107 protein-coding genes and 4 tRNA genes (1 of these 111 running past the window's edge) are annotated in these 115,343 nt (G+C 63.9%); 87 read left to right on the plus strand and 24 right to left on the minus strand.

Features of this window, described 5'->3' with window-relative positions; genetic code table 11:
• From ABD283_RS01025 to murA (ABD283_RS01095), 15 genes are all read left to right on the plus strand, one after another.
• Positions 1 to 217, plus strand: the final stretch of a protein-coding gene (locus ABD283_RS01025) for a glycosyltransferase (protein ID WP_344223207.1). It extends 710 nt beyond the left edge of the window; the window shows 217 of its 927 coding nt (coding positions 711-927); its start codon lies beyond the left edge, outside the window; its stop codon occupies positions 215 to 217.
• Positions 218 to 242: 25 nt separating this feature from the next.
• Positions 243 to 1,064 (plus strand): glycosyltransferase, encoded by an 822-nt coding sequence (locus tag ABD283_RS01030; protein WP_344223208.1) that lies wholly within the window; start codon positions 243 to 245, stop codon positions 1,062 to 1,064.
• 29 nt (positions 1,065 to 1,093) lie between these two features.
• Positions 1,094 to 3,004: a polysaccharide biosynthesis protein gene (locus ABD283_RS01035; RefSeq protein ID WP_344223209.1), complete on the plus strand. Its 1,911-nt coding sequence runs from the start codon at positions 1,094 to 1,096 to the stop codon at positions 3,002 to 3,004.
• Complete coding sequence (locus tag ABD283_RS01040) at positions 3,001 to 4,113, plus strand: MraY family glycosyltransferase (RefSeq protein WP_344223210.1); 1,113 nt, start codon at positions 3,001 to 3,003, stop codon at positions 4,111 to 4,113. Before ABD283_RS01035 ends, ABD283_RS01040 begins: the two co-directional genes overlap by 4 nt.
• Before the next feature lie 113 nt (positions 4,114 to 4,226).
• Positions 4,227 to 4,700: a hypothetical protein gene (locus tag ABD283_RS01045; RefSeq protein ID WP_344223211.1), complete on the plus strand. Its 474-nt coding sequence runs from the start codon at positions 4,227 to 4,229 to the stop codon at positions 4,698 to 4,700.
• Positions 4,687 to 5,064 (plus strand): AtpZ/AtpI family protein, encoded by a 378-nt coding sequence (locus ABD283_RS01050; RefSeq protein ID WP_344223212.1) that lies wholly within the window; start codon positions 4,687 to 4,689, stop codon positions 5,062 to 5,064. Before ABD283_RS01045 ends, ABD283_RS01050 begins: the two co-directional genes overlap by 14 nt.
• A 30-nt stretch (positions 5,065 to 5,094) precedes the next feature.
• Positions 5,095 to 5,886: a F0F1 ATP synthase subunit A gene (atpB, locus tag ABD283_RS01055; RefSeq protein ID WP_344223213.1), complete on the plus strand. Its 792-nt coding sequence runs from the start codon at positions 5,095 to 5,097 to the stop codon at positions 5,884 to 5,886.
• Positions 5,887 to 5,995: 109 nt separating this feature from the next.
• Entirely contained in the window at positions 5,996 to 6,196 is a 201-nt protein-coding gene (locus tag ABD283_RS01060; protein ID WP_016996283.1) for an ATP synthase F0 subunit C, read from the plus strand.
• Positions 6,197 to 6,246: 50 nt separating this feature from the next.
• Positions 6,247 to 6,798 (plus strand): F0F1 ATP synthase subunit B, encoded by a 552-nt coding sequence (locus ABD283_RS01065; protein ID WP_344223214.1) that lies wholly within the window; start codon positions 6,247 to 6,249, stop codon positions 6,796 to 6,798.
• Positions 6,798 to 7,673 carry an ATP synthase F1 subunit delta gene (atpH, locus tag ABD283_RS01070; protein ID WP_344223215.1) on the plus strand — a complete coding sequence of 292 codons (876 nt, stop codon included), beginning with the start codon at positions 6,798 to 6,800 and terminating at the stop codon, positions 7,671 to 7,673. The genes ABD283_RS01065 and atpH overlap by 1 nt, the downstream gene beginning before the upstream one ends.
• Before the next feature lie 138 nt (positions 7,674 to 7,811).
• Positions 7,812 to 9,470, plus strand: a complete 1,659-nt coding sequence (gene atpA, locus ABD283_RS01075) for a F0F1 ATP synthase subunit alpha (RefSeq protein ID WP_344223217.1) — start codon at positions 7,812 to 7,814, stop codon at positions 9,468 to 9,470.
• A 56-nt stretch (positions 9,471 to 9,526) separates the two neighbouring features.
• On the plus strand, positions 9,527 to 10,438 hold the full coding sequence (locus tag ABD283_RS01080; protein WP_344223218.1) for a F0F1 ATP synthase subunit gamma: 912 nt from the start codon (positions 9,527 to 9,529) through the stop codon (positions 10,436 to 10,438).
• Positions 10,439 to 10,481: 43 nt separating this feature from the next.
• Positions 10,482 to 11,948 (plus strand): F0F1 ATP synthase subunit beta, encoded by a 1,467-nt coding sequence (gene atpD / locus ABD283_RS01085; RefSeq protein ID WP_344223219.1) that lies wholly within the window; start codon positions 10,482 to 10,484, stop codon positions 11,946 to 11,948.
• 2 nt (positions 11,949 to 11,950) lie between these two features.
• On the plus strand, positions 11,951 to 12,229 hold the full coding sequence (locus tag ABD283_RS01090; protein ID WP_344223220.1) for a F0F1 ATP synthase subunit epsilon: 279 nt from the start codon (positions 11,951 to 11,953) through the stop codon (positions 12,227 to 12,229).
• A 103-nt stretch (positions 12,230 to 12,332) separates the two neighbouring features.
• Positions 12,333 to 13,616 carry a UDP-N-acetylglucosamine 1-carboxyvinyltransferase gene (murA, locus tag ABD283_RS01095; protein ID WP_344223221.1) on the plus strand — a complete coding sequence of 428 codons (1,284 nt, stop codon included), beginning with the start codon at positions 12,333 to 12,335 and terminating at the stop codon, positions 13,614 to 13,616.
• Positions 13,617 to 13,774: 158 nt separating this feature from the next.
• Here the strand turns inward: murA (ABD283_RS01095) and ABD283_RS01100 are convergent, their stop codons facing one another.
• The 3 genes from ABD283_RS01100 to ABD283_RS01110 all read right to left on the minus strand — a co-directional run bounded on the left by ABD283_RS01100 (position 13,775) and on the right by ABD283_RS01110 (position 16,272).
• The gene (locus tag ABD283_RS01100; RefSeq protein WP_095797343.1) at positions 13,775 to 13,978 is read right to left on the minus strand and encodes a cold-shock protein; all 204 of its coding nucleotides are present in this window, start codon (positions 13,976 to 13,978) and stop codon (positions 13,775 to 13,777) included.
• A 282-nt stretch (positions 13,979 to 14,260) separates the two neighbouring features.
• On the minus strand, positions 14,261 to 14,956 hold the full coding sequence (nucS, locus tag ABD283_RS01105) for an endonuclease NucS (protein WP_344223222.1): 696 nt from the start codon (positions 14,954 to 14,956) through the stop codon (positions 14,261 to 14,263).
• A 194-nt stretch (positions 14,957 to 15,150) separates the two neighbouring features.
• Positions 15,151 to 16,272: an AI-2E family transporter gene (locus tag ABD283_RS01110; RefSeq protein ID WP_344223223.1), complete on the minus strand. Its 1,122-nt coding sequence runs from the start codon at positions 16,270 to 16,272 to the stop codon at positions 15,151 to 15,153.
• 219 nt (positions 16,273 to 16,491) lie between these two features.
• Between ABD283_RS01110 and ABD283_RS01115 the strand changes: the two genes are divergently transcribed.
• The 5 genes from ABD283_RS01115 (at position 16,492) to ABD283_RS01135 (ending at position 22,673) form a co-directional block, all read left to right on the plus strand.
• Positions 16,492 to 17,472 carry a tetratricopeptide repeat protein gene (locus ABD283_RS01115; protein ID WP_344223224.1) on the plus strand — a complete coding sequence of 327 codons (981 nt, stop codon included), beginning with the start codon at positions 16,492 to 16,494 and terminating at the stop codon, positions 17,470 to 17,472.
• 185 nt (positions 17,473 to 17,657) lie between these two features.
• Entirely contained in the window at positions 17,658 to 18,506 is an 849-nt protein-coding gene (locus tag ABD283_RS01120) for an ABC transporter ATP-binding protein (protein ID WP_425552781.1), read from the plus strand.
• Entirely contained in the window at positions 18,488 to 20,224 is a 1,737-nt protein-coding gene (locus ABD283_RS01125; protein WP_344223225.1) for a hypothetical protein, read from the plus strand. The genes ABD283_RS01120 and ABD283_RS01125 overlap by 19 nt, the downstream gene beginning before the upstream one ends.
• A gap of 148 nt (positions 20,225 to 20,372) precedes the next feature.
• Complete coding sequence (locus ABD283_RS01130) at positions 20,373 to 20,720, plus strand: DUF3039 domain-containing protein (protein WP_344223226.1); 348 nt, start codon at positions 20,373 to 20,375, stop codon at positions 20,718 to 20,720.
• A 93-nt stretch (positions 20,721 to 20,813) separates the two neighbouring features.
• On the plus strand, positions 20,814 to 22,673 hold the full coding sequence (locus tag ABD283_RS01135) for a DEAD/DEAH box helicase (RefSeq protein WP_344223227.1): 1,860 nt from the start codon (positions 20,814 to 20,816) through the stop codon (positions 22,671 to 22,673).
• 119 nt (positions 22,674 to 22,792) lie between these two features.
• Here the strand turns inward: ABD283_RS01135 and ABD283_RS01140 are convergent, their stop codons facing one another.
• Positions 22,793 to 23,425: an isochorismatase family protein gene (locus ABD283_RS01140; RefSeq protein ID WP_344223228.1), complete on the minus strand. Its 633-nt coding sequence runs from the start codon at positions 23,423 to 23,425 to the stop codon at positions 22,793 to 22,795.
• A 14-nt stretch (positions 23,426 to 23,439) separates the two neighbouring features.
• Complete coding sequence (locus ABD283_RS01145; RefSeq protein WP_344223229.1) at positions 23,440 to 24,780, minus strand: nicotinate phosphoribosyltransferase; 1,341 nt, start codon at positions 24,778 to 24,780, stop codon at positions 23,440 to 23,442.
• Positions 24,781 to 24,893: 113 nt separating this feature from the next.
• Between ABD283_RS01145 and clpS the strand changes: the two genes are divergently transcribed.
• From clpS to ABD283_RS01185, 8 genes are all read left to right on the plus strand, one after another.
• Entirely contained in the window at positions 24,894 to 25,196 is a 303-nt protein-coding gene (gene clpS, locus ABD283_RS01150; protein ID WP_425552784.1) for an ATP-dependent Clp protease adapter ClpS, read from the plus strand.
• Positions 25,196 to 25,747 carry a DUF2017 domain-containing protein gene (locus tag ABD283_RS01155; RefSeq protein WP_344223232.1) on the plus strand — a complete coding sequence of 184 codons (552 nt, stop codon included), beginning with the start codon at positions 25,196 to 25,198 and terminating at the stop codon, positions 25,745 to 25,747. Before clpS ends, ABD283_RS01155 begins: the two co-directional genes overlap by 1 nt.
• A 237-nt stretch (positions 25,748 to 25,984) precedes the next feature.
• Complete coding sequence (gene murI / locus ABD283_RS01160; protein ID WP_344223233.1) at positions 25,985 to 26,878, plus strand: glutamate racemase; 894 nt, start codon at positions 25,985 to 25,987, stop codon at positions 26,876 to 26,878.
• 28 nt (positions 26,879 to 26,906) lie between these two features.
• Positions 26,907 to 27,746, plus strand: a complete 840-nt coding sequence (locus tag ABD283_RS01165; RefSeq protein WP_344223234.1) for an MBL fold metallo-hydrolase — start codon at positions 26,907 to 26,909, stop codon at positions 27,744 to 27,746.
• Between the two features lie 9 nt (positions 27,747 to 27,755).
• Positions 27,756 to 28,589: a ribonuclease PH gene (rph, locus tag ABD283_RS01170; RefSeq protein WP_344223235.1), complete on the plus strand. Its 834-nt coding sequence runs from the start codon at positions 27,756 to 27,758 to the stop codon at positions 28,587 to 28,589.
• Complete coding sequence (rdgB, locus tag ABD283_RS01175; protein WP_344223236.1) at positions 28,579 to 29,262, plus strand: RdgB/HAM1 family non-canonical purine NTP pyrophosphatase; 684 nt, start codon at positions 28,579 to 28,581, stop codon at positions 29,260 to 29,262. Before rph ends, rdgB begins: the two co-directional genes overlap by 11 nt.
• Before the next feature lie 3 nt (positions 29,263 to 29,265).
• On the plus strand, positions 29,266 to 30,126 hold the full coding sequence (locus ABD283_RS01180) for a phosphotransferase family protein (protein ID WP_344223237.1): 861 nt from the start codon (positions 29,266 to 29,268) through the stop codon (positions 30,124 to 30,126).
• An 84-nt stretch (positions 30,127 to 30,210) separates the two neighbouring features.
• Entirely contained in the window at positions 30,211 to 30,792 is a 582-nt protein-coding gene (locus tag ABD283_RS01185; protein ID WP_344223238.1) for a 3'-5' exonuclease, read from the plus strand.
• Positions 30,793 to 30,890: 98 nt separating this feature from the next.
• Here ABD283_RS01185 and ABD283_RS01190 read toward each other — a convergent pair whose 3' ends face one another.
• Positions 30,891 to 31,931 (minus strand): ADP-ribosylglycohydrolase family protein, encoded by a 1,041-nt coding sequence (locus ABD283_RS01190; protein ID WP_344223240.1) that lies wholly within the window; start codon positions 31,929 to 31,931, stop codon positions 30,891 to 30,893.
• A gap of 65 nt (positions 31,932 to 31,996) precedes the next feature.
• Between ABD283_RS01190 and ABD283_RS01195 the strand changes: the two genes are divergently transcribed.
• Genes ABD283_RS01195 through ABD283_RS01205 form a run of 3 tightly spaced genes read left to right on the plus strand, consistent with a single transcriptional unit; the run spans position 31,997 to position 37,738 of the window.
• Complete coding sequence (locus ABD283_RS01195) at positions 31,997 to 33,208, plus strand: exonuclease SbcCD subunit D (RefSeq protein WP_344223241.1); 1,212 nt, start codon at positions 31,997 to 31,999, stop codon at positions 33,206 to 33,208.
• 12 nt (positions 33,209 to 33,220) lie between these two features.
• Complete coding sequence (locus ABD283_RS01200; RefSeq protein ID WP_344223242.1) at positions 33,221 to 36,427, plus strand: AAA family ATPase; 3,207 nt, start codon at positions 33,221 to 33,223, stop codon at positions 36,425 to 36,427.
• Positions 36,428 to 36,436: 9 nt separating this feature from the next.
• Positions 36,437 to 37,738, plus strand: coding sequence for an MFS transporter (locus ABD283_RS01205; protein ID WP_344223243.1), 1,302 nt, complete (start codon positions 36,437 to 36,439; stop codon positions 37,736 to 37,738).
• A gap of 96 nt (positions 37,739 to 37,834) precedes the next feature.
• Here the strand turns inward: ABD283_RS01205 and ABD283_RS01210 are convergent, their stop codons facing one another.
• From ABD283_RS01210 to bcp, 8 genes are all read right to left on the minus strand, one after another.
• Positions 37,835 to 38,518 (minus strand): MBL fold metallo-hydrolase, encoded by a 684-nt coding sequence (locus ABD283_RS01210; RefSeq protein WP_344223244.1) that lies wholly within the window; start codon positions 38,516 to 38,518, stop codon positions 37,835 to 37,837.
• Entirely contained in the window at positions 38,515 to 39,612 is a 1,098-nt protein-coding gene (locus tag ABD283_RS01215) for an S-(hydroxymethyl)mycothiol dehydrogenase (protein WP_344223362.1), read from the minus strand. The genes ABD283_RS01210 and ABD283_RS01215 overlap by 4 nt, the downstream gene beginning before the upstream one ends.
• 208 nt (positions 39,613 to 39,820) lie before the next feature.
• On the minus strand, positions 39,821 to 40,945 hold the full coding sequence (locus ABD283_RS01220) for a YihY/virulence factor BrkB family protein (RefSeq protein WP_344223246.1): 1,125 nt from the start codon (positions 40,943 to 40,945) through the stop codon (positions 39,821 to 39,823).
• Positions 40,946 to 41,076: 131 nt separating this feature from the next.
• Positions 41,077 to 41,523 (minus strand): MarR family winged helix-turn-helix transcriptional regulator, encoded by a 447-nt coding sequence (locus ABD283_RS01225; RefSeq protein ID WP_344223247.1) that lies wholly within the window; start codon positions 41,521 to 41,523, stop codon positions 41,077 to 41,079.
• 241 nt (positions 41,524 to 41,764) lie between these two features.
• Positions 41,765 to 43,249 (minus strand): malate:quinone oxidoreductase, encoded by a 1,485-nt coding sequence (locus ABD283_RS01230; protein ID WP_344223248.1) that lies wholly within the window; start codon positions 43,247 to 43,249, stop codon positions 41,765 to 41,767.
• A 114-nt stretch (positions 43,250 to 43,363) separates the two neighbouring features.
• The gene (locus tag ABD283_RS01235) at positions 43,364 to 44,980 is read right to left on the minus strand and encodes an ABC transporter substrate-binding protein (protein ID WP_344223249.1); all 1,617 of its coding nucleotides are present in this window, start codon (positions 44,978 to 44,980) and stop codon (positions 43,364 to 43,366) included.
• Positions 44,981 to 45,030: 50 nt separating this feature from the next.
• A tRNA-Leu gene (locus ABD283_RS01240) sits at positions 45,031 to 45,115 on the minus strand.
• 122 nt (positions 45,116 to 45,237) lie between these two features.
• Complete coding sequence (gene bcp, locus ABD283_RS01245; RefSeq protein WP_344223250.1) at positions 45,238 to 45,708, minus strand: thioredoxin-dependent thiol peroxidase; 471 nt, start codon at positions 45,706 to 45,708, stop codon at positions 45,238 to 45,240.
• A gap of 206 nt (positions 45,709 to 45,914) precedes the next feature.
• On the opposite strand from bcp, the gene ABD283_RS01250 reads away from it, so the two are divergent.
• Positions 45,915 to 46,403 carry a MarR family winged helix-turn-helix transcriptional regulator gene (locus ABD283_RS01250; protein WP_344223251.1) on the plus strand — a complete coding sequence of 163 codons (489 nt, stop codon included), beginning with the start codon at positions 45,915 to 45,917 and terminating at the stop codon, positions 46,401 to 46,403.
• A gap of 122 nt (positions 46,404 to 46,525) precedes the next feature.
• Here ABD283_RS01250 and ABD283_RS01255 read toward each other — a convergent pair.
• Positions 46,526 to 46,598 (minus strand) — tRNA-Lys (locus ABD283_RS01255).
• A 170-nt stretch (positions 46,599 to 46,768) separates the two neighbouring features.
• Here ABD283_RS01255 and ABD283_RS01260 point away from each other — a divergent pair.
• The 15 genes from ABD283_RS01260 to ABD283_RS01330 all read left to right on the plus strand — a co-directional run bounded on the left by ABD283_RS01260 (position 46,769) and on the right by ABD283_RS01330 (position 63,028).
• Positions 46,769 to 47,755, plus strand: a complete 987-nt coding sequence (locus tag ABD283_RS01260; protein WP_344223252.1) for an NAD(P)-dependent oxidoreductase — start codon at positions 46,769 to 46,771, stop codon at positions 47,753 to 47,755.
• A gap of 293 nt (positions 47,756 to 48,048) precedes the next feature.
• A complete protein-coding gene (locus ABD283_RS01265; protein ID WP_344223253.1) occupies positions 48,049 to 49,929 on the plus strand; it encodes an acetolactate synthase large subunit in 1,881 nt (626 codons plus the stop codon).
• Positions 49,930 to 49,932: 3 nt separating this feature from the next.
• Positions 49,933 to 50,442, plus strand: coding sequence for an acetolactate synthase small subunit (gene ilvN / locus ABD283_RS01270; RefSeq protein WP_312395587.1), 510 nt, complete (start codon positions 49,933 to 49,935; stop codon positions 50,440 to 50,442).
• Positions 50,443 to 50,532: 90 nt separating this feature from the next.
• Complete coding sequence (ilvC, locus tag ABD283_RS01275; RefSeq protein ID WP_344223254.1) at positions 50,533 to 51,558, plus strand: ketol-acid reductoisomerase; 1,026 nt, start codon at positions 50,533 to 50,535, stop codon at positions 51,556 to 51,558.
• A gap of 148 nt (positions 51,559 to 51,706) precedes the next feature.
• Positions 51,707 to 53,260, plus strand: coding sequence for a methionine--tRNA ligase (metG, locus tag ABD283_RS01280; RefSeq protein ID WP_425552782.1), 1,554 nt, complete (start codon positions 51,707 to 51,709; stop codon positions 53,258 to 53,260).
• A 130-nt stretch (positions 53,261 to 53,390) separates the two neighbouring features.
• A complete protein-coding gene (locus ABD283_RS01285) occupies positions 53,391 to 54,470 on the plus strand; it encodes a 3-isopropylmalate dehydrogenase (RefSeq protein ID WP_344223255.1) in 1,080 nt (359 codons plus the stop codon).
• A 26-nt stretch (positions 54,471 to 54,496) separates the two neighbouring features.
• The gene (locus ABD283_RS01290) at positions 54,497 to 55,594 is read left to right on the plus strand and encodes a branched-chain amino acid aminotransferase (RefSeq protein WP_344223256.1); all 1,098 of its coding nucleotides are present in this window, start codon (positions 54,497 to 54,499) and stop codon (positions 55,592 to 55,594) included.
• 54 nt (positions 55,595 to 55,648) lie between these two features.
• Positions 55,649 to 56,422, plus strand: coding sequence for a fumarylacetoacetate hydrolase family protein (locus ABD283_RS01295; protein WP_344223257.1), 774 nt, complete (start codon positions 55,649 to 55,651; stop codon positions 56,420 to 56,422).
• A 95-nt stretch (positions 56,423 to 56,517) separates the two neighbouring features.
• Positions 56,518 to 58,032, plus strand: coding sequence for a glutamate--tRNA ligase (gltX, locus tag ABD283_RS01300; RefSeq protein ID WP_344223258.1), 1,515 nt, complete (start codon positions 56,518 to 56,520; stop codon positions 58,030 to 58,032).
• Between the two features lie 85 nt (positions 58,033 to 58,117).
• A tRNA-Gln gene (locus ABD283_RS01305) sits at positions 58,118 to 58,189 on the plus strand.
• Between the two features lie 121 nt (positions 58,190 to 58,310).
• Positions 58,311 to 58,383, plus strand: a tRNA-Glu gene (locus ABD283_RS01310).
• Positions 58,384 to 58,571: 188 nt separating this feature from the next.
• Positions 58,572 to 58,979, plus strand: a complete 408-nt coding sequence (locus ABD283_RS01315; protein ID WP_344223259.1) for a GNAT family N-acetyltransferase — start codon at positions 58,572 to 58,574, stop codon at positions 58,977 to 58,979.
• A gap of 187 nt (positions 58,980 to 59,166) precedes the next feature.
• On the plus strand, positions 59,167 to 59,544 hold the full coding sequence (locus ABD283_RS01320; protein ID WP_344223260.1) for an ArsR/SmtB family transcription factor: 378 nt from the start codon (positions 59,167 to 59,169) through the stop codon (positions 59,542 to 59,544).
• 65 nt (positions 59,545 to 59,609) lie between these two features.
• Positions 59,610 to 61,364 (plus strand): dynamin family protein, encoded by a 1,755-nt coding sequence (locus tag ABD283_RS01325; RefSeq protein ID WP_344223261.1) that lies wholly within the window; start codon positions 59,610 to 59,612, stop codon positions 61,362 to 61,364.
• Positions 61,361 to 63,028, plus strand: a complete 1,668-nt coding sequence (locus ABD283_RS01330; protein WP_344223262.1) for a GTPase — start codon at positions 61,361 to 61,363, stop codon at positions 63,026 to 63,028. Before ABD283_RS01325 ends, ABD283_RS01330 begins: the two co-directional genes overlap by 4 nt.
• Positions 63,029 to 63,126: 98 nt before the next feature.
• Here the strand turns inward: ABD283_RS01330 and ABD283_RS01335 are convergent, their stop codons facing one another.
• On the minus strand, positions 63,127 to 63,861 hold the full coding sequence (locus tag ABD283_RS01335) for an IclR family transcriptional regulator (RefSeq protein WP_344223365.1): 735 nt from the start codon (positions 63,859 to 63,861) through the stop codon (positions 63,127 to 63,129).
• Between the two features lie 235 nt (positions 63,862 to 64,096).
• Here ABD283_RS01335 and leuC point away from each other — a divergent pair, with 235 nt between their 5' ends.
• The 6 genes from leuC to ABD283_RS01365 all read left to right on the plus strand — a co-directional run bounded on the left by leuC (position 64,097) and on the right by ABD283_RS01365 (position 70,745).
• A complete protein-coding gene (leuC, locus tag ABD283_RS01340) occupies positions 64,097 to 65,563 on the plus strand; it encodes a 3-isopropylmalate dehydratase large subunit (RefSeq protein ID WP_344223263.1) in 1,467 nt (488 codons plus the stop codon).
• A gap of 62 nt (positions 65,564 to 65,625) precedes the next feature.
• Positions 65,626 to 66,225, plus strand: coding sequence for a 3-isopropylmalate dehydratase small subunit (leuD, locus tag ABD283_RS01345; protein ID WP_344223264.1), 600 nt, complete (start codon positions 65,626 to 65,628; stop codon positions 66,223 to 66,225).
• A 98-nt stretch (positions 66,226 to 66,323) separates the two neighbouring features.
• The gene (gene murA, locus ABD283_RS01350; protein ID WP_344223265.1) at positions 66,324 to 67,643 is read left to right on the plus strand and encodes a UDP-N-acetylglucosamine 1-carboxyvinyltransferase; all 1,320 of its coding nucleotides are present in this window, start codon (positions 66,324 to 66,326) and stop codon (positions 67,641 to 67,643) included.
• A gap of 56 nt (positions 67,644 to 67,699) precedes the next feature.
• Entirely contained in the window at positions 67,700 to 68,443 is a 744-nt protein-coding gene (locus tag ABD283_RS01355) for a lysophospholipid acyltransferase family protein (protein ID WP_344223266.1), read from the plus strand.
• A 62-nt stretch (positions 68,444 to 68,505) separates the two neighbouring features.
• Positions 68,506 to 69,585 (plus strand): NAD(P)H-dependent glycerol-3-phosphate dehydrogenase, encoded by a 1,080-nt coding sequence (locus ABD283_RS01360; RefSeq protein ID WP_425552785.1) that lies wholly within the window; start codon positions 68,506 to 68,508, stop codon positions 69,583 to 69,585.
• Entirely contained in the window at positions 69,582 to 70,745 is a 1,164-nt protein-coding gene (locus ABD283_RS01365; protein WP_344223268.1) for a D-alanine--D-alanine ligase family protein, read from the plus strand. Before ABD283_RS01360 ends, ABD283_RS01365 begins: the two co-directional genes overlap by 4 nt.
• Positions 70,746 to 70,789: 44 nt before the next feature.
• Here ABD283_RS01365 and ABD283_RS01370 read toward each other — a convergent pair whose 3' ends face one another.
• A complete protein-coding gene (locus tag ABD283_RS01370; protein ID WP_344223269.1) occupies positions 70,790 to 71,326 on the minus strand; it encodes a DUF3515 domain-containing protein in 537 nt (178 codons plus the stop codon).
• A 71-nt stretch (positions 71,327 to 71,397) separates the two neighbouring features.
• On the opposite strand from ABD283_RS01370, the gene thiL reads away from it, so the two are divergent.
• Genes thiL through rsmD form a run of 4 tightly spaced genes read left to right on the plus strand, consistent with a single transcriptional unit; the run spans position 71,398 to position 76,292 of the window.
• Positions 71,398 to 72,471 (plus strand): thiamine-phosphate kinase, encoded by a 1,074-nt coding sequence (gene thiL / locus ABD283_RS01375; protein WP_344223270.1) that lies wholly within the window; start codon positions 71,398 to 71,400, stop codon positions 72,469 to 72,471.
• 22 nt (positions 72,472 to 72,493) lie between these two features.
• On the plus strand, positions 72,494 to 73,420 hold the full coding sequence (locus tag ABD283_RS01380) for a DAK2 domain-containing protein (RefSeq protein WP_344223271.1): 927 nt from the start codon (positions 72,494 to 72,496) through the stop codon (positions 73,418 to 73,420).
• Positions 73,417 to 75,684, plus strand: a complete 2,268-nt coding sequence (locus tag ABD283_RS01385) for an ATP-dependent DNA helicase RecG (protein WP_344223273.1) — start codon at positions 73,417 to 73,419, stop codon at positions 75,682 to 75,684. The genes ABD283_RS01380 and ABD283_RS01385 overlap by 4 nt, the downstream gene beginning before the upstream one ends.
• Positions 75,681 to 76,292: a 16S rRNA (guanine(966)-N(2))-methyltransferase RsmD gene (gene rsmD / locus ABD283_RS01390; RefSeq protein WP_344223274.1), complete on the plus strand. Its 612-nt coding sequence runs from the start codon at positions 75,681 to 75,683 to the stop codon at positions 76,290 to 76,292. Before ABD283_RS01385 ends, rsmD begins: the two co-directional genes overlap by 4 nt.
• A 75-nt stretch (positions 76,293 to 76,367) precedes the next feature.
• Here the strand turns inward: rsmD and ABD283_RS01395 are convergent, their stop codons facing one another.
• Entirely contained in the window at positions 76,368 to 77,612 is a 1,245-nt protein-coding gene (locus ABD283_RS01395; protein WP_344223275.1) for an aminotransferase class I/II-fold pyridoxal phosphate-dependent enzyme, read from the minus strand.
• 151 nt (positions 77,613 to 77,763) lie between these two features.
• Here ABD283_RS01395 and coaD point away from each other — a divergent pair, with 151 nt between their 5' ends.
• The 5 genes from coaD (at position 77,764) to mutM (ending at position 80,842) form a co-directional block, all read left to right on the plus strand.
• Positions 77,764 to 78,246 carry a pantetheine-phosphate adenylyltransferase gene (coaD, locus tag ABD283_RS01400; RefSeq protein WP_344223276.1) on the plus strand — a complete coding sequence of 161 codons (483 nt, stop codon included), beginning with the start codon at positions 77,764 to 77,766 and terminating at the stop codon, positions 78,244 to 78,246.
• A gap of 155 nt (positions 78,247 to 78,401) precedes the next feature.
• Positions 78,402 to 78,995, plus strand: a complete 594-nt coding sequence (locus ABD283_RS01405; protein WP_344223277.1) for a YceD family protein — start codon at positions 78,402 to 78,404, stop codon at positions 78,993 to 78,995.
• A 2-nt stretch (positions 78,996 to 78,997) separates the two neighbouring features.
• Positions 78,998 to 79,201 (plus strand): 50S ribosomal protein L32, encoded by a 204-nt coding sequence (rpmF, locus tag ABD283_RS01410; RefSeq protein ID WP_031273047.1) that lies wholly within the window; start codon positions 78,998 to 79,000, stop codon positions 79,199 to 79,201.
• Positions 79,202 to 79,203: 2 nt separating this feature from the next.
• Positions 79,204 to 79,908, plus strand: a complete 705-nt coding sequence (gene rnc, locus ABD283_RS01415) for a ribonuclease III (RefSeq protein ID WP_344223278.1) — start codon at positions 79,204 to 79,206, stop codon at positions 79,906 to 79,908.
• A gap of 4 nt (positions 79,909 to 79,912) precedes the next feature.
• Positions 79,913 to 80,842, plus strand: a complete 930-nt coding sequence (gene mutM, locus ABD283_RS01420; protein ID WP_344223280.1) for a bifunctional DNA-formamidopyrimidine glycosylase/DNA-(apurinic or apyrimidinic site) lyase — start codon at positions 79,913 to 79,915, stop codon at positions 80,840 to 80,842.
• Here the strand turns inward: mutM and ABD283_RS01425 are convergent.
• The 3 genes from ABD283_RS01425 to ABD283_RS01435 form a co-directional block, all read right to left on the minus strand.
• Positions 80,760 to 82,103 (minus strand): NAD-dependent epimerase/dehydratase family protein, encoded by a 1,344-nt coding sequence (locus tag ABD283_RS01425; RefSeq protein WP_344223281.1) that lies wholly within the window; start codon positions 82,101 to 82,103, stop codon positions 80,760 to 80,762. The genes mutM and ABD283_RS01425 overlap by 83 nt on opposite strands.
• Complete coding sequence (locus ABD283_RS01430) at positions 82,100 to 84,793, minus strand: alpha/beta fold hydrolase (protein ID WP_344223283.1); 2,694 nt, start codon at positions 84,791 to 84,793, stop codon at positions 82,100 to 82,102. The genes ABD283_RS01425 and ABD283_RS01430 overlap by 4 nt, the downstream gene beginning before the upstream one ends.
• Positions 84,794 to 84,868: 75 nt before the next feature.
• Positions 84,869 to 85,894: a 3-oxoacyl-ACP synthase III gene (locus ABD283_RS01435; protein WP_344223284.1), complete on the minus strand. Its 1,026-nt coding sequence runs from the start codon at positions 85,892 to 85,894 to the stop codon at positions 84,869 to 84,871.
• 278 nt (positions 85,895 to 86,172) lie between these two features.
• Between ABD283_RS01435 and smc the strand changes: the two genes are divergently transcribed.
• Positions 86,173 to 89,826 (plus strand): chromosome segregation protein SMC, encoded by a 3,654-nt coding sequence (gene smc / locus ABD283_RS01440; protein ID WP_344223285.1) that lies wholly within the window; start codon positions 86,173 to 86,175, stop codon positions 89,824 to 89,826.
• 168 nt (positions 89,827 to 89,994) lie between these two features.
• On the opposite strand, the gene ABD283_RS01445 is transcribed toward smc, so the two are convergent.
• Entirely contained in the window at positions 89,995 to 91,281 is a 1,287-nt protein-coding gene (locus ABD283_RS01445; RefSeq protein WP_425552783.1) for an MFS transporter, read from the minus strand.
• Positions 91,282 to 91,366: 85 nt separating this feature from the next.
• Between ABD283_RS01445 and ftsY the strand changes: the two genes are divergently transcribed.
• From ftsY to ABD283_RS01565, 24 genes are all read left to right on the plus strand, one after another.
• Positions 91,367 to 92,434 (plus strand): signal recognition particle-docking protein FtsY, encoded by a 1,068-nt coding sequence (gene ftsY / locus ABD283_RS01450; protein ID WP_344223367.1) that lies wholly within the window; start codon positions 91,367 to 91,369, stop codon positions 92,432 to 92,434.
• Positions 92,435 to 92,704: 270 nt separating this feature from the next.
• Positions 92,705 to 94,021, plus strand: coding sequence for an ammonium transporter (locus ABD283_RS01455; RefSeq protein ID WP_344223286.1), 1,317 nt, complete (start codon positions 92,705 to 92,707; stop codon positions 94,019 to 94,021).
• Positions 94,018 to 94,356 (plus strand): P-II family nitrogen regulator, encoded by a 339-nt coding sequence (locus tag ABD283_RS01460; protein WP_016997876.1) that lies wholly within the window; start codon positions 94,018 to 94,020, stop codon positions 94,354 to 94,356. The genes ABD283_RS01455 and ABD283_RS01460 overlap by 4 nt, the downstream gene beginning before the upstream one ends.
• Before the next feature lie 156 nt (positions 94,357 to 94,512).
• Positions 94,513 to 96,093, plus strand: a complete 1,581-nt coding sequence (ffh, locus tag ABD283_RS01465; RefSeq protein WP_344223368.1) for a signal recognition particle protein — start codon at positions 94,513 to 94,515, stop codon at positions 96,091 to 96,093.
• A 7-nt stretch (positions 96,094 to 96,100) separates the two neighbouring features.
• Entirely contained in the window at positions 96,101 to 96,595 is a 495-nt protein-coding gene (locus tag ABD283_RS01470) for an NUDIX domain-containing protein (RefSeq protein ID WP_344223287.1), read from the plus strand.
• A complete protein-coding gene (locus ABD283_RS01475; protein WP_344223288.1) occupies positions 96,592 to 97,473 on the plus strand; it encodes a hypothetical protein in 882 nt (293 codons plus the stop codon). Before ABD283_RS01470 ends, ABD283_RS01475 begins: the two co-directional genes overlap by 4 nt.
• Entirely contained in the window at positions 97,473 to 98,858 is a 1,386-nt protein-coding gene (locus tag ABD283_RS01480; protein WP_344223289.1) for a sensor histidine kinase, read from the plus strand. Before ABD283_RS01475 ends, ABD283_RS01480 begins: the two co-directional genes overlap by 1 nt.
• On the plus strand, positions 98,855 to 99,571 hold the full coding sequence (locus ABD283_RS01485; RefSeq protein WP_344223290.1) for a response regulator: 717 nt from the start codon (positions 98,855 to 98,857) through the stop codon (positions 99,569 to 99,571). The genes ABD283_RS01480 and ABD283_RS01485 overlap by 4 nt, the downstream gene beginning before the upstream one ends.
• 217 nt (positions 99,572 to 99,788) lie before the next feature.
• Positions 99,789 to 100,733, plus strand: a complete 945-nt coding sequence (locus ABD283_RS01490; protein WP_344223291.1) for an ABC transporter ATP-binding protein — start codon at positions 99,789 to 99,791, stop codon at positions 100,731 to 100,733.
• Positions 100,730 to 101,956 (plus strand): ABC transporter permease, encoded by a 1,227-nt coding sequence (locus tag ABD283_RS01495; protein WP_344223292.1) that lies wholly within the window; start codon positions 100,730 to 100,732, stop codon positions 101,954 to 101,956. The genes ABD283_RS01490 and ABD283_RS01495 overlap by 4 nt, the downstream gene beginning before the upstream one ends.
• Positions 101,957 to 102,134: 178 nt before the next feature.
• A complete protein-coding gene (rpsP, locus tag ABD283_RS01500; protein ID WP_344223293.1) occupies positions 102,135 to 102,599 on the plus strand; it encodes a 30S ribosomal protein S16 in 465 nt (154 codons plus the stop codon).
• Between the two features lie 2 nt (positions 102,600 to 102,601).
• Positions 102,602 to 102,847 (plus strand): RNA-binding protein, encoded by a 246-nt coding sequence (locus ABD283_RS01505; RefSeq protein ID WP_031273282.1) that lies wholly within the window; start codon positions 102,602 to 102,604, stop codon positions 102,845 to 102,847.
• Between the two features lie 108 nt (positions 102,848 to 102,955).
• A complete protein-coding gene (gene rimM / locus ABD283_RS01510) occupies positions 102,956 to 103,507 on the plus strand; it encodes a ribosome maturation factor RimM (RefSeq protein WP_344223294.1) in 552 nt (183 codons plus the stop codon).
• A gap of 4 nt (positions 103,508 to 103,511) precedes the next feature.
• Positions 103,512 to 104,324: a tRNA (guanosine(37)-N1)-methyltransferase TrmD gene (trmD, locus tag ABD283_RS01515; RefSeq protein WP_344223295.1), complete on the plus strand. Its 813-nt coding sequence runs from the start codon at positions 103,512 to 103,514 to the stop codon at positions 104,322 to 104,324.
• Between the two features lie 199 nt (positions 104,325 to 104,523).
• On the plus strand, positions 104,524 to 104,886 hold the full coding sequence (gene rplS, locus ABD283_RS01520; RefSeq protein ID WP_344223296.1) for a 50S ribosomal protein L19: 363 nt from the start codon (positions 104,524 to 104,526) through the stop codon (positions 104,884 to 104,886).
• 11 nt (positions 104,887 to 104,897) lie between these two features.
• Complete coding sequence (gene lepB / locus ABD283_RS01525) at positions 104,898 to 105,581, plus strand: signal peptidase I (protein WP_344223297.1); 684 nt, start codon at positions 104,898 to 104,900, stop codon at positions 105,579 to 105,581.
• Positions 105,582 to 105,629: 48 nt separating this feature from the next.
• Positions 105,630 to 106,424: a signal peptidase I gene (gene lepB, locus ABD283_RS01530; protein WP_344223298.1), complete on the plus strand. Its 795-nt coding sequence runs from the start codon at positions 105,630 to 105,632 to the stop codon at positions 106,422 to 106,424.
• A gap of 2 nt (positions 106,425 to 106,426) precedes the next feature.
• Positions 106,427 to 107,113: a ribonuclease HII gene (locus ABD283_RS01535; protein WP_344223299.1), complete on the plus strand. Its 687-nt coding sequence runs from the start codon at positions 106,427 to 106,429 to the stop codon at positions 107,111 to 107,113.
• A gap of 118 nt (positions 107,114 to 107,231) precedes the next feature.
• Positions 107,232 to 107,648, plus strand: a complete 417-nt coding sequence (locus tag ABD283_RS01540) for a YraN family protein (RefSeq protein WP_344223300.1) — start codon at positions 107,232 to 107,234, stop codon at positions 107,646 to 107,648.
• A 124-nt stretch (positions 107,649 to 107,772) separates the two neighbouring features.
• Positions 107,773 to 108,738 carry a hypothetical protein gene (locus ABD283_RS01545; protein ID WP_344223301.1) on the plus strand — a complete coding sequence of 322 codons (966 nt, stop codon included), beginning with the start codon at positions 107,773 to 107,775 and terminating at the stop codon, positions 108,736 to 108,738.
• A 197-nt stretch (positions 108,739 to 108,935) separates the two neighbouring features.
• Complete coding sequence (locus tag ABD283_RS01550; RefSeq protein ID WP_344223302.1) at positions 108,936 to 110,480, plus strand: YifB family Mg chelatase-like AAA ATPase; 1,545 nt, start codon at positions 108,936 to 108,938, stop codon at positions 110,478 to 110,480.
• Positions 110,477 to 111,739, plus strand: a complete 1,263-nt coding sequence (gene dprA / locus ABD283_RS01555; protein WP_344223303.1) for a DNA-processing protein DprA — start codon at positions 110,477 to 110,479, stop codon at positions 111,737 to 111,739. The genes ABD283_RS01550 and dprA overlap by 4 nt, the downstream gene beginning before the upstream one ends.
• Complete coding sequence (locus ABD283_RS01560; protein WP_344223304.1) at positions 111,714 to 112,709, plus strand: tyrosine recombinase XerC; 996 nt, start codon at positions 111,714 to 111,716, stop codon at positions 112,707 to 112,709. Before dprA ends, ABD283_RS01560 begins: the two co-directional genes overlap by 26 nt.
• Before the next feature lie 211 nt (positions 112,710 to 112,920).
• Positions 112,921 to 113,424, plus strand: a complete 504-nt coding sequence (locus ABD283_RS01565) for a DUF3145 domain-containing protein (protein WP_344223305.1) — start codon at positions 112,921 to 112,923, stop codon at positions 113,422 to 113,424.
• 198 nt (positions 113,425 to 113,622) lie between these two features.
• Here the strand turns inward: ABD283_RS01565 and ABD283_RS01570 are convergent, their stop codons facing one another.
• Together ABD283_RS01570 and ABD283_RS01575 are read right to left on the minus strand one after the other, a co-directional pair.
• Positions 113,623 to 114,885, minus strand: coding sequence for a beta-ketoacyl-[acyl-carrier-protein] synthase family protein (locus tag ABD283_RS01570; RefSeq protein ID WP_344223306.1), 1,263 nt, complete (start codon positions 114,883 to 114,885; stop codon positions 113,623 to 113,625).
• 132 nt (positions 114,886 to 115,017) lie between these two features.
• Entirely contained in the window at positions 115,018 to 115,263 is a 246-nt protein-coding gene (locus tag ABD283_RS01575) for an acyl carrier protein (RefSeq protein WP_016996935.1), read from the minus strand.
• Positions 115,264 to 115,343: the final 80 nt, after the last annotated feature.

A 115,343-nucleotide genomic window follows, 5' to 3' on the forward strand; every position in this document is an offset into this window, starting at 1 on the left:
CCAGGTGCTGATTCCCCCGGGCCAGTTCAAACAGCAGCATTTCTTCCGTAACCGCGGCTACGTGTCGTGGCGGTACAAGCGCGTGGTCCAGTTGGGCGCGGACGCGATCGGTTATCCGGCGTACTACCTGCAACGCAGAGACCTCAAGGGACTGCGTACCTGGGCTGGCCGGTACATCAACGGGATGCGGGGACGTGGTTTCGGTGGCCCTCGCTGAGCCCCTGAACCCCGCAGAATGTCCCGTGCCCTTCTCGTTGTTGGTACCCGTCTACCGAGGAGACTCCGCCCACCGGGTGCGCCGCGCCGTCGAATCCAACACCCATGAGCAGACCCGCCCGCCCTCGCAGGTCGTGATCGTACGTGATGGCCCCGTGCCCCAAGAGATCACCGACGAGCTGGACCGGATCAGCGCGGCGTCGGCGGTGCCCGTGGTGCGTGTGGAACTGGAACACAATGCGGGACTCACCAATGCCCTGAACACCGGGCTGCTGTGGTGCACCCACGACGTGGTGGCCCGTGCGGACGCTGACGATATCTCTTACCCGGATCGCTTCGAACGGCAATTGCCGTTGATCGAGGACGGCGCCGACCTGGTCGGCGCCTCGATGCACGAGATCGGCGAGGACGAATCAGCGCCCGTCGCGCTGCGGCAGGCGCCGGTGGGTCGGATGGAAATCGAGAGCGTGGGCAAACGCCGCAATCCGATTTCCCACCCGTCCGTGGTGTTCCGTCGCAGCGCGGTGGAAGCGGTCGGTGGTTATGAACACGTGCCCATGGCCGAGGACTATTGGTTGTGGGCGCGCATGCTCCACGCAGGGGCTGACGTGCGGAATGTCTCTGATCCGCTCGTCGGCTACCGAGTCTCGGCCGGGTCCTACGAAAGACGCGGGGGACTCCGCGTGTTTCTGGCCGAGATGGCGTTGCAAAGGAAATTGCGCCGTTTAGGGTACGTGGGGTTCATACAATGGGCCACGAACGTGATCGTGCGAGGCGGCTACAGATTTGTGCCGTTGAAAGTGCGGGAAACGGCCTACCGATTCATGGTGGGTCACCGCAACGGCTAGTTCGCGTGCTCGAAAGGACGTCAACGCGCATGGGGAACCCCCACATCAATACCCCCTCGGCGGAGAAGCCGGTTGCGTGGTTGTGGATCCAGATGATTCTGGATTCCGCCGCGTGGATCGTTGCCATGTGCGTGGCGGTGCTTCTGCGCTACGAGATGAACGTGCAGTTCGTCTCCGTGGGCGGCCTGGTGATCACGTGCGCCGTGGCCGTCGCCTGCCAGATGGTGGTGGGATTCTCTTTCGCCCTCTATAAGGGCCGCTATTCCTTCGGCAGTTTTGAAGAGGCCAAACTCCTGGTCGTGGTGACGGTGATTGTCACAGCCATCCTCGAGGTCGTATTGCTGGTATTCGGCGTGGCCATGGGGATCCCACGATCCATTGGTTTCATCGCGTTCCCCTTCGCGTGTTTGTTCATGGCGGCCTTCCGCTATCTCAAGCGCATGTACCAGGAATCCACGGCCAAGCCCGGGGCCGAGGCCCAGCACGTGGTGGTGTTCGGAGCCGGTTACCTGGGTACATTCCTGGTTCACCGCATGATGCAGGACCCGTCCTCCGAGTTCTTGCCCGTCGCCCTCATTGACGACGACCCCGCCAAGAAGCACCTGCGAATCTCGTCTGTTCCCGTGATGGGCACGCTGCACGACGTCGCGCAGGTCCTGGAAAGCACGCGATCCGCGGTGTTGATCGTGGCCATTTCCGATGTCGAGCCGCGCCTCATGCGCCGCGTTTCCGACGCCGTGGCCGGAACCAACACGCGCGTGATGACCGTGCCACCGATCACCGACATGTTGACGGGCAGTAAGCAGAGCGTGGACCTGCGGGACATCGCCATGGAGGATCTGATCGGTCGTCGCCCGGTGGACATCCACGTGGACGCGATCGCGGGCTACGTCACGGGCAAGCGCGTCCTGGTCACGGGCGCGGGCGGTTCCATCGGTTCGGAGCTGTGCCGTCAGCTCGTGGGATTCGAACCCGCCGAACTGATCATGCTGGACCGTGATGAGACCGGTCTGCAATCCACCCAGATCTCGATCACCGGTCGCGGCTTGCTGGACGGCAACGACACGGTACTCGCGGATATCAGGGACACCGAGTCGCTCGAGCACATTTTCGAGCGGCGGCAACCCGAAGTCGTGTTCCACGCCGCCGCACTCAAGCACGTGTCCCTGTTGGAGCAGTTCCCGGACGAAGCCTGGAAGACCAATGTGATGGGCACGCTCAACGTGCTCAACGCGGCCGCCAAGGTGGACGTGGATGTGTTTGTGAACGTCTCCACGGACAAGGCTGCGAACCCCACCACCGCACTGGGTCACTCCAAGCGCGTGGCGGAGAAGCTGACTGCGTGGATGGCGGGGCAGACCGGTAAACGATATGCGTCAGTGCGCTTCGGCAACGTGTTCGGCTCGCGCGGTTCCATGCTGCCGCTCTTCGCGGAGCAGATCCGCCAGGGAGGCCCCATTACGGTGACCCACGCGGACGCCACTCGGTATTTCATGACCATTCCCGAGGCCTGCCAGCTGGTCATCCAGGCAGGCGCCATTGCCAGCGGGGGAGAGGTTCTCATCCTGGACATGGGCGAACCCGTCAGGATTCTGGACGTCGCCGAACGACTGCGTGCAATGTCCGGCCGCGAGGACGTGGAGATCGTCATTACCGGGCTGCGCCACGGTGAGAAGCTCCACGAGGACCTGATCGGTGCCGGCGAGAGCGACGAACGTCCCCTCCACCCCAAGATCTCCCACGCCAAGGCCGAGCGCTTGGACCCGGCTCACCTGGATCGGCACGTGTGGAAGGTACGGGGCGGCATGCTGTTCACCGGTTCCATCCCCGTGATCAAGGACAGCACCCAGCCCCGCATCACGGACTTTTCCGTCCCGCGAGCCAAGGAACATCAGAAGCCATCCCCCTACGCAGACCGCAACGGGGGAGAGAACTCATGACAGGCCCGATCATCACTGCCGCACCGTTCGTGTCGTCGCGCATCGAAGGCCCCGGGGCCATACCGCAGGCCGACACCCTGGAACATCTACTGACTCTCGCTCTCTGGCTGGGCGGCGGGGCATTGCTCATTTCCGTCCTGCTGCCGTTCGTGATCAAACCATTGCTGGCACGGTGGGGCGTCATTGACATCCCCTCGGACAGGTCCTCACATGACCGGCCGGTGATCCGCGGCATGGGTCTCGCCGTCGCCGTGGCCATCGTGGTCATGTACACACTGGCGCTCATCCTGGGCGTGGTGGAAGTGGATCGTTCCGTGGCCCTCATTGTGCTGGCCATGATTGTGGCTAGTGCGGCCCTGGGATGGATGGAGGACTACCGCGGCGCTTCCGTGGGGACCCGCCTGGGCGTGCAGATGCTGATTGGGGCGGTGGGAACCGGCGCCATGATCATCTCCCTGGGAATCGCCGTGTGGTGGTGGCCCGTGGGGGTCATCGCCGCGGTGGCCTACATCAACATCGCCAATTTCATGGACGGGATCAACGGGATCTCCGGAATGCACGGCACCGTGGTGGGTCTGTTCTACGCCTGGGCCGGTGCCGCGAATGAGATGACCTGGATGATGTGCGCAGGCCTGATCGTGGCGGGGGCCTTCGCCGGATTCCTGCCGTGGAACCTGAGCCGTGGCACGGTGTTCCTGGGCGACGTCGGCTCCTATGTCCTGGGCGGCAGCCTGGTCGCGATCGCGATCGGCGCGTTCCTGTCCGGGGTGTACGTGGAGTACTTGCTGCCCCCGCTGGTGATCTACTTGGCGGACACTACCGTGACCCTGATCAAGCGGGTGCAACGTGGTGAGATCTGGTACAAACCCCACCGCGAGCACGTCTATCAGCGCCTCACGGACGTGGGCCTGACTCACGTGCAGTCCTCGTTGGTGGTCACCGTGGCCACGGCCCTGGTCAGTCTGATTTCCCTCTGGGGTGTGCGCGCCGACGGCGCCGGGTCGGTTCTCGCGGGCCTGGCCAGCGCCGCTGTCGTTGTGTTGTACCTGTGCCTGCCCCGGGTTCTGCGCCCGTTCACAGGACGACGTCGCCGGGCCGTGGGTTCATGAGTCACGCCGTTCCTGCCTCCGCGCACTCAGCGAGTTCTGAGCCGACAGCCGAACCCCCCGAGGCCTATGGCCGCTCGGTTTTGGTTCTGAGCGTCACATCCATACTTCTTGCTGTGATTCTCCTCACCTGTGCGGCGGTGATCGAATTCGATCCGCTGTGGCGGTCCATTGCGGTGGGGGGCGGACTGGTCATGCTGAGCACCGGTCTCACGGTGTTCATGTCCGCGTTGATGTATCGAGTGGCTCCGGCTGCGACAGCACCGGCGCTTGCCCTTCTGTACCTTCTCAAGGTCGTGGTGATGGGCTGGTACCTCATCTTTGTGGGAGCGCCCGAGTGGCTACAGACCCGCGGTTTTGCCATTACCGTGGCTGCCGGGTTGGTGGTTTCCTGGTTGGGTCTGGCACCCGTTGCCATGCGGGCGAGCACGGTTTTGGCCAGTGATTACGCGGCGGCGGTGCGTGCCAAGCAAGAGCAAGAGGCGGCCGAGCAGAAGGCCGCAGCGGATCAGGGAGAGAACAGCTCGCCCACTACTCTGGATAACAGGGCGACTGAACCGACCGAAGGAGAAGATCATGGCCAAGCGTGAACGCGATTTCTCCAACTCCCAGAAACATGACGGTGGGCGTGTCGGAACCTCTGAAACCGGTGCTCCCTCCGATGACACGCTCAGTACCGCGGGCGAGCTCGTTCAGCGAGGTGGTTTGGCGGGAGGCCTCACCATGTTGCTGTACATCGTGGTCGGTGGAGGCTTCTGGAGTTTGGTAGGCTGGGGCGCGGATCACCTGCTGGGAACAGGGTGGTTGGTGATCGTGGGAGCCGTCTTAGGTGCGGCTGCTGGGATCTATCTTGGTTACCTCCACATGCGGGAGGGCCTGAACTCCAGTTCGACCCAGATGGAGAACCCGACAAAGACATCGAAGTCTGATCAGGGCCCCACGCCCCGAGTGTGACCGGTCTGGATACCGCAGAAAGGACCCGTATTGAACCCCGCCTTGAGGATTCCGGCCGAATTCGTGGCCCCGTCAGTTGAGGACGCGCACCTGCCTCCCTTCTTCTCCGTGGGCACTTTCGAAGTCGGCAAGCATTCTTTGTTGATCCTGTTGTCGGTGGTTCTCATCGCTGGGTTCTTCATGTACGTCGTCCGCCGCCGCGCCCTGGTCCCCTCCAAGGGTCAGTACCTGGGCGAAATGGGCTACGGCTTTGTCCGTAACCACCTGGGCCGCGACATCATCGGCGAGAAGGAATTCCGCCCGTACATCCCGCTGCTCTTCACGTTCTTCTTCTTCATCCTGGTCAACAACCTGTTCGGCTCCATTCCGGTGCTGCAGCTTCCGACCTTCTCCCACCCGGGCACCGCGTACGTCTTCGCGGCCATCGCCTACATCGTGTGGGTCTTCGTGGGTATCAAGCGCCACGGCTTCGGCGGCTTCTTCGTCAAGATGACCATGCCGCCGGACGTTCCCAAGGTTCTCTACATCGTGTTGATCCCGCTCGAGTTCCTCTCGAACATGATCATCCGCCCCGTCACGCACGCACTTCGTGTGTTCGCCACGATGTTCGCCGGCCACATGGCCATCATGGTCGCCGCCGGCTTCACCGCCTACCTCGCCACCGGCGTGGGTGGAGCACTCGGTATCGGTGGATCCGTTTTCGGCGTGATCCTGGGCCTCTTCATTTACTTCCTGGAGGTTCTGATTCAGATCCTGCAGGCCTACATCTTCACCCTGCTGTTTGCCGTGTATGTACAGGGCTCACTGCAGGAGGGGCACTGACCCCACGAAGCAGTGGTCCGATCGGACCGCTGATGTGACCATCGTCCATTTACGATTCCAGTAATGGCATCACTGCCCGACACGGGCACCCAGAAAGGAAATATCCATAATGGAAGGTTCGCTTAGCGTCATTGGCTACGGTCTCGCTGCCATCGGTGGTGGCATCGGTGTGGGTTTGATCTTCGCTGCTTACATGCAGGCAGTTGCTCGCCAGCCCGAGTCCCAGCGCGTGATTCAGCCGATGCTGTTCATGGGCTTCGCCGTGGTCGAGGCTCTGGCCATCCTGGGCTTCGTGCTCGCACTCCTCTAAGAGCGGCTCGTCCGCACTTAGTCCTTAACTAGAGAACAGGAATCGCGCACATGACCGCAATGTTGTTGGCAGCAGAAGAAGGGGCTAGCCCCCTGTTCCCCAATGTCTGGCAAATGCTGATCACCGCCATTGGGTTCCTGATTCTGCTTTTCATCGCGATCAAGTTCATCGTTCCGGCGTTCGAGAAGGTCTACCGCGACCGCACCGAAGCCATCGAAGGTGGACTTGCCAAGGCCAAGGCCGCTCAGGCAGAGGCCAAGGCCGCTCGCGACGAGTACAACCAGCAGCTTGAGAGCGCCCGCCTCGAAGCCCAGAAGATTCGTGAGGAAGCCCGCACCGAGGGCGAGAAGATCCTCGCGGACTTCAAGGATCGCGCCAACGTCGAATCCGCTCGGATCACCGAGAACGCACACAAGGCCATCGAGGCCGAGCGTGCCGCCGCAGTGGTTTCATTGCGCGACGAGGTTGGCACCTTGGCAACACAGCTCGCTTCCAAGATCGTCGGGGAATCCCTGAACGACGACGCTCGTGCAAACCGCGTTGTCGATCGCTTCCTGGCAGATCTTGAATCCGAGCAGGGTCGCACAGGAGCTGCACGGTAATGGCAGAAGCATCGAACGAACCCTACCGTCCCCTCACAGTGGACATTGATCGCTGGGCTTCGGAAGCAAACGTCGGAACAGCCAAGCAGCTGTTCGGCATGCTCGACGTCATCGACGGCAACGGCGCACTGCGTCGGGCGCTGACGGATCCGTCACGCGCCGCCGACGATCGCGTGAAACTCGTACACAGGCTCTTCGGGGAGCGGACCCACAAGTCCGACACCGTTGAAGCGGTGTCCGGTTTCGTGCACCGACTGTTGGGCAATGAGGAACAGGATCCCGCTATCGAGATCGTGTCCGAGCTTGTGAAGCAGCGCTCCGCCAACGAGCGACAGCTCGGTGACGGCATTGAACGAACCGCAGTGATGATGGCAGCTGCGGCTGCCGAGAACCGCGGGGGCCTCAATGCCATGGAATCCCTGGTGGATGAACTGATTCAGTTCAAGAACACCGTGGATCACTCCGAGGAGATCCAGGGTGCCTTCGCAGATTCGCGCGCTAGCGCGGGAGCCAAGGCACAGCTCGCATCCCGACTGATGCCCAATGCATCTGAAGAGGGCGCACTGTTGACTCAGCGCGCCGTCAGCGAGCCGCGTGGAGCTTTGCCCGGTCGTTTGATCGAGCGCTTCGCAGAAGTTGTTGCCGATCGGCAGCAGCGTTGGATCGCCCGCATCGTGACGTCTCGTCCGTTGAGCCACGAGCAGTTGGAGAAACTGCGTCAGAGCCTCAACGCTCTGTACCAGCGGGATCTCAAGCTCGCTGTCGAGGTGGACCGCTCACTGATCGGCGGCTTGCGAGTGCAGGTCGGTGAGGAAGTCATCGACGGGTCCGTGACTCATCGTCTGGGCCAATTGCAGCAGCGAATCGGAGCCTGATCCCCTGGTGGAGCGGGGATCGCGGGGAGTCGGTCGATGCCGGCATCTCGTCGCGTTGCCTCCACCGGCCGTTGACACGGTCAGCAGGCGATGGGGCAACGCATCGCGACTAGAAGAAGTTAGGTCATTGCGCGGGCGATGATCACGAAACGTAGAGAGCAGGGACAGCAGATGGCCGATGTGACCATCAATGCCGACGAAGTCCGTAGTGCGCTGAACGAGTTCGCGGCGTCCTACGAACCCGGCAATGCAGAACGAGTAGAAGTCGGACGTGTCGCCAGTGCCGCTGACGGTATTGCGCGTGTCGAGGGTCTTCCCTCGGTCATGGCCAACGAACTCCTGAAGTTCGAGAACGGTGTTCTTGGTCTGGCCTTGAACCTCGACACCCGCGACATCGGTGTTGTGGTTTTGGGCGAGTTCCAGGGCATCGAAGAGGGCCAGGAAGTTCACCGTACCGGTGAGGTTCTGTCCGTACCGGTGGGCGAGGGTTACCTCGGCCGCGTGGTGGATCCCCTGGGCGAGCCGCTGGACGATTTGGGACCGGTTGCGACCGACGGTCGTCGCGAGCTGGAGCTGCAGGCTCCGGGCGTGACCATGCGTAAGTCGGTTCACGAACCGCTGCAGACCGGTATCAAGGCTATTGACGCCATGATCCCGATCGGCCGTGGCCAGCGTCAGCTGATCATTGGTGACCGCCAGACCGGTAAGACCGCTATTGCCGTGGACGCCATTTTGAACCAGCGTTCCAACTGGGAAACCGGCGATGTCGATAAGCAGGTGCGCTGCATCTACGTGGCCATCGGCCAGAAGGCATCCACCATTGCTTCGGTGCGTCAGACCCTCGAGGACAACGGGGCCCTGGAGTACACCACCATCGTGGCTGCGCCGGCTTCCGAGTCGGCCGGTCTGAAGTACCTCGCTCCGTATGCGGGTTCCGCTATCGGTCAGCACTGGATGTACAACGGCAAGCACGTTCTGATCGTGTTCGACGATCTGTCCAAGCAGGCCGAGGCCTACCGTGCCGTGTCCCTGTTGCTGCGCCGCCCGCCGGGACGTGAAGCGTACCCGGGTGACGTGTTCTACCTGCACTCCCGTCTGCTGGAGCGTTGCGCCAAGCTCTCCGACGAGCTCGGTGCCGGTTCGATGACCGGTCTCCCGATCATCGAGACCAAGGCGAACGACGTCTCCGCGTTCATTCCGACCAACGTGATTTCGATTACCGACGGTCAGATCTTCCTCCAGTCGGACCTGTTCAACGCGAACCAGCGCCCCGCAGTGGACGTGGGTATCTCCGTGTCCCGCGTGGGCGGTGCCGCTCAGGTCAAGGCCATGAAGAAGGTCTCCGGTACGTTGAAGCTGGATCTGGCCTCCTACCGCTCCATGCAGGCGTTCGCGATGTTCGCATCCGATCTGGATGCCGCATCACGTCAGCAGCTGACTCGCGGTGAACGTCTGATGGAGCTGCTCAAGCAGCCCCAGTACACCCCGTACCCCGTGGCGGATCAGGTCGTGTCCATCTGGGCAGGTACCACCGGTCAGCTCGACGACGTCGATGTTGCCAACGTGAATGAGTTCGAGAAGGCCCTGATCGAACAGGTCCGTCGAACCACCAACGTGATGGATTCCATCGAATCCACGGGCAAGCTCGAGGACGACGCAATCGACGCGTTGAAGACGGCTGTTGCCGAGGTCAAGCGCGACTTCCGCGGTTCGAACCACGGGATTGAGCCCGGTCACGAGGAGCACGAGTCCCTCGAGACCGAGGACGTCAACCAGGAAAAGATCGTCAGGAAGTAACCGAGTCAGCGGTGTGCCGGTGACGGCACACCGCTGCGGTGCCGAAAGGAAGTTTCATGGGAGCGCAGATTCGGGTCTACCGACAGAAGATCTCATCCACCTCGTCAATGAAGAAGATCTTCAAGGCGATGGAGATGATCGCGACTTCGCGCATCAACAAATCCCGTCAGAGCCTCGAAGCGGCGTACCCGTACGCCAACGCGCTGACCCGTGCGGTCTCCCAGATCGCGTCTCAGCACAATATTTCCCACCCGTTGACCTCCACCGTGGATGACGTGCGTCGTTCCGCAGTGGTGATCTTCACGTCCGACCGCGGTTTGGCCGGCTCCTACTCATCCAACGTGCTCAAGCGCGCTGAGGGTTTGTTGGAGATGCTGAACTCGGAGGGCCGGGAAGTTCGGGTCTATCTGGTGGGTCGTAAAGCCAAGGCGTACTTCGATTTTCGTCGCCGCGATTACGACGAGTTCTGGACGGGCGATACCGACAACGCCAACCCCGAGCGTGCTGAGGAATTGACCGAGCGTCTGTTCGGCGACATCAGCGCGAGCTACGACGACGGTGGCGTGGACGAGATCCACCTGGTGTACACGGCTTTCAAGTCCATGGTGACGCAGGAGCCGCGCGTTCTTCGGTTGCTTCCCATCGAGGTGGTCGATGCCAACGAACTCGATGACGAAGTGGCCGAGGACTACGAGGATCTCGAGGAGACGAACAACAATTTCGAGTTCGAGCCGAACCCGGAGGAGTTCCTCAACGAGGTGCTGCCTCGTTACATCAAGTCTCGTATCTACTCGACCCTGTGCCACGCGGCCTCCAGTGAGCTGGCTTCCCGTCAGCGAGCCATGAAGGCCGCCGGTGACAACGCGGATGAACTCATCAAGAAGTACACCCGTTTGATGAACAACGCCCGCCAGGCCGAGATCACCACCGAGCTGACCGAAATCGTCAGTGGCGCCGAGGCCCTGTAACCAGGGTTCCGCCACTACCCACCGCCGAAATGAAGTGAGAGAAATGACTGCCACTATCAATGAACAGGCCGCACAGCCGGTCTCGGGGGGCGCGACCGGCCGTGTCGCCCGAGTGATCGGCCCCGTGGTCGACGTCGAGTTCCCTGAGAACCAGGTTCCCGCCGTCTACAACGCTTTGACCGCCGACTACGAGTTCAATGGCGAACCTCGCAAGATCACCTTCGAGGTAGCGCAGCACTTGGGCGACAACATGGTTCGCGCCATCTCCCTGCAGCAGACCGACGGTCTGGTGCGCGGTACCCAGGTGAAGGACTCCGGCGCCCCGATCTCCGTGCCCGTTGGTGACGTGGTCAAGGGCCACATCTTCAACGTGCTGGGTGACTCGCTGGACCTGCCCATCGAAGAGCTGGATGTCCAGGATCGCTGGCCCATCCACCGCAAGGCGCCGTCCTTCGCGGAGCTCGAGGGTTCCACCGAAATGATGGAAACCGGCATCAAGTCCATTGACCTTCTGACCCCCTACATCAAGGGCGGTAAGATCGGTCTGTTCGGCGGTGCCGGTGTGGGCAAGACCGTGCTGATCCAGGAAATGATCACCCGTGTTGCCCGTAACTTCGGTGGTACCTCCGTGTTCGCCGGTGTGGGCGAGCGTACCCGTGAAGGTAACGACCTGTGGGTCGAGATGGAAGAAGCCGGCGTGCTCAAGGACACCGCCTTGGTGTTCGGCCAGATGGATGAGCCGCCTGGAACTCGTTTGCGCGTGGCCCTGTCCGGCCTGACCATGGCGGAGTACTTCCGCGATGTTCAGAACCAGGACGTGCTGCTGTTCATCGACAACATCTTCCGCTTCACGCAGGCCGGCTCCGAGGTGTCGACCCTGCTGGGTCGTATCCCCTCCGCCGTGGGTTACCAGCCCACCCTGTCGGACGAGATGGGTGTGCTCCAGGAGCGCATTACCTCGACTCGCGGTCACTCGATTACGTCCATGCAGGCCATTTACGTGCCCGCGGATGACTACACCGACCCGGCTCCGGCCACCACCTTCGCGCACTTGGACGCCACCACCGAGCTGTCCCGTGAAATCGCCTCGCGTGGTCTGTACCCGGCTATCGACCCGCTGTCCTCGACCTCCCGCATCCTGGACCCGCAGTACGTGGGCCAGGCGCATTACGACGTGGCAACCCGCGTCAAGGGCATCCTGCAGGAGAACAAGGAACTCCAGGACATCATCGCGATCCTCGGTGTCGAAGAGCTCTCCGAAGAGCAGAAGGTCGTGGTCTCCCGCGCCCGTCGCATCGAGCAGTTCCTGTCCCAGAACACCTACACCGCCAAACAGTTCACCGGTGTCGAGGGCTCCACGGTTCCGCTCGCGGAAACCATTGAGGCCTTCGGCAAGATCTGCGACGGCGAGCTGGATCACGTTCCGGAACAGGCGTTCTACAACGTGGGTGGCCTGGACGATGTCATGCAGCGCTGGGACGAGATCAAGTCCCAGACCGGCGAGAAGTAATCATGGCTGAACTCATTGTCGAGGTTGTTGCCCTGGACCGTAAGATTTGGGCAGGTACCGCCAAGATGGTTCGTGTTCGCACCACGGAGGGTGACATTGGCATCCTCCCCGGACACGAGTCGGTTGCGGGTCTGCTCAGGCCGGGCAAGTTCGCCGTTGAGCGTGTGGACGGCGGTCGCCTGAGCGGTCACATTGACTCGGGATTCATCTCGGTCGACAGCAACCGCGTGACGGTTGTTGCGGACGAGGTTGATTTCGATGGACAGTCCGAGTCCGAGTAAGTAGTTCGTAGCTAGAACGCGCATCGTGGCCCCCGTACCTATTGGGTACGGGGGCTCGTGCAGTCTGAGAGCGTGGTGCTGACCGCGTGATCTGGAGGACCCCATGGAAGAGAAGATCGAGGTTCACGGACCCACCAAGGTGTCCGGGGTGCTCCCGGTATCGGGGGCCAAGAACAGTGTGCTCAAACTGATGGCGGCAACCCTGCTGGCAGCGGGGGAGTCGACCATCACCAACGTCCCTGAGATCCAGGACGTCACCATCATGGCGGAGCTGTTGCGTCGGTTGGGGTGCACGGTTCGTTACGACCCGGCGCAGCAGACCGTGGACATCGATGTTCCCGAGGTCCTGGGGCACCAGGCGGACTACGATCTGGTCCGCGCAATGCGCGCCTCCATATCCGTTCTGGGCCCGCTGGTGGCCCGCTGCCACCGCGCTGAGGTGGCATTGCCCGGTGGGGACGCGATCGGTTCACGCGGTCTGGACATGCACCGCGCCGGTCTTGAGGCCATGGGTGCTCAGTTGAGCATCGAGAAGGGTTTCCTGCGGGCCTCCGTGGCGGACAACCTGCACGGAACCACCTATCACCTGGACTACCCGTCGGTGGGGGCCACGGAGAACCTCATGATGGCCGCGGCTCTGGCGGACGGTGTCACGGTTCTGGAGAATGCCGCTCGTGAGCCCGAGATCGTGGACATCGGGCGCATGATGCAGGAAATGGGCGCTCACATCGATGGCTTGGGGACGAGCACCATCACCATAGAGGGTGCCCAAAAACTGCATCCCGTCACGCACCGCACCGTTCCGGACCGCATCGTGGCCGGGACGTGGGCGTTTGCGGCGGCAATCACTGGTGGGCGCGTGGAGATCGAGGGCGCTGAACCCGCCCACCTGACCATGGTCCTCGAGAAGCTGCGCGGTGCCGGTTGCACGATCGACACGTCCCAGGGGCGGTTCACCGTGCAGGGGCCTGAGCGACCCACGGCCATTAATGTCTCGACCTTGCCGTATCCGGGTTTCCCCACGGACCTCCAACCGTTCGTTGTGGCGTTGAACGCGGTGGCCGAGGGCTCCGGAATGGTCACGGAGAACGTCTTCGAGGCCCGCTGGGGTTTCACGGCGGAGCTGGAGCGCTTGGGAGCTCGAGTTCGGCTGGATGGTCATCACGCCCGGATCGACGGACTCCCCGCGCTTCAATTGTCCGGCGCACCGGTTGAGGCCAAGGACATCCGCGCGGGCGCGGCTCTGGCGATTGTGGGCATGGCTGCCACGGGTGTCACGGAGGTCTCAGGGGTGGAGCACATCGACCGCGGGTACGAGCATTTCGTGGAACGGCTTTCGAGCGCGGGCGCCAACGTGCAGCGGCGCATCGTGGGCGGCTTGTTCTGAGAATTGCCCTAGCGCGATTCAGATTTTGATCGGGTGACGGGCCAGGCACACAATGCTGGTCCGTCACCCCGCATTCTCGCCGACTAGCCCGGTCGGTGGCCGACAAACACAAAACCCCGCATCCACCTGGATGCGGGGTTTCGTTCGGGGTGAAACTATCAGATGACAGTCACGCCGGTAGCCTGGGGGCCCTTCTGGCCCTGACCGATTTCGAACTCGACGCGCTGGTTCTCTTCGAGAGTGCGGAATCCACCGGTCTGGATTTCGCTGTAGTGAACGAAAACGTCACCCTCAGCGTCGTCCGGGGTAATGAAGCCGAAGCCCTTCTCTGCGTTGAACCACTTAACGGTGCCCTGAGCCATAATGGGGCGCTCCTTCTGGAGTAAATAAATGCGTGTACTTGTTTTTGTACACCTGAACAGGTACCGCGAGAAGGCTGTGGATGCGGCTCACTAGATGTTGCGCCACAGCGCCAGTCAGAACTTCACGCTCGCTACCATTCCTGCGAGCATGTAAAACATGAAGCGAAGAACGGTACTAGCTTCACACACCCGGAGACCAAGGTCAACAGCTATCAGTCTGCTGATGACAAATGTCGCCTGTCATTCACGGTTTGTTTGCCTACCCTCGGGTACCTATCGCCCCTAGAAGAGCCGCGATTGAGTGTCCACGTTGCCGCGCATCTCCTCGTAGTCCAAGGTCACACATTCAATACCGCGGTCGTGGGCCAGAGTGCGGGCTTGTGGTTTGATCTGTTGAGCTGCGAAGACACCGCGCACAGGCCGCAGCAGAGGATCGCGGTTGAGCAGTTCGAGATAGCGGGTGAGTTGTTCGACACCGTCGATGTCACCGCGGCGTTTGAGCTCCACTGCCACGCTGGCCCCGGAACCGTCACGAGCCAGGATGTCCACCGGACCGATGGCCGTGGGGTACTCGCGGCGCACCAAAGAGAAATCTTCTCCGAGCAGCGTGATTTGTTCGGCAAGCAATCGCTGTAGATCCGCTTCCACGCCGTCCTTGATCAGTCCGGGATCCACTCCCAGGTCGTGACCGATGTCCTCGTGGATCTCGTAGACGTCGATCAGCAGCCGGTCATCGGACTTCGCCGCTTGCACGATCCATGATTCTCGGACACCCTCCGCGATCTGCTCGGGGGTCGGCTCACCCACGTGCAGTTTGGCGGGCGGGCTCATCCAGTTCAGCGGTTTGTAGGAACCGCCGTCGGAATGCACCAGCACGGACCCGTCCGCCTTCAGCATGAGGAGGCGCCGGGCAAGGGGCAGAAGAGCATTGAGGCGGCCTTCGTACCGCACGGAACAGTCAGCTATTACCAATCGCACCGGGCAAGCCTATCGCTCCGATGGCGACGCCGCTCACCCGGGAGCATACGACGCCGCTCTCTCGCTCGGCGGGTTTCAGCACTGTGCATGGCTGGCCGGATCGAGGAACGAGACGAGACGGCGGTTCGAGCTAGTGAGCAATGCGGTGGGCTGCCGGCGGAACCAGGCCGAGCGGCGTCGTCGTCGGGGGAGCACTAGCGAGCGTCCTGGCGGGGGACGAAGACCTCGCGAACCAGGAGCAGACCGGCCGCGGCAGTGGGAATCGCGATCACAGCACCGAGGATTCCCCACAGGGCGCCACCGGCGGCCACGGCAATGACGGCCACTGCGCCGGGGACGGCCACAGCGCGCTTCATGATGCGGGGCGAGACGAAATACGCCTCGATCTGGAGGTACGCGAAGTAGCACAGGGCAAAGGGGAGCACGGTGTCCCAGCCGCCCAGAATGGCGAACAGTGTCATCAAGATCCCGGCAAGAACGCCGCCGACCAGGGGGATGAAAGCGAGTACGGCCACGAAGAGCACGAGCAAGGTGGCATAGGGGACGCCGGTGATGGTCATCAGGACAAAGGCCACGGAGGCGTTGATCAGGGCCACGCACGCCTGACCGACCACGTAGTTACCCACGCCGTTGATCATCTGGTCGCCCAACTTCTGGACGCGTGCGCGGCGGCTGGCCGGGGCCAGACGGTATCCCCACGCCTTGGCCATGGGCAGCGAAAACAGGAAGTACAGGGTCAGGGCCATCACGATGATCGTGCCCGTGACCGCGTTGATGACCACACCACCCACGCTCACGACCGAACCGAACATGCCACCCAGCAGATCCTGGTTGGTGGACAACTGCGTCTGCAAAGATCCAACGGTTTGTTCAAAGGTCGCGGCAATCTTGAACCGCTCGTCCAGGGCCTCGAAGAACGAGGAACCCATGAACTGATTGACCAGCTCCGGAATGGTGCCCATGAACTGTTGCGCCTGGTGCACCATGCGAGGAACTGCCAGCACGATGAAGGCGGTGATGGCCATGGCCAAAGCAATGATCACCGCGGTAACAGCTACGGGCCGTGGCAACCCGCGGGACTCGAGCCAGCGCACAATGGGATCCAGGCCCAACGCAATGAACGCAGCGGTAACCACCCAACCCGCCAAACTGCCCACGTTGGTCAGCACGTAGAACCCCAGCAAGGCAATACCCACGCCCAGGGTCAGGAAGAAGCCGGTCTGCACCGGGTGACCACCGGCGAAAAGACCCTTGTCCCACGGGGCACGGCGCGGCGCCGGCGTGGAACCGGGAATGGTCCCCGGCTCTGGTGGCACATCGAAACGATGGCGCGACGGACGGAATCTTTGGGCAGACTTTGCCGGCGGCAAGGGTGAGGTGGTCACGCCGGAAGCGTACAACGCACGCCCGCATTGGGGCACTTGCGGCGCGCGTGACGATAATGGCTGTAGTGCAGGATCGACGCGGCCGGTCATCGACCCCTTCTTGGTGTTGAGTCCGGGCGTGCGAGGACGAGGCTACGAAGGAGACCGAGTATGACTGAATTCCCTCAGCAATCAGGCCAGCAGCGACCGCAGGCACAACAGGGTCAGCCCGATGCGCAGGCACAGGCCGTGCCGGCGTCCGTGCGTGGTGCCGTGGATCTCGGCGCGATGCAATCCGGGGGAGCGGCAGGTAGCGGGGCAGCGTCGTCGACGGCGGATGGCGGCAATGCAAGCTACCGCGTGAGCATCACCGCGCAGGACTTCCAGAAATACGCCGAGCAATCGGCCACCGTGCCCGTGGTCGTGGCGTTGTACGCGCCGCAGAGCCCGGACTCCGAGGCCTTTGTCGAGACACTGGCCGGGCTGGTCGATAGCTACCAGGGACGTCTCCTGCTGGGCACCGTGGACGCTTCCAAGGAACAGCAGATCGCACAGGTGTTCCAGGCCCAGAGTGTGCCCACGGTGGTGGCCATGCTCGGTGGACAGGCCGTTCCGTTGGTGAACTCGACCGTACCGGCGGAGCAGATGCGTCAGCTCCTGGACGAGTTGCTCACCCTGGCGGCCCAGAACGGGGTGACCGGCACGGCCGAACCCACCGCGCCGGCGGCGCCCAAGGAACTGCCCCCGCTGCACCAGGAGGCACTCGAGAAACTCGAGGCCGGTGACTTGGACGGCGCTGAGGCCAGCTACAACAAGGCGCTCGCGGAAAACCCGGGAGACAAGGACGCGAAGCTTGCTCTCACCCAGGTGCGCCTGCTCCAGCGCGTCAACGCAATGGATGCGAACGCCGTGCGTCAGGCGGCCGCGGACGATCCGCAGAACATTCAGGCGGCACTCGACGTGGCGGATCTGGACGTCTCCGGTGGCCACGTGGAGGACGCGTTCCGGCGCCTGCTTCAGCTGGTGCGGACCACTTTCGGAGACGACAAGGACACCGTGCGCGAGCGCCTGGTGGAACTCTTTGACGTGGTCGGTTCGGAGGATCCGCGGGTCACGGCTGCGCGCGGTCAGCTGATGCGAGCGTTGTTCTAAATTCCGCCTGAACAGCCTGACCGTCAACCGGGGGTGTTGACCAGAGCGGGGCCTGTACTTCGGTACCGGCCCCGCTCTCTACTTCTTGTGTGTGACGCTCAATCAGGCCAGGGGATGACATGGCACGCCGTGAAATCACACCGGCGGGGGATGTGTGTCACACGTGCAGTTCATAGGCTGAGGACATGAGCATCCACGCGCACAGTTCCAGGCCCGCGGAGCGACCTCCGCAATCACCGACTTCCCACCCAGCGCTCATGATCCAGGACCTGACCAAGGTGTACGGCCACCCCGGCCCCGGGACACGACCGGCCGCGGATCGGGTCAACCTCCACATTCCTCGCGGCTCTTTCTACGGGTTGGTGGGACGCAACGGTGCGGGCAAGACCACCACATTGTCCATGGCAACGGGGCTCTTGCGGCCCACCGCAGGCAAGGTGTGGATCGGTGGCGGCAGCCAGGACCAGCCGGTGGACGTCTGGGCGGACTCCGTGGCAGCGAAGCGGCGCATGGGTGTGCTGCCGGACGGAACTCACCTGTTCGACCGGCTGACCGGGCGACAGCTGGTGACCTACTCGGGCTTGCTGCGCGGTATGGACCGCGAACTGGTCAAGGATCGCACCGAAGACCTCATCCAGGCGATGGACCTCCAGGACGCTGCGGGCAAACAGGTCCAGGACTACTCGGCCGGTATGACCAAGAAGATCGCGCTCGCGGCGGCCATGATTCACGCACCGGCATTGCTCGTGCTGGACGAACCCTTCGAATCGGTGGACCCGGTCTCCGCCGCCAATATCCGCGCCATCCTACATCAGTACACGCAGGCCGGCGGCACCGTGGTGGTCTCGAGTCACGTGATGGACCTGGTCCAGCGCATGTGCGATCACGTGGCGGTCATGGACAACGGCCGCGTGCTGGCGCAGGGCACAGTCGACCAGGTACGCGGAGACATGTCCCTCGAGGATCGCTTCGTCGATCTCGTGGGCGGCCGCACGGACGCGGGGGAGGGTTTGTCTTGGCTTCGACCCGAGTGAATTCAGCGAGTACCTCGGACCACACGGGTGCGCCCTGGGCCGGGCAAGAACCTGAACGGGACGGCGTGGCCGATCCCGAGACGCTCCGCCCTTCGGGCCCATCGGCGTCCGCGAGCCACGCCCGACCCGTGGGCCCACTGACCGAGGGGTTGCGCCTGGGCTCGCTCAAGTGGAAGCTGCTCGTCAACACCCTGACACGCAGCACGTGGATCCTGGTGGGCACCATCCTGGGCGGTCTGTACATCCTGTTCATGGGCGGAATGATCGCGGTTGGCCTCTTCTTCCTTGCCAACGAATCGCTTGAGGCCATTGTCACGACCGCAGTGCTGGGCGGAGCCGTGGTCATTCTCGCGTGGTGGCTGTTCCCCATCGTGACGTCCAAGGCAGACGCCAGCTTGGACCCGTCCCGACTGGCATTGTTCCCCTTGCGGATCCCAGGGATACAGCTCGGGCAGATCCTGGGTGCGGTGATCAGTATTCCCGGTGCCGCAACACTGCTTCTGGCCTTGGGCTGGGTGACGTCCTGGAGATTCTCCGCCGTGGCGCTTGCCGTCGCCGTTCCGAGCGTCCTCCTGGGTCTTCTCCTAGCGTTCACCGGTTCCCGCACGGTCACCGCGCTGTCCGCGAGTCTCAGTAAACACCGCCGCGTGGGTGAAATCGCCTCGATCATCTTCCTCGTCCTGATGATGCTGCTGGGCCCGATCTTCATTGGTCTGGGGCAGGGCCTGGAGCAGGTCTGGGAGCAGTTGCCCACGTGGGCCTCCTACCTCGCATGGACCCCCTTGGGCGCGGTCTGGGCGATGCCCGCCGACGCCGCTCAGGGTCAGTGGCTCGAGGCTCTCGCTCGGTTGGCCATCACCGTGGTGTCCATCGTGGTGCTGCTGTTCGTCTGGCGATTCGCCTTGCGTAGGGCACTGTCCGAGGCTACCGGTGGCGCCGCGCGTTCCGGTTCCAAGACGGTTTCCGGAGCGGGCCTATTGGACCGGCTGCCGGCCACTGCGTGGGGAGCGGTGCTCGCCCGATCCCTCATTTACTGGGTGAAGGATCCGCGCTACACGGCCTCGCTGGTTATATATCCGGCCATGGGCGTGCTGATCTGGTTCTTGAGCGAGCAGTCCGGTACGGGTCTGATGTGGGCTTACCCAGCCGTGATCGCGTTGTTCATGGCTTACACGATTGCCGCGGACGTGGCGTACGACAACACCGCGTTCTCACTGCACATCCTGTCCGGTGTGAGCGGCCGGGACGACCGCCTGGGCAGGGCCATTGGGTTGATCATCGTGACGATTCCCCTGGTGCTGTTCGGCTTGGCTTTAGCCATCGTGCGTACGCAGGACTGGCATTTGCTGCCCGGGGTCATCGGTTTGTGCGCCGCACTTCTGTTGGCGGGTACCGGCGTCGCCTCGGTGCTATCTGCTCGTTACACCTTCCCAGTGGCGCCCCCGGGAGCATCACCCATGAAGACTCCGCAGGGGTTCACCATTTTGAACATGCTGCTGCAGTTCGTGATCATGGCCGTTGTGTTCGTCATGGGGTTGCCGCAGTTGATCCTGATCATCGTCCAGGTGGTCTCAGGAGACATGATGTGGGGTTGGATTGCCCTGGCGGTGGGCATCGTGGAAGGTCTGGTCATTCTGTGGCTCGGTATCGTGGTGGGCGGCAAATGGCTGGAGCGACGAGCCCCGGAATTGTTGCAGGAAGTGGCCCAGTACCGCTGACGGTCGGTGAATCGACTGTCCGGGTTCCCGGAAACTGCGCGGAGCGCGGGGTGGAGCGACCGGCCCGCGCATCGGGCCCTCAGCGCCCAGAGTTCTTTCAGCGCCTGGGCGCTGAGTCGTGTCCGGGGCCGGGGGTAGACTGTCGGCCATGGAGAACACTGCAGCATCGTTGAGCACTGGAACCACCGTCGAGCACCTCTCCACGGTCACCAACGGACTGTTCGGTCGTAAGCCGGACACCGTGGGGGGCACTTCCACCATCGAGCGTGAAGAAACGCGGCAGCTGCAGGAACCCGGCGATCACGAACGGTTCTCCCACTACGTGCGCAAAGAGAAGATCATGGAATCTGCGCTGTCTGGCGAACCGGTGATCGCCCTGTGCGGCAAGGTCTGGTTGCCCGGCCGCGATCCCCAGAAGTTCCCCGTCTGCCCCGCGTGCAAGGAGATCTATCAGGGTCTTCGCCCGGGCAAGGACGACTCGGACAACGATAACTAAGCATTAACCACAGAATTCGTCACGCGGGCTCACCAGCCCCGTGACCGGCGGCGCCCGCGCTCGCGGGCGCCTTGTGCTGTGCGGGACCACGCGATGTCGTTCGTGACATGGTCCGTTCGGCACGTGCGCGGAGAGGACGAGCACTACGTGTCTGAAGGCGATCAACTAGACCTGTTCGGGGCGGCGGCGGACCTGCCCCCGGCGTACCCGGATCGTGCGGCATGGGGCACGGCGCCCAAGCTGCGTGCGTGGCAGGCGGAGGCCATTCGCCGCTACGAAGAAACTCAACCCCGGGATTTCATGGCCGTAGCAACGCCGGGCGCCGGTAAGACTACTTTCGCGCTGACGGTGGCCAAGAAGCTACACGATTCCGGCAAGATCCAACGCATCACCGTGGTCACCCCCACCGAGCACCTCAAGCGCCAGTGGGCCGACGCCGCCGCGCGCGTGGGACTCGCACTGGACCCCAATTTCAAAAATGCAGACGGCAGCCACGGCTTCGCCTACATGGGGGCTGCCGTGACCTACGCCCAGGTCGCCAATAAACCACTGTTGCATCGGGCACGCACCGAAGCCGGGCGAACGCTGGTCATCATGGATGAGATCCACCACGCCGGTGACGCGCTGTCGTGGGGCGATGGGCTGCGGGAAGCCTTCGAACCCGCAGCACGCCGTTTGGCGTTGACCGGTACGCCGTTCCGCTCGGACACCTCGCCCATCCCGTTCGTCACGTACCAGGAGGATCGGGACGGGATCCGTCGTTCCACCGCGGACTACACCTACGGTTACGGGGACGCCCTCAAAGACCACGTGGTCCGTCCGGTGATCTTCATGGCCTACTCGGGCCAGATGCGGTGGCGCACCTCCGCCGGTGAGGAAATGGCCGCTCAGCTGGGGGAGGGTTTCACCAAGGACATCACGTCCCAGGCTTGGCGGACCGCGCTGGACCCCAACGGCCACTGGATCCCGTCGGTTCTACACGCAGCGGATCAGCGGCTCACCCAGGTGCGTCGCACGGTTCCGGACGCCGGTGGTCTGGTGATTGCAACCGACCACCAGGACGCCAAGGCCTACGCCGAGCAGCTCAAGCTGATTACGGGCCGCCGTCCCACCGTGGTGCTCTCCGACGACAAGACGGCCTCGAGCAAGATCGACGAGTTCTCCGAATCGGAAGAGCGCTGGATGGTGGCCGTGCGCATGGTGTCCGAGGGTGTGGACGTTCCTCGCCTGGCAGTCGGTGTGTACGCGACATCGACCTCCACTCCGCTGTTCTTCGCGCAGGCGGTCGGTCGTTTCGTGCGTGCTCGGAAGCGCGGCGAAACGGCATCCGTGTTCCTGCCCTCTGTTCCCGCCCTCATGGGGCTGGCCAATTCAATGGAGGAGGAGCGCGACCACGCGCTCGACAAACCCAAGAACATGCCCGGTGTGGTGGACTTCGACCAGCCGATGGAGAGTGGCTGGGACGATGACCTCTTGGAGGAAGCCAACCGGGAAGAGAAAGCCTCCGGTGCGCTCGCACAGGGCAATTTCGAGGCCCTGGATTCTGACGCCTCGTTCCACGGTGTGCTGTTCGACGGCGGTGCCTTCGGCGGGGGCGTGGCGGTCGGTTCTGAGGAGGAAGCCGACTTCCTGGGCATCCCCGGTTTGCTGGATGCGGAACAGGTGTCCACGCTGTTGCGGGAGCGCCAGACCAGGCACGCCCAGCGGCGCTCGGGCGATTCACATCCGGAACCTCCCGCACCCGCTGTGCCCGACCACCGACGGTTGAAGGAATTGCGCTCTCAGTTATCGAAGAACGTCTCCGCGTGGTCCGCGCGCACGGGCACACCGCACGGCATCATCCACAATCAACTGCGTGAGAAGTGTGGTGGCCCGGCGGTAGCCCAGGCCAGTGAAGAGCAGATCACCGCGCGACTGGCCCTGTTGCAGAGGTGGTTCATCGGCCGGAAATAGTCGCCCGCTGGTTCTCCGGCGGCCGGACCGGACGCACATGACAATGGCTCCGAACCTGCGTGGTCGGAGCCACTGTCATGCGGTGGGAGGAGGGGATCGGCCGTTCCTCCGATCAAGGGTCAACCGATCACGGGTCGATCAAGCTCCTCGACCACCGCGACCCCGGCGTCGGGGAGCTCTGCGGTGGCACGCTCTCCGGACTCCTTGGCCACCGGGGCCGTCAGCGGCAACAGCACCCGAGTTTCGTACCCGGCATCCACGGCGTCCTTGGCCGTGGCGAGCACGCAGTAGTCGAGGGCGAGCCCCACGACGTCCACGGCCTCGATCTCGTTCTCCTGGAGCCAATCATCGAGGCTGATGCGTTCTTCCTCCGCGTCTTCTGGGTCCTCGCCCATGGGAACGTCCACGTCCGGGGCGGACAGGCCCTCGAAACCGGAGTAGGCGGCGTCGTAGGCGCCCTTGCGGAAGAATTCCGTGACGTAGTCGGTGTCGAAATCCTTGTGGGTCTCCGCGCCGTTCGTCTCAGCCACGCAGTGCACCGGCCAGCTGGACACGAAGTCCGGTTTGTCACTGAAGTGCGACCCCGGATCGATGTGCCAGTCCTGAGTTGCGGCCACCACTTGGTAGTCCGCGTGATGGTCGTCCAAGTATTCCGAGATCTGCGCGGCCACCGCAGCGCCGCCGGTCACGGCCAGGCTGCCGCCCTCACAGAAGTCGTTCTGTACGTCAACGATGATGAGTGCTGTGCGCACGGGTGCCTCCTTGATCAGTGTGCGGTTCCGGGCTCGATGACCGTGGGGATCACGGGTTCGCCCTCGGACAGGCGGCGCGCGGCACGGGGCAATTCCGCCACGGACCGGGCGTGACGCTCGCGGGCACGTTCCACGGCCTGGGCGCCCACGTAACCGTCGCGCAGTTCGCCGCCGGTGACGTAGTCGATGAGCAGCTCGCGATCGTCGCCGTCGTCGGTGGGTTCGTGGGAGATCCCCACGATTTCCTGGGTGGCCACTCCCTGGCTATTACGACGGCGCAGCGCGAACTTTTCGCCGCCCACGGAGGCTTTCCCGGATGATGCCTTCGCCACGGGCTCCATGGTTCCGGAGGTGCCCTCTCTGGCCACGAGCTTGTAGACCATGGAGGATGTGGGTGCCCCGGAACCGGTAACCAAGCGCGTGCCCACACCGTAGGAGTCCACTGGGGCCGCGCGAAGGGCCGCAATTGCATATTCGTCCAGGTCACTGGTCACGGTGATGCGAGTATTGGCATTGCCGAGCTTGTCCAGCAGGGAACGCACCATGGCCGCCTGAGTTACCAGGTCACCGGAGTCCAGGCGCACCCCGCCCAGATCGGGCCCGGCGATGTCCACCGCTAGCTTCACGGCGTTCTCCACGTCGTAGGTGTCCACCAGGAGGGTGGTGTCGACACCCAGCGCGTCAATTTGTGCTCTGAAAGCTTGTTCTTCCGTGTCGTGCAACAACGTGAAGGAGTGGGCTGCGGTGCCCACAGTTTTCACGCCGTACCGGTAACCGGCCTCCAAATTGGAGGTCGAGGCGAAGCCCGAAATCACCGCAGCGCGAGCGGCCGCCACGGCGGCTTCATCGTGTGCTCGCCTGGATCCCATTTCGATGCACGGGCGATCACCTGCTGCGCCCACCATGCGGGACGCCGCGGAGGCCACGGCGGAGTCGTAGTTGAGCACGGACAGAATGTAGGTCTCGAGAACGCAGGCCTCTGCGAAGGAAGATTCCACGGTGAGCAGTGGCGAATGGGGGAAGTACACCTCGCCCTCCGCGTAACCGCGGATTTGGCCCGTGAAGCGGAAGTTCTCCAGGTACTCGATGGTCTTCTGATCCACCACGTTGGTATCCCGCAAGAAGCGCAACTGGTCCTCGTCGAAGCGAAACTTCTCGAGTCCCTCCAGTACTCGACCCACACCCGCGAACACGCCGTAGCGGCGACCGTTGGGCAGGCGGCGTGCGAAGACCTCGAACACACTGCGCCGCGACGCCGTGCCAGCTCGCAACGCGGCTTGGAGCATGGTGAGCTCGTAGTGGTCCGTCATGAGGGAGGTTGGACTGGGTTCCCATGGGTAGCTGCGCTCATTCACGCCCCCAGCCTAATGGGATCGGCTCACTGCGCACATCCACGGGTGCCGGATACGATGGGCACATCATGATTTCCACTCCCTTATCTGCGCATGCCCGATGCATGCCCGTTCTCATGAGCGCGGCTCCCGCTGAGACCCCGGTTCTGACCGAAGATCCTGAAACCCACACGATGCTCAGCGTTCCGTGGAACGTGATCGTGTGGGACGATCCCGTCAACCTGATGAGTTACGTGGTGTACGTGTTCCGCTCTTATTTCGGTTATTCGGACGCCAAGGCGCGCAAACTCATGCTCGAGGTTCATCACAACGGGCGGTCCATCGTCGCGTCGGGAACACTCGAAGAAGCAGAGACCCACGTCAGCGCCCTACACGGGTACGGGCTGTGGGCAACGTACGAGCGGGCGGATCACAACTGATGGCACACGGATTCAAGAAGACTCGCAAAGGTATCGTCGGGCGATTCGAAGCACCGGAAGTGCAACTGCTCCAGAAGCTGTTCTCGGACGTGGCCGAAACTCTCGAACCTGAGGCCAGGCCAGACGAGGATCCGCTGGCGGCCATGGTGGGGATCGACCAGGAAGTCAGTGAGCCCACGGACCCCGCGCTGAAACGCTTGCTGCCCGCGGCGTCGTCGGACCCCGAACAAGCGGAGGAGTTTCGGCGACTCACGGATCGGTCGCTGCGCGAAGCAAAGATCGGGGCACTCAAAGCATCGTCCTTGGCGCTGGAGTCCGACCCCGTAACCCTGACCGTGGCGCAAGCGCAAGATTTCGCGCGGTCGCTCAACGACATCCGGCTGGTGTTGGCATCACGCCTGGACATCACGACCACTGAGGACGCCGAGCGGATCGGTGAGCAGGTCGATTTCGGCGAAGTCCAGGACATCAACGATTACATGGCGGTGGTCTACAACTTTGTGTCGTGGCTGCAAGAGTCGCTCATGAATGCGTTGCTCAAGACTCTCTGAGGTTTACAGACTGACGGTCATCGAGACACCGCCGGAACTGTGAGATGTCTCCCATGTGTTGCACTGTTCGACAACTTGTACTGATGCGTCCGGTACCTTGGACGCGCACTTTGTGCTGATTTTCCCAGTTTTTCGCCACGGCATTGCACCTGTGGGCGACAAGTGTCACCTGTAGTGTGTCGGCTCCTCCGCAACTCGGATAGGGAAAATCAGCGCGGACCATTACTGTCTTTCGATATGCAGGATGAGCACGTGAAAACTTCAGGCCCTAACCCGAACTCGCCCATTGGCGTGTTCGACTCCGGTGTGGGCGGACTGACCGTTGCTCGTTCGATCATCGACCAGTTGCCGCACGAGGAAATCCTGTACGTGGGTGACACCGCCCACGGCCCCTACGGTCCGCTGCCCATTGCCCGAGTGCGTTCCCTGGCCATGGACATCATGGACGACCTGGTCGATTCCGGCGTCAAGCTCTTGGTGATTGCCTGCAATACCGCTTCCGCAGCGGTGCTGCGCGACGCTCGCGAGCGGTACACCCGTGCCTACAACATTCCCGTGGTCGAGGTGATTCAGCCGGCAGTGCGGCGCGCGGTAGCCACCACCCGCAATGGAAAAATTGGTGTCATCGGCACGGAAGCGACCGTGGGCTCGCGCGCCTACGACGACACATTCGCCGCGGCACCTCACTTGGACGTCACCTCCGTGGCGTGTCCGGAATTCGTCGAGTACGTGGAACGCGGTGTGACCACCGGTCCTGAGCTGCTGCGTGCGGCCCAGGGCTACCTGGAACCACTCAAGGATGCGGGTGTGGACACCCTGGTTCTGGGGTGCACCCACTATCCGCTGTTGACCGCGGTGATCTCCTACGTCATGGGGGACAGCGTGAACCTGGTGTCCTCTGCGGAGGAGACCGCGCGTGACGTCTACCGCGCTCTCATGGACAACAACTTGGAGCGCGACGTCAGCCTCACCCCGCACCACGAGTTCCTGGCCACGGGTGACCCCGAAAGCTTTGAAGTCCTTGCCCGCAGGTTCCTCGGACCTGAGGTCCTGCGCGTTCGTCAAACATCCTCGGTGGCCGAGCAGTACCCCACGGGTTCTCTGGCCATGATCCACCCGGCTCAGCGCTGAGTCGGAACCACGAAAGGCACCCGCAGTCATGATGTTGACCGTCATTGGGAACACCGGCAGCTTCCCGGGTCCCAACTCTCCCGCGTCGTGTTACCTGTTGACCGGTGAGGACCACGAGGGCCGTACGTGGCGCGTGATCCTGGACATGGGCAATGGCTCGCTGGGCGTGCTGCAGCGACAGCTCCACTTGGAAGACATCGACGCGGTCATGGTTTCTCACCTGCACCCGGATCACTGCGTGGACCTTGCCGGCCTGCACGTGGCGGTCAAGTGGGATCCGCGGGGGTGGGGCGCAGGGCGCATTCCGCTGTACGGGCCCTCCGAGTTGCACGGCTACCTCAATCGTTCGCACGCGATGCCGGATGGCCACAGTATGGACACGGAATTCATTTTCAACGTGTGGCAAGATCGCCAGCCGGTCACCGTGGGGCCGTTCACCGTGACTCCCTTCGAGGTATTGCACCCCTGTCCCGAGCCCTATGCCCTGCGCGTAGAGTTCGACGGCCCGATGGGGCCATCTGTGCTGACCTACTCCGGGGATACTGATTCCTGCGACGGCCTGGTTGAAGCCGCGCGTGACGCGGATCTTTTCCTGTGCGAGGCCGCGTACGAGGAGGGTCGTGAGGATCATCTGCGAGGGATCCACCTGACCGGTTATCGAGCAGGTCAGGCTGCGGCCCAGGCCAACGTCCATCAGCTGTTGCTGACTCACTTGCCGGTGTGGAATTCCCCCACCAAGGCTCGGCAAGAGGGAACCGCAGCATTCAACGGCCCGGTCGGAATTGCGGAACCGGGGTACACCTACAAGGTGGTTCCGAGCAATGTCACCATTTCGGGTGCGTTGGCAAGGCCCGCAACAGCGGGCTAGGCTGGCGATATGACTTCGCCTACCGATCCGTCACAAGAAAATTCCACACTGGTCGGAGAGCGATCCACCCCTCAAACGGCGGCTGCTGATTCGGCTTCGTCGAGTGTTGTGCGTTCTGACGGTCGTTCCGTAGACGAATTGCGCCCCATCACCATTACTCGCGGTTGGTCGGATCAGGCCGAGGGCTCGGCCCTCATTGAATTCGGCGGCACCCGCGTGCTGTGCACGGCCTCCCTGACAGAAGGCGTCCCGCGATGGCTCAAGGGCGAGGGGCGTGGCTGGGTCACTGCCGAATACGCCATGTTGCCGCGCGCGACCTCCACACGTTCGGCCCGCGAGTCCGTGAAGGGCAAGATCGGCGGCCGCACACATGAGATTTCCCGTCTGATCGGACGCGCGTTGCGGTCCATCATCGACCTCAAGGCTCTCGGTGAGAACACCGTGGTCCTGGATTGCGATGTGCTCCAGGCGGATGGCGGTACGCGCACCGCGGCCATCACCGGAGCGTATGTCGCTCTGGCAGAAGCGATTTCATGGGCCCACGCAAACGGCGTGATCAAGCCCAACGTCAAGCCCCTCGTGGATACCGTGTCCGCTGTCTCCGTGGGCATCATTGACGGCGTGGCCATGTTGGACCTGCCATACGTGGAGGACGTCCGCGCGGAGACCGACATGAACGTGGTGGTTACCGGTTCGGGCGACTTCGTCGAGGTGCAGGGCACCGCCGAGGGCGCGCCGTTCAACCGGAGTGAGCTGGACGTCCTGCTGGACCTTGCGGTCGCGGGATGCGCTCAGTTGGCCACCATTCAGCAGGAAACGCTGGAGGCGGGCCGTGGACACTGATCCAGAGCCCGCCAGGATAGTCCTGGCCTCCAAGAACCAGGGCAAGGTTCGCGAACTCCAAGCCATGGTCGCCGCGGCAGTGCCCCGTCTCGACGCCGCTAAGGCCGTCGTCGATGCCCGCTCGGCGGGACTGGGCGACGTCGTCGAAGACGGCGTGAGCTTTGCCGAGAACGCGCTGCTCAAGGCGCGCGCTGCAGCCCGCGAATCGGGACTGATCGCGCTCGCGGATGATTCAGGGCTGGCCGTGGACGTCATGGGAGGCGCGCCCGGAATCTTCTCCGCGCGCTGGTCCGGCCAGCACGGTGATGACGCGGCCAATGTGAACTTGCTCCTGGCACAACTGGGAGATGTCCCCGACAAACACCGCAACGCGCGTTTCGTGTGCGCTGCCGCCGTGGTGACCCCCGGCGGGGCGGAACACGTGGTGTCGGGAGAGTTCCCCGGGGTGATCCTGCGGGAACCGGTGGGTGAGAACGGGTTCGGTTACGACCCGATCTTCGCTCCGGATGGTTATGACGGTTTGAGCTGCGCCCAGCTGACCCCGGACGAGAAGAACCGGGTCAGCCACCGTGCGCGGGCTATGAAGGCTGTGTTGCCGCACCTCGTGGCGGCATTGGGAGAACAGGACGATCCGACCGTGGATGATCCACCGCGGCCGGGCTCGGGGGACTGAATCATGAGATTCGCATGCGGGCATCTTCCGTTCGCTGACGCTGTTGACGCGGTGTTGGCGCAGGCGGGGGTGAGCGTGGACCGTTCCGAATGGGAAGTCCACGCGGGTGGTTCCGCGCATATCGTGGTGAACGCGGGACACGTGATGAGTGTTCGCATCGCCAAGAACCCCACGTCCGGTGAAAATGTCAGGCGGCGTGTGCGCGCGTTGTCCTTGCTCCCGGACTTTGATTTCGAGGTTCCAAGACCATTGACTCCGGTGCTCAACGTGGGGCGCTACACGGCCGTGGGGATGACGTGGCTACCCGGGACGACGCGTGATCCGGGGCCCGTGTCCACCACTATATTGGCGAGCGTGCTCGACCAGTTGCGCTCGGCGGAGGTCTCGGAAGCGGTGCCCTGGCTTGATCGACCGGGGCAGCACTGGGGCGGTCACCGCCGCCGCCACGTGCTCATCGACCAGGTCATTCCGCGACTGATTCCGGCCAATCGCCCGCGCGCATTGGAAGCGATACAGGACCTCGTCGAGCTGGAAACGGTCGAACCCAAGCTGGTCCACGGTGACCTCATGGGCAACAACATGCTGTGGGAGGGCGATCGTCTCGTGGGCATCATCGACTGGGACCACGCGTGTCTCTCCGATCCTGCCTATGACACGGCATCCTTGGGCCTGTGGTTCGGGTGGGACAGTGTCCGGCACGCCACCACACCGGAGGATTTCGAGCGGGCGCAGCTGCATTCCCGCATCTTCCCCCTCCAGGCGGTGGCTTACGCCATCCATCACGAGCTCGACATCGCTCAGATCAACCAAGCGGTCGAGAAAGCCGACGACTGGTACGAGGCTCACGCTTCGGTCCACGTCTGAACCGCCGCTGCACCGGATGTCAGCTTGCGGCAGCACCCCGCGGTCCGCTCATAACGTGTCTGAGTCCAGCAGTAGCCTGTCACCGTGCCCGTCAGTTTCACAGCAATAGACTTCGAAACAGCCAACCGTAGCTTCGCCTCCGCGTGCGCGGTGGGAGTGGTTCGTATCGAGGACGGCCAGCTGGCCGACACTCAATACTCCCTCCTGAAGCCCCCGCCGGGCCACGATCATTTCGAGCCGGGGAACATCAGAATCCACGGAATTCGCCCGCAGGATGTGATCAACGCGCCGTCCTACGGGCAGTATTGGCGGTGGCTGGTCGATCGGCTCGAGGCTGACGATCCGGACGGGATCCTGGTGGCGCACAACGCAATTTTTGACACCGGGGTGATCCGGGCGGCCAATCAAGCGGTCGGCGAACCAGCTCGTCCGTGGCGCTATACGTGCACCCTGCGGTTGTCCCGGGCGGCCTACCAGCTGCGCTCGTATTCGTTGCCAGCCGTGTCCCACGCCGTGGGCGTCTCACTCGAGAATCACCACAACGCGTTGGCGGATGCACAGGCGTGTGCCGGCATTGTCATGGATCTTGCACGTCGCAGCGCGGCAGGATCCATGGAGGAGCTGGCCGCGCACTACGGCACCAAGATTCTCAGCGCCAACCTCTGAGCGTTCGACACGCACACGGGAGTTCTGCGAGGCAGGGCCGCGTGGGACCCGGAGGCAGGCAGGACCCGCTGATCATGACTGACCCGTGAACTGAGCTGTCACGGGCACCAGCGCTTGAGCCACTGATGAGCCAACGTCTCGAGTTCACCACGCAAAACAGTGTCACCGGACGGGAGGGCCGATGTTCCCCAGCGGGCGGCAATCACCGCAGCGGCTACGGATCGTGCGGGTGCGGAGTCAGCGGAATGAGTCTTGACCATATTGAGCGCACGCGACATGAGGCCTTGCGAGTCCTCGGGGCCGTCGTTCTGCGCTTGCGCGACCAGCACCGAGGCGAGCCCGAGGGCCAGCGCCGACGACGCGGTGGTGCCGTCTGCCACGGCACGAGAGAATGCGCCGTCGTCCGATGCCAGGGCTGCCGGGTCCGTGACCTGTGGGACCATGCGCAGCAGCGCGTGGGTTTGAGGTGCCGGGCGGGTCATCCCGGTGCTGACGTCGATCACGGCAGCGAGGACGTCCTGGAATGAGGAGGCGGTTTCCCGTGCTCGCGCACTTGCGTGTACGGCCAGAGCGGTGGCGGCCGCGGCCGTCTGAGCTTCCGGATCGCCATGGGTGATAGCTGCAGAATCAACAACGATCGGCACGAGCGCTTTCCACCCGAAATTCGGAATCAACCCGTACGGGATGCTGCGGGTGAGGACCTCGGGCCCGTTGGTCGCGGGATCGATCGGACGGGCCACTTCACCGAACTCACCGGTCGCGAGGGCCGTGAAGCTGTCGCCGGTGGGAGTTGCCTGACTGGACAGCACAGGGAAATCGTCGTCGAATTCTCGTGTGGGAGGCACAGGCGAATTCGCCGGAGGGCGGGCGCCGGAAGCCCTTGCCCAGCGGAGATAGGAAAGCCACGCGCACGCCGTTGGGTCGGCTGAAAGTCCGTCATTGGCCCACTCGGCCACTTCATTGAGGGCATCTGCGGCGCGAGCGGCCAACTGCACCGCTTCACCTGGCCCCGCGCCCCCGGCCAGTGTCGCGACGTCCAGACTTCCAAACACCGCCCTCACAGTGTCTCGGTAGGTTTCCGCGGCTGTCGAGATGCCGTGATCGGGGGAGAGCAGCTGGGAGGGCGAGGAATCGGACATGACTCGAGTCTATGTGAGCGATGAGCGTCCTATGCGTGTCAGCAGGGGCGGATAGATTGACGAGCATGAGGTTTCTACACACGTCCGATTGGCATCTGGGCCGCACCTTTCACGGTGTGGACGTTCTGGATGTGCAGGCCAAGGCCATGGACGAGATCGTCGATTGGGTGGCCGAGCATCGAGTGGATGCGGTTCTGATTTCCGGTGACGTGTACGACCGCGCACAGCCGCGTACGGAAGTCGTGGAACTGCTCAACTCCACGTTGGCCAAGATTCGCCGTGCGGGGGCCTACGTGGTGATGACCAGTGGAAACCATGATTCCGCGGCCCGGCTCGGGTTCGGCGCGGAAATCATGGCCCACGGCGGGGTGTTCTTGCGGACCCGCCTTGACCATGCATCCCGCCCCGTTCTTTTCAGCGAGGGCGATTCCGGGGTACGGGTCACGGACACCGCCCTCCAGGGATCATCCGATCGGTCCATCACAGAGGGGGCCGCGGTGGCGGTTTACGGCATCCCCTATCTGGAGCCTCGGTCGGTAGCACCACAGTTGGGCTGCTCGGCCACGCACCAGGCCGTTCTCGGTACCGTGGCGCAATCGACCGCGGAGGATCTCGCGCAGCGCGGTGACGCGCGAGGTGTGGTCATGGCACACGCTTTCGTGACGGGCGCGGCGGCCACGGACTCAGAGCGCATTATTGATTCCGGGGGCTTGGGCACCGTCAGCGCGGATGTTTTCGACACCCATAGCTATGCTGCCCTGGGCCACATCCATCGGAGGCAGACCATACGGAGCGCCGTGCGGTACAGCGGATCTCCCGTGGCCTATTCCTTTTCGGAAACCGGGCAAACCAAGGGCGCCTGGCTAGTGGAGTTCGCGGGATCGGGGGCGCCGGAGATCCTGCCCCTCAATCACAGCGCAGGGCTCCACCTGGCCCAGTTGCGGGGTTCCTTGGAGGACTTGCTTGGCGATGACGAACACACCGGTGCCGAGACCGCCTGGTGCCAGGTGGTACTCACGGATCCTGAACGACCTGCGGCGGCCATGGACCGGATTCGAACTCGTTTCCCGCAGACCGTGGAACTTCGCTGGGAACCGGAGGGCGGCCGCGCGCAACCCCAGCTCAGCTACAGCGCTCGCGTGCGCACCGCAGAGACCCCGGAATCCCTGTGCGCCTCCTTCTTCGACCACGTTCGGCAGCGGTCTGTATCCGAGCAAGAACGGGCGGATATCGAGATCGCAGTGGGCGCGGCGCAGCTGGATTCCCGGTCGGAATAGGGAGGCACCCATATGAAACTGCATCGCTTGGAGATCACCGCGTTCGGTCCCTTCGCCGGTCACGAGGCCGTGGAGTTCGACCAACTCAATGAAGCCGGGGTGTTCCTTCTCAACGGGGAGACAGGTGCCGGCAAAACCAGTGTTCTGGACGCGATTTGTTTTGCCCTCTACGCATCCGCGCCCACGACCACGGCCAATGGCGGCCGAAAGCCGGGGCACAGTGATCACGCAGACCCGGATACTGCGCCGCTGGTCGAACTGGAATTCACATCGGGTGCTCGGCGCTGGCACATCAGTCGCTCGCCAGCCTGGAGCAAACCTTCCAAGCGTGCGGCGTCCGGTTGGTCCGAACAACATTCCAAGGTGTTGTTGCGTGAATGGGTGGATGGTCAGTGGCGGGAACGGAGCCACCGACCGGATGAAGTGGGTCAAACCATTGAGCACGTGATCGGGTTGAACAGGGAGCAGTTCACCCAGGTCATGATGCTGCCGCAAGGGCGATTCGCAGAGTTCTTGCGGGCCGGTTCCAAGGACCGCGAAAAGTTGCTCGAGACCTTGTTCGGAACGGATATTTATCCCCGGATCCAACAAGAACTCAAGGCTCTCGCGACGAGCAGCCAAGCTGAACTGGACGCCCTATTTCTCGAAGAGCAGCGCGACCGTCAACGGGTGTCGCAGCTGGACGCGCAATTCAGGGAACTGCTCGAGCAGCTACCGTCCGGAACGGTGGCTCGTCCGAACGCGCGCTCCGCCCACTCCGATGACCTCGGAGGTGAACCGGGTGAGGAATCCGCAGGAGCGGTTGATTCTCGGGAAACTGCGACTCAAGAAACCACGTCGGAGACTACCCCTGAGACGCGCGAACCAATCACCGTTGCCCAACTTTGCGATCAACTCAGCACGGCCACGCGCGAACTGCGGTCAGCACGAGACACCGTTTCCCGCCAACAGACACGAGCCGCTGAACGAGCGCGGGAATTGGCTCAGCGGCTTGAGAACATCGAACGCCACGACCGCTTGAGCGCTGATCTGGAGGAACTCCACTCAGAACAGGAGACCGTGACCTCGCGAGAAACCGCATTGGAGCGGCACCGGTCGGCGCAAAAGATGTCCGGATTCGTTGCAGCGGTCGAGACTGCCACAGCGGCGTCGAAGGAGGCCCGGGTCTCGATGGCGGCCGCGCGAGATGTGTTCTCTGAAGCCTCGCCCGACCTGGAACGATTCCGAGGTAGCCTCGGCTCTTCGGCCACCGTGCTGGATGAATGGCTGGAGGGCAACCAGGATCTGGCCGCAGTACGGGACACGGCCATCAGCGCTCGACAGGCTGCCGAGCAGGCCATGGACGTTGATGCATCGGTAAGCGCCGCGCAACGCGATCTCACCGAGGTTGACCAGGCCATCTCGCAACGCGGTTCGCGACAGCGTGAATTGGCCCAGGAACTGGACGGTGCCGTCGAGAAGCATGCGGTCACGGAGCGGGCCGTCATGGAGCTTCGGGACGCCACCCGTGACGCGGGAATGATCAGGGATCGTCACGATCGGGCTCAGCAGGCACTCAAGGCATCGGAAGAATATCAAGAGCTGGCACGCCAGCGAGATGGCGACGGCGAGCGGTATCGCGTCGCGGAGGAGAAACGACGCGCGGCGGCCCAGCACGTGGAGGACCTGGAAACTCAGCGTTTTGCCTCTGCTGCGGCAGCCCTCGCTTCAGCGCTGCACCGCGATGAACCGTGTCCCGTGTGCGGATCCACGGTTCACCCGGATCCCGCAGATCAGGAGCAGGGCCAGGAAGTCACGGAGGAGATGCTCAACAGCGCGCGTTCCATGCGGGACTCGGCACAGTCGGAGGCGGACCGGGCGCACGCTCGGTGGCAAGCGGCCCAGCACAGCGCCGCTCAGGCACTCGGAGCGGGCGCCCTTGAAGACATGACGGCCGCCCGGGAGACCGCCAGCACGAGCCAGGTGGCTGTCCAGGAACTGGACGAGCACCTCGAGCAACTCAAAACCTCCGAACAAGAGCTGGCGGACCTGAATCGGAAGATCGACGACTGCCGTGAAACGCAGCGCCAGATCGAGCTGCAATCCGAACGGGACCAGACACGTCATGCCGCGTTGACCACGCAATTGGACCAGGCACGCGAACGTTTGAACCGCGAACTGTTCGGCTTCGAATCGGTCCGGCAGCGTATCGGTGCGGCCCAGGACCTGGTGACCGCGGTGTCGACCATGGAAGTCGCCCAGCGGCGCTTGGATCACGCGAATCAGGAACTCGAGTATGCGCGCAACACCTTGGAAGCAGAACTCGTGGACTCGCCGTTCGACAACTCCGACGAGGTCCGTGCCGCACGGTTGGAACAAACTCAGGCGCAACAGATCGAGACATGGCTGATCGACTACCGAGAACGGCTTGGCAAGGTCACGGCCGAACTCGCTACGGATGTTATGACGGCGACAGCTCAGTTGCCGTCCACGGAACGCGCCGGGGCCACCACGGAATCCGTTGCGGAGGCCAGAGAAGTCGGTGAGAACTTGGCCGCGCAACGGGACCGCATCACTGCGGCGTCGGGAACCCTTGCCACGTTGGAGCGCTCAGCCAACGATTTGTCCCGAACCGGGGGAGAGCGAGACGAGTCGCTCGCCCGTGCCCGAGAGAAGTCCGAACGAATCACAGGCCTCTCTGCGGTGGCAAACGGGTTGACCGCTGACAACAGTTTGCGAATGACTCTGACTTCGTTCGTCCTGGCCGCGAAACTCGAACACGTGGCCGCGGTTGCTTCCGAACACCTCCAGCGGATGTCATCGGGGCGTTTCAGCCTGATCCACACCGATCAGGCACGGGGTAGTGGTAAAGCGGGGCTCGGCCTGGAAGTCGACGACTCCTGGACAGGAAACAGACGCGGCACGGAAACACTGTCGGGCGGGGAATCCTTCTTCACGTCGCTGGCCTTGGCCCTGGCACTCGCAGATGTCGTACGGGCGGCAGCCGGTGGCCAGGACATGGACACATTGTTCGTGGATGAAGGCTTCGGTTCTCTGGACGAGGACACCCTGGAACAAGTGCTCGAGACGATCGACGGTCTACGACAGAACGGACGGGTGATCGGATTGGTGTCACACGTGGCCGAGATGAAACAACGCATCGGCACGCAACTGGTCGTGACCAAGACCCCCAAGGGGTCACACTTGCGCGTTGTGACCGGTCTGGAAACGAACGCGTAGGCTGATCGCGTGAGTTCTTCAGTACCAGCGCCCACGCCCGTCACGTCCAAATCAGCACCGGAGCTGATCAGGGACGTCAAGGTGCTGAACGGGTTGGGCGGTTACGGGCTGACATGGATCAACCTCGCACTCCGGTTACCGCAGGTGCTGGCGCCCCTGGGCGTGATCACCTGGGTGGCCACGCAGACCGCTTCCCCATGGCCGGCCGCACTGAGTTCCGCGGCAGTGTGCCTGGGAAGCGCCCTGTGCGGAATTCTCATGACCTTTTTTGTCAACGTTCCGTGGCGGCAATGGGGCATGGTGGTTTTGGCCCTGGTGCAGGGCCTGGTCATGTGGTTCCTGCCGCTGGCACCTATCGACTCGGCTCCCACGGGTGTGGGCAGTCTGAGCATGTTTCTTCCGTTTTTCCTCGCGGGAATGTCCTTGGCGCCGCAGGGCCTGGTGTGTCGAATCAGGTGGAACTCACTCTTGGAACACCGTAAACGGGCGGACCTGATGCCCACGGCCATGCGCACTGAGTCCGTGAGCGAGGCCATGTCAGTGGTGACGGGCGCAGCCATTACCGGACTGGTCGCCACCACCGCCGGTCCGCAAACGGTCTTGAGAGTCTCTGCCGTTTTGTCCGTGGTCATGGTCGTGATTTTCATGGCTCATCCGTCCGCGAGAATCAAGCAGCCGGTCCTCGCGGTTTCATTGCGCGACAGTTCGGAGCGGTTGCTCCAGGCCCGCCGCTGGTCCGCTCAGCGGCTGCGCACCATGTTGGTGGTCGGTTGCGGTGGGCTCGGTGCGCTGCTGGGAGCGATCCAAGGTTGCTTGGTGGTTTTCGCCGTGTCGGTGGATATCGTGCCGTCGGTGGGCGCGCTCTATGCGTTCCTGGGGCTGACCTCCGCCGTAGCGGCAGTCGTAACGGTATCGTGGCGCACCCGAGTGAAGCCGTGGAATCTCTGGATCCTCTACTCCACTGCGGCTTTGCTGGCGTCCATGATGCTCTCCACGCCCTCGGGGGCGTTCGGTTTCGCGGTGGTGCTCGCGCTGATCGGGTTGTGCATCGGTCCGAGCCTGCTGTGCTTATTCGGTCTGGCGGCCTACGTGGCACCCGAGGATATGTACATGGGGCTGGTCTCCAGGATGACGGCCGCCACCTCGGCGGGTACGGCACTGGGCCTGGTGCTCAGCGCGTATTTCGGGGTCCGTTACGACTACATCTCTGCGGCACTGGTGCCGGTTGCCATGGCCCTGATTCCCCTGGCTGGTTCCCTGGTGTTCATGTACATCTGGCGCAGGTCACCGCTGTCCAGCCTGCACACCTGAGACGCCACCTGATTGAGACGCCACTCGACATGAAACCGCGCCGCGGCCAAGAGTTGGCCGCAGCGCGGTTTTTAAAGATAGAGCGCCACCGCAGACTCAGTGCCCGCGAGCGATCCATTCGCTCAGATGCGGCTTCTCATCGCCCACCGTGGTGGAGTCACCGTGACCGGTGAGCACCTGGGTTTCCCCCGGCAGGGCCAGGATGCGCTCCTGGATGGACTCGATGATCGTGGGGAAATCCGAGTATGACCGGCCCGTGGCACCAGGCCCACCCTGGAACAGGGTGTCACCGCTGAACACCACTCCGTGCTCGCCCACCTCGGAACCGTAGAAGACCACGGAGCCGGGGGAGTGCCCGGGGGTGTGGAGCACGGTCAGCGCGGCGGTTCCGGCGACGATCTCCTGGTTGTCCTCAAGAGGCTGCGGCTCGGGGCCGTCCGAGAACACCTTGCGCCACAGGACCAGATCCTCCGGGTGCAAATAGATGTCGGCGTCGGTGTCGGCCAGCTCGACGAATTCGCGCACGGCGGCAATGTGATCGTCGTGACCGTGGGTCAGCAACACATGCGTGATTGTGCGTCCGGCCACGGCATCAACTACGGCCTGCGGATTATGAGCGGGGTCGATGACCGCGCACTCCACACCGTTTCCAATGATCCACACATTGTTGTCGACCTCCCACGTGCCGCCGTCCAGGCTGAACGTTCCGGAGGTGACGCAATTGTCGACCCGCAGGCCGGTTTCCTGGTCACTCAGGATGGTAGTCGGCTGTTCACTCATCGGGGCATCTCCACTACGGATCGCAGGACCTTACCGGCCTTCATGGTTTCGAATGCGTCATCGACCTTGTCCAGCTCGATCCGCTCGGTCACGAAGGCATCGAGGTCGAGACGGCCCAGCTTGTACTGGTCCACGAGCATGGGGAAGTCACGCGAGGGCAGGGTGTCTCCGTACCACGCGGACTTGATCGAACCACCCCGGGAAAAGATCTCGTCCAGAGGCAATTCGATGGGGGTTCCGGGATCGGGCACGCCCACCAGGACTACACGTCCTGCCAGGTCGCGCGCCTGGAATGCTTGCTTGAAAGTGGGTTCGATACCTACCGCATCGATCACCAGGTCCGCGCCGTTGCCGCCCGTGAGCTCCTGGATGGCTTCCACCGGGTTCCGGTCGTTGGAATTGACCGTGTGGGTGGCGCCCAGACGCTGGGCGGTTGCGAGCTTCTCGCTGTCGAGGTCCACGGCGATGATGGTGGTGGCTCCCGCCAGTGCCGCACCGGCGATCGCCGCGGTTCCCACGCCACCGCAACCGATCACGGCCACGGACTCACCGCGTTTGACGGCGCCCGTGTTGATGGCGGCACCGATGCCGGCCGTCACGCCGCAGCCCAGCAGCCCGACGGCCGCGTACTGGTCGTCTTCGAGCGGGGTCTCGATGCGCGTGCACTGTCCCGCGGCCACCAGGGTCTTCTCGGCGAACGCGCCAATGCCCAGTGCAGGCTCCAACTCGGTGCCGTCCTCCAGCGTCATTTTCTGGGTCGCATTATGCGTGGCAAAGCAGTACCACGGCTCACCCTTGCGGCACGCACGGCATTCACCGCACACCGCACGCCAGTTGAGGATTACGTGGTCGCCCACCTCGACCTCGGTCACGCCCTCGCCCACGGCGCTGACCACACCGGCGGCCTCGTGACCGAGCAGGAAGGGGAAATCATCACTTACGCCACCGACCTTGTAATGCAGGTCCGTCTGGCACACACCGCACGTCAGTACGTCCACGAGTGCCTCACCGGGCCCCGGATCCGGTACCAGAATCGTTTCTACGGTGGCCGGCTCGTTCTTGGCCTTGACCACTACACCTTTGACCTTGTGCATCTGTGTGCCTTCCTGTTGGCGTGTTCCGGGCATTACATCCAGCTTATGTCAGCGTGCCCGGTAGGCACTGAGAGTTCGCCCCGCGAGGAACCGAAGGACGGCGTCGACCCTTAACAAGAGCAGCGTCAGTTAACGACCGAAGCCGGTTCGCATTCCCGCGATGGGAACTGCGAACCGGCTTCTATTGCGGCTTCGGAGGTGCCTTGGGCTACTTCTCCGAGTCCTTGGATTCCTTCGCGTCCTTGGAAGAATCGTCGGAATCCGAGGAGTAATCGATGTGGTCGTTCTGCAAACGCAGCTTGCGACCCTCGGTCTCGAGCTTTTCTTCCTTGGCCTCGATCTTTTCGGTCTGGCGAACGTCACGCGGGGGCAGCTGAATAGTGTTCTCGGCGCGGACACCTGCCTGCAGCTGGCGGCCTCGTTCGACCTCGGCGTCCACCTCGGCACCGAACAGCAACACGTTGTTCATGATCCACAGGCCCAACAGGAGGATGATCACGGAGCCGATGATGCCGTAGGTGGCGTTGTAGCTGGCGAAGTTGGACACATAGAACGCGAAACCGAGACCCGCCACGATCATGGCCACCAGAGCGATGACGGCGCCGGGGCTCATCCACCGGAACTTGGGCTGCTTGACGTTGGGGGTCGCGTAGTAAAGCAGCGCGATCATGAGGACCAGCAGGAACAGGATGACCGGGAGCTTGGCCCAGTTCCACACAGTCACGGCGGTAGAGCCAAGGCCGACCAGGTCGCCCACGCTCTGAGCGATGTCACCGGAGAGCAGCACCATGAACATGACCAGCGCGACGATCAGCACCACGGCCAGGGTCACCAGCATGAGAAGCGGCTTGAGCTTCAAGAAGGGGCGACCTTCACCCACTTCATAGATCCGGTTCATGGCGCGCCCGAACGCACCGGTGTAACCGGAAGCGGTCCACAGCGCACCGGCCACACCAATGACCAGCGCCAAACCGGCGCCCGACTGGGTCGTCAATTGCGAAATGGGCTCGGACAGCAGGCTCACCAGCTCGGCCGGGGCATACTGCTCCAAGAAGTCCAGGATGGCCGTGGTGGTGGCCTCCCCCTGACCGAACACACCCAGCAGCGACACCAGGGCCAACAATGCGGGGAAGATCGACAACACCGCGAAGTAGGTCAAGGACGCCGCAAGATCGGTGCAGCCATCCTTGGAAAATTCAGAAATAGCCCGCTTGAACACATATCCCCAGGACTGCCCCTTGAGATCAGTAGGGGAGTCGGGTTTGGCATCATGGTCCGGGTCAGGTGCCGCGTGTTCGCGGCGCTGCGTGGACTCAAGCTTGTAGTCGCTCATCGCGCAGTCCTCTCGAAGAAGTGTGTCGCTAGTGCGAATGACAGTTCTTCGACAGTCTACTGGGCCACGGACGCTGGATCGTGCACCGTGGGCTGAGCCGCTGCAATCGGAACCGGGACCGCGCGATGTTTTTATTGCGACAAGGACAGCGAGTACTGGTGGACGCGCTCACTGAGTCTCGTCAGGACACGGATCTCCTCGGGATCCAAAGCTGTGCTGATGAGTTCGGCAACCATTTGGTCATGCCCCACAGAAATGGCCTCGTACAGTTCTGAACCGCTGCTGGTCAGCGTGACACGTACACCGCGCAGGTCCTGTGCATCCTGACGCCTGGTGACCAGACCTTTCAGTTCCAGCCGTTCCAACATTCTTGACAGGCTCGACTGGGTGAGCAGTACGTGACTGTTGAGATCGCGCAGTCTCAGACCACTGCGATCGGCGGTGTACAAAGTCGCCAGTACTTCGAACTCGCGGCGAGACAACCCGTGCAAATTCACGTTGCGTTGTAGCACCCGGGTCACGGAGACGTGGCAGCGGCTCAAGGCCTCCCACGCTTCAATGGTCCCTCTGGATGGCATAATTCCCCCTTTGAACGTCCACCCCCTATGGACGTTCTTCCAATGCTACGAAACCGTAGACGATGCTCCTGCGTCGCGAGTGTCCACATTTATGACACCTGGTGGTAACCCTGTCCACGTAAGAGTGCACATCCCGGATCTCGGACGACACCCGAAAACGACACGGGAGCATTTGTACGAAGTGTACAAATGCTCCCGTGATTTCGCAGCCCCTCCCCGGGCTGCTGGGCCTAGCTGCGGATCAACGAATCCCGAGCACCCTGGAGGTGTGGCCAATGACCTCGTCCGCGAGCTGCGGGTTGTCGTTGAGCTTCACGCCGTAGGCGGGGATGAGTTCCTTCAAACGGGGCTCCCAATCTGAAATCTTGGAGGGGAAGCACCGCGACAGCAGATTCAGCATGATGGGCACTGCGGTGGAAGCGCCCGGCGAAGCACCCAGCAGCGCACCGATGGAGCCGTCAGCGCTGGTCACCAGTTCGGTACCGAACTGCAGCACGCCGCCCTTCTGCGGGTCCTTCTTCATGACCTGAACGCGCTGACCGGCTTCGATCAAGTCCCACTCGTCTGACTCGGCAGTGGGGTAGTACTCGTGCAGGGCGTCCATGCGCTGCGCACGAGTCTTGGTCAGCTCGCTCACGAGGTACTTGACCAGGTCGAGGTTGGCCAGACCCGCACGGGTCATGGGGTACAAGTTGTGTGCGCGCACGGACTTGGGCAGGTCCAGGAACGAACCGTGCTTCAAGAAGTTGGGCTTGAATCCGCCGTACGGTCCGAACATCACAGCCTTCTGGCCGTTTACGTAGCGGGTGTCCAGGTGCGGCACGGACATGGGCGGTGCGCCCACGGACGCCTGGCCGTACACCTTTGCGTTGTGCTGCGACGTGACGGCAGGATCCGTGTTGCGCAGGAACAAGCCGGAGACGGGGAACCCACCGAACCCCTTGGCTTCCTTGATGCCGGACCACTGGAGCAGGTGCAGGGCGCCGCCACCGGCGCCAAGGAATACGAACTTGGCGTGAATGGTGCGGTTGTTGTCACTGTTGAGACGGTCCTCGACCTTGACCATCCAGGATCCGTCCGACTGGCGGTTGAGAGTGGTCACTTCCTGGCCGTAGCGAACGTTCGCACCCTTGCTGGCGACGTGGTCGATCAGCTGGTTGGTCAGCGCACCGAAGTCGACGTCGGTGCCTTCCGGGGCGAAAGTTGCCGCCACGCGGCCGGCGCCGCGTCCGTGCATGGTCAGCGGTGCCCAATCGGCGATCTTGTCGCGGTCCTCCGAGAACTCCATGCGCTCGAACAGCTTGTTGTGCGTGAAGGAGTCATAGCGCGCGCGCAGATAGTTGGCGTGGTCTTCGCCGAACACCATGGAGATGTGGGGAACCGGGTTGATGAAGGTGGAGGGGTCCTTGAGCACTCCGCTTTCCACCAGCGTGGTCCACAGCTGGCGCGTCACGTGGTACTGCTCATTGATGTTCAGTGCCTTCTGCGCGCTCACAGAGCCGTCAGCGGCCTGGGGTGCGTAGTTGAGCTCGCACAGGGCAGCGTGTCCGGTGCCCGCGTTGTTCCAGGCGTTGGAACTCTCCAAACCTGCGCGGTCCAGACGTTCCAGGATGGTCATGTCCCAATCGGGCTGAAGATCCTTGAGGATGGTCGCCAACGTGGCACTCATGATGCCTGCGCCAACCAGAAGAACGTCGGTGGATTCTGTGGGCTGAGGTGAAGTCAAAATGTCTCCCGGAATGAGATGCCGGCGCCTCGGTGCGCCGCGTGAGGTTCACATCTAAGACTATCCCCAGCCCGGGACGATCACCGAATAAGGGCCCTTAGGGTAGGCGACCCGTCAGCTGGTGCGAAGGGTCAGGTCGTTGAACAATTCGTGGCCAGTGGACGTCAACGGGAATGTTTCGACTCGATTGTTCACGGCCACAGCGGAGACCGGGTGTGCCAGCGGAACTGCCGGAAGAAGCTCCGAGATCCGGTTGTTGAGTGCGCGGTAGGTGTTGGCACGAGCAGAGTCGCCGGACATCGCAGCCGCACGATTCACCGCGGTGATCAGTCCCCGGTCCCGAACTCCGAATTCTGCGTTGGGAGAACCCAACAACGGACCCAGGAAGTTGTCCGGATCGCGGAACCCGCCACTCCACCCCAGCAGGCTCAAGGCGTGCTGCGACTGCGGATCAGTGACTTTCTGCACGTAGTCGTCATCCCAATTCACGGCCACCGGATCCAGGTTGAAACCAACGCGCGTAAGTTGTGTCGAAATCATGGCGAATACCTGCTCAGGCCTCTGCAAGTACAACCGGGACGTATTGCGGGGGTAATAGAACGTGAGTTTTTCGCCGTTGTACCTGGTATCCGACAAGAGTTCGCGGGCGCGCTGCGGGTCGAAGGCCGGAACCTGTAAGTCCTCCCCGTCCACATTGAAACGGGCCGGGATGAACTGATCGGCCACATTGGTGCCGTTGGGGAACAACTCACGTGCAATTGCTCCCCGGTCGATCGCGGCGGCAATGGCACGGCGGATCCTGACGTCTTGCAGGAGCGGGAGCCTCTGGTTGATGCCCACGTACGACACGGAATAGGGGTCCCGGAACAGCACTTGGGTGCCGCTTCGGGCCAGCGGGGCGAAGGCATCCAAACCGACTTGGTCGTAGGCGTCCACCTGACCCGCTACCAGGGCGGCGTACCTGACCTTGGCATCGGTGATACTGCGGAATTCCAGGCGGCCCAGGTCCCCCAGCTCTCCCCAGTAATCAGGATTCACGGCCAGGCGCACGGACAATTCATCCGCAGACTCGAAACGGAACGGGCCCGTGCCCACGGGGTGACTGCGCGAGGTACCGCTTGCGATGCTGTCCGGTGAGGCAATGCCGAACGACGGCTGGGTCAGTGCGTGCAACAGGGGATAGTAGGCGTGCCGCAGCACAAGTCTGACAGTGCGCTCGTCGAGCACTTCGCATCCGCCGTAGCTGGACGGTGTGGACGGGTCCGAGTTGCCGTGGCGGAACACGGTCGCGAACGACGTTCTGCGAGCCCAATGAGCGTCCGATTCCGCCTGGTCGCGCCACTTGTCGAAGTTGGCTCGGACGGCCTCCGCATTGAAGGCGGCGCCGTCGTGGAATGTGATCCCACGTCGAAGGGTGAAAGTCACCGACCGTTCGTCGTCGTCGGTCTCCCATGATTCGGCGAGGCCCGGAAGGGGTTCACCGGTGGACGGATCCGCCGTGACCAGCCCCTCCAGGATCTGGGCGGCGATCCGTGAAGTCTCCACTGAATTGCTGACGGAAGGATCCAGAGTGGCGGGAGCCGCGGCTTGGGCGAAGGTGAATGAGGTGTCCGGCAAGGCGGACGGATTCTGCGATCGTGGAGTGGAGTTACCGCAGCCGGTGAGCACCAGACCCAGCCCGGCCGCGGCCAGGAAGCCGCGACGCCCGAACTGGAATTCCGATGTGCTCAACGGAGCTGATCCTTTCACCGACCGTCAGCCATTGATAGAGCTGACCGGGTTGGTGCGCAAGACGGGAATCGAACCCGCACGCCGTGAGGCACAGGAACCTAAATCCTGCGTGTCTACCAGTTCCACCACTCGCGCAGCTCGCACGGGACTGCCCGGCGAACGTCAACCATGGTAACCGGACAAACCGTGCGCAACATTCCGCCCCGCGGGTCGCGGCCGCTGGGCCTGCGCCCGCAGGGGCAGTGCGACGACGCCGCTCAGGCGAGTTTGAGATCGCGGCGCAGCTTGGCCACGTGGCCCTTGGCGCGCACGTTGTACTGGGCGAGTTCCACCTTGCCGTCGGCATCCACGACAACGGTCGAACGGATGAGACCCTCATAGGTCTTGCCGTAGTTTTTCTTTTCTCCCCAGGCTCCGTAGGCCTCAGCGACCTTGTGGTCCTCGTCGGAGAGCAGCGGGAAGGTCAGCTCCTGTTTATTCGTGAAACGCTCCAGGGCCGCTGGTGCATCGGGTGAAATCCCGAGGACTGCGAAACCTTCCGCCGTGAACGCCGCCAGGTTGTCGCGAAAATCACACGCTTGGGTGGTGCACCCCGGGGTGGACGCCTTCGGGTAAAAATAGACGATCACGCGCTGGCCGCGGTAGTTGGATAGTGATACTTCCGAGCCATTCGCATCCGGCAGCGTGAACTCTGGTGCGGGCTCTCCGGTGGTCAACCTGCTTGTCATAGAGTGGATTCCTTTCGATTGAGTGACACCCGTCTCGCATCTTGACTAGCTGGGCGATAACATGACACTGTTACAAGCTAAGGGTTGCGAAGCAGGTTCGTGGGCAGATTAACCACTTGAACGGGGAAATCTACGTCATAAACTTGCACTGTCAGCACCCTGACCATAGTCTGATCGGTTGATCCGGGGCGGGTATAGTAGAGCGTATGTCTTATAGAAACCAGTGGCCCACGAATCGTTTGCTGTCAACCGCAGCGCGGCTGGTGGAGCATGCGTGGAACGAGAGCCTTGCATCTCTTGGTATCACTCACGCCGGCGTGATGGTCCTGGACGTCCTGCAAGCCGAGGGCAGCATGACCCAGGCGCAACTGGCGCACAAAGTTCGCGTTCAAGCGCAGACCATGGGTAAGACCTTGCACCGATTGGAAGTCCACGGGCACATCACGCGTTCCAAGAATGTCCGTGACCGCCGTTCGCACGTGGTTTCCATCTCCCCAGAGGGGGAGCAGGTTCTGGCGATCGCCTCAAAATTGGAGAATGATTTGCTGGGCGAAGGCACCCTGGTGGACGAGGATTTTCGGCGCTCCCTGGCGGACATCATTTCCACGCTGGGTGGAGCTCGATGGAAGCTCGAAGTCTCCGATGACGGAGTCGCCCGGCAGGATAGCGACAAGGCCGTCCCTGCGGAGAAATAAAATCCGCGCAAACTTCTGAACTGCACCACCTCCAGCTGGAGGTGGTGCAGTTCTTTATGCGGCTTCGCATATGAAAAAACCCGGCCACATCACGTCAGTAATGTAACCGGGCTTTCTTGGGGTGCGCCCCCTGGGACTCGAACCCAGAACCCATTGATTAAGAGTCAATTGCTCTGCCAATTGAGCTAGAGGCGCTTGCGTTACCGGGAAAAAGTTAGCACATGGTTCGTTCCGTTCGGAACTTGTCTGTGCCGGGTTTCCCCTGCGCAACGAGAGATAACTTTAGCACCGTGTAGCGATCTGTCCAATTCTGCGCGCGTGGCGCTGGACACGTTCCTGGGCGGGCTCGCACGTACCATGGAGCCATGACTTCTCAGCACTCAACCGTCGCCTTGTCTGACCTGCGTGTGATCTCGCTTCCCGAGCAGAAACTTTTCGATCAGGTCAGTGCCGAACTCACCGATTTCAAGTGCGTGTTGTGGGACCTCGAGGGCGAACCGGAAGGCTGTGCCCGCGAAGACATCGACATTGCGGTGTCTCCCTATTTCAGCGGTCGATGGATGAAGAATCCGTCGGTCGTGGAAAACGTCAAGCTTCTGCAGCTGCAGTCCACCGGCTACAACGGGGTTCCGGAAAAGATTGGCCCGGATGTCGCGCTGGCCTCGGCGGGATGGGTGCATGCCGCCGGCACCGCTGAGATTGCGCTGGGGCTCATCATTGCCGCGCAGCGGAACTTGGACCGGGCGATCGTGCAGCAGAAGGAGGGTGTCTACAAGCGTTTCTTCTCCCGTGCGGTGGCCGACTCCAAGGTCACGGTGGTGGGCATTGGCGAAATCGGGTCCGCGGTCATTGATCGCCTGCGTCCGTTCGAAGTCGAGATCACTCGCGTGGCGTCGTCGGCGCGTGAAGATGATCAGGGCCAGGTTCGCGGCGTGGACGAACTGGAGCAGATTCTGCCCGAGACGGACATTCTGGTGGTCGCACTACCGCTCACTGAGAAGACGGACGACATGTTCGATGGCGCCATGCTCGCCAAACTTCCCGACGATGCTCTGGTGGTCAACGTGGGGCGCGGGTCGCTGGTCAATACGGATGCGCTGACCGAGGAAGTGCTCGCGGGCAGACTCCGCTGTGCTCTGGACGTGGTCGACCCGGAGCCGTTGCCCGGTGACCATCCACTCATGAGTGCAGCGGGTTCCATCGTGTTGCCGCACGTGGGTGGCTCTAACGTGTCCTACCGGCCACGGGTGCGGGATCTGATCCTGCAGCAGATCGAGCTCATCAAGGCAGGGGAGGCGCCGAAATTTTTGGTGCAACCCGGGCGACTTGATCTCGATCGCAGTGGCGAGTAGTTCATAATGTGAGACATGGTGTCCGAAGATTGACACAAGAGACGCGCGCCTCACTACAGTGGGTGTTATGCAGTTCGCACCCAGTGACGTCGTAGACCTTGGAGTCGTTGTTCTTATCGGACATCGGGCCTGAGGAAAATACGTCGCGCGTGGACACAGGCCCGAACGCTCACGAAACCCGTGGCGTGAGGGCCTTTCCTTATGTATAACGACCCGCATCGGCAAACCGTTATCGGTCAGGGGACGGCCCGCCCGGCGTTCAGCACCAACAGCAGGTAAAGGAAATATCCACTATGAGTAAGGATCAGCCGATCTCACCGGCCGTGATGGCCCATCGGCGCGCCGAGAACACCTCTGCGTCATTGGTGGGCGCGGAATCGGACCAGCATCCCGTAGCCACAGCGGTGGTGGGCGCTGAGGGTCCGGAGGAAATGACGGGTTCCCAGGCCATTATTCGTTCGCTCGAACAGCTCGGCGCCACGGATGTCTTTGGCCTTCCGGGTGGCGCAATCCTTCCCACATACGACCCCCTGATGGACGCGGAGAAGATCAACCACATCCTGGTGCGTCACGAGCAGGGCGCGGGGCACGCTGCCGAAGGATACGCGCTGGCCTCGGGGCGTACGGGTGTCTGCATTGTGACCTCGGGTCCCGGTGCCACCAACCTGGTGACCGCGCTGGCGGACGCCAACATGGACTCGATCCCCATGGTGGTCATCACCGGCCAGGTCTCCAGCGCCTTCATCGGCACCGATGCGTTCCAGGAAGCAGACATCGTCGGCATGACCATGCCCATCACCAAGCACTCCTACTTGGTGACCGATGCCAATGACATTCCTCGCGTCCTGGCCGAGGCTTTCCACTTGGCTTCGACCGGCCGTCCCGGACCCGTCCTGGTGGACGTCTCCAAGGACGCGCAGGTCTCCACTATGACCTTCACGTGGCCGCCGCAGCTGGATTTGCCCGGTTACCGTCCCGTGACGCGCGGACACTCCAAACAGATCAAAGAAGCCGCCCGCCTCATCGCGGCCGCCGAACGTCCGGTGCTCTACACCGGCGGCGGCACCATGCGCGCCGACGCCGCTGCGGAGCTCCTCGAACTCGCCGAGCTCACCGGGGCGCCCGTGGTCACCACGCTGACCGCCCGCGGGGTGTTCCCGGATTCGCACGAGTTGAACCTGGGCATGCCCGGTATGCACGGCACGGTTCCTGCGGTCTACGCAATGCAGCAGTCGGACCTACTGGTCACGCTAGGCGCGCGTTTCGACGACCGCGTGACCGGGCAGCTGGATACCTTCGCACCCAATGCCAAGGTGATCCACGCGGACATCGACCCCGCCGAGATTTCTAAGAACCGCACGGCGGACGTCCCGATCGTGGGCGACCTCAAGTCCGTGATCCCGGACCTCACCGATGCGGTGCGGCAAGAATTCGAGAACGGCGAGAAGCCTGACCTCGGCACGTGGTGGTCCACGTTGACCACCCTGCGTGACACCTACCCGCTGGGGTACACCCGTACCGATGATGGCCTGGGAAGCCCTCAGTACGTGATCGAACGGATCTCGGCACTGACCGGCCCGGAGGCCGTCTATGTGTCCGGCGTGGGTCAGCACCAGATGTGGTCCGCACAGTTCGTCGACTACGAGCGTCCGCGGCAGTGGCTGAACTCGGCGGGCCTGGGCACCATGGGCTTTGCGGTCCCGGCCGCCATGGGCGCACAGGTGTCGCAACCGGATCGTGTGGTGTGGGCCATCGATGGCGATGGCTGCTTCCAGATGACCAATCAGGAATTGGCCACGTGCGTGATCAACAACATCCCCATCAAGGTGGCGGTGATCAACAACTCGTCACTGGGTATGGTGCGGCAGTGGCAGACCTTGTTCTACGACGGCCGTTACTCCAACACCGAGCTGAACACCGGTCACAACTCCCGCCGCGTGCCGGACTTTGTGAAGCTCGCCGAGTCCTATGGGTGCGCCGCCCTGCGTTGCGAAAGCGATGACCAAGTGGATGACGTGATCAAGCATGCCTTGGAGATCAATGACCGGCCCGTGGTGATCGACTTCGTGGTGTCCGCGGATGCCATGGTCTGGCCCATGGTGCCTTCCGGTGTTTCCAACGACCAGATCCAAATTGCCAAAAACCTGACTCCTGACTGGAACTCGGAGGACTAATCAATGAGCCGTCATACTCTCTCCGTTCTGGTTGAAGACAAGCCCGGCGTGCTGACGCGCGTTGCCGGTTTGTTTGCTCGCCGTGCGTTCAACATCCACTCCCTGGCCGTGGGCCCCACTGAACTGCCCGGGATTTCCCGGATCACCGTGGTGGTGGATGCGGACGGTGAACTACTGGAGCAGGTCACCAAGCAACTGAACAAGCTCATCAACGTCATCAAGATTGTTGAGCTCGCCCCGGAATCCTCCGTGCAGCGCGACCACATCATGGTCAAGGTCCGCGCGGATGCTTCTACTCGTTTGCAGGTCACCCAGGCTGCAAACCTGTTCCGGGCCACCATCGTGGACGTTTCCACCGAGTCCGTGGTCATTGAATCCACCGGCGCGCGTGACAAGATCCACGCTCTGTTGGACGTGTTGGAGCCCTTTGGCGTGCGAGAAATCGTACGTGCTGGCACGCTGGCCTTGGGACGCGGTCCCAAGTCCATGTCGGACCGCGCGCTGCGGCACTAGCACCATTACACCCTTGATCGGGTTCCGCTCGGGACGCGGTCCCCGATCCGAACAGCAGTCCCACCATCGAATGAGGAGATAGACAACCCCATGGCAAAGATCTACTACAACGACGATGCAGATCTGTCGATCATCCAGAACCGTTCCGTGGCCATCATCGGTTACGGCTCCCAGGGTCACGCCCACGCGCTGAATCTGCGTGATTCCGGTGTTGACGTCCGCATCGGTCTGGCCGAGGGTTCCAAGTCTCGTGCGAAGGCTGAAGCACACGGTCTGCGCGTGCTCACCGTGGCCGAGGCCGCCAAGGAAGCCGACGTCATCATGATCCTGACCCCGGACCAGGTCCAGGCCAAGGTCTTCGAGGAGTCCATCAAGGACAACCTGGACGAGGGCGACGCCATCTTCTTCGCTCACGGCTTCAACATCCGTTTCGGTTACATCAAGGCCCCGGAGGGCGTTGACGTGGCCATGGTTGCGCCCAAGGGTCCCGGTCACACCGTGCGTCGCGAGTTCGAGGCCGGCCGCGCCGTGCCCGACCTGGTGGCTGTTGAGGTTGACGCCTCCGGTAAGGCTCTTGAGCTGGCACTGTCCTACGCCAAGGGCATTGGCGGCACTCGTGCCGGTGTCATCGAGACCACCTTCACTGAGGAAACCGAGTCCGACCTGTTCGGCGAGCAGGCCGTGCTGTGCGGCGGCATGTCCCACCTGGTGCAGCAGGGCTTCGAGGTTCTCACCGAGGCCGGCTACCAGCCGGAGATCGCGTACTTCGAGGTGCTTCACGAGTTGAAGCTGATCGTGGACCTCATGGTCGAGGGCGGCATTGCCAAGCAGCGCTGGTCCATCTCCGACACCGCCGAGTACGGCGACTACGTCTCCGGCCCGCGCGTGGCTGACGCTCATGTCAAGGAGAACATGCAGGCTGTGCTCAAGGACATCCAGGACGGCACCTTCGCCAAGCGCTTCATGGATGATCAGTCCAATGGTGGCAAGGAGTTCAAGGAACTGCGCTCCAAGGAAGAGTCTCACCCCATTGAGGAGACCGGCCGCGAGCTGCGTTCCCTCTTCGCATGGGAACAGACCGATGAGGACTACACCGAAGGCACTGCCGCTCGCTGATTGGTCCTGATCCGGCACTCCAATCGGGTGCCATGATGTGATCGCCGACGCCGCCGCGAGAGTTCACGCGAACTCTCCCGGCGGCGTCGTGCTGTCCTGGGAGTTCTCGAGGCGAGAAAAGTACCGGACGGTCGCTAGAGTGGTGGGCGTGAGCGAGCAGATTCCCTACTACCTGACCACCGCGATTTCCTACCCGAACGGGTCCCCGCACATCGGGCACGCGTACGAGGCGATTGCCGCGGACACCATGGCGCGTTTCAAACGACTGGACGGCTTCGACGTGCGATTCCAGACAGGAACGGACGAGCACGGCCAGAAGATGCAGCAGACCGCCGAGAAACAGGGTGTGTCACCGCGTGAACTTGCGGACCAGAACGCCGCCCAGTTCAAGGAAATGGACGACGAGCTGCAGGTCAGCTACGACCGTTTCATCCGCACCACGGACGAGGACCACTACGCCGCGAGCCAGGACATCTGGAAGCGGATGGAGGCCAACGGGGACATCTACCTGGACAAGTATGCCGGCTGGTACTCCGTGCGCGACGAGGCCTACTATGCCGAGGACGAGACCGAGGTCCGCGAGGACGGCCAGCGGTATTCGATCGGCACCGGCACCGAACTGACCTGGACCGAGGAGGAGAGCTACTTCTTCCGCCTTTCGGCTTATCAGGACAAGCTCCTGGAGCTCTACAAGACTGGTTTCGTGCAACCCGAAACCCGTTCCCACGAGATTGCGTCCTTCGTGAGCGGGGGACTGCAGGACCTGTCGATTTCCCGTACCACCTTCGACTGGGGCGTGCCCGTACCGGGCAACCCGGACCACGTGATGTACGTGTGGGTGGACGCCCTCACCAATTACCTGACCGGCCTGGGATACCCGGACACGGAAGACCCCAAGTTCCAGAAGTTCTGGCCCGCCGATTTGCACCTGATCGGCAAGGACATTGCCCGGTTCCACGCCGTGTACTGGCCGGCTTTCCTGATGTCTGCCGGACTGGAATTGCCCAAGCGCGTGTACGCCCACGGGTTCTTGTTCAACCAGGGCGAGAAGATGTCCAAGTCCGTGGGTAACGTGATCGACCCGCACTCGCTCGTCGAGGAGTACGGGCTGGACCAGTTGCGCTTCTTCCTGTTGCGTGAGGTTCCCTTCGGTCAGGATGGCAATTACTCCCACGACGCGATTGCCTCCCGCATCAACTCGGACCTGGCTAATGACCTGGGCAATCTGGCCCAGCGCAGTTTGTCCATGGTCGCCAAGAACCTCGGGGGAGCGGTTCCCGAAACCGGAGACTTCACGGCCGAAGATCAAGCGATGCTCGACGAGGCCAACGCCGTGGTGGAGACGTTCCGCACCGCATTTGATGCCCAGGCCTTCCACCGCGGGCTGGAAGCGGTGTGGCGCGTGATTGCCAACGCCAACCGCTACTTCACCGCGCAGGAACCGTGGGTGCTGCGTAAGACCGACCCGGAGCGCATGGCCACCGTGCTGTACGTGACGGCCGAAGTGCTGCGCATCGTGGCGATTTTGGTGCAGGCGGTCATGCCGGACTCCATGGCCAAGTTGCTGACCCAGCTGGGCCAGCCCGAGGGTGAGGCCCGGCAGTACGCGGCGATCACCGAGCGACTGGCGCCCGGAACCGACCTCCCCAAGCCGACCGGTGTGTTCCCGCGCTACGAAGAGCCCGAGGCTCTCAGAGGCTGATCTCGCTTGCGCAGACTGGTGCGGCGGCGTCGTCATGGCAACATGGCGACGCCGCCGTTGTCTGTCTCAATATCCGAGACTCGAATTCACGTTGTGGAATACCCGGGCTCGGCGGATTTAGGCTGGGAGCATGAGCGAAGCATCGTCGAACGCAGCCACCAAGTACTCGATTGCCGTGATTCCCGGAGATGGGATCGGCCCCGAGGTTGTTGCAGAGGCGGTGAAAGTCCTCGATGCCGTGACCGAACCTGCCGGTATCACCCTGGAAAAGACTCACTATCCACTGGGCGCGGAGCACTGGCTGGCCACGGGTGAGGTCCTCAGTGACGAGACCATGGAAAAACTGCGCGGCCATGACGCCATCCTGTTCGGCGCCGTCGGCGCGGCTCCCAACGACACCCGTATTCCGTCCGGAATTCTCGAGCGCGATTTGTTGCTGAAATTGCGTTTCACGTTCGATCACTACATCAACCTGCGCCCGGCCACCCTGTACCCGGGGACCACCAGTCCGCTGGCCGAGCCCGGTGACATCGATTTCGTGGTGGTTCGCGAGGGCACTGAGGGCCTCTACGCGGGCAACGGTGGCCGCGTCCGCCAAGGCACTGAGCACGAGATTGCAACCGAGGTGTCCGTCAACACGGCGCACGGTGTTCGCCGCCTGGTCAAGTACGCGTTCGAGCTGGCGCAGAAGCGTCCACGCAAAAAACTCACGCTGGTGCACAAGCACAATGTGCTGGTCAACGCCGGCCGCCTGTACCAGGAGACCGTCAATGCCTTGGCCCCGGAGTACCCGGACGTCACCGTGGATTATTTGCACATCGACGCCGCCACGATCTTCCTGACCACCGACCCCTCGCGCTTTGACGTGATCGTGACCGACAACCTGTTCGGCGACATCCTCACCGATCAGGCGGGCGCGGTGACCGGCGGTATCGGTCTGGCACCGTGCGGTAATATCAACGCAGATCGCACCGCGCCATCCATGTTCGAACCGGTGCACGGTTCCGCTCCGGACATCGCGGGAACCGCAACAGCACAGCCGGTGGCTTCCATCCTCGCCGCCGCCATGATGCTGGAACACCTGGGCCACGAGGATCTCGCAGACCAGATCAACCAGGCAGTGCGCCGGGATCTCGAGACGCACGGCAACGAGAAACGCAGCACCGATCAGGTGGGTGACCACATTGTGGCCGCCCTGAAAGACGCCTGAATCCGAGCAGTCGAAGGAGAACACTCTTGAGCACCCAGTTTGTCCGTCAGCCCAACCCTCATCCGGCCACCGACGAGGTCCGGGACGCCATTCTGGCCAACCCCGGTTTCGGTGTGCATTTCACGGATAACATGATCTCCATCGACTGGACCGGTGACGTGGAGAAGGGCAACGGACAGTGGGAGAACCCTCGCTTGGAGGCCTACGGCCCGATCGCGTTGGATCCGTCCGCCGCGGTGTTCCATTACGGCCAGGAGATCTTCGAGGGACTCAAGGCCTACCGTCACGAGGACGGCTCGGTGTGGACCTTCCGCCCGGAAGCCAATGCGGCTCGATTGAACCGCTCGGCCGAACGCCTTGCCCTGCCGGCCCTGCCCGAGGACACCTTTGTGGATTCGGTGCGCGAGCTCGTCAGCACTGACGAGAAATGGGTGCCATCCGGTGACGGCGAATCGCTGTACCTGCGCCCCTTCATGATTGCCACGGAGCCGTTCCTGGGCGTGCGTCCTTCTCGCCAGGCACGCTTCTCCGTGATCGCGTCCCCGGCGGGCAATTATTTCGGCACGGTGGAGCCCGTGGACATCTGGCTGTCCCGCACCTACGCCCGCGCCGGCAAGGGGGGCACCGGCTCCGCCAAATGCGGCGGCAACTATGCGGCGTCGTTGATTGCTCAAATGGAAGGTGACGCGCACGGCTGCAGCCAGGTGCTGTTCCTGGACCACGAACGTGACGACGCGATCGAGGAACTCGGTGGCATGAACGTGTTCTTCGTGTTCAAGGACGGCCGGCTGGTGACCCCGGAACTGACCGGAACCATCTTGGAGGGCGTGACCCGTCGTTCGATCATCGAGCTCGCCAAGGAGCGCGGCTTGCAGGTCGAGGAGCGCCGCTTCACGCTGGACGAATGGCGTGAGGGCACGGCTTCGGGTGAGCTGACCGAGGTCTTCGCGTGCGGTACCGCAGCGGTCATCGCTCCGGTGCGCCGTCTGGTCAGCAATGACGAGGTCATCGGTAATGAGGACGACCAGCCCGGCGAAGTGACCATGTCCTTGCGCCAGCAGCTGCTCGACATCCAGACCGGACGTGCGGAGGACACCCACGGCTGGCTCACGCGTTTGGCCTGATCGCTCACCGCTCAACGCAGGTTTTAGGTGGACCGTGCTGTGTAGCCTTAGGGCATGCGCATTGCACGGTTCACCTTTGACAATGAAATTCACTTTGGCGTGGTCTCCGGGTCCGAGGGCCAGGAAAAAATTACCTACCTTTCCGGCGACCCCCTCTACGTGGGCGTCCAGCCGCTCGAACGCACGGTGGACATCTCCGAGGTGCGGTTACTGGCCCCGGTCATTCCGCGCTCCAAGATCGTGTGCGTGGGACGCAACTATGCGGACCATGCCGCCGAGATGGGCAATGACCTGCCCACCAGCCCTTTACTCTTTTTCAAGCCGAACACGTCCGTTTCAGGCCCCGGCGACCCGGTCACGTTGCCGTCCTGGACCGAGCAGGTCTCTTACGAGGCTGAACTGGCCGTGGTGATCGGGCGGATGTGCAAGGACGTTCCGGTCGAGCGCGTTCCCGAGGTCGTTTTCGGCTACACCGGAGCCAACGATCTCACCGCGCGTGACGCCCAGAAGACGGACGGCCAGTGGGCCCGCGCCAAGGGGTTCGACGGCGCCTGTCCTCTGGGCCCGTGGGTCGAGACTGAGCTCGACACCACCTCCCTGGCCGTACAGTCCCGTGTCAACGGGGAACTCAAGCAGGACGGCAACACCGGAGACATGGTCTTCGATGTAGCGACCCTTGTCTCCTACGTGTCTCAGGCCTTCACGCTGCTGCCCGGTGACGTGATTCTCACGGGCACCCCGGCGGGAGTGGGCATCGTGGACGATGGCGACAGCCTGGACGTGGACATCGAGGGCATCGGTCGCCTCACCACGGTGCTGCGGCGCTAGAACCGTTCCCCGATGTACTCGGGGTGTTGGGCCGATCGGCACGGGAGCCGGGGGAATGCGGTGGCGGTGACACGTGAGCCTAGAATGGTCACATCATGACTGACCTCCAGACTTCACTTCACCCCACCGTTTCCGCCGACACTCCCGTGCGCGTTCGCTTCTGCCCGTCACCCACGGGCACCCCGCACGTGGGACTGATCCGCACCGCCCTGTTCAACTGGGCCTGGGCCCGCCACACCGGCGGAACCATGGTGTTCAGAATCGAGGACACGGACGCCGCCCGTGACTCCGAAGAGAGCTTCGGCCAGATCCTTGACGCACTCGCCTGGCTGGGCATCGACTGGGACGAGGGCGTCAACGTGGGCGGCCCGCACGAGCCCTACCGCCAGTCCCAGCGCGGTGACATTTACCAGGACGTGCTGGCCAAACTGGTCGAGTCCGGTCACGTGTACGAGGACTTCTCCACACCGGATGAGGTTGAGGCACGGCACAAGGCCAAGGGCGAGGACCCCAAGCTCGGGTACGACAACTACGATCGCGACCTGACCGAGGAACAGAAGCAGGCGTTCCGCGACGAGGGACGCAAGCCCGTGCTGCGTCTGCGCATGCCCGACGAGGACATTGCCTTCAACGATCTGGTCCGCGGCGAAATTTCTTTCAAGGCCGGCTCGGTACCGGACTTCGTGGTGGCTCGTGCCAACGGCAAGCCCCTCTACACCCTGGTCAACCCGGTCGACGACGCCCTCATGGGTATCACCCAGGTGCTGCGCGGCGAGGATCTGCTGTCCTCGACCCCGCGCCAGATCGCGCTGTACCGCGCACTCATGGACGTTGGCGTGGCGGAGTTCATCCCCGAATTCGGACACCTTCCCTACGTGATGGGTGAGGGCAACAAAAAGCTCTCCAAGCGGGACCCCGAATCCAACCTGTTCAACCACCGAGACAACGGATTCATCCCCGAAGGCTTGTTGAACTACCTGGCGCTGCTGGGCTGGTCCTTGTCCGCTGATGAAGACATCTTCAGTGTCGAGCAGCTCGTGGAGAACTTCGACATCCACGACGTGTTGGCCAACCCCGCGCGCTTCGACGTCAAGAAGGCCACAGCGATCAATGGCACGCACATCCGCATGCTGGATCCGCAGGACTTCCGTAACCGCCTGATCCCGTACCTGCAGTCTGCGGGCCTGGTGGGGGAGACCCTCACCGATGAGCAGAACGCCATCCTGGATCAGGCCGCCCCACTGGTGCAGGAGCGCATGAACCTGCTGGGCGAGACCCCGGGGCTGCTGGGCTTCCTGTTCCGCTCCGACGATCAGATCCAGATCGCCCCGGACGCTCAGAAGCAGCTCAAGGAAAGCGCCCCGCAGGTACTGCAGGCCGCCGTCCAGGCACTCGAGCCGCTGGACCATTTCACCGCCGAGCCCATCGAGGCCGCTTTGCGTGTGGCCATTGTCGAGGGCTTGGAGATCAAGCCGCGTCTCGCTTTCGGCCCGGTGCGGACCGCAGTGTCCGGTGAGCGCATCTCGCCGCCGCTGTTCGAGTCCCTGGAGATCCTGGGTAAGGAATCGTCTCTGAACCGCATCAAGGCGCTCGCAGCACAGCTGAGCTAGGCGCCCTTTCCTCGGTTTGGCACCCGCGCAGCGATTGGGTATAGTTATTGCTCGTTGCGCGGGTGCGAAAGCCCCAGCAAAACATTGGGATATGGTGTAATTGGCAACACAGCGGTTTCTGGTACCGTCGTTCTAGGTTCGAGTCCTGGTATCCCAGCGCTGAACATCCACTGATCTGACAGCGGATGGAATGCACCGAGCGAGCAAGTTGGTGCTGGCGAAATCTGATGTTACTGTTTAGTCCGTCGATTGAGCCAAAAAGCTTCTCGATCAACTAGGGCCCCATCGTATAGCGGCCTAGTACGCCGCCCTCTCACGGCGGTAACGCGGGTTCGAATCCCGCTGGGGTCACGCATGTGACGAAACCCCGTCTCCTTTCGGAGGCGGGGTTTTTTCGTATCCGGGGGTCCTTACGACGCACCAGGTGCCGCGGAGGGTTCCTACGGCCCTCAAGACGTGGGTGACGCTTGCCCGGGAAGGTGGGGCGGCGGCGTCGCCGGCTAGACGTGGGACTTCCGTATGGTTCCTAGACTGATCGCATGACCTGTCGTGTGTCCGACCTCACCTCCAATGACCTCGACGCGCTCACCGGTCTGATCATGGACGACGGCGGGTACTCCATGCGGGTGTTCGGGCGGCCGCCCAAGTCCGACGCCGCTCGCGACGTCCTCCACACCCGGCCACCCGGTCTGGACCTGGAGTCCAAGACCACCATCGGCTTGTGGGATGACAACCGACTCATCGGGGTGGCAGACGCCGTGCGCGGCTACCCGCGCCCAGAGGTCATGTACGTGGGTCTGCTTCAGGTGGAGACCGACAGTCAGGGCGGGGGAGTGGGCCGCATGCTCCATGAGGCCTTGGTTGACCGAGCGATGAACGACCCGGGGATAACGACACTCCAGCTGTCGATCGTGGCCACCAACGCGGAGGCCGCGGAGGGATTTTGACGTCGTCTCGGGTACGAACCCACCCGCGAAGCCAAGGAATGGGTCCGTGATGACGGCGTGGTCACCACCGCGCACGTGTATGAACGCTCGGTGTGACCACTCCGAAGTCACCGCGTTCAGGGAACCGTTCAGGACAGGCCAGGCGACTCAGTGTTCACATCGATATACGTCAAAGTAAGATGAACGCATGACCGCCACGCCCGAGTCCCTGAACGCCACCTCATCCGCGTGCTGTGCCCCCGCGACCGACACCGGGGAGTGCTGTTCGCTGTCTCAGGGTGTGATCAGCGCGGAGGACGCACAACGGATCGCGCGGGTGCTCAAGGCGCTTGCGGACCCCATGCGCTTGCGGTTGCTCTCACATTTGGCCGCACAGGGTTGTGACAGCGTGTGCTCGTGTGACTTCACGGAAGAGCTGGGCATCAGCCAACCAACGGTGAGTCACCACATGAAGAAACTCGTGGACGCGGGGCTGATCACGCGTGAGCAGCGGGGAAAATGGGCACACTACAGCGTGGTTCCAGAGGCGTTCGCGGAGATCTGCGCGTTGCTCGACCTGCGCTGAGCCACGACGCGTCGCTTTTGCCGTGATACGCGCGGTGAGTCCCCGAACACTGGCACAATGGCGGCGTGAGCACCGAAAACGCATCTGCCACTCCGCTGATCGAAGCGCTTGAGCAGACCCGAGACCTGTTGAGCTCCACCACGCTGCCACTTGCCACGGCCAGCGCGCCGCAGCAGCGAGAGACCGTGGGACGGGCCGTTGCCCAGCTCGACGACTACGTGCTGCCACGCGTTCGTTCTTTGGACGCCCCGCTGCTCGCGGTGGTAGGAGGGTCGACCGGCGCCGGCAAATCCACTCTGGTCAATGCCCTGGTGGGCCACCCGGTCACTCGGTCCGGTGCCATTCGTCCCACCACGCGCCGGCCACTCCTGATTCACCACCCCGACGACGCCGCCGCATTCACTTCCCAGCGCGTCCTTCCGCACCTAGCGCGTGTGCGCGGCAAGCTCATGGATCCCACCGTGACGGCTCCGGCTCCCCATGACGGCGACCGGCCGGTGGAGGACACCGGTTCTCTGGTGTTGCTGGCGGACGAAAAGATTCCGCAGGGGCTTGCCGTGCTGGATGCCCCGGACGTCGACTCCGTCTCGGACGACAACCGGGCGCTCGCCGCCCAGCTGCTTTCCGCGGCTGACCTGTGGCTGTTCGTCACGACCGCCAATCGCTACGCGGACGCCGTGCCGTGGCAACTGCTCCGCAATGCGGCCGGCCGCGACATCACCGTGGCCGTGGTGCTGGATCGTGTGCAGGCGGCGTCGGCGGAGGAAATCCAGGACGACCTGCGACGGATGCTGAACCAGGAGGGCCTGTCCCACGCGCCCATCTTTGTGGTGGAGGAATCCCCGCTCAACGAACTAGGCATGTTGCCGCCCCGCGTGGTGGCCCCGTTGCGAGGCTGGCTCGAAGAGCTCGGTGCCGATGCGCAGGCCCGCTCCGAGATTGCTGCTCGCACGCTGGGTGGCGCCGTGCGTGAACTCGCGGACAACACCGACCGCACCGCGGAGGCCGTAGAAGGCCAACAGCGCACTGAAGATCACCTGCGCCGTGAGGTCACCACCGCGTTCGACGACGCTCTGGAAGCGGTCATCGACTCAACCCGTGATGGCACGTTGCTGCGCGGTGAAGTCCTCGCGCGTTGGCAGGATTTCGTGGGAACCGGCGAGTTCTTCCGCAACCTGGAGGCCGGAATCGGGCGGGTGCGCGACCGGATCACCGCATTCTTCAAGGGCGAACCCGCTCCGGAGGTCCAGGTCGAGGAGGCGATCGAAACCGGTCTGCAGGCCGTGATCGTGGAGCACACTGCGAGGGCCTCGGAATTGGCCGAGCGGCGCTGGCGTGATGAAACCGCGGGTCAGGTCCTGTTGGCCGGCCGCGACTTGTCCGCGCTGCCGGAGGACTACCCCCAAACGGCCGCCGAACACATCCGAGCGTGGCAATCTGACGTGATGCTCATGATCCAGCAGGAGGGCGCGGGCAAACGCACGCAGGCTCGGGCCATGTCTTTGGGCGTCAACGCGTTGGCCGTGATCCTCATGATCGGTGTGTTCTCGATGACCGGTGGTCTCACGGGCCTTGAAGTCGGTATCGCCGGCGGTTCCGGTGTGGTGGGAACCAAACTGCTCGAAGCGGTCTTCGGTGAGGACGCCGTGCGCCGCATGAGCCAGAAGGCCCGTGAGAACCTGGAGACGCGGATCAAGCAGCTGCTGGACCAGCGCGCCAAAGCGTTCCTGGACCGCCTGGACGAACTGGGTGAACACCCCGCCGCGGGTGAACTGCGCTCCGCGGCCCAGAACATCCGCTCGGCCGGTGAGGCCCTGTGAAACTGCGCAACAAGCAGCCCGAGATCACCCTGTCCGATCGGATCAAGGGTCTTGCCCAGGCCACAGAACTGGCCGAGGGGCGCCTTGACCAAGATGCCGTGATGGCGGCCCGCGAAGCTCTGGAACGTGCGGGGGAGCGGCGGGCACTGTCAGCCGATCACACGGTGGTGGGCTTCTTCGGTGCGACCGGATCCGGCAAATCGACACTGTTCAACGCAGTGGTCCGTCAGGACTTGGCGCGTACCGCGGCCCGCCGCCCCACAACTTCCCAGCCGCTTGCCGCAATTTGGGGTGTCGAGGGAAGCGAAGCCCTGCTGGACTGGTTGGACGTCAGCGACCGCCATGTGGTGGGGCCTGCTCTGAGTATCAGCACCGGTAAGGGCCGCAAGGCCAGCACTACGAGTGGCGGTCTGGTCCTGTTGGACCTGCCCGACTTCGACTCGGTCACCCGCGAGCACCGGGACATCGTGGACCGCATGGTGGGCCTGGTGGACGTGGTCGTGTGGGTGGTAGATCCGCAGAAGTACGCGGACGCCGTGCTGCACCAGGACTTTGTGCAACCCCTGTCCCGCCATGGCGCGGTCACCATGGTGGTGCTCAACCAGGCGGACCGGTTGGCGCCGTCGGACCTGCCCAATGTGTTGGCGTCGCTCCGTGAGCTGCTCGCTCAGGACGGGCTACCCACCTCGGGACCCAGCGCACCCGTGGCCGTGTCAGCACTGACAGGTGACGGCGTGCCCGAACTGCGAGAGCGCATCCACGGGATCGCCGCGCACCGGGCGGCGGCGGGACAACGCCTCGAGGCGGATGTGATCCACGCGGGGCAGGTACTCGCGGAGGCGGCCGGAGAGGGCGATCCGCGCGGTATCACCCGCGAGGCGAGCGAACGACTGACCGCGGGTCTCGTCCGTGCTGCGGGAGTTAACCTCATTGCCGACGCTGCAGCTCGCTCCTATCGCTTGCGCGCCGGCAAGCACACCGGTTGGATCGCTACGCGCTGGCTCGCCAAGTTCCGCAAGGACCCGCTGAAACGACTGCACATCGAGAGTCACGACAAGGGCTCGGACCCTTCGGTCCATCGCACGTCTCTGCCGCCAATGAATGCCTCCCAGAAGGCGTCCGCGGACTCCGCCGTCCGTAATTACGCGGATGCGGTGTCCGATGGCGCGGGAGCACCGTGGCGTCGAAGCGTGCGCGTAGCCGCTCGTTCCAATGAGTCCCGCCTTCCGGATGCCTTGGATCAGGCCGTGGCCCGCACCAAGTTCTCGGCGCGGTCGGCCTCCTGGTGGTGGATCATCTTTGACGTGCTGCAGTGGATCGCGATGGCCATGACCGTGTTGGGTTTGCTCTGGCTCCTGGGTCTGTTCGCGGCCGAATACTTCCAGATCCCGCTGCCCCCGCCACCCACGGTCGAGGGCTTCCCGCTACCGGTGCCCACGCTCATGGTCCTCACCGGTGTGGTGGTCGCGATCTTCCTGGCCATCACGGGTGGGATCATCGCCTCCGTCGCCTCCCGCATGCGGGCCTCCCGCCTACGACGCCGCTTGAGCGAGTCGGTGCGCGAGACGGCACGGGAGCTGGTGGAGGCACCGGTGGAACGCGAACTCGAAGCCCACCGCAGCTTCGGGAACTCTTTGGCAACGACCACAGCACCGATTCGCTAGCGTCCGGTCGTCACGGGCCAGATCAACAGAACGGGACGGGGAGTAATCCCCGTCCCGTTCTGCATGTGTCGACTCCGTGGAGCTGTTGAATCAGGTTCTCACGCGGCGCTCACGCGCACAGCCTCCGTGAGCTGGCGGGCGGCCTGCACAATCACTTCGGCGTGCTTCTGGCCAGGCTGCTTGGACAAGCGCTCGATGGGGCCGGAAATGGACACGGCCGCAATGACTCGACCGGAGGGCCCGCGCACCGGTGCCGACACCGAGGCGATGCCCGGTTCGCGCTCGCCGATCGACTGGGCCCAGCCGCGGCGTCGAACGCCCGCCAACGTGGTCGCCGAAAAGCGAGCATGGGCGAGGCCCTCGATCAACCGTGCGTGGTCCTCCCATGCAATCAGGACCTGGGCCGCAGAACCGGCCTTCATGGACAACTGGGTGCCCACCGGAATGGTGTCTCGCAGGCCGATGGGCCGCTCGGCGGAGGCCACGCACACGCGCCACTCACCCTGCCTGCGGAAGACCTGCGAGGACTCACCGGTGGCATCGCGTAATTGGAGCAGAACCGGAGCCGAGGCGGAAATGAGACGATCCTCGCCCGCGGCGGACGCGAGCTCGACCACCCGTGACCCCAGGACGAAACGACCCTGCACATCGCGCCCGACGAATCGGTGGTGGGCCAGTGCCACTGCCAGTCGGTGAACGGTCGGTCGAGCGAGCCCCGTGGCCTCCACGAGCTCTGCCAGGGAAGCTGGGCCTGCTTCGAGCGCGTCCAGGATGAGAGACGCCTTGTCGATGACGCCCACGCCCGACGGGGAAAACGACGACTCCACGGGCATACCCGCTCCCGTGCCCTGGCCGCCCAGAGGGGTTCCGAGGGGTGCACCGGTGGGATCCATCGCGTCGAGATTGTCCATGCTCTAAGACTGCCGTCTCACAATGCGAGAAGCAAGCGAGTACACTGGAACTGTTCGGCGTGTCCCGTGGACCATAGAGAAAACACGGCGCCGAGCGATCCACGCGAGGTACCCCGCGTCCGGTTCTCCGGCGCAGCCATGATCAGGAGAGGTTTAGATGTCAGAAACCACCGGAGCCCGCACCATTGCGCAGGATTCCAGCGCCACTCCGCGCACGCTCGCGGAAAAGGTCTGGGCCGACCACCTGGTCCGTCAGGGCGAGAACGGTCAGCCGGACCTGATCTACATCGATCTTCACCTCGTCCACGAGGTCACCAGCCCCCAGGCTTTCGAGGGTCTGCGGTTGGCGGGACGCGGGTTGCGCCGCCCTGATCTGACGATCGCCACCGAGGACCACAACACGCCCACCGAGGACATTTTCTCGACCATCAAGGACGAGACCTCCCGCAAGCAGATCGACACCCTGCGCGCCAACTGTGAAGAATTCGGCGTTCGCCTGCACTCCCTGGGAGACGCAGAACAGGGCATCGTGCACGTGGTGGGGCCTCAGTTGGGTCTGACCCAGCCGGGTATGACCGTGGTGTGCGGCGACTCCCATACGTCGACCCACGGCGCGTTCGGCGCGCTGGCCTTCGGCATCGGTACGTCCGAGGTCGAGCACGTGATGGCCACTCAGACCCTGTCCCTCGCGCCGTTCAAGACCATGGCCATCAACGTTGAAGGCACTCTCAGGCCGGGGGTGACCTCCAAGGACATCATCCTGGCCGTGATTGCCAAGATCGGCACCGGCGGTGGCCAGGGATACGTGCTGGAGTATCGCGGTTCGGCCATTCGGTCGTTGTCGATGGAAGCACGCATGACCATTTGCAATATGTCCATCGAGGCCGGCGCCCGCGCTGGCATGATCGCCCCGGACCAGACCACTTTCGACTACGTGCAGGGCCGCCCGCACGCTCCGCAGGGTGAAGACTGGGATGCCGCGGTTGAGTACTGGAACACCCTGCACACGGACGAGGGTGCGGAGTTCGACAACGAGGTGTTCATCAACGCGGACGAGCTGGAGCCGTTCGTCACGTGGGGCACCAACCCGGGTCAGGGCGTGCCGCTGTCCGAGAACGTTCCGAATCCCGAGGACGCCGGAGACGACAACGCCAAGGACGCCGCCCGCCGCGCGCTGGACTACATGGGCCTGGAAGCGGGAACTCCCATGAAGGAGATTCCGGTGGACACGGTGTTCCTGGGATCGTGCACCAATTCGCGCATCGAGGATCTACGAATTGCTGCGGACATCGTGAAGGGCCGGAGCAAGGCTGAGAACGTACGCATGATGGTGGTTCCCGGTTCCGCCAAGGTGCGCTTGCAGGCAGAGGCCGAGGGACTGGACCAAGTTTTCAAGGACTTCGGTGCGGACTGGCGTTTTGCCGGTTGCTCCATGTGCCTGGGTATGAACCCGGACCAGTTGGCACCGGGGGAGCGCTGCGCCTCGACGTCCAACCGCAACTTCGAAGGACGCCAGGGCAAGGGCGGCCGTACTCACCTCGTCTCGCCCGTGGTCGCCGCGGCCACCGCTGTGCGTGGAACGCTCAGCGCGCCGTCGGACCTGGAATCCGTGCCCGCCGTCTAAATCGATTCTTGGTGCCCCGCCGGACCGGCAGGCGGCCCAGTAACTGTAGTTAGGACCTCACCATGGAGAAATTCATCACTCACCGCGGTACCGGCGTGCCGCTCAAGCAGTCGAACGTGGACACGGATCAGATCATCCCGGCCGTTTACCTCAAGCGCATTACCAAGACCGGTTTCGACGACGCTCTCTTTGCGGGTTGGCGTAAAAACCCGGATTTCGTGCTCAATCAGGACGCGTACAAGGACGGTTCGGTGCTGGTGGCCGGGTCGGATTTCGGCACGGGTTCGTCTCGTGAGCACGCGGTGTGGGCGCTGCGTGACTACGGCTTCAATGTGGTCATTTCGTCGCGTTTCGCTGATATCTTCCGCGGCAACTCCGGCAAGCAGGGTTTGCTGGCGGCCCAGGTGGATCAGTCTGACGTGGAACTGTTGTGGAAGCTCATGGACGAGCAGCCCGGTATCGAGATCCAGGTTGATCTCGAATCCAAGACCATCACGTGCGACACGGTCACCGTTCCCTTCCAGATCGACGACTACACCCGGTGGCGTCTGATGGAAGGCCTGGATGACATTGGTCTCACTATGCAACATGATGAGGACATCAAGGCCTACGAAGACGAGCGCCCGGGGTTCAAACCGGTCACGCTTCCGGCTAAAAGCTGAGAAGTCAGTGCACTAATAACCCTGTCGACTCGTTAGAATGGGCGGGTTCCGTACTGCGGTATGCGACGGAACCTTTTCTTCCCCGAGATCGGTAGGTCATGAGTTCTTTAAGAATCACCGGCGGAGTTCCGCTGTCAGGGCAGGTCACCGTGCGCGGAGCCAAGAACCTGGTTCCCAAGGCCATGGTCGCTGCGCTGCTCGGTTCCACACCGTCAGTCCTGGGAAACGTTCCCGATATCAAGGACGTTTCCGTGGTGACCGATCTCCTGGGGCTGCACGGGGTCACGGTTACGCGTGACGGTGCGGACGGCGTTCTCACCCTTGATCCTTCCAACGTCACCCAGGCGCGACACGCGGACATCGACGCACACGCGGGGGATTCCCGGATCCCGATTCTGCTGTGCGGCCCATTGCTGCATGCCTTGGGCGAGGCGTTCATCCCGGACCTGGGTGGTTGCCGCATTGGTGACCGGCCCATCAACTACCACTTGGAAGTGCTACGCAACTTTGGCGCGCGCGTGGAGAAGCTGGAATCCGGCATCCGCATGAGCGCACCGCACGGTCTGCAGGGCGCCAAGATCGATCTGCCTTACCCGTCCGTGGGCGCCACCGAACAGGTGCTGCTCACCGCAACGCGCGCCGAGGGACACACCGAACTGCGTGGCGCGGCCACCGAACCCGAGATCATGGACCTGATCGCCATCCTGCAAAAGATGGGCGCGATCATCACGGTCCAAACCGACCGCGTGATCCGGATCGAGGGCGTTCCCGAGCTGCGTGGCTACAAGCACCGTGCTCTGCCGGACCGAATCGAGGCCGCGTCCTGGGGTTCCGCAGCGTTGGCCACCGGCGGCGACATCTTCGTGGCCGGGGCGAACCAGGCGGACATGATGGCGTTCCTCAACACCTACCGCAAGCTCGGTGGCGGTTTGGACATTCGGGACGAAGGAATCCGTTTCTACCACCCCGGCGGCGACCTCAACCCGCTCATCGTGGAAACCAACGTGCACCCCGGCTTCATGACGGACTGGCAGCAGCCCCTGGTGGTGGCTCTGACCCAGGCCAAGGGCGTGTCGATCGTGCACGAGACCGTGTACGAGAACCGCTTCGGCTTCACCCGTGCGCTCAACCGCATGGGCGCGGTCATCCAGTTGCACCGCGAATGCCTGGGTTCCGTACCGTGCCGGTTCGGTCAACGTAACTTCCTGCACTCCGCTGTGATCTCCGGACCTACTCCGTTGAAGGCCACGGATATCAACATCCCCGATCTGCGTGGCGGGTTCTCGCACCTGATCGCGGCCATGGCGGCGGACGGGGTGTCCCACGTGACCGGGATCGAACTGATCAAGCGAGGCTACGAACACTTCACCGATAAACTGACAGGACTGGGCGCGGATTTCGACCTCGAAGAGCGCTGAGCAACTATCGGCCCAGCGAGTGTCTGTCACGAGCGGTGTAGGGAGAGAATGCTCGAGTGAGTAGAACGTCGCAGCGGTCCACGTACCGGGTTCTGGCGGGGATCGCCATTCCCCTTTACCGTTTGGTGGCCAAGATTTCCTGGCGGGGGACCGAGAACTTTCCGGCCACGGGTGGATTCGTGGTCGCGGCCAACCACCTCACGGAGATCGACCCCATTACGGTGGCTTACCCGGTCTACAAGTCAGGCATCATGCCCAGGTTCCTGGCCAAAGAATCTCTGTTCCGTGTGCCCGTCCTGGGGCGACTGCTCACTCACATCGGCATGGTTCCCGTCTACCGCGGGACCACTCGGGCCAAGGATTCGCTCGAAGCCGCATTCGTCGAGCTCAATGACGGCGGTGCCATTCTGGTGTATCCGGAGGGCACTGTCACCCGTGACCCTCGAATGTGGCCCATGCGCGCCCGCACGGGAGCGGCACGGTTGTCATTGCAGGGCCAGGTGCCGGTCGTGCCCATGGCCCACTGGGGCGATCAGAACGTGCTGTACCGGGACCCGCAGGGCAAGCGGACGTTCAACCTGTTCCCGCCCAAGAAAGTCCGGGTACTCATCGGTGAACCGCTCCAGCCACAGGACCTCATGCGTCCCGGCCAGCACACCACGGACCACCCGACCGCTGACGACCTCAATTACGCGACCACCGTGATCATGGACCGCATCACCAGCCTCTTGTCCGAGCTTCGCGGTGAACAAGCACCCTCGGACCGTTTCGATCCCCGCGCCCGCAAGGAATCACGATGAACGTTTCGACCGGCCGACCGATCGACCGTGAGGCACCCCCGGAAGCCGCTGCGGCGTCGTCGTTGACAGCCCTGGCCGAGGAACCCAACGGCCCGGGCAAAGTCGCCGTGCTGGGTGCCGGGTCGTGGGGCACCACGTTCGCCAAGGTCCTCGCCGACGCCGCTCGCGACGCCGGCGTAGAGCGCACGGTCTACTTGTGGGGCCGCAACCCCGAGTCCATGGCACGGATTCGTGAGACCGGACGCAACGACAGATACGTGCCCGACATCGATCTGCCCGGTGAGATCCGATTCAACTCCGATCTGCGGGAGACTCTGACCGGGGCCCGACTGGTCGTGGCCGCGATTCCCGCGCAGTCACTGCGAGCTCAATTGGCCACCGCCGCGGAATATATCGACCCGGACGCCGTGGTGCTGTCCCTGGCCAAGGGACTGGAATCCACCTCCGGACTTCGCATGACCGAGGTCATTGCCCAGGCCCTGGCGGAGCACACAGAAACCGGCCATGAAGGCTGGGTACGCCGATCGTGCGTGTTGTCCGGCCCGAACCTCGCCATGGAAATCGCACGGGAGGAGCCCACCGCATCGGTGGTCGCGGCTCCCGAACTGACCACCGCCGCGTGGGTGGCCCGTTGCTGTGCCGCCCCGTACTTCCGTCCGTATACCAACACGGATGTCACGGGCACGGAAATCGGCGGCCTGGTGAAAAACGTGATCGCCCTGTGCGTGGGAATTTGCGACGGACGCGGCTACGGTGACAACTCCAAGGCCTCGGTGATGACTCGCGGACTGGCAGAGACCACTCGACTGGCGCTGGCGCTGGGTGGAGATCTGACCACTCTGTCCGGGCTGTCTGGAATGGGCGACCTGGTCGCCACATGTTCGTCCTCGCTGTCCAGGAACCACACTGCGGGTAGGCTGCTGGGTTCGGGACTGAGTATCGCTCAGGTCCAGGACGCCATGACCCAGACCGCGGAAGCCATCAGATCGGCCCCTGCAGTACTGGCCCTGGCTCAAGAACACGACGTAGAAATGCCCATCACGGAGGCTGTGGTGGGTGTGCTGCGCGGCGACATTCCGGTGGACCAGCTGGCACCCAAGCTGCTCGGCCGCGATCTTAAATCCGAAGGGAACAGCGCATGACGAACACTGCGGAGAACGCTCAAGCGACCGCGGAGGGGGCCGATAAGGCCACCAAACCCTGCGTCGCCGTGTTGTTCGGGGGCCGTTCCTCGGAACACTCGGTGTCCTTGATCACCGCACGTTCGGTGCTGCGCGCCGTCAATCGCGACCGGTGGGACGTGGTGAGCGTTGGCATCTCCACCGACGGGGCGTGGTTCCTGTACTCCCAGGAAGAGCTGGAAGCACTCTTGGACAGCCAGCCCATGGCCACGTTGCCCGCGGGTGATCAACGCGTAACCCTGCCGTTGCAGGCGGGGGAGAGTGAGCTGCTCGTTCACAACCTGACTGCCGAGGGTGGCTCGCTGACGCGCGGCCGGCACATCGACGCTGTCTTCCCTTTGCTGCACGGACCGTTCGGTGAAGACGGCACCCTGCAGGGGCTGCTGGAGCTCGCTGACCTTCGCTATGTGGGCTGCGGCGTTTCGGCTTCCGCGATCGGCATGGACAAGCACTTCATGAAGGTAGCCTTCGAGTCCGCCGGTTTGGAGGTGGGCCCGTACACCGTGGTGCACAATCGCGATTGGTTGCACAGCCCCGAGAAGGTCCGTGAGCGCGTCGCGGAACTGGGGTTCCCGGTGTTCGTGAAGCCCGCTCGTGCGGGATCGTCATTCGGAATCACTCGCGTCGACCGGGCCGAGGATCTGGACAGCGCGATCGAGACGGCGCGCCAGCACGACCTCAAGCTCGTGATCGAGGCGGGGATCGTGGGTCGCGAGATCGAGTGCGCCGTGTTGGGCGGTCATGAATGGGCCGCGCCGCGCGCGTCCCTTCCCGGCGAGATTGAGGTCCAGGGTCACGACTTCTACGACTTCGAGGCCAAGTACGTGGAGGACGACGGCGCTCGGCTGTCCTGCCCCGCCAACCTCCCCGAGGAGGTCATCGAGACCCTGCGGGAGAAGGCTGTGGTGGCGTTCGACGCCGTTGACGGTGAAGGACTCTCGCGCTGCGATTTCTTCGTGACACCCGATCACCAAGTGATCATCAACGAGATCAACACGATGCCCGGCTTCACGCCCATCTCCATGTACCCGCGCATGTGGGCGGCGTCCGGTCTCGAGTACACGGATCTGATTGATGAGCTGATTTCACTGGCGCTCGAGCGTCCCGTGGGCCTGCGCTAGACGAGAGATCCCGACTTTTACGCACCCCTTGGCCCGCGAGCGGGTCAGGGGGTGTTCTGCAAATCCAGGGTGTCGGAGACGGACAGGCACGTGTTCTCCTGGGGGATCTGTGCCACGGCGCTGCCGGCCTCCACGATTGCCGTGGATGAGGGGACCCGGCCGGTGTCGAAGAGCAGCTCCACGGCGGGGGAGCGACCGTAACTGACGGCCCGCCACTGGTTCTCCTGGCCCTCGACCTCGGAAATGAGCCAGTCGACACCGTTGACGTTGGTGCACGGGTCGGTGGTGGGTGCGGGCGGTTCCACGCCACACCGCACGATGACTCCTGAAGGATCGCCGTAGGCGGTAGTGCCCTGGCTTGTGGTGGCCCGCTGATCCAGATCACCCATGGTTTCCGGCATGGCCAGCATGGCGGAAGCGCACGCGGGGTCCGTGTTGTGCGGTGCACCGTCAACAGAGACAGGGGAACCGCAACCGGCGAGGACCAGGCCGCTCAGCGCCATGGTCGCCAACGCCGCGCGGCGTGTGGAGATGTGGAGTCCATGTGGTCCGTCCTGGGAACGCGCGCGGGTGAACATCATGCCCTCCACTGTAGACGCGCGGACGGGGTGGCATCTGCGTGCAGGGGTGTGCCGCTCGTTACGCTGATCCCATGACCGTTTCCCCCGAATCGACCCCCTCAGCCACGGTGGAGCAGGTCTCCGAATCCGAATTGCTGTCAGCGTTCTTACCGCTGTCCAAAACCTCCTCGTCATACGTGGAGGTGGGGCCGGGGGACGACTGCGCGGTGGTGGCGGTTCCGCAGGGTCGCGTGGTCATCACCACCGACACGCAGGTGGTTGATCAGGATTTCCGGGTCCGCTGGCCCAACGGCTACGAAACCACGGGGGCGGACACGGCCCACAAGTGCGCGGCGCAAAACGTTGCGGACATCGCCTCGATGGGCGCGGTTCCCACCTCCATGGTCGTGTCGATGACCCTGCCCGGTGACACTCCGGTGCGGTGGGTTCAGGATTTCGCCGCCGGGCTCAAAGACGCCTTCGAACGCCTCGGCGCGTCAGAGTGCGCGCTAGTTGGCGGCGATTTGGGGCGCGGCCGTGAACTGTCCGTGACCGCAACGGTGCTGGGCGTCATGGAGCAAGGTAACCCAGTGTTGCGCTCAGGAGCGGGCGCCGGGGGAACCGTGGTGCACGCGGGCGTGCTCGGCCATGCAGCCGCGGGCCTGAGCGCACTGGAGGCCTCGCCCGGCAGTGGCTGGGACCGGTTGGCCACGGAAGAACGGCAAGATCTCGAACGAGCGCAGCTGCGTCCCCTGGCGGCGATTCCCGCTGGGCCCAGGGCCGCCAGAGCCGGCGCGAGTGCCATGATCGACATTTCGGACGGTCTGCTACGCGATGCGGGGCGAGTGGCCCGGGCCAGCGGCGTCGTCATTGATCTGGACCCGGCCGCGCTGGAAGAATCCGTGGCCGAGCTCGCACGTGCGGGAGAAGCCGCGGGAGAGGACCCGTGGCGCTGGGTACTGACCGGGGGAGAGGACCACGGTTTGCTCGGGGTGGTTCCACCGGGCGTCCAGGTTCCCCCGGGCATGCGTGCGATAGGCTCGTGTGCGCCCGCAGACCGTCGACCGGCGGATCACGGGAACACCGCCGTCACCATTGCCGGGCAGGAACCCGGCGAATGGCTCGGCTACGACGTGGGTGAAGGATGGGATCATTTTGAGCCATAAGGGAGGCTCTACGGTATCGGCCGTGCGCGATTGGTTGGACTCCGCGCACCGTGCTCTGGTGGAGCACACGGACGTACTCAATGATCTCAACGTCTTCCCCGTGGCCGATTCGGATACCGGCGTCAACCTCAGCACCACCGTGGGTTATGCGACCGAGGCCGCACAGCTGATCGAAGGCAACGACATCGGCGAGCTGCTACAGCACGCGGGCCGTGCAGCACTGGAACAGGCCCGCGGTAATTCCGGTGTGCTCATGGCCCTGACGCTCACCGCCATGGGGACCTCGCTCGAGGTCTCCACACGCGTGACGGCAAGCGACCTGCGTGACGCGTTTTCCGCAGCTCAGGTTCGGTGCTGGTCAGCGCTGACGGATCCCGTTGCGGGAACGCTGATTTCCGTGCTCGAAGCAGTGAGCAAGGTGTCACTTCCCGAGAACTCCCCGGACGGCTCCAACCAACAGCTCTCGGACTGGATGGACCTGGTGGTCGCCCGTGGCAGTCACGCGGTGATCGACACCGTGGACCAGCTCCCGGTCCTGCATGAACGCGGTACCGTGGATTCCGGTGCGCTGGGCATGTTGATCGTTCTGGTTGAGCTCAGGTCTGCTCTGACCGGGGACGAGCAACGCCATAACCCGGTCCCGGACATCATTCGCGACTACTCCGAACATTCCGGACACAGTGAGAACCACGCCTCCGTGGGCTTCGAGGTCATGTGCACCGTGGAACTGTCCGCACTGGACGCTGCCGAACTGCGCCACGAACTGGACGGCGCCGGAGACAGCGTGCTGGTCAGCGCCGTGAACGAGACGGACCACGGGTACACATGGCGCGTGCACGTTCACGTTGAAGACCCGGAGGAAGCACTGACTCTGATGCGCGCCCGCGGTCAGGCGGTCAATGTCAGCGTCACGTCACTGGGTTCTGACGAGCCCCGGGTTTCCCCGTGACCACCTCCGTACAGCCCGTCTCGGCTTTTGCCGGGCTCCTGGACCAGCCGCTGACCCGTTATATTTCGGGGAATTCGCCCACCAGCACGGTCAAGTTGCTCGAGAAGGATCTGGACATCACCACGGTGGGCGAGCTGCTGGACTATGCACCGCGCCGTTACATCCGCCGCGGCCACCTGCAATTGCTGGGCGACCTGGTCGCCGGGGAACGAACCTCGTTCGTGGCCCGCGTGGAATCCTCGTCCACGCGGCGCATGCAGCGGGACCCACGCCGAAGCTTGACCGATGTGATCGTCTCGGACGGCACGGGCGCTTCACTGAAGATCACGTTCTTCAACGCATACACGGCTCAGAAGGAACTGCCCGTGGGTACGCACGCACTGTTCACGGGTAAACCCGAGCTGTACCGCGGCAATCTGTCCATGACCGGCGCGGACTACGCCGTGGTGGACACCCCTGATTCCGTGACGGACTTCACGTCCCAGTCCGGAGAGGTCTATCCCATTCCGGTGTATCCGGAAAGTGGCAAACTAACCACTCCGCGGCTCACCCGCGCCGTTCAACAACTCCTGCTCACCGCGGACCTGGACTCACTGACGGACCCGATTCCGCAACACATCCTGGACCGCGAGAAGCTGGTCGGACTGGCGCAGGCCTACCGTGACCTGCACCGCCCGGAATCCGTGGAGGCCTTCCAGAAGGCACAAGAACGTTTCCGGTACCAAGAGGCCTTCGTGCTCCAAGCGGAACTCGCGCGGCGTCGTCATGACCACGCGTCCCAGCCCGTCGAGGAGCGTCCCGCCCGCGCGGGCCGCCTGCTGTCTCGTTACGACGCCGCCCTACCGTTCACCCTGACGGACGGCCAGCAAGCGGTGGGTGAGCAGATCCAGGCCGAATTGGCCGGCACCGCGCCCATGAACCGGTTGCTCCAAGGCGACGTGGGTTCCGGTAAGACCGTGGTGGCCCTGCGCGCGATGCTGCAGATCGTGGACACCGGCGGTCAAGCGGCCATGCTGGCCCCCACCGAAGTGCTCGCCCAGCAGCACTACGACAAAATCCTGGCCTCACTTGGCCCCCTCGCCCGCCCCGATCAATTGGACGGCGATCCGGACGGCACCAAGGTCGTGTTGTTGACCGGTTCGCTGCCCACCGCGGCCAAGCGCGCCGCGTTGTTGGACATCGCGAGCGGCGCCGCTGGCATCGTGGTGGGCACCCACGCGCTCATTCAGGAGAAGGTCCAGTTCGCCGATCTCGGTCTGGCGGTCGTGGATGAACAGCACCGCTTCGGCGTGGAACAGCGCGATGCCCTGCGCGATAAGGCCGGGCACACTCCTCACACCCTGGTCATGACCGCGACGCCCATCCCGCGCACGGTGGCCATGACGGTCTTCGGCGACCTGGACGTCAGTACCCTGCGCGAGCTGCCCGGCGGCCGCCGCCCCATCCACACGCACGTGGTGGGCCTGGCCGAACACGGTCCCTCCTGGGAACGGCGCGTGTGGGCGCTCGCGGGCGAGCACATTTCGCGCGGCCGTCAGGTCTACGTGGTGGCGCCCAAGATCGGCGACGACGCCGCCCTCCCGCCCTTCGATTCCCTGCGAGACTCGTTGCTCGCGGCCCAGGAACAAGGCGATGACGGGGACGGCGCGGCACCGGCCACGGTGCAGTGGCTCGAACGCCTGATCAGCGTGCAACCGGAGCTGCGGGATGCTCGGATTGCTGTGCTGCACGGGCGGCAGGACCCGCTCGTGAAGACTGAAACGATGAACCGGTTCGCGGCCAGTGAGATCGACGTGCTCATTTCCACCACGGTGATTGAAGTTGGTGTGGACGTTGCCAACGCGTCGCTCATGATCATGGTGGACCCCGAACGTTTCGGAATTTCCCAGCTGCATCAGCTGCGCGGACGCATCGGCCGTGGCGAGCACGAAAGCACGTGCTTGTTGGTCACCCGCAGCCGTCCAGATCATCCGGGCCGGGAACGACTGGCCGCGGTCGCCTCGACCACGGACGGTTTCGAACTCGCGGAGGTGGATCTCAAGCTGCGCCGCGAGGGCAACATCCTGGGTGCCTCGCAGTCAGGCCGGAAGTCCGGCCTGCGCTGGATCAGTGCGCTGCGGGACGAAGCCCTGGTGACCCGCGCCCGTGAGGACGCGGAAGCAGTCATTGCCGAGGACCCAACGTTGAACCAGCACACAGAACTGCTCGCGGCCATTGGGCGAGTGGTGGATGAGAACAGCCAGGCATTTTTGGAGCGCGGATGACACGCATTATTTCCGGGGCCGCGGGCGGACTGCGCATCAAATCAGTGCCCGGTTCGGCCACCCGACCCACGACCGATCGCGTTAAGGAATCCCTGTTCGCTCGCCTGGAGGCGTGGGGCATGTGCGAGGACGCCCGCGTACTGGACTTGTTCGCGGGTTCGGGTGCTCTCGGACTGGAAGCGGCAAGCCGGGGAGCGCGTGAGGTGACCCTGGTGGAGAAAGCCAACGGGGCGGCGTCGGTGTGTCGGGCGAATGCTCAGGTGCTTGCCGGTGCTCGACCGGATATCGAGATCACCACGGTGCAGTCCCCGGTGGCCACCTTTCTCACCCGGCTGGGAAGCCGCCGCTGGGACCTGGTACTCGTGGATCCGCCCTATCCGCTGCCCAACGAAGACCTGACCGCTCTGCTGGGGCGTCTGGTCGGTCATCTCGGCCCAGGCGCAGTCATTGTGGTGGAACGTTCCGCGCGCACCGAGGAACCGACGTGGCCGGAGGGGCTGCAGCGATTGGAACACACCACCCACGGCGAGACGGTCCTCTGGTACGTCGAGGAGACCCCGGGCGAGGAGTCCGCCGCCGAGCATTCCGAGGACCCACAATCCGTTTAGAGGCCGATTGAGCAGTCCTCATGGGGCGGGAATTTCTCGTTCCCGAGCTTCCTCAGGGCTACATGGCTCTGGATTTCAAAGCGACAGGGTGAGATCGGCCATCGCCTTGCGCAGCACATCGGTGCGCTTGCAGAAAGCTAACCGGAGCCAGTCCGCGTAGAGGCCCCGGTTGGCTTCACCCACGAACGCGGAGACTGGAATCCCCACGACTCCGGCGTTCTCGGCCCAGTGCTCGCCGAGTTCTTTGGCGTTGCTGACTCCGGCCAACGCGTAGTGATCACTGACATCGGCCACCGCGAAAAAGGTGCCTTGCGGTTCCGGCGGGTTCAACCCGGCCTCGCGTAAGCCGTTGACCAAAACGTCACGCCGGTCGCGGTAATCGACCAATAGGTGCTCGTAGAACTCGGGTGAGAATCCCACGGCCTCCGCGACGGCATGTTGCAGGGGAGCGGCCGCACTGTGGGACATGTACGACTTCACCGCGGTGACCCCGCGGATCAGGTGCTCCGGGCCGCTGACCCAGCCCACGCGCCACCCCGTGGCGGAAAAGGTCTTTCCCGCGGATGACACGGTCAAGGTGCGATCGAACGCACCGGGCAGAGTGGCGATCGGGACGTGCTGCCCGTTGAAGCGCAAGTGCTCGTAGACCTCGTCGGTGACGATTACGGCGTCGAACTCGGTGGCCAGCTCGACCAATTGCGTGAGGAACTCGCGCGATGCCACGGTGCCCGTGGGGTTGTGCGGGTCGTTGAGGATCACGGCGCGGGTTCGGGGCGAGAAAGCAGCGCGAACGTCGTCGGGATCGGGTGTGAACGCGGGCGGCAAGAGCGGAACAGGAACCGCGGTGGCCCCAGCGAAGCGGATTACCGCACCGTAGAGGTCGTAGTGGGGTTCGAACACGACCACCTCGTCTCCGGGCTCCAGGAAGGACAACAGGCTGGCCGTCAGTCCCTCGGTGGCACCGGCACTGACGATGATCTGGGACTCGGTGTCCAGCTCCTGGCCGTAGAAGTGACGCTGGTGTTCGGCAATGGCGGTACGGAGCGCCGGGATGCCCTTGATGGGCGCGTATTGATTGTGACCCGCGGCCAACGCCTCCGACGCGGCGTCGACCATGCGTTCGGGCGCGGGGAAATCCGGGAAGCCCTGGCCGAGGTTCACGGCACCGGTGCGCTGGGCAAGCGCCGTCATCTCCTCGAAGACCGTGGAGCGCAGCTGTCCAGAAGTATCCAGGAGCCCGCCGCCGGCGGCCATGCGCTGCCACGGCGCGGCGACCTGCTGGGAGGGAGTGGACGGTGAACCGGAGGTGTGCGCTGTCATGGAATCAGTCTAGGGAAGGCTCCTCGCGTGGCCGAGCTGCGTCGTAACGATTGCTGTGCGGTGCATTGGTCGGGCGGTGGGGCTGTCGGTGCGGCGGGGCTGGTCGACGGGAGGGCGCCGTCGGCGTGCGCCCGGCCGTTAGGGTGGAGGAATGCGACGCGCAATCTGCCCCGGCTCCTTCGACCCGATTCACCTGGGCCACGTGGCCGTGATCCGCCGCGCTTGTCGGCTCTTCGACGAGGTGATCGTGGCGGTGTCCACGAATCCCAACAAGAAGCACCGGTTCGACGAGCAGACGCGGCTGCGGCTTGTGCGCGAGGTGTTCGCGGATGAACCCTCGGTGGTCGTGGAGCCGCTGGAATCCGGGTTGATCGCCGATTATGCAGCGAGCCGTGAGGCCGTGGCGCTGGTCAAGGGGCTGCGCAACGGCGCGGACTACGACTACGAACTGCCCATGGCCACCATGAATCGCACCCTCACCAGCGTGGAGACCGTGTTCATCCCGGGGGAGCCGTCGCTGCTGCATTTATCCTCTACGCTCGTGATGGAAGTCCACGGCCTGGACGGGGACGTCAGCGAGTTCGTCCCGCCCCAGGTCCTGGACGCCATCAAGGAACGCGACCGCGCAGCATAGCCGCGTTCCGACCCCACCATTCATCAGTCCGCACCGAAGCACGTCAGCCACTACACCGTGGCGGGAACGACGCCGCTCGGCGGGCCCCGCGTGGCCCGTCACCGTGGGTGCGTGCTACCATGATCTGTCGGCCCATGTCGTCAGCCAGGAGTTTCGTGATTAACCGCAATAGTTCAGCCCTTACGCACAGCGTCCGGGATCTCGAACACCGTCCGGGGACCATGCGAAACCTGGAGATTGAGGTCCCCGCGCCAAAGGACTTTGGTACGGAGGTCATAGGTTCGCCAGAAGGCGCGCCCATGGATCTGCAGCTTCGACTCGAATCCGTGCACGACGGTATTCTGGTATCCGGAACCGTCATAGTCAGTATTCACGGTGAGTGCAGCAGATGTCTCGATCCGATTGACTATGATTTACCGGTCGACGTACAAGAACTTTTCGTGTTCGATGCCTCTCCCGAAGGTGACGAGGACATTGAAGACGAGCAAGTGTATGAAGTGCGGGACGAGGAAATTGATCTCGAACCCATGCTTCGGGACGCAGTGATCATTCAGCTGCCGTTCAAACCGGTGTGCCGGGCTGACTGCCCGGGTCTGTGCGCCCAATGCGGTGCGCGACTCGAGGAAGACCCGGATCACCACCACGAAGTGCTTGACCCACGTTGGTCCGCTCTGGAAGGGCTGTTGAGCAGTACCGACCAGGGTTCTAACACTTCGGACCAGACAACCGAGACGAGAGAAGAGAGATAGCCGTGGCTGTTCCCAAGCGGAAACTTTCCCGTGCGAATACCCGGATGCGCCGCTCCCAGTGGAAGGCTAACGCCCCCAAACTGGTGAAGACCGTCGAAAACGGCAAGGTGAGCTACAGCCTGCCGCACCAGGCTAAGGTCGTTTCCGATTCCGCCGGCACCCCCTTGTTCTACGAATACAAGGGACGCAAGGTAGCTGACGCGTAAGCGTGACTACCATGCCGGATTCCGGTGCATTGCTTGAGCGTCTCGGTGTCGATATCGGCACCGAGACGCTTCGCATTGCGCTGACACACCGCTCCTACGCGTACGAACACGAGGGCGAAAAACACAACGAGCGCCTCGAGTTCCTGGGAGACGCTGTTCTCCAGTTGGCCGTGACGGACGAGATCTTCCATCGCTACGGTGACTGGAGCGAGAGCCAGCTGGCCAAACTTCGCGCCTCGGTGGTTTCCTCACGCACTCTCGCGGACATTGCACGGTCTCTGGACCTCGGTCCGCACATTCGCCTGGGCAAGGGCGAGATCCGCACCAGGGGTAGCGAAAAGCCATCGATTCTTGCGGACACCATGGAAGCCCTGATCGGCGCCACTTACGAGTCCACCGGTGACAAGCCGGCCCGCGACCTGGTGCTCCGTCTCATTATTCCGCTGCTCGAAGACTCCCACGTGCTCCATGAGGGCCGTGACTGGAAGACCGAGATCAGCGAGCTCTCCGCCCACCACGGTTTGGGACCGGTGCGTTACGACGTCGCTGGCACCGGACCCGATCATGCCCGCCACTTCGAGGCTTCCGTCTCCCTGAACGGTAATGTCATGGGCCACGGTGAGGGAACGTCCAAGAAGGCCTCCGAACGCGCTGCTGCGGCGGCGGCTTGCCAAGCGATTTACGACCGTTACGGCCCCAAGGCCTGAACTCGTGCCCGAACTTCCCGAAGTAGAAGTTGTCCGGCGCGGCGTAGCCAACTGGGTGGTCGGCCGCACCATCGAACACGTGACCGTCAATGACGAGCGCTCCGTGCGCCGGCACGTGGCCGGACCCCAGGACTTTATTGACCGGGTGACCGGTCTGACCGTCACGGACGCGCAACGCCGGGGGAAATTCCTTTGGCTGCCCGTCCGTTCAGCTGACGAAACCGAGGCAACTCGAGCCCTGCTCGTGCACCTGGGGATGAGTGGCCAGCTGCTGGTGGCATCCAACGGCCAGCCCGCGCCCCGGCACGAACGGCTGCGCTTCGAACTGTCCCCGGCCCCATCCGAGACGGGGGAATCTCTGCCGGAGCAACTGCGCTTCGTGGATCAGCGGATCTTCGGCGGAATGCTCCTGGACCCGCTGGTGCCGAGTCCGCAGGGCGGGGGACCGGTTCCTGAACACGCCGCCCACATAGCCCTGGATCCTTTGGATCCCGCCTTTGATACAGCTGTCTTCCATGCTTCTCTGCGGCGCAAGAAGACCGGTATCAAACGCGCCCTGTTGGACCAGGGCCTGATCTCCGGGATCGGTAACATCTACGCGGACGAGGCCCTGTGGGCTGCCCAATTGCACTGGGCCGCACCCACCGAAACGATGACGGCGGCCAAGACACAGCGGCTGATCGAAGCCTGCCAAGCCGTGATGCGCCGCGCCCTGGATGCCGGCGGGACGAGTTTCGACTCGCTCTATGTCAATGTGAATGGTGAGTCCGGGTACTTTGCCCGTTCACTCAACGCTTACGGTCGCGCGGGACAACGGTGCCCGCGGTGTGAGGCCGCGGGCACCGAGGGAACTATTCTGCGCGAACGCTTTGCGAATCGTTCATCGTATCGCTGCGACCACTGCCAGCGGCGTCCGCGGCGCGCTCGGCCCTGACGCGCTGATCGTCGGCGACCTCCGTGACCCGTTCGGCCGCCACCGAGCCGGTGTTGCGCTCGGGGCGCGGTCTGTCCTTGTAATGCTGGGACAGGCGCTCCATGCCCTGGTCGATCGTCACGGACGGCTTCCAGTCCAGCAGCTTGTGCGTGTCCTTTTGATCGAACCAGTGCGCGGTGGACATCTGCTCGGCCAGGAACTCCGTCATGGGCGGCTCGGAATCGTGTCCGCGCAGCTTGGCCGGGATATGGGGCCAGACTTTCTCGATGACCTTGCCTGCAACACGAGCCGCCTTTCCGGGCACGGACCGGGTGGGGGCGTCGACACCGGCAGCGGCACACATGCGTGCGACCAACTCACCCACGGGGCGGGGCTCACCATTGGTCACCACAATGGCCTTGCCGTGGGTGAAGTCGATGCGCTCCAGGCAGCGTGCAATTGCCTCGGAAGCGTTGTCGATGTAGGTCGTGTCGATCATGGCCGCGCCATGGTCCAGGTTGGGCAGTCGGCCCGCGCCCGCACGGTCCACGATTCGCTCCACGAGCTGTGTGTCGCCCGGGCCCCACACGATGTGCGGCCGGATGGCGGCCACGCGCAGGCCGCGGCCATCGGTTTCCAGGGCCAGTAGCTCGGCGGCGGCCTTGGAACGGGCATAGTTGCCGCGCGCGGTGCGCGGGTTGGCGGGCTCTGCACCCGCGCCCTCGATCGAGGTGCCCGCGTGGGCCACGGACGGGGAAGAGACAAATACGACGTTCTGCACGCCGAGTTCCTGCGCCACGGTCAGCAGCACGCGCGTGCCGGTGATGTTCACGTGTACGAAGTCTTCCCAGTCACCGGCGAACGAGACCTTGGCGGCCAGGTGCACGATGTCGTCCACACCTTCAAGCGCCTTGGCCACGGCCCCCGGGTCGGTGACCGAGCCGAGCACCTCGTCCACACCCTCGCGGTTGGCCACGGTGGCGTGTCCGCGCTGGAAAACGCGCACGCGCCAGCCCTTTTCGAGCAGGGTGCGTGCGACCTCGCCGCCCAGCATTCCGGAAGCGCCGGTGACCAGAACGGTGCGGCCCTTGCCGGTCAGCTCGCCTTCGGTCGACGTGGAGCCGACCTCGTCGCGACGGGAGCTCTTCGTCGATTCGGGCGCCGACGACGTCGCCGTCGGCGCCTTGGCCTTGCGGTCGCCCGTGGTGTCCGCTGGAGTGTCCGCGCGGTGGTGTCCGGAACGGGAAACGGGGTCGGGAGTGATGTCTGGGGATTTACTCACAGTGCGCTCATCTTTCCGCCGGAAAGTACGCGCTCAGCCCACTGGCTCAACGCGGCCCGATCAATCTTGGAATTGTGTCGGATATCGGTGGGGTGTTCGGGAATCACCATAACCGCGCTCGGGCGGATTCCGGTGGCAAACTCCACGGTGGCTCGCACCCGATCTGCGAGGTCAGCCGGGGCAAGACCCGGTTTCTGCGGCGCGGGCTCGGTTTCGATCACTGCCACGGTGGTCTGCGAACCCTGCGGGCCCACTCCCACCAGTGCGGTGCGGCCCACACCGGGGATCGATTCGGCGGCATGTTCGGCAGCCACCGGAGTGACCGGGCCGCGCGACGTATTGATCACGTGGGCCAACCGGCCCTCGACCCACAGGCGTTCCTTGGCGTCAAAGTGGCCGACGTCGCCCGTGCGGTGCCAGCCCGGGGTCTGGTCCGAGATGCGCTCGGTGATCCACAGCCGGTCGTAGTGGTCCTTGGCGTGAGGTGCCCGGGCCACGATTTCACCGGTGACACCCGGTTCGGTGGTGATCTCGTCGATCACCGCGCCCGAGTGATCGAGCGGCAGGATACCCAACTGGGCACCGTGAACGGGGGTGCCCACGCACACGCCGTTGCCGGCACCGGGGAAGCCCATCTGGGCGTCCTCCCGTGCGGCTCGAATGACATTCAGGCTGACATCGGTGAGCGGCAGCGCCTCGGTCATGCCGTACGGCGTGTGTAGCTCTGCGGCCGGGAGCAGTGTCTGGAGACGCTCCAGGAGTGCTTCCGGGATCGGAGCGCCGGCAGAGAGCATCAGATTCACTCGGGACAGTGCATCGCGCTGCGCCGGTGCGAGCTCATCTGCCGTGGTCAGAACGTTGGAGATGGCCGCGGGGGAGGCGAAGATCGCGGTGGCGTCGATGGCCATCACGGCTTCGGCGAGAGCGCGCGCGGTCAGCGTCTTGGGCTGAGTTACGTCCATGTCCGGGGTCACCGATGCGGCTCCCAGAGCGGGGCCCAGAAGTGCGAACGGCGCGAAGCCTGCCACCAGGCCGGTTCCCGCGCGCAGCCCGTAGGTCACGCGGATTGCATCGCGCATGCCCGCCATCTGACGGTGCGTGTAGACCACGCCCTTGGCGGGGCCGGTGGACCCGGAGGTGAACAACACGGCGGCCTCGGCATCCGGATCCACGACTGGCAATTCGCCGTGGTTCACGGTGGTGACAGAGTCCAGCAGCTCCGGAATGGTGTGCTCGATGCCCAGGGCCTTCTTGGTCACGGGGTCCAGGCTCACTGCGGAGATCTTGCGTCCGGGCCACCCGAGGGCCTTGGCTCCCACCAGGGCCTTACGGATACCGATGAACCAGTCAGGGGAGGAACCCTTGAGTGCACGGGTCAACCCCTTGCGACCCAGGCCCTGGTCCGCGACCACGATCACGGCGCCAATGCGCAAGCAGGAGTAAATCAGGGTGGTCAACAGCGAACTCGGGGGGACCATGAGGTTCACGCGATCGCCGGGGCGCACCCCGGTGCGCAACAGGGCGGCACCCAGGCGATCCACCTCGGAGCTGAGCTGCGCCCAGGTCACAGTGCGTTCCACGTTCAAGGCCGGGGCAGTGCCGTCCATGGTCTGGGCGACGGGGCCCATATCCACCACGGCGGGGGAGTCATCGGTTCGCCGGGCATCGAGCTCAGCGAAGAACGGGGAGAAATCGTCAGAGGCGTTGGCGCGCTTCTCCCGGTGCTGCTGCGTGAGCGGCAGCCCATCGCCGAAGTGCTCGTCGAGCCACGTGAGGATGGGGGTTGCGATATCGCGGGATTCACCCACCAGGTGCTTAGCACCCTCAAAGCGGTGGACGTCCGCGTGCGGGGCACGGCGCAAGAGGTCGTCCAAGTAGCGCTGCTGGAAAACGGGATCGTTGGTGCCCCACAACAGCAGCGTGGGAACCTCGCGGGCGCTCATGCGACCCGCAATGCGCTCGTAGGCAGCGTGCGAGGGGTGGTCCTTGGGAGCGGGGATGTCCGCCACGAAATTCGCAATGGCCTGACGGCGTTCGCGCGTGCGGTACGGGGCCTTGAAAGCCTTCTTGACCTCGCGGCTCGGAGCCGGATCGGCCAAGGCGAGAGTGGTGTCCAGGAAAGCGGTGGTTTCCTTGGTGAGCGGCTGGTGCAACGCGGAGTTCAGAGCGACCTGCAGCGCGGTGGGGATGGGTTCCGCGTTGTCGTGGTGAACCGCAGTGTTGGTCAGAATGGTGGCCGCATGGATGTTCGGGTGTTCCTGGGCCCAGCCCTGGGAAATCAGGCCGCCCCAGTCGTGGGCCAGCGTGACCACGGGGACGTCCGCCGTATCGATACCGAGTTCGGCGGTGAGATCGCTCAGGTCCTGGACCCGGTCCTCCAAACGGCGGAACAGCTCGGTGCGCTCGGAGAAGCCCATGTCCAACTGGTCCACGGCGACCACGCGCCAGGGCTGGTCGGAATCGGTTGCGGCTTCAAGCACGCTGTGCCACAGGTAGGACCACGTGGGGTTGCCGTGCACTGCCAGGATGAGGCCGCGCGGGGTCTTGCCCGCTTTTTCCAGTGCGGGACCGTTGTCCAACAGGTGCCAGCGACGCTTGCGACCGCGCACGGGTTCCACGGCGGCGGTGGAGGCAACCGTGACCGTGGTGGACCATGCCGGATCGATTCCCGGGAGAGGTACCTCACTCATGGGCAGTCGCGGGGCGGTCTGGGGCGATCGAGAGTTTTTCTTGCTCACGGTTGAACTTCACTTTCTCTCAGGCGTTTACCAGGCCAATTCCATCAGGGTCGTGTTCAGGCCGGACCCAACACCCAGGCACAGCACCCGATTTCCCGGTTGAAGCTTTTCGGCTTCGAGCGCAAGGGTCATGGGCAAGGCGGCCGCGGCAACATTGCCCCAATACGGGAACGTGAGTGGTACGCGCTCGGGATCCAACCCCATGTCGGCAATGAGTTTGTTGGTGTGTGAGTTGGACACCTGGTGGGTCACGTAGCTGTCCATATGCAGCCAGTCCCAGCCATCGGCCTCGGCCTCTCGCATGGCGTCGACGACCAGCCCCACCCCGTGGTTGAGCAGCCCGGTGGCATTGGTGAACATGCCCTCGTCACCGCCCACGCACAGCTCGTGGAACTCGGTGCCGGCGCGCGTCACGGAACCCACGATGCGGTGGGCATCCGGGTGCTTGTCGGCCGGGCCCACTACGGCGGCCGCTGCACCGCAGCCCAGGGTGAGCGTGGCGAACTCCTCGACCACCTGTTCCCGGGTGATGCCGGGCCTCTTCAACCGTTCCACCGCCGCACGGTGCCACGGGGAGGGGTCTTCGCCGTTGACGATCAGCGCATACTCAATGGCACCGGAATCGATCATGGACGAGGCCACGGTCAAAGCATTGAGGAAGCCCAGGCACGCATTGGTGATGTCGAAGTTCAGGGCGGAACTGGGCATACCCAGCCGATGGTGGATGCCCACGGCCACGGCGGGTTCAAAGTTGTCGCGGGTCACGGAGGAGTTGATGAACAACCCGATCTGTTCCGGCTTGATGCCCGCCTGGTCCAGTGCAGCCTGTCCGGCTTCTGTCGCGCCGTCCGAGAAGTGCCGGCCGGGTGCCCACATGCGCCGTTCCCGAATGCCCGCGAGGCGTTCTAGGAGTCCACGCGGCAAACGCAGTCGCTTGAAGGTGTCGGCGAGCTCATCATCGAACCGCGTTGAGGGGACCACCTCATCTGCTTCCACTTTGGTAATGGACAGCACGGCTGCATTGCGGTTTCTAATGGTTGAGTTTCCGATCAACGTGGCGCTTTCGAGACAGGGCTCTCCCCGCGCCGTGATGAATCGATAGATGATTCATCGCCTCGGGCGCTCGAGCGAGCAGGCGGACTGGACCGGCTTAGTCTATCGATCAGTTTCAAACTCGAGGCCAGTGGCTCCCAGCCGTTTCTCTGCAGGCTGACTATTGACGGGTCCCTGATCCGCACGCCGGCGCGGGTACAGTGGTGTGGTTGCGCGAGCCCGTCCTCCCCTGACGAGGACCGCGCGGTGGTGAACATCTCACGCTAGGAGCCTCACACGTGCACTTGAAAACCCTCACCGTGCGCGGTTTCAAGTCTTTCGCATCGGCCACCACCTTCAACTTCGAACCCGGAGTCACCGCGGTCGTGGGCCCCAACGGATCCGGTAAGTCCAACGTGGTGGATGCCCTCGCCTGGGTGATGGGCGAGCAGGGCGCCAAGTCCCTGCGCGGCGGCAAGATGGAAGACGTTATTTTTGCCGGCACCTCCGGCCGGTCCGCCCTCGGCCGGGCGCACGTTTCGCTGACCATCGACAACGCCGACGGCGCCCTACCCATCGAATACAGCGAAGTCACCATTTCGCGCACACTGTTCAGGACGGGTGGATCCGAATACGCGATCAATGGCCGTTCATGCCGTTTGCTCGACATCCAAGAACTGCTCTCGGATTCGGGTCTGGGCCGGGAAATGCACGTCATCGTGGGTCAGGGCCAGCTGGACCGCATCCTGCAGGCCACTCCGGAAGACCGCCGCGGTTTCATCGAAGAAGCCTCGGGCATCCTCAAACACCGCCGCCGCAAGGAGAAGACCCTCCGCAAGCTCGATTCCCTGCAGTCCAACCTGGACCGCCTGGAAGATCTGGTGGGGGAGATCCAACGGCAGTTGACACCGTTGGGAAGGCAGGCGCGCACGGCACGCAAGGCCCAGCGCATCCAGTACGACGTGCGCGACGCCAAGTCCCGGTTGCTCGCGGACGACGTGGTGCAGGCCCGAGCCGCGTTACAGACCGATAGCGCGTCCAGTGCAACCACCCGCGCGGAGAAACAGAAACTTGATCAACTGCTGGAGCAGCTGGCCGCCCGGCTTCAGGAGACTGAAGCGCAAGCCGCCCGCACGGCACCCGTGCTCAACGCAGCGCGCACGAGCTGGTACGAACTCAGCACGGTGCGCGATCGCTACCGTGCGCTGTCCTCGTTGGCGGGGGAGCGGCGTCGGCTTCTGGGCTCTGCCGAACCGGAGCAGGACACGGGTAAGGACGCGAACCGGCTCGAGGAACAAGCCGAGCGCAGCCGGACGGAGGCCGCGGGGCTCGAAGAGCGGGTCGCCGAATCCCGGGAACACTTGACGTCGGTGGAAACCGCGCGCCGTGAGGCTGAAGAAACCGCACGAGCCGCCGAGCAACGCACCGCGCAACTGCTGCGCGAGGCGGCGGATCGGCGCGCCGGGCAGGCCAAGTTGGCTGCCGCCGTGACCTCGGCACGATCGGGCCTGACCTCTGCGGAGGCCGACATCGAGCGGCTGCGGGTGGAAATCAACGATGTGATCGGCCGCTCCGAAGGGGCTCGTGGCGAACACAGCAAGCTCAGCGAGCGCGCGGAAACACTGCGCACAACGGCCGGACGCAGCGCTGAGCTTGCGGACCAGGCCCGTGAGAACGCCGAGCGGGCGGAGACGACCGCTCGCCAGGCCGAGGCTGAACGCCAGCGTGTGCTGCGGGAGCACCATTCCGTGGCGGTGCGCCTGGACACGCTGCAACAGTCCATGCCGCAACCCGATGGTTCGCAAGCCGTTTCGACCAGTCACGGGGACGCCGTGCTGGGCGCGGTCTCGGACGCGGTTCGCGTGGCAGAAGGCTGGGAACGCGCCGTGGGCGCGGCACTGGGGCCATGGTCCGAGGCGCTCGCGGTTCGTTCCCATACGCGCGCCGCAGAGATTTTCGCGTCCCTGCGATCCGAGGACCGCGGTCGCGTCAATGTCCTGGTGACCTCTGGACGTCACGCGGCGGGGGAGCCAACCAGTCTGAAACTGCCCGAGGGCGCGGTGCGTGCGGTCGAGGTGCTGTCGGGATCGCCCGAGGCCTCAACGAACCCGTCGGGGGAAGCGATTCTTACCTCGGTGCGCAGCCTTCTCGAGTCAACGGTCCTGGTTCCCGACACCGCCGCGGCCGTTGCCGTGGTGGATGCAGCCGAGGCAGCGGGTATCAACGGCATTCGGGCGGTGACCGCCGATGGAGATGTCTTCGGGACCTATCGGGCTCAGGGCGGTGCCGCGGAGGCGGCCGGCAGCCTGGAGATTCACGCGCAGATCGATAAAGCTCGCTCGGAGGTCGAGCGTTGGTCACGTGAGCTGGAGACCGCCTCAGCCGCGGCCAAGGACGCCGATGCCCTTCGGACGGAGGCCACCGCCAAGTCCCGCGAGGCGGGTGGTGTGGCGCGTGATCAGCAGAAGGCCGCCTCGGATGCCGCGAATGCGCTGAGCCGTGCCGAAGCGGTCTTGGCGTCCGCGGATGCGGAATTGCAGCGGCGTCGTGAGGCGCTCGCGACCGCGGAACAGCGACTCGGTGAACGCGAGGCGCAATTGCAGGAGGCCGTGGCCCGCGCTGAGGCTGTGGACAGCGGCGACGAGGAGACCCTCGAGCGGGACCAGTTGGAGGCGGCGTCGGCGAAGGACCGGGCCGATCGTGCGGCTCGCGAGGCTCGCGAAACCGAGACTCAGGCTCGCTTGGCCCTGCGGGGGTTGGAGGAACAGCATCGATCGGTCCAGTCCCGCGCGCAGTCTCAAGCGCGTGCCGCCCAGGCCGAGCGCGTGGCACAGGCCGAGGCCGCGCGGCGCGCCGAACGACGCCGCGTGCAGGCCGCTGTCGCCCAGGCTGTGGTCCAAGCCGCCGATTATCTGCGGCTGCGCGCTGAAGTATCCGTGACCGAAGCCGCGCGAGTTCGTGATGCCGCGGACACGGAACGGGCCGGGCTGGATGAGGCCGCCGGACGGCTGCGCGCCGAACGAGACGAACTGGCCAAACGTCTCAGCGAGGTCACCGAACAACTGCACCGCGAAGAGCTTGACCTGGCTCAGCGGCAGGCCAAGCTGGAAGCTCTCGAGAAGTCGTCGCTCGAGGAGCTCGGTATGACGCCGGACTACCTGGTGGACCACTACGGCCCGCATCTGCCGGTACCGGACGCGGACGCCGTGTTGGAAGCCGCTCAGGAGGCTGAAGAACGCGACGAGGTCCAGGACATGGATCGCATGCCGGCCATGACGGATCCGGGCGCGCCGTTCCGGCGTGATGAGCAGGAAACCCGGTTGCGCCGTGCGGAGAAGCAGCTCAAGGCACTGGGCAAGGTCAACCCGCTGGCGCTGGAAGAATTTGCGGCGCTGGAGGAGCGCCACAGCTTCTTGGTGGAGCAGCTCGAGGACGTCAAGAACTCACGCGCGGATCTGCGCAACATCATTCGACAGGTGGACGAGCACGTGGAACGGGTGTTCACCGAGGCCTACCAGGACACCGCCGAGCAATTCGTGGACGTCTTCGCAACACTGTTCCCCGGTGGCGAGGGACGCCTGCGCCTGACCGACCCGGACGACATGCTCACCACCGGTGTGGACGTGGAGGCGCGACCGGCCGGTAAGAAGATCAAGCGACTCTCGCTGCTGTCCGGCGGCGAGCGCTCGCTGACCGCTCTCGCATTGCTCGTGGCCATCTTCAAGGCCCGGCCCTCGCCGTTCTACGTGATGGACGAGGTGGAGGCCGCGTTGGACGACCGCAACCTGGGCCGCTTGCTGACGATTTTCCAGCAGCTGCAGGAGAGCTCTCAGCTCATCATCGTGACGCACCAGAAACGGACCATGGAGATCGCGGACGCCCTGTACGGTGTATCGATGCGCGGGGACGGCGTCAGCCTGGTCGTGGGGCAGAAGCTCGCGGAACTGCGCTGACACAAGTCCTCGCTGGATTGGGCCCGGCTGGATTGAGCCCGTTTGATCTCGACCGGGAGAACGCCCGGCTGATCTCGACCAGGAGACCCCGAGCCCGGTGGCCCTGAGCCTGGTTGACCTGGACCGGGAGGATCTGGGCCAGACCACCGCGGACCAGGCTGCCCCGCATCAGGCGGCCTGTTTATTGTTGTCGGGATTCTCTTCCGGGGGCATGGTTTCTTTAGCGGGCAACCACGCGAGCGCGGCCAAGAGCATGAGGCCACCGGAGACACCAAAGGCCCATCCGAAACCGGCGGCATCCGCCAGAGCGCCCGCCAGAATGGGGCCCAGGATCTGACCCGCGTCCGCGCTCATCTGGTAGCGGGAGAGCACCTTGCCGCCGGCCCGCTCCGGACCGATCACGTCCGCGACCGCCGCTTGCTGTCCGGGGTTCAACGTGCCGGAACCCATGCCCGAGATCAGGGACAGGATCACGAACAGGGGAACGGAAGAGACCAGTCCCACCCCGATGGTTGCCACCGCGCACACGATCAGGCCCGTGAGGATCAGCGGTTTGCGGCCCAATTTGTCGGTGAGACGGCCGGTGAAGGTGAGGGCCAGGGCGTTACCTGCCGCGAACACGGCCAGAGCCAGACCGGCGACCTGCGGCCCCTCACCGACGAGCTGTACGGCCAACAGGGGGATCAGCGCCACGCGCACCCCGTAGGCGGTCCATCCGGTGGCAAAGCTGGACACCAGGGCGGAACGGTAAGCACCCACTTCGAAAGCCTCGCGGAACTTCATGGGCTGCTGCGGGTTCTTGGCCTTGCGAGCGGCGAGGGTTTCGTCCTTGAGCCGGAAGTACACCACGGCGGAGGCGATCAGCAGGGCTACCGCGTAAATGATGAAGGGTGCCTGCATGCCGAATCCGGCGAGCAGCCCGCCCACCACGGGGCCCAGAATGCCGCCCAGCAGGAAAGCCGTGGCGTAATAACCGGAAATCCGTCCGCGCATCCGGGGCGGTGCCAAGCGCACGATCAAGCCCATGGCGGAGACGGTGAACATGGTGGAACCGACACCACCCAGCCCGCGGAACAACAGCAACTGCCAGTAGGTCTCCGCAAATGCCGTGGCCGCCGCGGACAGCGCGACGACCAACAGACCGATCAAATACGTGGGCCGCTCACCCAGTTTGTTGACGACCGCGCCGCTGGCCGGGGCGAACAGCAACCGACACAGGGCGAAGGCACTCACCACGGCGGAGGCCGCCGCGACTCCCACCCCGAAACTCGAGGCGAACTGGGGCAGCACCGGAGCTACGATCCCGTATCCGATGGCGATCACGAACGCCGCGGCGATCAACACCTTGATTTGAGAAGGCACCTTCTCCTTGCCCCGGGCAACCGTGGGCTGGGGGCCCGTCACGGGCGCGTTGGAGGGATCGGTGGGCGTGGGATCTTCGTTGGGGCGGGACACGTCGAACAGTTTATGGAACATTAGAAGGGTGACCACGACTCAATGGATTTGGATACTCGTTATAGCCGTCGTAGCGGTGGCACTCATGGTGATCTTCGGCACCATGCTGCTCCGCAAGCCCAAAGCCCCCAAGGGCGGCTACCAGCAAACCAGGGACATCGATGACGCCCCACCGGGTGAAGGGGACGTCCTCGTCGAGGAACGCCCGACCACCACTTTGGAGCGGCCTGAATCCGCAATGGGGCGCATGGCCCGGTTGCGCGGTCGCCTGTCCAAGTCGAACAACGTGTTGGGCAAGGGCCTGCTGGCGCTGCTGTCCCGTGAACGCATCGACCAGGACGTGTGGGACGAAATCGAGGATACGCTCCTCATGGCGGACCTCGGCACAGATGCGTCACTGGAACTGGTGGAAAACCTTCAGAAGCGCGTGCGGGTGGAAGGCACCAAGGATCCCGCTCACGTCAAGGCCATGCTGCGCGAAGAGTTGCTGAAGCTCGTCGATCCCACGATGGATCGCTCCATCAACTCCGTGGGCGCCCCCGGTAAACCCGCAGTGGTTCTGGTGGTGGGCGTCAATGGCGTGGGCAAGACGACCACGGTGGGAAAGCTCGCCCGCGTGCTCGTGGCCGAGGACCAGGACGTCCTCTTGGGCGCTGCGGATACCTTCCGTGCCGCCGCCGCGGACCAGCTCGAGACCTGGGGCGCCCGGGTGGGCGTTGCCACGGTGCGTTCCGAACAGGAAGGCGCGGATCCGGCATCGGTCGCCTTCGACGCCGTGCAGGCTGGTATCGATCAGGAATCGGACGTGGTGCTCATCGACACCGCCGGCCGTCTGCAGAACAAGGCCGGTCTGATGGACCAGCTGGGCAAGATCAAGCGCGTGGTCACCAAGGCAGCGGACGTGGACGAGGTGCTGCTGGTCATCGACGCGACCACCGGCCAGAACGGCATGACCCAGGCCAAGGTCTTCGCAGAGGCCGTCAACATCACGGGCATTGTGCTGACCAAGCTGGACGGCACGGCAAAGGGCGGCATCGTGGTCGCCATCCAGCGTGCCCTGGGTGTTCCGGTCAAGCTCATCGGCCTGGGCGAGGGTCCCGACGACCTCGCGCCGTTCGACGCGGACCAGTTCGTGGACGCTCTGCTCGACTGACGACGCCGCTCCGGTAGTTTTCGGCGCCCGCCCCGTTTTGGGGCGGGCGCTTTCTCATGCCTGCGCTTGTCACGCGGGTGTTCATGGGTGCGGAGGCGCTTGAACGCGGGGCCTTCGACCGTGATCCGTAACACGATTGTCACGAACAATGCCGCAATGAAACACGGCTGAAACCGACCCCGAAGCACAACCGAAACACGCGCGCACTTTACTCGTGATCAACGGAAAACCGTTGTACGGAACTTTGAGATTGAGACGAGGTGAGCTCGCGTGGAATTGACGGCGGGACACGTGTGGACTTTGGTGGCGGCGGGGTTGGTGTTTTTCATGACACCGGGGCTCGCGCTTTTCTATGGAGGCATGACCCGGGCCAAGGGCGTGCTGAACATGATGATGATGAGCTTCATCTCCATTGCGATCGTGACCGTGGTGTGGGTGCTCTGGGGAGCGTCCATGTCCTCCGGAGACCCCATCCTGGGTGGATTGGTGGCTGATCCCACCGCCAGCTTTGGCTTGCAGGGCCTGGTCGGTTCCGAGGACCTGCTCGGGAGCGCCTTCGGTATCACCTTCGCGATCATTACCGTTGCGTTGATCTCCGGCGCGATTGCCGATCGCACCAAGTTCGGTAGCTGGGTCGTGTTCACCCTGGTGTGGATCACCGCGGTGTACTTCCCGCTGTCCTTCATGGTGTGGGGTGGCGGCCTGTGGTCCGAGGGCGGCGCCATGGCCGAAATGTTCGGCGAACCCATCGACTTCGCGGGTGGACTGGTGGTCCACATCAACGCCGGTGTAGCGGCCCTCGTGCTCATTCTGCTCATCGGCGCCCGCAAGGGGTTCGGCAAGGACTCCGGCCAACGGCCCCACAACCTTCCCTTGGTCATGCTGGGTGCTGCGATCCTGTGGTTCGGCTGGTTCGGCTTCAACGTGGGCGCTGCGGCAACGGCCGAGCAAGCGGCACTGATCTGGACCAACACCCTGGTCGCCCCGGCGGCCGCCATGCTGACCTGGTTGCTGACAGAGAAAATCCGAGACGGTCACGCAACGTCCCTGGGCGCAGCCTCCGGCGTGGTGGCCGGCCTGGTGGCCATCACCCCCGCGTGCGCCAACGTCTCACCCCTGGGCGCCATCGCCCTGGCCGCCGTGGCCGGAGTGCTGTCCGCGCTCGCCGTGGGCATGAAGTACAAGATCGGCCTGGACGACTCCCTGGACGTGATTGGTGTCCACCTGGTTTCGGGCATCGTGGGTACCGTGGCACTGGGCTTCTTGGCGATCCCCTCCGAGGGCCAGGCCGGGCTGTTCTACGGAGGCGGCTGGAGTCTCATGGGCGCGCAGGTGAGCTCCACCGTGTTCGCCGTGCTCTACACAGGTGTACTCACGTTGCTCATCGGCCTGCTCATCAAGGTCACCATGGGCCTTCGCATCTCCACCCAGGACGAGGTGGACGGTATTGACGTCACCCAGCACGCGGAATCCGCGTACTCCCTCAAGGACGAGGCCACCGGCTACTTCGCCGGAGCCTCACCCTCGCGGCCCCTCCCCGGGACCGCTGAGGCCCCCGTCCACGCCAAGGAAGGATCTTCCCTGTGAAACTCATCACCGCAGTCGTACGACCGGACAAGTTCAGCGACGTCAAGGACGCACTGGAGGCCTTCGGGATCCAAGGAATGACGGTGCTCACCGTGCACGGCTACGGCCGGCAGCGCGGCCACACCGAGGTCTACCGCGGAGCCGAATACACCGTGGACCTCTTGGAGAAGGTGCGCGTCGAGACACTCGTGGCGGATGACATCGCTGCGGACGTGGTCAACGTGATCGTGTCCTCCGCCCACTCCGGTTCCGCCGGTGACGGAAAAGTGTGGGTCACCTCGGTGGACGAGATGGTGCGCGTGCGCACCGGCGAACGCGGGGAGTCCGCGCTATAGCGAGGCGGCGGCGTCGTCGACCGGAAAAGACCGAACGTACCGCGGGGCACTCAAGGAGGCCCCGCGGTACGTTCGTCTCGTTCCGAGGACCCGGTTGGGCTTGATAACCTGGGACACTGACCCCATCCGTTGACCGACGAAAGCAGCGACTGCCCCGTGTTCAACTCACTGTCCGACCGGCTTACAGCGACCTTCAAGAACCTGCGTGGCAAGGGCAGGTTGTCCGAAGCGGATGTGGACGCCACCGTACGGGAAATCCGCCGCGCCCTTCTCGAGGCTGACGTCGCGGTTCCCGTGGTCCGGGAATTCACCGCCACCATCAAGGAACGCGCACTGGGTTCCGAGGTGTCCGAGGCCCTGAACCCCGGCCAGCAGGTCGTCAAGATCGTCAATGAGGAACTCAAGAACGTTCTGGGTGGCGAGACCCGTCGCATCAACCTGGCCAAGTCCGGGCCCACCGTGATCATGCTCGCGGGTCTGCAGGGTGCCGGTAAGACCACCCTGGCGGGCAAGCTCGGTAAGTGGCTCACCGACCAGGGGCACAAGCCCGTTCTGGTGGCCTCCGACCTTCAGCGTCCCAACGCCGTGACCCAGCTCCAGGTGGTCGGCCAGCGCGCCGGCGTTCCGGTGTTCGCCCCCGAACCCGGTGCCACCTCAGAATTCGACGACCCCACCGGTGACCCCGTGGCGGTCGCCCGCGACGGCGTGACACACGCCCGCGCCAAGCTCTACGACGTGGTCATCGTCGACACCGCCGGTCGACTGGGTATCGACGAGGCCCTCATGCGTCAGGCCCGTGACATCCGCAATGCCGTGAACCCTGACGAAGTGCTCTTCGTCATCGACGCCATGGTCGGTCAGGACGCCGTCAACACGGCCAAGGCCTTCGACGACGGCGTGGACTTCACCGGCGTGGTGCTCTCCAAGCTCGACGGCGACGCCCGCGGCGGTGCCGCGCTCTCCGTCCGCTCGGTCACCGGCAAGCCCATCATGTTCGCCTCCACCGGCGAGGGTGTGCGCGACTTCGAGCAGTTCCACCCTGATCGCATGGCCTCCCGCATCCTGGACATGGGTGACGTCCTCACGCTGATCGAGCAGGCTGAGAAGCAGTGGGACAAGACCGAGGCCGAGCGCATGGCCAAGAAGTTCACCGATCAGGAGGACTTCACCTTCGAGGACTTCCTCGCGCAGATGCAGCAGCTGCGCAAGATGGGCTCGATGAAAAAGATGCTGTCCATGATGCCCGGCGCAGCCGGGATGCGTGAGCAGCTCGAAAACTTCGACGAGCGCGAGATCGACCGTGTGGAAGCCATTGTGCGTTCCATGACCCCGCACGAGCGGGTTGCGCCCAAGATCATCAACGGCTCTCGCCGCGCCCGCATTGCACGCGGTTCCGGTGTGTCCGTATCCGAGGTCAACCAGCTCATGGAGCGTTTCGCCCAGGCACAGAAAATGATGAAGCGTCTGGCCCAGGGCAAGGGAGTTCCCGGTATGCCCGGCGGCATCCCCGGCATGGGCGGCGGCGCCGGCGGTGGCGGTAAGAAGGGCAAGGCCAAGAAGAAGGGCGCCAAGGGGTCGCGGTCGGGTAACCCCGCCAAGCGCGCCCAGGAAAACGCGGCGATCGCCAGCGGTCAGAAGCCCGCGGCCAAGGGCAGTGCCTTTGGCGCGCAGCAAGAGCAACCGGATCTGGAGTCCTTGAACCTTCCCAAGGGCTTCGAGAAATTCCTCGGAAAGTGAGTTGGTAGTGGGTTCATATCTGTCAGATCAGGAACTGCGAGAGTTCATCGCCACCCTGCCCACGCGGCGGTTGGCGGCCTCAGCCATCATCCGTGACGAGAGCGGCCGCGTCCTGACGGTGGAACCCAACTACAAGTCCGAGTGGACTCTGCCCGGAGGCACGGTCGAGGCGGGGGAGGACCCGCGCAGCGCGTGCTTCCGTGAAGTGATCGAGGAAGTCGGCTTACACCTGCCCGAAGGCCGCATGCTGTTGATCATGCACGGGCTCAACATGGGCATGTGGGGGGACTCCGTGGCGTTCCTCTACGACGGCGGACAGATTCCCTCCGATACGCAGATCACGGTCCAAGAAGAAGAGCTGCTGTCCTACCGCTGGGTGGCGCCGCAGGACCTGGAGACCGTGCTCTCCGCCGGCATGTCACAGCGGATCCGGGACGCACTGGAAGCCCTGGAACAGGGCACGGTGGTCGAACACGTAGTAGACGGAGGAAAGCGTTCATGACGGACCAACAACTCGATCGGGTGGCGGTTCTGGTGCACGCAGACGCACCCGAACTGCCTTTCCTGGCCAATATCCTGGACGCGAGTTTCACGGCTGTCTGCCGCAACGGGTGGGCGGTGATTTTGCCTGACGAGGACATCGATCCCGCGTTCATCGCCGCTGTTCATCCGGGTGACATGTGCGTTGCGATCTCATCCGACGGCGCACAGCGCAGCCTGACCGTGTATCCCCGCACCGATTCCTCCCGGGACAAGGAGGCGGAACTCAACCATCAGATCGAGATGGGCCGCACCTCCACGCTTCGCTGGGAAGCCGATCACAGCGACATTGCCGACCTTCTCAGCGGCGAAGGCGAGGCCACGCCACAACAGCGGGTGGCCACGGATGTGGAGAAGGACACCAAGGTAGCTGTGGAGGCTATCGCGTCCATCTGCGACCTGGATGCCGCCGCTACCGCCCGCCTCGAGAACTACGCCGCAACCCCCAGTTCGGGCTTGCTGCTCGAATCGGTCCTTCAGCTTCTGAGTCTGCCGGTGCTGGCCGCCAAGCTGGTGGAATCAGAGCGCTCCGTGGAGGACATGGCAGACGCCCAGCACTACGAGCCCAAGGCTCTGGGACTGTCCCTGGTGGATGCCATGACCGCTGAACCGTCCGGCAAGGATCTGGTGTCCCGGGTCCAGCGCGCCTACTTCCGCCACCCTGAGATCCTGCTGGCCGTGGGCGGCGCCGAACTGGTGGCCGGTTCCACACTGGCGGCATTGGCTCGTCGTGGTGGGCGGGGAGCGCGCGTGCTCGGGACAGCTTCCGCGGTCCTGCTGACAGATGCCGCGGGGCAGGCCGCCCTGTGGGCTGCGGTGCGGTCGCGCAAGAAGTCCTAGTGGCTCGGTTCGACTGGACCCGACGGTGGGTCTTCGCGCTGTCGGATCCGGACGAACCGGATTGGCAGCGGCCGCGTCCTAAGGCGCATGAACTCGTTCGAGATACTTGGTTGGCGGTCGCCGTAGCCGCGGTATCAGTACTGTCTCTGGCGTTCATCGAGAGCTACACGTCGTTCCCCGCGGACCAGCCCTGGTGGTTGGGTTATCTGGCGTCGGTCCTGATGGCCGTGCCGTTGGCTTTCCGCCGCCGCTTCCCGGTCGCGGGTGTGCTGGCTGCCTCGGCCGTGTTCGTGTGGGCCTATTACGTGGTCCCCCAGGTCAACATGCAGCTGTTCTTCCAGATCGCTTACTTCGCCAGCGTGTATTCGATGGTTGCGTGGGGCCGTTCTCGGCAACTCGTGACGCTCATGGTGGCGGGCCTGGCAGTATTCACGGCGGGGTGGCTCGTGGTGGATTGGACGATCACCAATTCCTATGCGGAGATTGTGAACAACCTCGAGGAGACCTCCGGGCCGTTCTCCGCGGCGGTCGGCATCATGGGCTACACCGTGGTCATGAACGTCGTCTATTTCGGCGGTGCCGCGGTCATGGGTCGCGCCTCGTGGCGCAGGGCCTTGGACCGGCGCAGACTGCGCGAGCAGGCGTGGCGCATCGCCCAGCAGTCTGAACAGTTGGCCAACCGGGCGGTCGTCGAGGAGCGACTGCGGATCGCACGCGAACTTCACGACGTGGTGGCTCATCATGTGTCCGCGATCGGGATCCAGGCCGGTGCTGCACGCACCGTTATGGCCAAGAACCCGCAGGCCGCCGCGGCAGCGCTGAGCACTGTGGAGGCTTCCAGCCGCCAGGCGGTCACGGAAATGCGCGAATTGCTGGGGGTGCTGCGCGCCGAGGACGGCAGCGTGTTGCCGTCGGAGTCCCGCACACCCGAACCGCGGTTGAGTGAGTTGGACGACCTTGTTTCTTCTCATGCCCGGCACGGGCTTGCCGTCACACTCAATACGTCCCTGGAACACCCGGATGACCTGGACCAGCTCCCCGGTTCCCTGCAACTGACCGTTTATCGCTGTTTGCAGGAGGCCCTGGCCAACGTCACGCGTCACTCCACAGCTCGCGAAGCCACGGCCGTGGTGCGTACCGGATCCACACCTGAGGATCCCGAGGGGCGCGAGCCGAACGCCTGGGTTGAACTGGAGGTCACCGATCACGGCCAGCCCAAACCGGGCACGGAAGGCTCGGGTTTCGGTCTCAAAGGCATCACCGAACGCGCACGCCTCTACAACGGGGTCACCGACATCGGTCCGCGCACACCCGGCCCAGGGTGGCGCGTTCGCGTTCGACTTCCCCGCCCCCTCACCCGTGCTACCCAGGAGGTCACCCCGTGATCCGAGTTCTGCTGGCCGACGATCACGAACTGGTGCGATCCGGTTTCTCACTCATGCTCACCGTCGAGGAGAACGTGGAGGTGGTCGGTCAGGTCGCCAACGGCAAGGACGCCGTGGCCCACGTGCTCGACAGTCCCGTGGATGTGGTGCTCATGGACGTTCAGATGCCCGTGATGGATGGTATTGAAGCCACACGCCTCATCACCGAGGCCACGGACACCAAGGTCATCATCCTCACAACCTTCGACCGCGACGACTATCTCTTCGACGCGCTGAGAGCAGGCGCCAGCGGATTCCTGCTCAAGAACGCCTCACCCGAGGACCTGGTCGCCGCGGTTCACGCCGTGGTGGACGGCCATGCCCTCCTCGCACCGGAGGCCACTCTGCGGGTGGTCCAGCAGCTCACTCAGTACGACGCCGCCCGCGCACCTCAGGAAGCGACGGTCGACGCCCACGGCGGGACAGCGGCGTCGTCGACCGAAGCGCCCCAACGGACGGGCGAGCAGCAACGCATCATCGATTCCCTCACGGCACGCGAGCGAGAGGTGCTCACCCTCGCGGCGGAGGGACTGTCCAACGGCGAGATCTGCGACAAGTTGGTCGTTGGGCAAGCCACGGTCAAGACGCACATTTCCAATGTGCTGGCCAAGGTGGGTGCACGCGACCGCGTGCAAGCGGTGGTGTTTGCCCACAGATCGGGCATGGTGTCCTGACTCGTCGTTGTTCTCCTCGAACGGTGCTGCGATGGGCTGCCCGGGTCATCGCTGGTCCGCTCCGTTCCCGGGCCAGCTACACCGCGAGGTGGAGCGGAAGTTCCGCCGCGGGGCTGATCTCATCGACCTGCACTCCTTCTAGGCTGGAAACAGCCAGGCGCGGCCGTGTCGCGTACACGCCACGGCCGCGGGGACGGCACCGATCCGAGGAGACAGCATGAGGTTGAAAGAACCGGGGGCCGCGTACAGCTCCGTGCGCTATTCACCACCGCACGCGGGGGGCACGCTGGAGGTACAGGACCTCACGCGGAAGTTCGGGGGCCGCACCGTGGTGGACCGGGTGTCCTTTTCCGTGGAGCCCGGACAGATGACCGGATTCGTCGGCGCGAATGGAGCGGGCAAAACCACCACCATGCGCATGATCATGGGTGTCCTCGACCAGCACGGTGGCACCGTTTTGTGGAACGGCCGGCCGATCAATGCCCGCGCGCGCTCGCGGTTCGGTTATATGCCGGAGGAGCGGGGTCTGTACCCCAAGCAACGCATAGCCGATCAACTGGGTTATCTGGGACAGCTCCACGGCATGGAACGTTCCCGGGCCCTGACGGAAGCGCACCGGTTACTGGATCGTTTCGGTCTGGGGGAGCGGGCCAAGGACCGGTTGGAGACTCTGTCCCTGGGCAACCAGCAGCGCGTCCAGGTGGCTGCCTCACTGCTTCACGATCCTGTGGCGTTGGTACTGGACGAACCGTTCTCCGGGCTGGATCCCACCGCGGTCGATGCCATGGTGGGGCTGTTGCGCGACTACATGGCGCGTGGTGTTCCGGTGCTCTTCTCATCCCATCAGCTGGATTTGATCGACCGGTTGTGTGACGCCCTCGTTGTCCTCGACAACGGCACGGTCCGTCTGGCCGGCCCGGTCGAGCAATTACGCGGAGCGCGTCCCGAACAGTATCGGCTGGTCTGCGAGTCCGATGTTGGCTGGACCCGGGGGCAACCCGGGGTGGAAGTGGTCGACCTGGACGGCAATACGGCCATCGTCCAGCCGGCCGATGCCCAGGCACGCGATCAGCTGGTGCGGGAAGCTGCGGCTCGACACATGATCGAGTTCGCGCGACTTCGCCCCTCGCTGGGGGATCTTTACCGGGAGGCCATCTCATGAGCGACGACACGACAACCACCTCCATCGGGGCCTCCACCACAGCAGCGGAAGAGGAACAGAACACCTCGGCGTCGGTCCCCTGGGTGACCGTCATGAACCGCGAAATCGGTGTCAAGCTACGCGACCGCGCCTTCATCGTGTCCACCGTGCTCACGGTGCTCGGCATTATCGGGTTCACCGTGTTCATATTCTTCATGGGCGAGCGCACCACCAGTTACACCGTGGCCGCCACCGATCCGCAAGCGGTCACGGTGGTGGAGACGGCTCGTGACTCGGCCGATGAGAACACCTCGATAGAACTGCGGTCCGTGTCACCTGATGAGGCCCGTGACCTGCTGCAGAATGATGAGATCGATGCGGCAGTTTCCCACGGCGAAGACTCATGGGTGCTCACGGCACGCAGTTCCATGGACAGTTCGCTGAGCGGAATGCTCACGGATGCGGCCAAGGACATCACCGCGCAGCGCAACGCCGCGGAGGCTGGAACCACCACCGAGCAGCTCGCGGCCGGTTCCGAGGTGCAGACACGGACCCTGTCCGATGATCCCGACCGAGGCGTGGCAGCCAACGTGTTGGGTTTCATTTTCGCCATGCTGTTCTACACGGCGGCCATCATCTTTGGCATGGCCATTGCCAACTCGGTGCTCGAGGAGAAGCAGAACAGAGTGGTGGAAATCCTGGCCACGGCCATCCCGGTGCGCCACATCCTCTACGGCAAGGTGGCCGGAAACTGCCTGCTGGCCTACGCGCAGATCATTCTGTACGGAGTGGTGGGGCTGCTGGGCGTGAACCTGCTGGGTCAGGCCGAATCGATCGGATGGATCCTGCAGGCTTCCGGTTGGTTCATCGGATTCTTCGTGGTGGGCTTCGCCGCCCAGGCAAGCATCTGGGCGGTTCTGGGTTCGCTGGCTTCGCGTACGGAGGACCTGCAGTCGAACACCGGCCCCATCATGTCCGTGTTGATTGCCGCGTTGCTCGTGGGCATGTTCGCCAAGGGAGTCTGGCTCACGGTGGCTTCCTATGTTCCGCTGGTGTCCTCGGTGGCGATGCCCGTGCGCATGCTCACCGACACGGTGGCCTGGTGGGAACCGTGGCTGGCGCTGGGATTGTGCGCGCTCTTCGGCTTGATCATGTTCCGCGTGGGGGAGCGGGTGTACCAGCGCGCGGTGTTCCAGGGCGGCCAGGCACTCACATGGCGCAAGGCTCTCAAACTGGAGAGATAACCCACGTTCGTCCTGCGCCCCTCGGATTGACACATGTGGCACAATAGACGGGTACTCGAACCGTGCGGACCCTCTCACCGCACGTGTGTCGCGTCCACAGGAAATCCCACCAAGGCCCGCCCCACGGGTGCAAGTGTGTGCATTTCCGACCACATTCGAAACAGGAGTAACCACTCAAGTGGCAGTTAAGATTCGTCTCAAGCGCATGGGTAAAATGCGCGATCCCCGTTACCGCGTTGTCATCGTCGATTCCCGCAAGAAGCGCGATGGTCGTGTCATCGAGGAGGTTGGCGTCTACCAGCCGACCGAGCACCCCTCTTACATCAACCTGGTTTCCGACCGGATCCAGTACTGGCTCGGCGTGGGCGCACAGCCCTCTGACGCCGTGGCAGCACTGCTGAAGATCACCGGTGACTGGCAGAAGTTCAAGGGTGAGCCCGGTGCCGAGGGTACGTACAAGGCCCCCGAGACCAAGGCTGACTTCGTGGCACCCGACAAGGGTTCCGTGATCATCCCCGAGGCCATCACTCCCAAGGCTGACAAGGCCGAGGCTTCCGAGCAGGCAGAAGCGCCCGCAGAAGAGGCTTCCACCGAGGGTGCGGCTGAGGACTCCACGGAGGACAACGCCGAGAAGGCAGAGTGAGCATGCTCGCCGAGGCTCTGGAACACCTGGTTCGCGGCATTGTGGACAGCCCCGAGGACGTCACCGTTCGCTCACGCGAAGGACGCCGCGGGCAGATCCTCGAGGTTCGGGTTCACCCCGATGACCTCGGCCGCGTGATCGGGCGTTCCGGACGCACAGCCAAGGCCCTGCGCACCGTCGTCACGGCCCTGGCACCCGGCGAAAATGTGCGCGTAGACGTGGTCGATACCGACCGTCGTCGTCGCTAAAGACCGCGCGTACGTGAACGGCCCCTGTTTCCTGCAGACGCGGGAGACGGGGGCCGTCATCATTTGGTAAAAACATCACATCGGCCCAGATCCGGCAAAGGAGATCTCATGAGCGTTCGGATTGCACGCATCGGCAAACCCCACGGCGTGCGCGGGGAAGTCACGGTGCAACTGTTCACCGATGACCCCGAGACGCGCTTCGCGCCGGGTTCTGTCCTGAGCGTCCAGTGGCCGCAGGGATCGTCCGACGCCGCCGCGGGGCTTCCTGACACACTCACCGCATCCGGTTTCCGTTGGAACAAGAAGGTGCTGATCGCCCGTTTCGATGAGATCACTGACCGCAACCGCGCCGAAGAAATGCGCGGATCTCAATTGTTCGCCGAGCCCCACGACGTGGAACTCGACGACGACGAGTGGCACCAGGACGATCTGCTCGGCCTGATGGCCGTGGACACCACCCGCGAGGATCGTGAAGTCGGAAAGGTCACCGCGTTGATCTCCGGCCCGGCGCAGGACCTGCTGGAACTGGAAGTCGTGGGGGAGCGGCGTCGTATTCTGATCCCTTTCGTGGAAGAAATCGTGCCGGACATCGATCTGGAAACCGGGCGTGTGCTGCTGACTCCGCCCGCGGGTCTGCTGGACCTCGGATCGGAGGAGTAGGACCGTGCGCATTGATGTGCTGAGCATCTTCCCCGAATACCTGGCACCCCTTGAGCTGTCGTTGATCGGTAAGGCCATGACGGACGGCGTGCTTGACCTGTCGGTGACCGACCCGCGCAGTTTCGCCACTGACCGGCATCGCACGGTGGACGACACCCCGTACGGCGGTGGGGCCGGCATGGTCATGAAACCCGAGCCGTGGGCGCAGGCACTCGAGTCGGTGACCGCGGCGTCCCCGTCGGATCGCAAGCCGGTCCTCGTCGTCCCGTCCCCGGCCGGCGAAGTCTTTACCCAGGACGTCGCCTATCAACTGGCTGACGAGGAGCAGCTGGTGTTCGCGTGCGGTCGTTACGAAGGCATCGACGAACGCTTCATCGAGTGGGCCTCGGAGCACGCGGTGGTACGGCCCATGAGCCTGGGAGATTACGTGCTCAACGGGGGAGAAGTGGCCGTCCTGGCCATGGTTGAAGCCGTGACCCGGCTGATTCCCGGCGTGATCGGTAACCCCGATTCCCTGACGGAAGAATCCCACACCGGTGGTCTGCTCGAGTACCCCGTGTACACCAAACCGGCCGTGTGGCGCGAACGAGCCATTCCCGACATGCTGCTGTCCGGTCACCACGGGAACATCGCCCGTTGGCGCCGCGACCAGCAACTGCACCGCACCGCCCAGCGTCGCCCGGACATGATCGAGCAGCTCAACCCGGCCGACCTGAACAAGGCCGACCTGGCCATCCTGAGCGAGCACGGATTCCAAGTGGTCAACGGGTCATTCCAGGTCTGCGCGCCGGAACCCACGGACGGCACACAGGGCTAGCCAATATATGGCATAATGGGTCGCTGTGCGTGAGTTGGGCACGCCCCTGCCGCAGGGGGGAGAGCGACCAACAACCACGCATTCGAAATCACCACACCGGACCGGTTTCGACACACTTCTGCGCGTCGGCTCAAACCATCATGGCTGAGCCGCGCGGACCACACGCGATCGACCTGCGGCAGTCGCGAGGAGAAAAAGCATGAACCTTATCGATCAGCTTGATGCCAAGTCCCTGCGTGATGACATTCCGGATTTCCGCCCCGGCGATACTCTGAATGTCCACGTGAACATCATTGAAGGTAGCCGTTCACGTGTTCAGGTCTTCAAGGGCTACGTCATGGGCCGTCAGGGCTCCGGCGTGCGCGAGACCTTCACCGTTCGCAAGGTCAGCTTCGGCGTTGGCGTGGAGCGTACCTTCCCGGTGCACTCCCCGATCATCGACAAGATCGAGCTCGTGAGCCGCGGTGACGTGCGTCGTGCCAAGCTCTACTACATGCGCGACCGCCACGGTAAGGCTGCTCGTATCCGCGAAAAGCGTGACTCGAGCGCTTCGAGCAAGTAAGCATTTTCCACGTGCAATTGCACTCGGAACGCACGGAGGGCCCGGCATCTGCCGGGTCCTCCGCTGTACGTGCACCCCTTTCCCCGCGGCGCTGGTGGCTGCGGGTCATCACCATTGCTGTGCTGGCGGCGCTGCTCATTGCGGCCGCGGTCCGTGCGTTCGTGCTGGACGTCTACTGGGTGGGTTCCAACTCGATGGAACCCACACTGCAGGGCGGGGACCGGGTGCTGGTCAACAAACTGAGTGACGCGGACGAGCTGCAGCGCGGTCAACTTGTCGTTTTCGACGGCCGCGGTTCCCTGGACCCATTGCACTCCACAGACCCCTGGTACACGCAGGCGCTGCACGGCGTGGGACAGTGGCTCGGCCTGACCGGCTCGTCCACCGCGTATGTCAAACGAGTGATGGCGGTCTCCGGGGACACCATTGAATGCTGCGACGCCCAGGGCAAGATCACGGTCAACGGAGAGCCTCTCAACGAGGACTATGTGTACCCTGACGACCAGCCCTCCGATATTCCCTTCGCGGTGCACGTTCCCGCAGATCGGGTGTGGCTCATGGGCGATCACCGCAGCGCATCCGTCGACTCCCGGTCGCTGTTGGGTGCGCCCGGGGGCGGACTGATCCGCACGGAGCGCGTTATCGGAACGGCTGAACGGGTGTTGTGGCCCCTCGACCGGGCCCGGGACTTGTAGTTTGCCCATGGGTGAGACACCCACCATTTCAGGAAGGAACACGGCGTAGTGACTGAAGAACGTCCATCAGATTCCGCGGGGGACCAGCCCGAGCAGGAGCCCTTGCGCCCCCGTCGCTCGTCGCGTTCATCCCGTTCCTCTGCTTCGCGCAGTGCCAAGAAAACCAACTCGGCATGGAGCTCCGTCAAGGAGATCCTGATCGTGGTGGTTCTGGCCATCCTGATCGCCTTCATCGTCAAGACCCTGTTCGTGAGGGGCTTCTACATTCCGTCCGGTTCCATGGAGAACACTCTGGAGCTGGACGATCGCATTTTCGTGAACGTCATGAGCGCCAATCTGGGCACCATCGATCGCGGCGACATTGTGGTTTTCGACGACACCAAGAATTGGTTGCCTTCCCAACCTCAGGGCAGCGACGGTCTCGGCGGCGCGATCCAGAGCGCATTGTCTTTCGTGGGCATCCTGCCGGACAGTGCGGACCAGGCACTCGTGAAGCGTGTCATTGGTGAAGGCGGTGACCACGTTGTTTGCTGTGACGCTGACGGCAAGATCAGCGTGAACGGCACCGCCCTTGACGAGACGTACGTGTACCCGGGAGCTGTGCCTTCCGAGATCCCGTTCGACGTTATCGTTCCCGACAATCACTTCTTCGTGCTCGGTGATCACCGCAATGCCTCCGCCGATTCTCGGGGTCACCTGGCCAATAACAACGCGTTCATCCACAAGGAAGACATCATCGGTACCGCGTTCGTGATCGCCTGGCCGTTGGATCGCTTCCAGATACTTCACCACCCGGATCAAGTCTTCGCCGATGTTCCGGACACCAGCTCCTCCGAGGATTGAGCGTGGCCGCACGTCTCACCACTGATCCCGGTGTCGAACTGGAGCGTGAACTTGCGTCCCAGGGGTTACGGTACGTGGGCGGTATGGACGAGGTGGGCCGCGGTGCGCTGGCGGGGCCGGCGAGCGTGGGGCTCGTGGTTTTCGACGCCGCCACCCTCGGCACTGCGGACCCTTCCGTGTGGCGCGGTGTGCGCGATTCCAAGGCGCTCACCGCCAGGCGGCGGGAAGCACTGGCCCCGGTCATCAATTCGTGGGCCGCGGCGTGCACCGTGGGTCACGCGCAACCCTTTGAAATTGACAGACTTGGGATCAGCGCAGCCTTGAGATTGGCGGGCCTCAGGGCGCTGGAGCAAGCGGCGTCGTCGGGAGTTACCGTGGACGGACTGATCCTGGACGGCTCGTACAACTGGCTGAGCGCTGAACCCGTGTTGGGGCAGGAACCCGATCCGTGGGGCGTACCCGCAGTGGTGCGGACCTTGATCAAGGCCGATGCTCACTGCGTGTCCGTGGCCGCGGCCTCCATTGCCGCCAAAGTGGAGCGTGACCGCATGATGGGCGAGTATGCGGTGGATTACCCAGGTTACGGATGGGAATCGAATAAGGGTTATGGAAGTGCGGTCCACCGAGCCGCCATCCAGGAGTACGGGGTGACCCCACTCCACAGGGTGAGCTGGAACCTGGGCGTCTGACTCTGCTGCGTGCGTTGGTCGATTCGGTCATCACGAGATCCGAGTCCTTCTGGCGTGCGCACTCCACAGGGGCCGGCTGGCCATGGTCACGGGGACTCCGGATCATCACGATGGTTCCATGACTGTCTCTCCTGTTTCCCCAGCCGCCCCCGAACCGCCCGCCACACACATCAGTACCGGCCGTTCCGGGGAAGAACTGATCGCTGATCTTCTGGCTCGTGCCGGTTGGCGGGTGTTGGACCGCAACTGGCGAGCGGGGCGCGATCGTGGGCCGGTGCGCGGCGAATTGGACATCGTGGCCGAACGTGCCGGCTCGATTACTATCTTCGAGGTCAAGACCCGCACCGGTTCCGGATTCGGCCACCCCGCGGAGGCCGTGGGCCCCGAAAAACTCAGACGACTTCATGCCCTGGCCCGCGCCTGGGCGTGGGAACACGGCCGGGCGGAGATTCCGAGCGTGGATGTCGTGTCGGTCCATTGGCCCGCAGGGGACGCCCCGCGCGTTGAACACATGGGATCACTGAGCTGGCACTGACACCAAAGGTCACAATTTGATGTGCATCCCGCGTGCTGAGTGACAATGCCTGGCCGACGTGTCACGGTAGTTCGGGGGTCGAGTAAGGCCCCCTGAACAGTCGATGATCAGTGAGGGCCGCTTGGTGACATTCTCTCTGCCACGCCGGCGCACCGTGGGTGCCTTGGTGGCCGCGGGCCTTCTCATCACGGCGCTGACCGGCTGTAACGGTGTCGAAGAAACCGAGACAGAGCAGTCTCCCACGGCATCATCAGAAAGCTCCGCGGCGGGACTGCGGGGCGGAACGTTCAACGCGAGCTTGCCATCGGGTGCCTCCGTGCGGATCACGCTACCCGCCACACCGCCTCCCGATGAGGACGTGGAGAACCTCCGCAAGGACGCGGGAATCAAGCGTGCGTTGTACGCCAAAATCAGTATCGACAATCGGGAGGGCCGCGAGCCCGTGTCCGTGAGTCGCTTGGTTCTGACCGCCGAGGACGGCGCCATTTATCGCCTCGACGCTCTGCCCAAAGTACTGCCCGAGTGGTCATCCACGCGGGACGACAACGGCCAGTGGAAGAACGCCGGCGGTGACCGGGTGTCGGAGGAAGACGCCCAGGACATCGACCGGCGCGTTGACGAAACCGTTGCCCAATACACCGGCGATGTACCCGTGGGCAGCCGCGGCGACGAAATCCTTGTGGGCGATCTGAGCGGTCTACCGGCCACGTTCTCGTCCATGGAACTCATTCCCTCTATGGGCGACTCCGAGGATCGCGCGGTGCGTCCGAGTCCGGATCGCGCAAACGAGCCCGCCGCGCCGCGCCCCGCATCACCGGCGGATCCCGGGGTACCGGACCCACCGGCACAGGAAACACCTCCCGAGGAAGATCCGGAAGACTCGCCACCACCCGATGACGGGGGATCCGACCCGACCAACGACCCCGCGCCCGAAGAACCCACGGAAGATCCGGAGCCTCCGCAAGATCCGGAGCCGTCGGAACCCGGTACTCAGCCCACCTCCGCACCCGAGGCCGGTGACTCCGGCGACTCCGCAGCCCCGTCCGCTCCGGCTCAGGCTGCCGGTGACCCACTACCCGTGGAGCCGTAGTCCAGAGCCGCTGCCCACGGGCCGTCGGACCTCCACCACCGCGGGGATCGAACTCCAGAACTGCACAGCAGGCCGCTTGGTCTGGGCTAGACGGGCACGCACCGCCATGGTGGTGCCATGCCCAGACACTTTCTGATTCACCTCGAACCTCTAACACCGTGTGCCGCCTCTCGACCGTGCTCGGGCAGTGATGAGTCATGACAGGGTTCGCGCGCACCAAGTCCGTGGCGTTGGTAGGGCTGGAAGGCCACGTGGTGGATGTCGAGGCAGACATCGGCCAGTCACTACCGGCCTTCAGCATCATTGGACTCCCGGACCAGGCCGTGAACGAATCGCGGGAACGTATCCGTGCCGCCGCCCGCAACGCGGGTGTCAAGCTTCCAGCGCGGAAGATCACCGTCAATCTTTCACCGGCCACCCTGCCCAAGCGCGGTTCTCACTTCGACGTCGCCGTGGTCATGGCCGTACTCACGGCTCACGGTGCCATCCGGGCTGCCTCCGACACCGTGTACCTGGCAGAGCTGGGTCTTGATGGGTCGCTGCGCCCCGTGCGAGGGGTATTGCCCGCCGTGCACGCGGCGGTGCTGAACGGGTACTCCACAGTGGTCGTGGCTCGCGAGAACTATCAGGAAGCCCGATTGGTGTCCGGCGCGCGGGTCACCGCTGTCTCCCACCTGGCGGAACTGCTCGTGATGCACGGCGCGGACCCGCACTTGTTGAACAGGGTGCCCGTGGCCGGCCCAGCTTCGGATGAAGCTCGAGAGGTGCAAGAGGTTATCGAGCACCGGGACCTGCGCGACGTAGTGGGTCAAATCGAAGGTCGACAGGCGTTGGAGATCGCGGCGGCCGGTGGGCATCATTTGATGATGGTCGGGCCGCCGGGCGCTGGGAAGACCATGCTCGCGGAACGGTTACCCGGGATCCTGCCGGATCTGGACGATCAGCAGTCCTTGGAAGTCACCTCCATACACTCGCTGCGCGGTGACTCGCATTGTTCCGAATTGATCCGCAGACCACCGCTGCAGGCCCCGCACCACAGCATCACCACACCGGCGCTGTGTGGCGGCGGGAGCGGCATTCCGCGCCCCGGCGCGATTTCGCTGGCCCATCGGGGAGTGCTGTTTCTCGACGAGGCCCCCGAATTCGAACGCCGCGTTCTGGACACGCTGCGACAGCCCCTGGAATCCGGGACTGTGACCATTGCGCGGTCGCAGAACGTTTCCCGCTATCCCGCCAAGTTCCAACTCGTCCTGGCTGCGAACCCGTGCCCGTGCGGTCAAGCAGACGGTGTCGGTAGCCGCTGTACATGTAGTGCCCAGCAACGGCACCGGTACTTCAACAAACTTTCGGGCCCCCTGGTCGACCGCGTGGACCTGCAACTGAGGGTCCCCGCGGTGACGTACCACGAGTTGAACTCTGCACGAGGGGAACCGCCGGAGGACAGCGCGACCGTGGCACATCGAGTCGCTGCTGCCCGGGTAGCCCAGCGAGAACGGCTGGCCCGCTATGGGATCCACCTCAACAGCGATGTTCCCGGGTCGCTATTGCGCAAGACCCTCTCACCGGAGCGGCAAGCCGTTCAGTCGTTGAAGCGGGCCATGGACAACCACACGCTGACCGCCCGTGGCTACGTCAGGGTGCTCCGTGTCGCCTGGACCCTCGCGGACCTGGCCGGCGCCGGATCCCCTACCTCGGAGCACGTGCAACTCGCCCTCTTCTTCAAGACCACGGTGACCTCATGAACCAGCCAACAACCGACCAGCCGGCCGCGTCCGAGTACCTGGAAGAACTACGCCGGGCCAGAACGCAGCTTGCGCGCATCTTCGAACCAGCAGATCGAGCCGGGATGGCCCTGCTGCATTGCCTGGGGCCCATCACCCTGTTGGAGACCGTGACCTCTCAGGCGTCTCCGCCGGCGTGGTTGGTGCAAAAACTACAGTCCGCCATGGCCTCCTGGGGACTGCGTTGCAAACCGGCAGACCTGGCGGCTCGCTTCGAAGCCTGGCGCTCAAGGCTGCCCGTGGTTGATCCGGGTACTGACGCCCGGAACGCGCACTCCCTGGGCGCATGGGTCGTAATTCCGGAGGATCCTGACTGGCCCGAACAACTCGACGACCTGGGTCTGAGCCGGCCCACCGCTCTCTGGGGTCGCGGCGACCGCAATCACCTTGCGGGCCTCGGCCACAGCGTGGCCGTGGTGGGCTCACGCAACGCCAGCGCGTACGGCGCGGCGGTGACCCGGGACATCACCCACCAGGTCAGCGGCGAGGGATGGTGCATCATCTCCGGAGGTGCCTACGGGATCGACGCCGCGGCGCACTCCGCAGCCCTCACAGCGGGCACGTCAGAACCGCCCACCGTTGCGGTCTTGGCCTGCGGAGTGGACCGGTTCTACCCGAGTGCCAACGCGGGTCTGCTCGGCAGGATCGAGGAATACGGGCTACTGCTCAGCGAAGTACCACTCGGGTGCTCACCCACGCGCTATCGCTTCCTGCAACGCAACCGGCTCATAGCCGCACTGTCCCGTGCCACGGTGGTCACCGAGGCAGCATGGCGTTCCGGTTCACTCAATACCGCGCACCACGCTGAATCGCTGTCTCGGGAGGTCGCAGCGGTGCCGGGTGACGTACTGAGCGGTGGGTCGGCCGGATGTCACAAACTGATTCGAGAGGATCACGCGGTGCTGATCAACAATGGATCCGAAGTCCTCGAACTTCTCGGGCCACTGGGCAACGACGCCGCGGTGGGAATCCAGGACGAGCAGGACAGCTTGGCCCGGCGACCGGAGGACTCGTTGGAACCCCATCTCTTGCGACTGTACGATGCTCTACCCCTGCGCCAAGATGCCGGCCCGTCCCATCTGTGTCGCGTGTCCGGGCTGTCTCCCACGGAGGTCATGACGGGTCTCTCCACATTGCGCTCGCGGGGGCTGGCCGCCGACTCCTTGTTGGGGTGGCGCCGAGTAGGCTCGAGGAATGGCCCCGCAGTATCCCGCGAATGAATCGCCACAGGAACTCTCCCAAGATTCGGCACAGGTCTATGAGCCCGTCACGGCGCTCACCTCCGACATCGCGCTGTTCGCTCGCCACCTCCGGCACGAGAAGGCCAGGAGCGAGCACACGGTCCGCTCTTACGTGGGGGACTTGGAGGAACTGTCCGACTGGATGACGTCCCAGGGGCTGAGGGGCTTGGAGGACCTCGACAGGGAATCCCTCAGGGGCTGGCTGGCGCAGCGGCACCAGCGAGGACTTGCGCGCAGTTCTGTGTCCCGGGGGATTGCCTCGGTTCACACGTTCTGTCGTTGGGCGGTGGACAGTGGCCGATTGAGCCATGATCCCGCTGCCTCCTTGAAAGGGCCGAAAAAGGGCCAGCACCTTCCCGAGGTGGTCAACGCCACCGCGTTGTCCGACATGCTCGATGCGCTGGCCGAAACCGCTCAACAACCCGCGGAGGATGACCGCCAGGTCGCGCTGGCGGCCAGGGATTGGGCCCTGGTCGAAATGCTCTACGCCACCGGCGCCCGCATCAGCGAGGTGGTCAACCTCAACAGTTCGGATATCGATCGCAGTTCCGGGGTGATCACGGTGACCGGTAAGGGCAGCAAACAGCGGAGAGTTCCCTACGGAGAACGGGCGGGGCAGGCGCTGGAACTGTGGCGGCGTGGTCGTGAAGTCGTGGCCACCGAGAAATCCGGTGAGGCCATCTTCCTGGGCGCACGTGGCGGCAGAATCGACGCGCGAGTTGCCCGCCGTACCGTGGCAGAAGCCCTGCGTACCGTGCCGGATACGCACGCGAGCGGGCCCCACAGCTTACGACACAGTGCGGCAACGCACCTACTGGACGGGGGAGCGGACCTGCGCAGTGTGCAGGAGCTGCTGGGGCACTCCACCGTAGCCACCACTCAGATTTATACTCATGTGTCGGTTGAACGGCTCAAAAAGGCCTATGCCCAGGCGCATCCGAGAGCATGACATCTTTGGGGCGCAACGGATTGAGGTTGACCCGCTCTCTCTGCTACTGAACAATGGGTGCCAGCAGTCACGCGAGCTGATCCACCGGCCTCGAATCCGCGAGAAGAGCTCATGGTGGCTGCACAACAATTAAATGTGTCTGCGGTGGTGAACCGAGGGACTCCGTGCAGGACGTTGGGGAAGACGTACCTACATGACGGAGGAACAGGCTATGTCTTCACCCACCACCCGCGGAGTGCTGTATGTGCACTCTGCACCCCAGGCGCTGTGCCCCCACATCCAGTGGGCTCTGGAGTCCGTTTCGCGGCAGCGAACGGATCTTGAGTGGACCCCTCAGAACGCGGAGCCGGGTGCCATGCGCGCCGAACTCGAGTGGTCGGGGGTCGCTGGCACCGGCGCACTTTTGGCGTCCGCGCTACGCACCCTTGGTCGGATCCGATTCGAGGTCACGGAGAATCCCAGCCGCGGTAACGACGGCTCTCGCTGGTCATTCACGCCCGATTTGGGAATCTTCCATGCCACCACGGATGTTGCCGGCAACATTGTGGTCAGTGAGGACCGGATACGTTACGCCTACGAGGCCGCAGCCGGTGACCCCACCCTCCTTCTCACCGAGCTCTCGGTGGCCCTGGGGGAGTCGTGGGACGAGGAACTGGAACCCTTCCGCCACGCAGCTGAGGGCGCGCCTGTGCGCTGGCTGCACCGCGTCAGCTAATCCGTTTTTTCAGCACACGCGGACCATCCTGTCGTTACATCACGGTCTAGGTCCGAACTTACCCACGCAGTTTTCGACGGCGCTCGCGAGCGTTACGCGCGCTAACGCCTCCTGAATTCACAAAAGAGCCCCGGCTCACACCGCTTTCCGTCAGCGGTGCGAGCCGGGGCTCTTTTGATCGGCTTGGTGACTTGACTCCTAAACGGAGCGGAAGGCAGCCACGGAGTTGTGACCGCCAAATCCGAACGAGTTGGAAATGGCCACCATGTCACCCGAGGGCAGATCGCGGGCCGCGGTCACCACGTCCAGGTCGATCTTCGGATCCTGGTTGTCCAGGTTGATGGTGCACGGCGCAATTCGGTTCTTGAGCGCCAGAATGGTGAGCACGCCTTCCACGGCACCGGAGCCACCGAGCAAGTGTCCGGTCATGGACTTGGTGGCCGAGACTGCCATGTTGTCCACTTCGGAGCCGAATGCGGCGCGCAGGGCGCCGGCCTCCGGAATGTCACCCACGGGGGTGGAGGTCGCGTGCGCGTTGACGTGTTTGATGTCCGAGGGCTCGAAACCACCCGAAGTCATGGACTCACGCAGAGCCCGCGCGGGCCCGCCCTCGTCTCCGATCGCGGGAGAGGTGATGTGGTGCGCATCCGCACTGAGACCCGCTCCCGCGAGCTCAGCGTAGATCTTGGCACCGCGGGCCTTGGCGTGATCTTCGGACTCCAGGATGCACGCGCCCGCACCTTCGCCCATGACGAACCCGTCACGGTCGATGTCGAACGGGCGGGACGCAGCCTGGGGATCATCGTTGCGACGCGAGAGCGCTTGCATCGAATTGAAAGCCGCGATGGTCACGGGGTGAATGGCGCTCTCGGCGCCGCCCACGATCACCACGTCCGCCTTGCCTTCACGAATCAGGTTGAGGCCTTGGTAGAAGGCCTCGGTTCCGGAGGCGCACGCGGAAACCGGGGTGATGGCGCAGGCGCGGGCCTTGAACTCCATGCTCACGGATGATGCGTTGCCGTTGGGCATGAGCATGGGAACGGTCATGGGCTTGACACGGCGCGCGCCCTTGGCCTGCATGGTGTCCCAAGCATCCAAGAGGGTCCACACGCCACCGATTCCGGTGCCGAAGGCTACGCCCACGCGAGTGGGGTCCACCTCGTCGCTGGTGTCTGCGTTGTCGCCGGAGAAACCGGCGTCGCTCCAGGCTTCGCGCGCGGCAGCCACGGAGAACTGTCCTGAGGGGTCCAAGCGCTTGGCTTTAACGCGGGAGACGGCCTCTTCCGAGGGGGCGGGGGCGGTTGCGCCGATGCGCACCGCCAGGTCGTATTGTTCGACCCAGTCATTTTCCAGGGCGTGAACACCGGAGACGCCCTTGAGAGCGTTGGCCCAGGTTTCCTGGACGTTTTCACCGATGGGGGTGATGGCTCCCAAGCCGGTGACAACTACTTTGCGGGACATTATCTGCACTTCCTCGTGTCCGGGATCGCATGGGTTCCGGGCGCTGGCCGCGGCCAGGGGTCCGGTAGATGAAGCGCGGCGTGCGGGCGACCCTTGTGGGGTCTGCCCGGCACGCCGCGATTCATCGGGGGCTCAGGCCTGAGCGTTGTCGATGAAGTTGACGGCGTCCTCGACGGTCTTGAGGTTCTTGACCTCTTCGTCCGGGATGGTCACATCAAACTTCTCTTCAGCGTTGACCACGATGGTCATCATGGAAATCGAGTCGATGTCGAGATCATCGGTGAAGGACTTGTCGAGCTGGACAGCTTCGGTCTCCAGGCCGGTCTCTTCGTTCACGATTTCTGCCAGGCCGGCCAGGATTTCGTCTTTGCTCGCCATGGTGGCTTCCTTTCTCTGGGGTCGCGTTACGCAACCTTGCTATTGAACGACGACGCTCTGGTGAGCTGTCGCGGTGGTTC

Origin of the sequence: Kocuria atrinae (genome assembly GCF_039531425.1) — a bacterium.
GTDB lineage: Bacteria > Actinomycetota > Actinomycetes > Actinomycetales > Micrococcaceae > Kocuria > Kocuria atrinae.

Excerpts from the sequence above, each read along its gene's own strand:
- ABD283_RS01035 (WP_344223209.1), top strand. The coding sequence starts at position 1,094 with ATGGGGAACCCCCACATCAATACCCCCTCGGCGGAGAAGCCGGTTGCG.
- ABD283_RS01040 (WP_344223210.1), top strand. The coding sequence starts at position 3,001 with ATGACAGGCCCGATCATCACTGCCGCACCGTTCGTGTCGTCGCGCATC.
- ABD283_RS01050 (WP_344223212.1), top strand. The coding sequence starts at position 4,687 with ATGGCCAAGCGTGAACGCGATTTCTCCAACTCCCAGAAACATGACGGT.
- ABD283_RS01060 (WP_016996283.1), top strand. The coding sequence starts at position 5,996 with ATGGAAGGTTCGCTTAGCGTCATTGGCTACGGTCTCGCTGCCATCGGT.
- ABD283_RS01065 (WP_344223214.1), top strand. The coding sequence starts at position 6,247 with ATGACCGCAATGTTGTTGGCAGCAGAAGAAGGGGCTAGCCCCCTGTTC.
- atpH (WP_344223215.1), top strand. The coding sequence starts at position 6,798 with ATGGCAGAAGCATCGAACGAACCCTACCGTCCCCTCACAGTGGACATT.
- atpA (WP_344223217.1), top strand. The coding sequence starts at position 7,812 with ATGATCACGAAACGTAGAGAGCAGGGACAGCAGATGGCCGATGTGACC.
- ABD283_RS01080 (WP_344223218.1), top strand. The coding sequence starts at position 9,527 with ATGGGAGCGCAGATTCGGGTCTACCGACAGAAGATCTCATCCACCTCG.
- atpD (WP_344223219.1), top strand. The coding sequence starts at position 10,482 with ATGACTGCCACTATCAATGAACAGGCCGCACAGCCGGTCTCGGGGGGC.
- ABD283_RS01090 (WP_344223220.1), top strand. The coding sequence starts at position 11,951 with ATGGCTGAACTCATTGTCGAGGTTGTTGCCCTGGACCGTAAGATTTGG.
- murA (WP_344223221.1), top strand. The coding sequence starts at position 12,333 with ATGGAAGAGAAGATCGAGGTTCACGGACCCACCAAGGTGTCCGGGGTG.
- ABD283_RS01100 (WP_095797343.1), bottom strand. The coding sequence starts at position 13,978 with ATGGCTCAGGGCACCGTTAAGTGGTTCAACGCAGAGAAGGGCTTCGGC.
- ABD283_RS01115 (WP_344223224.1), top strand. The coding sequence starts at position 16,492 with ATGACTGAATTCCCTCAGCAATCAGGCCAGCAGCGACCGCAGGCACAA.
- ABD283_RS01120 (WP_425552781.1), top strand. The coding sequence starts at position 17,658 with ATGAGCATCCACGCGCACAGTTCCAGGCCCGCGGAGCGACCTCCGCAA.
- ABD283_RS01130 (WP_344223226.1), top strand. The coding sequence starts at position 20,373 with ATGGAGAACACTGCAGCATCGTTGAGCACTGGAACCACCGTCGAGCAC.
- ABD283_RS01135 (WP_344223227.1), top strand. The coding sequence starts at position 20,814 with ATGTCGTTCGTGACATGGTCCGTTCGGCACGTGCGCGGAGAGGACGAG.
- clpS (WP_425552784.1), top strand. The coding sequence starts at position 24,894 with ATGAGCGCGGCTCCCGCTGAGACCCCGGTTCTGACCGAAGATCCTGAA.
- ABD283_RS01155 (WP_344223232.1), top strand. The coding sequence starts at position 25,196 with ATGGCACACGGATTCAAGAAGACTCGCAAAGGTATCGTCGGGCGATTC.
- murI (WP_344223233.1), top strand. The coding sequence starts at position 25,985 with ATGCAGGATGAGCACGTGAAAACTTCAGGCCCTAACCCGAACTCGCCC.
- ABD283_RS01165 (WP_344223234.1), top strand. The coding sequence starts at position 26,907 with ATGATGTTGACCGTCATTGGGAACACCGGCAGCTTCCCGGGTCCCAAC.
- rph (WP_344223235.1), top strand. The coding sequence starts at position 27,756 with ATGACTTCGCCTACCGATCCGTCACAAGAAAATTCCACACTGGTCGGA.
- ABD283_RS01180 (WP_344223237.1), top strand. The coding sequence starts at position 29,266 with ATGAGATTCGCATGCGGGCATCTTCCGTTCGCTGACGCTGTTGACGCG.
- ABD283_RS01190 (WP_344223240.1), bottom strand. The coding sequence starts at position 31,931 with ATGTCCGATTCCTCGCCCTCCCAGCTGCTCTCCCCCGATCACGGCATC.
- ABD283_RS01195 (WP_344223241.1), top strand. The coding sequence starts at position 31,997 with ATGAGGTTTCTACACACGTCCGATTGGCATCTGGGCCGCACCTTTCAC.
- ABD283_RS01200 (WP_344223242.1), top strand. The coding sequence starts at position 33,221 with ATGAAACTGCATCGCTTGGAGATCACCGCGTTCGGTCCCTTCGCCGGT.
- ABD283_RS01210 (WP_344223244.1), bottom strand. The coding sequence starts at position 38,518 with ATGAGTGAACAGCCGACTACCATCCTGAGTGACCAGGAAACCGGCCTG.
- ABD283_RS01215 (WP_344223362.1), bottom strand. The coding sequence starts at position 39,612 with ATGCACAAGGTCAAAGGTGTAGTGGTCAAGGCCAAGAACGAGCCGGCC.
- ABD283_RS01220 (WP_344223246.1), bottom strand. The coding sequence starts at position 40,945 with ATGAGCGACTACAAGCTTGAGTCCACGCAGCGCCGCGAACACGCGGCA.
- ABD283_RS01225 (WP_344223247.1), bottom strand. The coding sequence starts at position 41,523 with ATGCCATCCAGAGGGACCATTGAAGCGTGGGAGGCCTTGAGCCGCTGC.
- bcp (WP_344223250.1), bottom strand. The coding sequence starts at position 45,708 with ATGACAAGCAGGTTGACCACCGGAGAGCCCGCACCAGAGTTCACGCTG.
- ABD283_RS01250 (WP_344223251.1), top strand. The coding sequence starts at position 45,915 with ATGTCTTATAGAAACCAGTGGCCCACGAATCGTTTGCTGTCAACCGCA.
- ABD283_RS01260 (WP_344223252.1), top strand. The coding sequence starts at position 46,769 with ATGACTTCTCAGCACTCAACCGTCGCCTTGTCTGACCTGCGTGTGATC.
- ABD283_RS01265 (WP_344223253.1), top strand. The coding sequence starts at position 48,049 with ATGAGTAAGGATCAGCCGATCTCACCGGCCGTGATGGCCCATCGGCGC.
- ilvN (WP_312395587.1), top strand. The coding sequence starts at position 49,933 with ATGAGCCGTCATACTCTCTCCGTTCTGGTTGAAGACAAGCCCGGCGTG.
- ilvC (WP_344223254.1), top strand. The coding sequence starts at position 50,533 with ATGGCAAAGATCTACTACAACGACGATGCAGATCTGTCGATCATCCAG.
- ABD283_RS01285 (WP_344223255.1), top strand. The coding sequence starts at position 53,391 with ATGAGCGAAGCATCGTCGAACGCAGCCACCAAGTACTCGATTGCCGTG.
- ABD283_RS01295 (WP_344223257.1), top strand. The coding sequence starts at position 55,649 with ATGCGCATTGCACGGTTCACCTTTGACAATGAAATTCACTTTGGCGTG.
- gltX (WP_344223258.1), top strand. The coding sequence starts at position 56,518 with ATGACTGACCTCCAGACTTCACTTCACCCCACCGTTTCCGCCGACACT.
- ABD283_RS01315 (WP_344223259.1), top strand. The coding sequence starts at position 58,572 with ATGACCTGTCGTGTGTCCGACCTCACCTCCAATGACCTCGACGCGCTC.
- ABD283_RS01320 (WP_344223260.1), top strand. The coding sequence starts at position 59,167 with ATGACCGCCACGCCCGAGTCCCTGAACGCCACCTCATCCGCGTGCTGT.
- ABD283_RS01335 (WP_344223365.1), bottom strand. The coding sequence starts at position 63,861 with ATGCCCGTGGAGTCGTCGTTTTCCCCGTCGGGCGTGGGCGTCATCGAC.
- leuC (WP_344223263.1), top strand. The coding sequence starts at position 64,097 with ATGTCAGAAACCACCGGAGCCCGCACCATTGCGCAGGATTCCAGCGCC.
- leuD (WP_344223264.1), top strand. The coding sequence starts at position 65,626 with ATGGAGAAATTCATCACTCACCGCGGTACCGGCGTGCCGCTCAAGCAG.
- murA (WP_344223265.1), top strand. The coding sequence starts at position 66,324 with ATGAGTTCTTTAAGAATCACCGGCGGAGTTCCGCTGTCAGGGCAGGTC.
- ABD283_RS01365 (WP_344223268.1), top strand. The coding sequence starts at position 69,582 with ATGACGAACACTGCGGAGAACGCTCAAGCGACCGCGGAGGGGGCCGAT.
- ABD283_RS01370 (WP_344223269.1), bottom strand. The coding sequence starts at position 71,326 with ATGATGTTCACCCGCGCGCGTTCCCAGGACGGACCACATGGACTCCAC.
- thiL (WP_344223270.1), top strand. The coding sequence starts at position 71,398 with ATGACCGTTTCCCCCGAATCGACCCCCTCAGCCACGGTGGAGCAGGTC.
- rsmD (WP_344223274.1), top strand. The coding sequence starts at position 75,681 with ATGACACGCATTATTTCCGGGGCCGCGGGCGGACTGCGCATCAAATCA.
- ABD283_RS01395 (WP_344223275.1), bottom strand. The coding sequence starts at position 77,612 with ATGACAGCGCACACCTCCGGTTCACCGTCCACTCCCTCCCAGCAGGTC.
- coaD (WP_344223276.1), top strand. The coding sequence starts at position 77,764 with ATGCGACGCGCAATCTGCCCCGGCTCCTTCGACCCGATTCACCTGGGC.
- ABD283_RS01430 (WP_344223283.1), bottom strand. The coding sequence starts at position 84,793 with ATGAGTGAGGTACCTCTCCCGGGAATCGATCCGGCATGGTCCACCACG.
- ftsY (WP_344223367.1), top strand. The coding sequence starts at position 91,367 with ATGGTGATCTTCGGCACCATGCTGCTCCGCAAGCCCAAAGCCCCCAAG.
- ABD283_RS01475 (WP_344223288.1), top strand. The coding sequence starts at position 96,592 with ATGACGGACCAACAACTCGATCGGGTGGCGGTTCTGGTGCACGCAGAC.
- ABD283_RS01490 (WP_344223291.1), top strand. The coding sequence starts at position 99,789 with ATGAGGTTGAAAGAACCGGGGGCCGCGTACAGCTCCGTGCGCTATTCA.
- ABD283_RS01495 (WP_344223292.1), top strand. The coding sequence starts at position 100,730 with ATGAGCGACGACACGACAACCACCTCCATCGGGGCCTCCACCACAGCA.
- ABD283_RS01505 (WP_031273282.1), top strand. The coding sequence starts at position 102,602 with ATGCTCGCCGAGGCTCTGGAACACCTGGTTCGCGGCATTGTGGACAGC.
- rimM (WP_344223294.1), top strand. The coding sequence starts at position 102,956 with ATGAGCGTTCGGATTGCACGCATCGGCAAACCCCACGGCGTGCGCGGG.
- rplS (WP_344223296.1), top strand. The coding sequence starts at position 104,524 with ATGAACCTTATCGATCAGCTTGATGCCAAGTCCCTGCGTGATGACATT.
- ABD283_RS01540 (WP_344223300.1), top strand. The coding sequence starts at position 107,232 with ATGACTGTCTCTCCTGTTTCCCCAGCCGCCCCCGAACCGCCCGCCACA.
- ABD283_RS01550 (WP_344223302.1), top strand. The coding sequence starts at position 108,936 with ATGACAGGGTTCGCGCGCACCAAGTCCGTGGCGTTGGTAGGGCTGGAA.
- dprA (WP_344223303.1), top strand. The coding sequence starts at position 110,477 with ATGAACCAGCCAACAACCGACCAGCCGGCCGCGTCCGAGTACCTGGAA.
- ABD283_RS01560 (WP_344223304.1), top strand. The coding sequence starts at position 111,714 with ATGGCCCCGCAGTATCCCGCGAATGAATCGCCACAGGAACTCTCCCAA.
- ABD283_RS01565 (WP_344223305.1), top strand. The coding sequence starts at position 112,921 with ATGTCTTCACCCACCACCCGCGGAGTGCTGTATGTGCACTCTGCACCC.
- ABD283_RS01570 (WP_344223306.1), bottom strand. The coding sequence starts at position 114,885 with ATGTCCCGCAAAGTAGTTGTCACCGGCTTGGGAGCCATCACCCCCATC.
- ABD283_RS01575 (WP_016996935.1), bottom strand. The coding sequence starts at position 115,263 with ATGGCGAGCAAAGACGAAATCCTGGCCGGCCTGGCAGAAATCGTGAAC.